This is a genomic window from Caballeronia sordidicola (genome assembly GCF_000729995.1).
Classification (GTDB): domain Bacteria; phylum Pseudomonadota; class Gammaproteobacteria; order Burkholderiales; family Burkholderiaceae; genus Caballeronia; species Caballeronia sordidicola_A.
Genome location: NZ_JNFG01000214.1, coordinates 1 through 115,343, shown reverse-complemented (window position 1 = coordinate 115,343; position 115,343 = coordinate 1). Strand labels below are relative to the sequence as shown.

The following is a 115,343-nucleotide window of genomic DNA, read 5'->3' as shown; positions in this document are numbered from 1 at the left end:
ACCGCAATGACTCTTTGCGTTCGATGTTGCCCTCTTGGCTCTTGAAAGATAAGAAGCAGGATAAACAGCGCTCGATTTCCGCATAGCGTTTGCGGACAAGAAAGCTAAAAGCCGTTTGTTTGAAGAGATGGGACTCTTCAAAGGGTCACTTCGTTTTTCTATATGGAAATATTCGATAGTCGTGAGCACCGATATTCCCCGATAGATATCGGCACAGTGCTGTTTCCAGCGTGCATTGGCACCAGCTAGCGGGCCCGCGAATGGCTATAGTCGTCGAATACTTGCCGGCCGACGCCACTCCACGAATAATCAATACAATTTAAAAGCTACCGTTGAAGTCGGCCGATCGAAGGACAGAAATGGGCCGACCAGAGACGGTCTTCATCCGTCTCTGGTCGGCCACAACCGGTCAATCGACACCGCCATTCAGATCGTTCACAATCCCCTCTGCGTACTGCGTTGGTGCGCAATACGGCGAAGAAGTCGTCTCTGACCGGAATCCCCTCTAAGGGCGCACATGAAGAACAAGGGGCCGCACATTTTTGGCGGAGGCGCAGCCTTCTTTGGCTTGCTGGCCTACTTGGACTGGCGCATCGTCCAAGGGGCGGCTGAGACTGGTGTGATCCCGAAAGGCAGTCGGGGCTATAGTACGATCTCGTTAGCTATTGATCCCGCAGCCTTTCGATACCAATATCATTACGACTTTGTGCAGGCAGCGGGCTTCGCGCTTATTAGCGCGACCCTTCTAGTTGCCGCGATAGTCTGCTTCGTTCGGTATCGGTGAGGATGCCCAATGTCAAGCTGAACGAAATCACGCAACTGAACAAGGACAATGCACGGCTCGTCGCCGAGGCCGGCGCCGCGACCAGGCGACAGCGCGAAGAGCACGCACAAGGCGAGCAACTGCAGTCTGCGCTGAACCGGGCGCTTGCCGACCACGCGCGTGCCGAGGCTGAACGCGATGCGTTGCAGACAGCGGGGAGAACACAGGCCGCTGAACTGAGACAGGCGCGCGAGGCGCGTGAGTTGCTTACCGCTGATCTGACGAAGCTCGCGGCACAGTTCGATGCGCAGCAGCAGTTGCTCGTGGATTACCGGATGCGCATGGGTCTTGCGGGCGCGGCCGAGTAAAAGCGCCAAATTTTGCATCTAAAGGACGCGGTTTCGCGAAATCTCGGTCACAGCAAGTCATTGATTTTTATTGTCATTTCGAAACAAACCGCCAGATTTTGCACGAAAAGGACGATTACCCCTGGTTGGTCAGGGGGGCGTTGTCAGGTTGCTGGGCCGGTCACGTAAGATGGCGTGATGAAGAAATCGAAATCGCTCTATCACGGTCACCGTTTCCCAGCCGAGGTCATCAGTTGCGCTGTGCGCTGGTATTCCGCTTCCAGTTGAGCTTGCGCGACATCGAGGAACTGCTCTTCGAGCGCGGTGTGACGGTGACATACGAGACAGTCCGATGCTGGTGCGATAAGTTTGGCAAGGGCTTCGCTCACCGGGTCAAAGCGGTGCGACGTAAGCCGGGTAGCACATGGCACCTCGGCGAGATGTTCGTCAGGCTGCGTGGTGAACCGCACCTGCTGTGGCGTGCGGTCGACGAGCATGGCGCCGAACTCGATATCTTGTTACAAAAGCGGCGCGACAAAGCCGCGGCCAAACGTTTCTTCAAGCGTGTGCTGCGCTCGAACCCCGTGCCGCGCAAGATCGTCACCGATCAGTTGCGCAGCTACCCCGCGGCCAAGGCTGAGATCCCCGAGTTGGCGAACGTGAAGCACGTGTTCGTCAAAGCGGCAGCCCGGCTGAACAACCGCGCAGAGAATAGCCACCAACCGACGCGTGAGCGCGAGCGTCGCATGCGTGGCTTTCGCGACCCGAAACGCACACAGAAATTTCTCTCGTGCTTCGGACCAATCAGGCAACATTTCGCTCTCAAGCGGCATCTGCTGCGCGCTTCGCTTTATCGCAAACAGCTTGCTGCTCGGTTCGCCGCTTGGCGCGAATTCGCCGAAGTCACCCAAAATCCGCCGATCGCTTTCTGACCGATCGTCGCACCGGTCATCGTGCCGTCTCACTCGCGGCAAGTTGACAACGCCATGGTGAGTCCGCGCTACAGAATGTAAAGCCAACCGAGCAGCGTGATGACGGAAAAGAGCGTAGTCATCGAGATCACTGCGCCCACTACGGTCTTTTCGACGTCGTATTCAACCGCGAGCACGTACGCGCTCTTGGCGGTGGGCACGGCAGAGCACACAACAGCGGCTACAGTCGCCGTCCGGTCGAGGTGTGCCGCAAGGCAAAGCGCGTAGACCACGAGTGGCATGATGGCCAGCTTAAGCGCCGTGAGCAACGCATAGAGACCCAAGCGTTCGCGCAGTTCGGAGAGTGTCAGATCAAGTCCAATTGCAAACAGCGCGCATGGCGTCAAGGCTTCGCCCAGCATCGTGAGAAACGACGCGACCGGCCCGGGCAGTTCCGAACCGAGGATCGACCAAAGCAGTGCGAAAATCGTGGCAAGGATTACGGGATTGGTGGCGATCTGCCGCATCAGCGCGGCCGTCCGTACGTTGTGCGATGTGTCGTATCGCCCAATCTCGAGCAGTAGAACCAGTATTGGAAACATCATCGCGCCGACGAATACGGTCGCAATCGCAGCTGCGAGCACTCCCGGCTGGCCAAAAAGCGTCTTCAATATAGGGAGTGCGACGAATCCGGTGTTCGTCATCGACACGGCAGCGGCCAGTATTCCGCTCTTTCCCACGCCTGCGCTGCACGCGATTCGCACAAACATCGCTACGGCCGCAAAGCAGATCATGGAACCCCCGCCGAACGCAGCAAGAAAGCGCCAGTCAAGGAGCGAGTGAAGCGACTCGTCGGCAATCGTCTGGAAGACCAGGGACGGCATCGCCACGTAGTAGGCAAAGCGCATCAGCGGCGCAGCCAGCGCGCGCGGCAGGTAGCCGAGGGCGCCGGCAAGCCATCCCGTTAGGATGATGGCAAAGATAGGAAGTATGGTGCCGGCGAGATGCATGGTGACCTCCCGTAGCGATGGGACCTAGGCGCATCGACGCTCATCCCTGACTGGGCGTCATTATCGGGGAAAACTTCGTACGACGCGTGGTGAAGTCGCAAATTGATCGCGCGCTAAGACGGGCTACGGACCCCGGGCATTTCCGAACAATAAACACTTGTCGGGGTCGTTTGTGTGACGCGATGAGGCGCGCCTGCGTGTCTCCCGACCCGCCGCGTCGGCCGGGAGGCTATACCCGCTGGCAACCGGCCGTTGTTCTTCAACGGGCGTCGACGCCGCTTTAGATCGACAGGCAGCAACGGGTCGCTATGTTGATATTTGCATAGCGGCCGCTCGGCGCGGCCCGGTCACCGACCAATTTATGAGAGCTCGAATCGACGGTCAAATTGCTACCAGTTGAGTCTCAATCCGGCCTCTGTGGCACGGTGACGGTCGTCGTCGTCCGCGTGCAGGTACTGGCTCGTCGTCGAGATCGAATCATGCCCCAGGTTGTCCCGGACGTATCGCAGATCGACTTGCCCATCCATCATGTGCGAGCCAGCTGTGTGCCGCAGCCAATGGGCAGACGCCTGGCGCAACCGATCCGCGGCGCGCTCATGCGCTTCGCCCGTCGATTGCAAGTGCCCGATCGCATTATCGAACACCTGTTTGATGATCAGGTGCACGGCGCCCCGTGTCATCGTCCGGTGAGTTCCGCCGATCGGCAGTAACAGTGGTGTCGTTTCGCCGCCATAGGGGAGGGCAGCCAGACCGTAGTGCCGGCGATAGCGTGTGAGCTCCGCCATCAGTTCGGTCGTCGCCGGCAGCAAACGCTCCTTGTCGCCCTTGCCGACGATCGTCAGCCACCATCGGTCCTGGCCATCGCGATCGCGCCGTCTAAAAAAGCCTCCCATCGGGTTGCTCACGACTTCCGAGATGCGCAGCCCCATCAGATATAACAGCGAGATCAGCCAGCGCACGCGCAGGTAGTGTTCTCGCTCGCGCGCACTGTCACGAGGCATCGCGTCGATCGAGGTTTTGACGGCCTGCCAGAGATCGTCCTCCAGAAAGCGCGTCACCCTCGGCTTGGCCTTGCGGGCGCGTTGGCGCGAGAGCGACAGCGGATTTCCGGCCAGGTAGCCCGCATTAACCAGCCAGGCGAAAAGCGTATTCAGAATGACAAACGCTTGTCGCGCGCTGCTGGGGGAGAGCGGTCCCGCGAACGGCCGCCATTTCGGATCCGCTCGGGCCACTTTGCGGCCGGTCATGACCCAACGCTGCGCCGGTTGTGGGTCTGCCAGAAAACGCCGATAGAGGAGCAGGTCTTCGTGCGTGAGCGAGGAGAGCGGTTTGCGCAGTTCGGTGGTCGACCACAGCAGAAGGCGTTCGGACTCCTTGCGATAGGTATCGAAGGTCGCCTTCGTGTCGACGAAGCGCGCGAGCCACGCCGTTATGGCGTCGACGTCGTTTTGCGCAGCAATTTGAGGACGGGTGCCGAGCGCGCGGTTCGTGCCGAGGCCACCGTCGAGCTCGGCCGGCAAAGAAAACTGCTCAAGCGGCACGAGGGTGCCGTCGGACACGCGGAGGGGCTCAGGAAACGGCATGACGGGGAGAGGCGTTGGTTTAAGTAATTTTGTTCCCGTCAAGTAATGGCAAGTTGGCGGCAACGTCAATCATTGGGAACAAATTTGCTTTAAAAAGTTTTAACCAAAATTGTTCCTTCGGCTGACACATTAAGCAATTTTGTAGGGTTGCTGGCGTCCCGGATCATCGTTGCCCGGTTCGTGCCCGTCAATGTTCCGCGTTGCCGGTCGTCGGTTGAGCCCAACACCGGCTGCCAAGTGCATCAGCACGACGATTTCGGTCCAGGGGCTGGGAACAAAAAGTCTTTAAGAATGGGTACACATTTGCTTAAACCGACGGGAGATGCTCAATTCGCACAATGCGTCATTTTACTCGACATTATCGTCATAATGTCTAAATTCAATCTTCTATTTCAAGTTAATTAACGTTATACGTTATATTATCAACATATTCATTCTCCGGAACTGCTCGCCATGGATGCTTCGTCCGCCCTGGAGGCGCAATTGCACGCGGACATCGCGCAGGAAATCGACCAGCTGCGCGCGCAGTTTCCGCGCACACAGGAGCTGTATCGCGAGGTCTGCGTGCTGCTGTTTTTTAGGCACGGCATCACGCCCACCGCGAACCGGCTCTATCAGCTGGTGAAGAAGGGCAGCATGAACGCGCCGGCCGAGGCGCTGACGCGTTTTTGGGCGACTCTCCGTGAAAAGAGCCGGGTGCGCATCGAGCACCCCGACCTGCCGGCGGAACTGCAGTCCGCGACCGGTGAACTGGCCGCCGCGCTCTGGACGCGGGCGGTCGATATGGCGCAAGAGGAGTTGGCCGCCGCGCAGCTCGAGGCGCAACGCTTGGTCGCAGAGGCGCTGGCTCGGGAGGCTCAGGCCGAGGCCGAACGCGACAAGTTGCGGCAGGAACTGACAGGCAGTGCGGCGGCGCTGGACGGAGCGCAAACCCGCGTCACGGAACTTGACCAGGCGCTGGCTATCTCCGTGGCCGCTGCATCCGCGTTACAAGACCAACTGGGCCTTGCGCAAAAGGGCGAGCAGCAGTTGCAGCGAGCGCTTGAAACCGCCCGCCATGACTTCGCTTCTGAACTGGACAAGCTGCGCGCCGACGGCAGGCTGGCGCAGGAGCGACTCAAAGCCGCCGAAACTCGGCCGCTGCTAGAAATCGACCGTGAGCGGCAGGCGACCGCGCGCTTGCAGAAGGAACTTGACGCCGCTGCGCGAAAACGGGAGCAGGGGGACGCCCGGCATCGCGACGACGTGCAGAAGCTGCAAGGGCAAGTCGGTAATCTGCGTCAGCAAGTCGGTGTGCTGGAGGGTAAGCTGGATGCGCTGCGCACCGTGAACGCGCGTTATATCGATGAAGCGGCGCAGGCACGTGAGCAGCGAGACCAACTGGCGCTATCACTGAAGAATGCCACCACAAATCAGAAGGTGCCGAAGACAAAGCAGACCGCTGGCGTACGCACAAGCAATGCGCCAGTGCGCAAATCGCCGCGCACGAAAAAGCTTTGATTTTTCTCGGCCGTAATATTCGGGCCCGATGAGGCCTCGTAGTCAACGCGCTCGGTACCTACAGGTCAAGATGGGATGACCGGGCGCTTACGCCGCACCTATTTGGCGCTTCATTTATCAAACCCTCTTGAAATAGCGACATCACCAACCTGCATCCGCACCACTAGATCGGACCGCGCGGCTATTGTGCGGTTGCCGGGGCAAAGGATTTGCCAGAGCATCAGGAGCAGTTGAACGAGCAGTACCCGTGGTTGTTCAAACCCATAGCAGGTCAGGACGCCACCTGATTGCATCGCCCGGGGACCACACTAGTTGAGAGCGGTGCGGCACTAAAGCCGGATGCCGGCGACCAGGGAGGGGTCAGCAACTGCCACCGTGCGAACAGATCACTGACCTTATCCCGTCAGCAAGTGAATCGCCATTTGGATTCCAGGTCTAACCCAAGCCTGTTGTACCTTCGGCCAACTTGAAGCCCTGCTCGACCAAGGCAAGCACGAGATTATCGAGGTTGGCGCCTTCGGTGTTGAGCGACTGGATCAAGGTGTCAAAATATACGCCTTCTATGGCCTGGACAGTCGTGCACAGGTCTGCAAACGTCGTCGGCATTGCCTCGCGGGCCTTGGCACCGAGTGACAATATCTCGACGACGAATGCGTTGAAGCCCGTTTTCAACATGTTTGACTGCGTCAGGAGACCTATGGTAATGGCAGCCAGACGGTGGGCAATCGAACGGATAGGCGCTCCGTGGCCCCACAAAATGTAATTCGACAGATTGTAATGGCTAAGCGCGCAGGTACCAGGCATCCCCGCGCGATAGTGGTAACGCAGAGCCCTTTCTTCAAACGGTATCGCGGCACCGGGACCATGGAGCGCATGTTCCAGACTTGCGGTTGCCGAGAAGATGGCAGCCAGGCCATCGATGTCGTCTTCGCGTTCGAACGTCCTGCGGCAGCGGTTGATGAGCTTGCGAACGTCGCCATAGCTCTGTAGCTCAATCAGCGGCTGGTAGTCATTGAATTCAATTTTTGCTTGTTGAAGATCCCCCGCATTGCGCTCAGCCTGGCTCTTTTTGATCTGCTCATTCAGTTGCAGTGCACGATCCCATTGTCTCAGTTGAAGAGACGCAGACCGCCCAATATCAAGGAGCGTCTCGCGCACATTCCAGGGTATTGCGGTCTCGTTCTCGCCGGCTTCCGGCAGCCCTGCGAGGCGCTCCTGTAGCAACAGCACTGTATTCAATACTTCCTGAAAGCGCCCCTTGGCGGACTTCACGACGAGTCTCTTACCCTCGTCGGCGAGTTGCGTCCACGGCCCCAGGCCCGCAGCTTTTGAATACGCAATCTTCCTATCGGCCATGGCCAAGGCATCATCGAGCGTCCCGGCCAACGTGATCCAATTGGTGAGATCTCCGGCCACTGCAGAAGCCACACGAAACTGTCCGCGATCAACCGCAGCCGCGAGAACCTGGCGCATTTCCTCTTCGGCTTCCGCATTTTGACCGATCGATCTGAGCGCACGAGCTAGCTTTGCCCGGTCGTAAAGTTCCTCGGCTGTGCCGCTCGTGGCGCCAGCAATCTTCCTGAGCCATGGCAATACCGCAGCTGCGGTTGCCGACGAGTCATCACGGAGCAGAACATGCTCAAGATAAGCGCTGGCGGCCCCCCAGTTACCGAGGCGTAGCAGGTACGGAGCGGCGGAAATTCCGCTGCGCACAAGCAGTTTTCCGGCCCCCTGCGTTTCGGCAGTCTGACTCCACTGATAGGCGGACGACCAAAAACCTGCGAGCGTTTCGTCGACCGACCTACGAAGCGCGGGATTTGTGGTCGCCACCTCACGGGCCGTAATGGCCGGGTGAATCGACCAGCCGACAACGTCCGCTTCCGCCGTGCGCGCGATCAATCCAGCTCGCAGAACAGGCGCACACAAATCGTCGTCAGGAAGATCTGGCAGCGCCGGCATCTCGATGGCAGCAGCAAGGCTTCCCCATACCGCATTGAGCACGCTATCCGTCCTGTCGTCAGCCTCGATCACACAGAGGATTTGCAGGAAAGCCCTGCTGGCCGGCGGCAAGGCGGCTACCGCACGATCCGTCCAATCAGCGAGCGCCGAAATGAAACCTCGGTCTGACACTTGACTTTCGCCGTAGTGGAAGAATGCGTCGATGGGACTGCCATCTGCCCTCCATACCGCTTCGGTGTGCTTGATCTGGGCCGCCAGCGCACTCGTGTCAGTCGCCAGCCCCTCTGCCAGCTTGATCAGCGTTGGATGCCCCTGCACAACATTGAGCAGACGGCGAGCGAGAGCGCGCTCGGCCGCATTCCCGTTGAAAAAGCGGTACAGACGTGACGGCCGGCTCATCAGCAGAGCCGCCTCTGCTAGCGAAAGGGAGTGAACAGGTTCTACCAAAAGGGCTGCCGGCAACAGGGCCGGCCGAGTTTGGCTGGTAAGGATTACGCGTGACAATCCGCTATGGGCAAGGAGCGCCTCAACGAACTGTCCGAATTGCGGATCACGCCATTGCCCCTCGTTGGTCAGGAGAGACTCGATGTTATCCAGCACGACCAGAACGGCCTGCTGTGCCAGAAGAGCTTTAAAGCGCGGCAGCCATTTCGCGAAATCGACCTGTCGGCCGACCACGTGTAGCATCTTGAAGTCGGGAAGTTGCGATTCCATTGCCATCGCCAGATCACGAAGCGCCGTTGCCGTATCCCGCTCGCGATCGGGCGCCTCGAACCACACCCAAGCCTTGAACCTGGCCGTCTGCCTCATGTGGTATGCCAGTTCTACTGCGCACGCGCTCTTGCCGGCGCCTGCCATACCATGGAACAACACACCCACTTTGCCGCTTGAGAAGGCAAGCGCCGCACTGGCCCGAGTCATCAACGCGACGCGTCCAACGAAACGGTTCGGTTCCGATGGAAAGTTGAACGTCCCGGTTTCAGCGGGCGCAAATGTCATGCGCGTCACTTTCGGCAGCGCGAGGCGCAGATCGACAGACTGTCTGCCAAACAAGGCGGGTGTCACCGCAGACAGCGGACTGGTTTGCGGTGCGTTTGCCGCTGCCTTTACCGCGCGTTGAAACGCTTGTGGAAGGCAGACATGCTTGTTGAGAAGCTGCCTGTAGAGCGTATCGGCAAAACCAATAGCGAACTGATCTTCAACAGGGAACCGCATGGCCACAACGGCGCAATCCAAAGCCGACGCCAGGGCCCGCGCGATAGGTGGCGTCGCCGAAGACGCCTCGTCCCTGATGTCCAGGCCGATAGTTTGTGGGTCGATTCCAATTGCCGCCAAGAGTGCGGCAAGCGAACCTGCACCTGAATGACACGCCGATACCGTGACCAGTTTCAGTCGAGTCCGGTTCTCACGCAGGATTTGAGCAAGTTCCTCCGCGTCTACAACGTCTCTCGAACCGTTTGTGCTTTCCAGAGAGAGCTGACCGGGCATCCCATGACCCGAAAAATGGACAATGTCCCAACCCTCGCCCTCGTCCAGTGCGTCGCGCAACGTCTCGCGAGTGGCGCCATATTGGAGTGTTCGAAGCTCTATGGCGGCATGCCGCGCTCCACCTTCTAGTTCAGAAACCATTCGGCGCAGAGCCTGCCGTTCCTCGCGCAGATTTAGCGGGCACTCCTCCGGCGGCAAACTGAAAACCGCCAGAATGCGAACGGCAGCGCCGGTGCCCTCTCCGCGCGGGGCTATTGGATCATCGAGAACCTCGAAGACGAGCGCGATGTTTGCCAGCGTAAGCGGAACACCCTCGATGGTCGTTGCCTCCAGGGGCCGCAGAACAAGAGCCTCCGCGGCGCGAGGCACGACGACCCGGACAGTCACCGGCGCATAATCGCGCATGATCCGCGTCAGGGTGCCGAAAAGATTATCGCTTAGCCAGTCTCCAAAGGCTCCGAGTTCTGCCGCTTCCTCCTCCGGCCGGTCCGGTGATGCTCGCCGCCAGACGTACTGTGCCAGATCGAGAAAGCCCTCGTACTCGGCAACGCGCGGATCGAGCCTGACCTCATGGTCCCCAAGGAACTGACCATGTGCGTCCCTCAGCACCCATCGCCAGCGCGTGAGATCTACGAACGAATCGATGTCAAGGACGAGGATGTTCATGATGAACTTGACGACTCCGTGGCAAAGCGTTGGTCCAGGTCAACGATCAAGCAAGAATAGCCCAAGCGCCGAAGACCGCCGACGATTTATGCGGCCAAGTCGCAGGATCTCTCCAGAAGCATGCCGCTCTTGACACGCAATTTTCGATGCAGTCACCCGTCAATGCGACTGCCGGAGCGCCACCGGCAGTTTCAAGGGTGAAGTGCGACAACGGGTTTAATGTTTGGAGCCTGGAGGTTGGCTTGCTGAAGCGAGGGTCGCAGGGCAGACCTCGAATGGCGAATGCCTCGATCCGGGCGATACGCACGCCAATCGTTCTGATTGATCCGCCAAACTCGGAGCGTTTCCTTGTCCGGGCATTCAAGGTCGCGTAGCGTGCGGTGCCGTCGGCTGATCGATTGGCTCAGCTCTCCGAACAAGTGGCCATCTGTTCGCGCGGTTGTCGTGAGTTGACATAGTTCATGGGTATGCCTATTTTCAATCCATACCTTGAGACGGAGTGAGTCATGGCGCGCGAGTCCTTCTCTGCCGGATTGAACCTCGAGTTCGATGATCAGCACTTCGCGCTTTCATCGTCCGAGCGGACATCACGGTCGCGACGAGGCGGTGCATTCGGTCCGGCAGTCGTGATCGTGTCGTCAGGTGAGGACGTCGGCGTCGCCGAGGCCGTCATGGAGATCCTCCGCACTGAAAATGTCGTGGAACGGGCAAGCGACGCCATCGAACTCACTCCCATCGCCGACCGGCTCACTCGCAAAGGTTCGTCGGCCATGCCCACGCGACTCACGGTTGAGGTCGAGGAAGAGCAGCAGGCTGTCGTGCTCGTGGAAAGTGACGGCCTGTTGTGGTGGGAGTTCGGGCAAGCCAATCAGGCCCCGGAAGACACGGCGCGCCGGCGGGGCGAGCCGGTCTCGCGCAGCGTGACTTTTTCCCTTGATGCGCCACCGCTTCCCTCGCACAAGCGTGGCGTGCTGCGCCAAATGATTCCCGGGGCGATTCGTGCAATCGTTCTGTATTTCGCCGCCGAGAAAACGGCCGATGCGCTCGTCGCGTTCATCGACGGCAAGCACCGCGAGGGGCCAGTCAGGATTGGATCGGCGACCGATGTTGCCGCGTGGGTTGGTCACGATGACTACGCCGGCATGGTGCAGCGACGCAATCCCACAGGTAAATTCCTGCTCCTGCTGCACGGGACGTTTTCGACCACCGTCGGCGGCTTCGGGGAACTGGCTGCGACACCCTGGGGACAACGGTTCCTCGCCGCCGCCGACGCGCGCTACGACGCGGTGATCGGCTTCGACCATCACACGGTCGGTACGGCTCCCGACGCCAACGCTGCCCGGCTCGCAGCAGCTTTGAAGACCTTGCCGTGCGACCAGCCGATCGAACTCGATGTCGTTTGCCATAGCAGGGCAGGTCTGGTTCTCAGGTCGCTTGCCGAGCAACTTCGCCGCGATGGCAGCCCGATCAAGATCAAGCGGGCGATATTCGTCGGGGCCACGCATCTTGGAACGCAACTCGCGCGTCCGGAGAACTGGGAATCGTTGGTCAATTTGATCACTAACCTGTCGTCGGTCGCGACCAGGGTACTGGCGTTGTTTCCCGGAGCGGCGACGGCGTCGGCGGTCGCGCGCGAGACCATCAAGTGCATTGGGCAGTTTGTGAAATATCTCGCGCAGGTGTCGATTGCCGAGCGCCGCCTTCCCGGCATAGCCGCAATGGACCCCGACGGCGAGTTCGTGGAAACAATCAATATCGCCTCGAATGTGGCCTCGCTCTCCGATACCGAGAGCTATGTGATCACATCGAACTTCAACGTCAGGATACTGGGAGACGGCTCGCACGAGCCTGGAGAGTTTCCGTCGCGGCTTGCCTACGCGCTCGCGGATGTCGCAGTGGATCGCCTCATGAAGGGCGATCAGTCCGAGGCGGTGCCGAATGATCTGGTCGTCGATGTCGCGTCCATCCTTGGGAAGGATTCGACGTTTGGCGCCGGGGTGAAAGACCTGCTCAACTTCGGATCGAATCCGTTGGTGTACCACACGAACTATTTCCTGCGGCCCGAGACGGTTGCCCGGCTCGCGCTATGGCTGCATCTTCCATCGCCCGTTGAAGATCTCGACTTGTACCGCCTTGCCGGGGCCAAACGCGGGATACTGCCCATGCCGGCGGAGACGACCGTCGGGCAGGCGCTGCAACTGGTGTCGCGCGTCAAACCGGATTATGTCGTCGTCGCTCGAAAAAATCCGTATAGGCAAACCTACATTGGGAATCGGCGAACGCTGCATTATGCAATCAGTGCGGACGAGCTTCGACGTTCCACCCAAAACAGCGAGACGCTGGCGCCCCTCGAGCAGGCGCTGGGCTTGCACGAATCTGATATCTCTCAGGAATGCGAGATCGGTCAGGCACCGCTGGATATTCCAGACGTCCACGCCACCATGCCGTCCGCCAGCCGCACGGTGGTGACGGGTGACTGGGGCGCTCAAGCCGTTCTGGAGCCGGGTTCGCGTGCGGCCAATGCACTCGTACTAGCCGAGATGGCGAGCCAGATCCATGCGCAGGCGGACGCGCTGGCTCAGGACGACGCGGACTACCGGGTCATCGACGAATCCGAGCGGGAGAAAGTTGCGACGCTGACCGCCGCGGCCGGAGCGGACGGTTCCTACCTGGAGCTCCCGCCTTTGCTGCGCTCGTTGCGGGCAGCCACGAAGATTGAGTCGCCTGTTGAAGTCAGGCGCACAATTCGAAAAGACCCTCTGGTGAAGCGCACGCCAACCCGTAAAGAACCTGGAAAATCCGGAGGCGAGCGCCCGGCTGCCAGGCCGAAGCCTCGCGAAACGCTGGCGCCGTTGCACGCGACTGCGCAAATGCGCAGCGAGGTCGCGTTGGGTTCCACCACCACGCTGACCGTCACGTTATCGGCCGAGGACATCGCCATCGCGCATCAGTCCGGTGAGGCACGTGACAAGCAGGACGCGATGGTCGATCCGCGCGAGCAACTGACCATTCATGCCATCCCGCGCTGCGGGTTCGATTACGTTCCCGGTGAGCGCGACAGAATCGTCGTCGACTATCCCGTAGCAGGCCGGCCGCAGATCGTCGATTTTATCTTCAAGGCAAACGAGGCAGGCGAGGGCGAGATCTCGGTCGCAGTGCGGCAGAACAATGTCCGGCACATCACGCTTACGCTTCGGTGTGCAATTGTTCCGCAGGCCGACCGTGCGCCCCGGAGCGTGTTCCGGACCGCCGTCGCCCCTGATACCGACGACAGCGGCTGCCCCTCGCTCGAAGTCTTCGACCGGCGCAACGGTCAAGAACTCCGATATGAATTTTTGCTCGACACGGATCGGGTTCACGACCGCTTTCAGTCCGATCCGATCATGGTCGATCCGAAGGAGTTCATCTCGGGAAAGTATGAGGCGATCGACGAGGCATGGGCGCAGACCCAGGGGCAGGTGGATCAATTCTCCGACTGGCTTGAGGCCTTCGGCGGACAGATGTTCAAGGAACTGTTTCCTCTCACGCTGCAGGAGCAGTTGTGGAGCCTTGTTAGGGACGATAGTCTGGAAGGTATCCAGATCCACAGCGACGAACCGTTTCTGCCATGGGAGGTTGTGTTTCTGGACGATCCGGACGAACAGGGTTCGAGCGGCAAGGGCCTCTTTCTGGGGGAGCTCGGCTTGTGCCGGTGGCTGTATGGAGCCAAAGCTGCGCGGTCGATTACCGTGCGACCGGACCGTGCAAAATACGTCATACCGAATTACCCGACCAGCATGAAGTTGCGCAATGCCGAGACGGCCGAGAAGGCAATGCTCGTGAAATACGGATTCTCGCCCATCAAGCCCCGGTACAAGGAAGTCCTCGAAGCACTGAAAGGTCCGGGAGCGTTCGACCTGCTGCATTTCGCCTGTCACGGCGCGAGCGACTCCAGGAACATCGATACCGCGTCGCTTCTGCTGGAGGGAAGCCTGAAGGGTGACGGCAATGGACGCTTAGCCTGGTACAAGGAATCTCTCGACGCGACGGTCGTGGACCGGTTCGCCAACTTCCGGTCGCTTGACGGCAACCGCCCGCTCGTGATCGTCAACGCGTGCGAGACAGGGCGGCTCGGATACAGCCTGACGAAGCTCGGCGGATTTGCGACGGCGTTCCTGGGCCCGCGACTCGGGACCGGCGACAGTCGCGGACGCGCCGGTGCTTTCGTCGGCACGCTTTGGTCTGTGGACGACAAATACGCCAGCACCTTTGTCGAAAAACTGTACGCGGAGCTCAGCGCCGGCAGGACCATGGCGCAGGCGTCGCGTGCGGCGCGGCAGGGCGCCCGGGAAGCAGGGGATGGAACGTGGCTTGCATACACCGTGTACGCATACCCCGGTCTCGTTGTGAATTTCGAGGCCCTGTGAGAAGCGGGGGCCTTCGAGTAAACCGACAACGGGCGAGGCCCTCGCGCGAGTATCCGCCGAAACTCGCACATGCAACGAAAGGCGCCTTTGACCTGCGCCCTTCAATCCCTGACCACCGCGACGGCGGACGCCCAGATTGGCAAGCCGAAATGGGATAACCGCACTTCGTTGCATGCCTCGCAATATGCTTGCGCGACGGACATGTTTTTCTGCAGGTACATCTGGTAGAAGATGCGCAGATATTCAACACGAGCGTGGTCGTCCACATCCCACCGGAAACCGAGCACCGCTTCGGCCCCGCTGCGCATCATCTCGATCGACGTGCGCAGCGACGAGCCACCGCACGACGAGAGCACTACCATGCGGATTCCCGCTTGCTCCACCCAACTCGCCACTTTGCGGACCGATACACCCTCTGCCTGGCCACTTTCGCCGGGAAGGACCAGGAAAGTCCCCTCGTCGCCCGGCAAGTTTATTGAATGACCGGAAAAATGCAGGATATCGAATTTTTCCGAACTGACCAGGTCCTCGATTTTTCTTCTGAACTGGGCTGCGGTCCTGATGCGAGGTGAGACAGACACGCTGCTGACGGATTCGAGCTTTCTGCCCGCCTTGAGAGTTGCAAATTCCTTGACCACCTTTAATTCGTCCGCGGTCTTCTTCGCAAGTTCGGTGAGATGGGCAATGGTTTGTGCACCCGTTGTCTCGTTGAAGACGGTGGCGGTTCCTTCGAAGCTCGCGTTGATGAAAAGAAGCCGCAACGGCCGTTCTTGTTGCCCCGGTCCTGGATTCGCGTTGCGAGCGTCGCGGTACTCGCTGGACTCGAGTTCCGTAAGGATCTCGGCCTGCCAGGTCTGTTCAGCCGCTCTGCCACTGTTTGCACTCGCTTCGTGAGGCGCATGCTTCATGAAGCGGATTCTGCGCGCCATCGGAACGCGCGTACAAAGAAAGTCGCTTCCGTATTCGGGCGGCCTGGCTAGCTCGAACGGCAGTTCGAACAACCGGGCGGCCTCATAATTACCGATTTCGATGTCGAAACGCAGTTCTATGGGGGCGCGGTCGCGCTTGCTAGTCTGGTATTGATCGATGATGAAGGGACCTATGGTCTCGTTGATGAATAACCTGAATACCTCTTCGCCGAATTTATCCAGCATGGCGCGCCAATTTCCCGCCACGCGTCCTTCGCTGATCGGGGAATAGTTGCTAATGCTATCCAGCAGGTGATGGAGATCCATCAGACTCCGATACTCGTACTCGCCGCTTGCCTTCACATTGGCGCCTTCCGTCACCAGGTATTGTGCGGCGTATTCACCAACCCGCACGGTGATGCGCTGATGTGCCGTGGAGTCGCCGCCTGAAACCCCACTGAGCGCTTTCGCGAAGGCCAAGGGGAGATTCTCGTCGCTGAGGTCCAGTGACCGGATGTTTCCCTGCGAGCGGCGGACCTGACGCAGCTCGAGGCCTTCGACGGGCGTTGAGACCAGCACCACGACCGGCACGTCGGGAACGGTATGCGTCAGCAGGTCGAGCAAGGCCATGGCGGCCACGCTGCTGCCGGTCGTGCCGCCAATGCTTTTGGCCCGCACCGCTCCGTCCAGCACGATCAGGCCGAGTGCGGCGCGGGCCGGCTCGAGGTCCAGACATGCAGTGCGGGCTTTTTCGGTCGAGGAATACGTTACCAGTCCCATTCCGGCGAATCGATCGACATCAGGAAACCGGGCCCCCTGATCGCGGAGACCGGAGTGCGCGTCCGAGACCAATTCGCATATGGTGAGGTCGTCGGTGATGAGCGCAATACGCTGAGCCGGTGACGTGTCGGTTCTCATGGCCGAAATTCTCCATGCAACCTCGGCAGTGTGACCTGGAATGCAATCCACGACGGCGCGGGGTCGTCGTTCGCCCAGGTCGTCTGACGGACGTCGAGCTCTCCGCCGTGCGCCCTGATCACACCGTCGATCGCTTCGAAGGCGAGGCTCGAATCCGTGCGGGCCACCCGAATCGCGCGCCACATGATGTCGTGAGTGCGCGTACTGTTGGCTTCCCTGTCTACATCCGCATCGTTAGTCAGCGTAATGGCAAGCTGTATGCTGCTCCTTTTGGACGCAAGCGCCACCTCGACAAGCTCATCTCCCGACCTCATGCGCAGCATGTACGCCACGATCGAACGAATCGCAAATTCGATTCTTTGTTGATCACCAGTCACGAGAAATTCGTCGTCGGGCCACGTGACCTTGATCATTTTCCGGTCCCGGTCAGGCAATGCTTCAGTAACCCCAAAAATGCAGTCCCTGAGCTCGAATATTTTCCGCGTCCGCAGCGGACTACGGCGAATCTCCACGCCCTGTGCGAGGCGCTCAAATGTAATGTCCACCTTCGCGAGTTCGGCAAGCACCCGTTGCGCAAGGAGTGCTGCGTCGTTGGGGAGCGGCGGGTTTTGCGTTTGCGCGGCCGCATTGCCCGAGTTGCCGCAAAGTGCAGGCAACTCGCGCAGGAGACGGTTCGCCAAGGCGAGCGGCGCACGTGTCTGTTGCGCGACATCGGCCACGGTTTCCCGGAGAAAACGCAGATCCACTTCCCATTCGCGGGCCCTGAGATCGACGAGAAACCAGATCGCGGTGTCGAAGCCGTCCAGGACGCGCCGGGTCGCCAGCACGGGGCGAACCAGTTGATCTTCGCCGAGGAGCTCGACTCGGCTGCGCTCTGCCGAGTCGAATGTGCCCAGTATTTCCACGGCGGTGGGATCATCCTTCGCTGCGTAGTCGCGTAGAAAGACGAGCTGCGGCTGCTCTTTCTGGAAGCCTAGAAGGCGGGCGGCGGTCGGGTTGACCGTAATGATCGCACCGTCCAGGTCCGCCACAACAACCCCTTGCCGTGTGTCGATCATGATGGCGTCGTTGATTTGATCGGTGACCCGCGAGCGCAGGCCCTTCTCGATCACCCCGACGAGCTCGTCGATCGATACCAGGTCCATGCCGTGGAAAGCGTGCGCCTCATGCATTTCAATGTGGAACATCCAGCAGATGCGCTGGTTCACGCGCAACGGGACGGTGATGGCGGAGCGCACGACATCGCGATCCAGTCCAATGTAGTCATATTGCTCGATATCGGGCGAGCCCACTTCGTTGACGACGATGGTCGAGCCGCGGCTCAGGCAGGCGCCCAGCATGCCCGTATGGAGTGGCTGGACATAGCCGGACCCGATCCTGAATGCCTTTGGACATGGACTCTCGTGAAAGAGCTTGAATTCCCCTCTCAGGCGATCGACCTTGTAAAGCGACACATAGTCCCACTGGAAGCGTGCAGCCAGGAGGTCGACGATCCTGCATATATGCTCCTGCACGGGCCCGGCGCTTGTCAGTAGCGATCGGAGTGTGACGCTGAGTTCCTCGCGCTGACGACGAATCTGCGCTTCGATCCTTAACAGCAAAGGTTCGAGATCAAGATTGCGCAGGATTTCGACATCTCTTTGCGAGTACCGGTTCGCTTCGCGCGAGGCAAGCGTCAGCGCGGAAGTCGGGCCGTGCGCAGTGCTGGCGACCAGAGTCACGCAAGAACGTATGTTCCGTTCCAGGTACATGCTCGCGACCTGGTTCCCGGAACTATCAGGAAGGGCCGCAACGAATTCGTTCAGGTCCGTTATGAATGTTTGGCCGCTCTTGATCCAGTCATTGACTGTGTCGGGCAGCGCAAGCCATCCACGCTTCCATCCCGGCTTGTCCGGCGGGTAGAACGCAAGAGCGCGGAACCGGGTTGCATTTTCAGCGTAGATGCCGAGATTGGCATGCTTGAAGCGAATCAGCCGTCTGACCTGGTCGAGGACAAGACCAAGCCATTGCTGCCATGACTCGATACTCGGGGCGCGGGCGATACTGCCGATCTGCTCCCTGACGCGATCCTCCAGCGTCAGTCCAATGAACGCCAGCGCGCCCAAAGCACGGCCGTCCAGCGCCATGTCCGGGACCAGGCGCAGAGGCGCGATCTGGCGCTCGCCGTCCGTATAGCGGGCCACTTGTATATCGATGGAGACGGTTTTAAGCGTGTGAAGACATCTGTCAAGGCCGTCTCCCAGGGCGGCTTCAAGAATGGGATCCTGTGCCCCGGGGTCCGCGTTCGACTTGCCGAACACCGACACAAGTTCGTGATCTATGACCTGTGCCGGCGTAAGCGACATCGCGCGATAGGTCTCCGCATTTGCAAATCGAATGAAGCCGTCCGCGCTTATCCGCAGCACGACGAGCGGCGCGGCATCGAGTTGCATGGTCTCCGCGCGCCGCTGCTGCGCGCCGTCTGCGACGAACACCAGCCGTTCGCCCGTCAGCGGCGATTGATGGAGCGTGTGCAGCCAGGCAGGCACGAGCGCGCCGGTTGCATCGCGGTAGAGTGCGGCGAGCGAGCGGCGCTCGCGGGTCCTGGCCCGTGCGGTGTGCTTCGGTAATGCGGAGAGACGAAAAATATCAGTCAGCCGCTGGCTCGTGCCAGGGGGTGCGAGTGTTTTAAACGCTACGCTGGCGCGAATCACCAGCCCCGACCGGTCGACGATCGCACAGGGGCTGTCAGAATCCAAGAGCCCGCGAATGAGGCGGTCATTTAACGAATCGTCGTCGATGACGATACCGGGGCTGGATTCCGTGCTCATGGACCCTCCAGTTAGAAAGGTGCGAAGGCCGTGTGCGCACCAGCGCGAGCGTTGCAAGGAATAATCGTTCGATTGACGCCGCGAGCGCTTCCCGTCGGCGGGGACGTTCGGGCTGGGTGCTGCGACGTTTCCAGGCTGTATCGCTATCGTTCCACGACTGCCCGCTGCTTCTCATGTTGCGAGCCTTCTGCATACGCATGATCGTAGCGCGATATTCCAGGCCGAAGCAGGGACATTCACAGTGCTAATCAGACAACGTTCGCAGGCAATGGGTGCAGCGCGGGTATATTAATGATTTGCGGCTCGATTCCGGTGCACGGAAGGGTGACGCATCCCGTCCGGCAGTGTCCATAGTGCACCGAATGATCGGATCATAGTCGCGACGTGCTCGCGGACTGCCGTGTCTCTGGCGGAAGTCGAGCCTTATGGTGTTCCTCGCGTTTGCCTTCCGGAGGCCCGCGGCGATGTCATTGGACGAACAATCTCCATCGGTCGTCGAGCGCTATCTCGCTCTGCTCGGCGACATGTCGTGCTCGCCGGCGCTTGAATCGACGAGAGCAGGGACGTCCGGAGATATCCACCTTTCCGATGCGGCCATCACCGGTCGCATCGACGAGACCAGCGGCCAGTTGCGTCGCATCATCCACGACTATCTCGACGATGCTCCGGATGCGCATACCATCGCTGACAAATTGCTCAAGAGCGGCGACGCTGCGCTGCACATGCTGCGCGAGCGCGACGAGGAAGGTCTCAATTCGAATAACGGTGCGCTTGCGGCGCTCGAGACGATCGTTCGTGTCGATGGCTCGCGCCCATCCTTCCTCGTACGCGACGGCGTGGTCGATCATGACTCGGGTGTCGTCGGCAACTGGGCAGCCACGCTTGACGCCAGCGCGGATGAGTTGGAGCGAGCGGTCGCTTGCGTGGGCCGGATTGATGATCCGGGCGCCGCGCAGGGCTATCAGGGGACCGGTTCGCTCATCGGCCGAAATCTCGTCCTGACCAACCGGCATGTTTTGCAGGCAGTGGCTGCATGCGATGAACAAGGCGGCTGGTGCTTCAACCCGGGCGTTTGCATCGACTTTGGGCACGAGTTCCTTGCCCGGGCGAGCGTCGATCCGCGCGCTTTGCGCAGGGTCGCGTTCTGCCCGCCGGATCCTGTTGATCCGACAGCGCCGATTGATCACGCAAAGCTCGATCTTGTTCTCATCGAACTGGAACAGGCCGACGCCGTGCCGCGCCATGTGCTCGCCCTCGATATTGCGGATGACTGGGCTCAGCCGTCGCGCGCCTCGTTTATCGTGGGTTATCCTGCCGATCCCGGGTTTGCGGCGTTTCCACCCACGCTGCTCGAGCGGCTCTTCAGGTCGCTATTCGGCTTCAAGCGGCTTGCGCCCGGGCTCGTGATGCGCTCGGAACTCGCGTTGCACCCATGGACCTTCGCCCACGATGCAACCACCCTCGGCGGCAACTCGGGGTCGAGTGTCCTGCTCACGGGGCGCGAGCATATAGCCGCCGGAATTCACTACGGCGGCAAGCGAAGCGAGCCGCGCGAAAACTGGGGCCATATTCTCGGAATGACGCTGGAGCGCACGGACGCAGTGACGAAACGAACGCTTCGTCACATACTTGAGGAATACGAAGTGGTTCTTGTGGACAGCATGGGCAACCGTGCTGCGACCTCATGTATTTGAGTATTCCGGAAATAGTGGCGTCTCTGCGGGTTTCGCGCGCGGAGTTCGCTCGACTGTTTCTGCAGGTTCAGGCCGACGAAGGCCTCGTCCCGGAGGGACGCGTCGAGTTTGAAGGGATCGCGCTGGAGGGTGTGGACTCGGAGGCATTCACGACGGGGCTTTTACACGCCCAAAACAAGGGCTGGTTGAAACCTCTTGTGCATCTGATTGTGCAAAACGGTCTCGAAGACGGCGGCATGGCAAAGGCTTTGATCGCGGCCGCGCCTCCGGGAAGCGCGGCGCTCAATGCCATCACGAACGCCGCTGCAGGTTTCGACAATCCTGAAGCGGTCTATCGCGGCGTGGCGAGCGGCATGCGCTGGACCGTTAAGATTCTGGTCGATGGGGCCGCAAAGGGTACGGGCATTCTGATCGGTCCACATCTCGTTCTTACCGCATGGCACGTTCTCAAGCCGCTCTTTAACGTGAACGGCGCCGATGGCAGGACCTATACCGCGGATGACGAGGCATCCCAGCGCATTCAAGTGGAATTCGACGACTTCCTTTCGTTGGTCAAGGGTGGCGTGTACGCGCCTCACGAGTCGCTGCGGGTTAGCGCTCACAAAAACTGGTGCGTGGTGTTCAGTCCGTGTCATGTCGATGAGCTTTCGTCGAGGTTGCCCGCCGACCTGCGCGAACTCGACGGCATGTGGGATTACGTGGTGGTGAGGCTTGCGCAGACGCCCGGCCTTGAGCGGCGCTGGGCGCCTCTCGATGCGCGCGCAGTCGTCCCGCGCAACAAGTCGGTCATCCTGGTGTTCCAGCATCCGGACGGGCAGCCGCTCAAGTTCAACCGCAACGATATTGTCGAGCCCGATCCTGCCGAGGCCGCGATCGTTCCGCAACTCCGTTTTCTGCACCGCGCCAATGCCACCGGCGGCTCGTCGGGCGGCCCCTGTTTCGACAAGTCGTTCACCCTGTTCGGGTTGCATCAGGGCGCATGGACACGCCCAGGCGAAAACGGAGCTGTGATTAATCGGGGGGTGCCGCTCGTTCGGGTGAAGGAACATTTTGATGCGAGGATCAGTGAGCTGCCGTCGCCAGAGCCTTGTGACTGCCAGATCTCGCAACTCGGCGCCCGAGATCTGCAGGCGCCCGTGATCGGTTGCGATGAATTTCAGTCCGCCGTCTGGCGATCAGCCATCGCGGGGAGCAAGAAAATCATCTGGATATCGGGAGATCCGGGCGGCGGGAAAACGTTCAGGACGCGGCTTCTCGCCGTCATGCTGGCGGACAGTGGACATTTGAAGATCGAGCTGAATGCGTCGACCATCTCCAAGATGAGTGCGACCGAGCTTGCGGGAGCGATATGCAAGGGCGCTGGTGCACCGGTTCCGGATTTCGCCCCGGCGGAGAAGTTTGCATCCACGGTCGCGATCTGGCTTCGCGACGAAGTGTGCATGAAGGTTGTCGCGGCGCTCGAAAGTGTCCGCGCAGGAAGGCTCGTGTGGCTCATTTTGGTGGATCTCAACAAGACTGGGATCTGGGGCGATGGTGCGTCCGACCTGATGTACGACCTCTATTTGCAGACTGCAGCGCTTCCCTGGCTTCGAGTCGTGCTCGACGGAATGCAGGGCGACTTGCCGAGCGCGCTGGAGCGCACCGTTGCATGGGAAGAGACCTCGAAGCCGACCAGGAGGGACATGGAGGCCTTTCTGAAGCGCGCCATTGTGGGACTGGGGGAGAATCCCGACAACCTGACCGTGAGTACGCATGCAGTGTCCGCCATGAAAGACTTCGAGAAATGGCGCGCGAAAAGACCGCAGGAAGCCATGCGTCTCCTGTCCGAAAAAGCGATGGAAATCCTCGAAATCTATCTCGACGTAATCCATGCACGAGGAAACAGCTGATGCCTGCCACCCGGCCCAGCGCGACCGCGCTCAGGTTTGCCGCCCGTATGGAGCAGCATCGTCGCCGCAACGAGCCAGACTCGGCGCAAAGACACGACGAAGGTGCGCAGCACGACTTCCAGGCAGACCAAAGGGAAACTGCTGTTCAAGCGCGATTCGATCAGGCGGAAGAGCGCGCCGCAGTTTCCGGGTTAGTCGACCCACGGGATCTGTTGGACCCGGAAATGGACGAGTCGATGCGAAGCGCGGTGCTTGGCCGGCTTGCACGCGCGTGCGAAATACGCAGCGACGATCACGCAGTCCAGTGGATCATGACGGCGGGTCAGCGTACGCGCGTCCTGCAGCGCCTGATGCAGGAGAAAAAGCTGGCATCGATGCTTTCCTCTTCTTTGCCGCCGACCGACATGTTCGGCAACATTCTCAGGCGCTGTCTTGCCGGCGCTGATCTGCCGTTCATCGATCTTGCGGACGAGGCTGCCGTGCTCGCGGTATCGTCGGCGATTGAAATATTGGCCGACCTTGGATACGGGAAATTTGACGCCGGAGCGCTTACACGGCGGATTAGCCGCGACCGCTATCGGAGAGACTACGACACGCTGCTGAGGGACGGCTTCCTTGGCCGCGAATCGCAACTCGAACTGTTACGCGGATTCACGGATGCCAAATCGCACAATGAGGCCTCAGGGCCGGGCAGCGGCAAGTTTGAAGGACTTGTACTCAGTGGTCTCGGCGGTGTGGGTAAGTCCACGCTACTCGCGCATTGGTTGCTGGAGACGATCCATGCAGCTCGTGCCACGCCGGTGATTCTCGACTTCGATCGCCCGGGCATTGACCCGTCGGACCTCTCCTGGCTCGAAGCGGAGATCACGCGGCAAATTGGCTATCAATATCCGGAGACGGCGGCAGAGCTGGCGCGGATTCGCGCGGCTATCCGCGAGCGGAAAAGGAATGCCGCTTACAGCGAAGGAGTTTCCTCGCACCGCGGGATCAGCCGCAGCTATCGTGCGCTTCACAATATTCGCGACGCACTGCAACAGGCTTCGCCGGCAGGCCGTCCGTTCATCGTTGTTCTAGATACGTTCGAAGAGGTTGCCCAGCGGCATTTGATCGACAGCGTTGTGTCCTGGCTGCTGGAGATGCAGCAGGGCTTGGGGGAAATTGCGCTTCGCGTTGTTTTCTCAGGGAGGCTTTTCGGAAGGTCGATCGAAAATCTCGCTCTACAGGGAATTGAGCGCGTGATACCTGTGGGTGATTTCAATCCCCATGAGGCCGAATGCTATCTGAAGGGATTAGGAGTCGACGGCCAATGGGCGAGGCAGATTGCGTACTCCGAGGTGCTGCCACTCAGGCCGCTCGAGTTGAAGCTTCTCGCGCGAATAGCGATGAGCGACGGGGCTCATTCGATCGATGAGATCGAAGATGAAATTCGCAACGGCGGCACCAGCGCACAGGAATTGTTTGCCGGACTTGTGTACCGCCGGATCCTGTTGCGGGTCAACGAGGAGGTGAGGGCGCTTGCTGTTCCCGGACTGGTGCTGCGCTATGTGACGACAGACCTGATCCAGCGTGTCCTGGTGCCGGCGCTCGACTTGTCGCTGATGAATGAAGCGGACGCACGGCGCGCACTGGATGCGCTTGCCGGATACGAGTGGCTGGCCGAAACGCGCGGCGACGAAGTCTGGCATCGACGCGATCTGCGCCGTTCCATGCTAAAAGTCATGATCGGTCCGGAATGCGAAAAGGCGGCGCGCATCAATAAACTCGCTTTTGCTTTTTTCAGAGAACGCCCGGACGAACGCTCGCGGGCGGAAGCGTGCTATCACCGGTTGATGATTCAGGATTTTTCGGATTACGAATGGCTGTCCGCTAGTTCAGATCTGAACAGGGCGTTCGGCGTGATCGGCGGCGACATCGTAGATCTTCCTCCCGTTTCTCAGGCTGCGCTTCGATACGCGGCGAACAAGGACATCGGGATCGCAGAGGTCCGCTTACTTCCGGGCCCGTTGTTCGAGATGGCCTATACCTCGGTCGGCGAGCGGTATGTCGACATGAGGGAGTTTGGTCTTGCGCGAAGGCTGATGCGGCTGAGGGAATGGGATGGAGAGCGGAAAACGCCGCAATGGGAGACGCACACGCTTTTTTCGACCGCTTGCTGGTCCGAATTGCGCGAGAGGCCGTTTGCGCGGCTCCCGCTCTATGGATTTGGATACCTTGCTGATCTGGTCTATCCTGCCGCGCTTGTTGCGAAGGATCGGCCAAGCCTCGACGACATCGGGGAAGCGCTCTCGCATGAACCGTGGCTGCATCGCACCGGCGGCGCATGGCGCACACACTGCGAGCAATTTGCGATGGGTATCATGCTCCGGCTTGGCACAGAGCCGGCACGAGACCCGATTCGACGTATGCTCGGGCGAATGATTGGACACCTTGCTGACCAGGATTCCGTTCTGCCGTCCCCGGAGCTCCAGAGGGCAATCATGCTGCTCGCAACCGCGATCAGGGAACGGGAGATCGCGCCGAGCTATCTTTTGCTTACGCACTTGAACCTGCTGCTCGACGTTGCCGGGCTCAGAGAACTGCAGGCCATGATGACGAGGGACCACGCCCCGGATCGGGAAATCGAATTTATTGCCGAGATCGCCTTGGCTCTTGAGCAGCATGAACAGGAAAGTGTTGCGTCAATACTCAGCGCTGTCGATGCGGTTGCCGCGAGGAGTCAGCCAGGCAGCGTACTGCTGAGACATGGCATATTGCGCAAGCATCAGATCAAAAGCCTGCTTCTCGGCGCGGAATTCAGAGTTCCTGTTTGCTTTGCTTTTATCGAGGCGTTCCCGCACAAAAGCGATTATCCGGACCTGTGTGCCGTTTTCGCCGCGACGATCCCTTTCCCATATGCAGAACGCCGGCCCGATGCTTTCACTAATTCGGTCGGAGTCGATTTCGAGCACTCGCTTCCCAATCTTATCGAGCTGGCTGATCGATTCGGAATCCTTGGGAATGCAGTGAAAATGGCGCACAAGTACCGTCCGCATTCACCCGTTCTGAGAGATGTCGCGAACACCTATGATCGATGGAGCCACTTGGTCACAGATGTGTGCGACTATCTCACGGCACCATAACCCGGGCTTTGCGGGAACCAGTCTCAAGCACTGGCGCCCCGCCCGACTCCCGGACGCGAACGCTTCCAAAGCCCTCCACTCGGTACCCTGCCGGCAGGCGATATCCCGCAATCCACCACGGCTCACCGTTACTCGTCTGCAGCAGATAAGTCGCGATAATTGGGCTGATGCCGCTCGCGAAGATCCCTGAGAACTGATACACAACGAGATAGCCGATTAGAAGTAAATCGTACTTTCGCCGCAGAAGATATCGGTAACAGGACGCTCAGGCGACTGCAGCACGGTTCTGCTTGCCGACACCGTCAGCGCCTTTGCCGGGGTCTTCGTCCGAATCGTGCTATTTCCGGCGGTCTGTGCGGAAAATCGTTACTTATGTATGAGTTGAATGTTTCGTCGATCCGGCTATTCCGCGCGGCCATGAAGGCTTGCTGACGGCGGCTCTGCGCGTGGCCAACGCCATTTTTGGCACGAAGAATACGAGAACCCCTAGGAGGACGTCGACCCTTCTATAGCAAGGCTTTGCTGGCTCCCATCGCATGATGTGCAAGTCATTGATTAGTATGGCCTTCTCGCGTCGAACCGCCAGATTCGCACGAAACGTACAATGCCCCCAATTGATGAGCGTTTTAGGACAGGACCGCCTTGGCAAATTATGGGGCGACGACTGCAGCATCCAACCTTTCCGTTCGCAAGCCTCTTTACTGCGGTCGCGGCAATGGTATCTCAACCCAATCGAAGCGCCATTCAGCGTAATATGTGCGCGCGTCGTATGCACATAACGTTAAAGATTTTAGAGACGCGAGAAGAGGCCGAATATGGATGAGATAACTAGGCAATATCGAGACGCGCTCAGATTGTTGTTTATTCTTGCAAGGGCCGGGGAGCCAACAACGAGTACATCAGCCGTGGCAGACGCGGTCACAGTTATCAGCTCAGAGAAGAAGCTTCAAAAGATGGATTTCTGGGTGCGAAATCCGGACCATCTTGCATACGCGTTGCTTGAGGCATACCGGGAACAGGGGGATACCGTCCTGCTTACCCAGGCGAAGTCGATAGCGGGCTCCGAAGAACCCGAAATCCGTCGCGATGCTATGCTGAAGTATCTTTACGGCGCATACGAACCGCTCGATACGGCTCTGGCGCCGCTATTCAGTTACGGGCTGGCGCGAATGCTCCGAGATGTGAACACCAAGCAGCGGACGTATTTTCTGTTGCCTAAAGGACTCGAAATTGCTGACCGAATGGCAAAGGAGCTTCCCGAAGCTCGGTGGTATTCCGACCGTAGCACGCTTGTCGGCGAGTTCTGCAAAGACAAGTCGGGAGACCAGTTGGCAAAATGGCAGTACAGCCACCCAAGCTATGCCGGGGCAAAAAACGGGGAAACCATTGGTTCCATCGCATCGGAAGTGCGACAACGGGTAGCCGAACTGGAGGCAGGTCGTGCCTGAACAAAAAAAGACGGAGTCGTCGAAGCCGCTACCTCCGCTCGCGGCGGCGGTTGCCGAAAAAGCGAAGGTTCCGCTCGCTACGGTAGAGAGCATTTTCGCGCAGGCCAACGTCGTCGAGCAGGCGGGGACCCGGCATTCCGAATCTCTGACAATTCGACGCGTTCTCTTCAGCGGTGAAAAGAGCGCTGCTGATTCTGGTGACGGTCCTTTCACGTTCGAGTGGTCTGACCTCGAGGCTGGCCTCTGGCTCGTGCTGAGCGACAATGGGAACCAGATTGGCAAGTCTACGATTCTTGAGGTGATGCTTTGGGCGCTGCGGGGTACCACGAGAGGCCTCCGGCCCGAAGTGCGTGCCTGGATTCATCATGTCGAGCTCGTATTCTCAATCGGGCTGGACTGGTACTGCGTTCAATTCGATGACTACGAAAACACTCCAGTGGGCGCTGTTCTACGCACTGCGCCGGGTCCCGCACAGGTACTCGCGAACTTCGCTGGCAACGAGCAGTTCGAGCAGGTGATGGAAAGGTTGATGATGGGGCGATTCGCTCTCCAACCCATTCCGTTTGTGAACCACCAGGGCGATGTCGCCGAGCAGGCCCATCACACCTGGAGCCTGTACGCTCGCTCAATGTTCATTGAAGGTTCGCATCCGGCAATTCTCGGAGATGTCGCCGTCGGCGCCGCGTGGTGGCGCATGCTGCAACTCTTCATCGGTATGCCATACACCGGTGCTCAGATGGCGCTTAAAAGCGCATCCATCTTGGAGGTCGTCCGTTCGGAACAGGTCCGGGCGAGCATTCCTGCACCTGTCTCCCGTCAACCGGAAATCCAGAGGCTCAATGGTCGCATCGAGCAACTCAATGCAGGCCTGACGACATTATCTGCGTCCACGCCGCGACCGGAAGATGCTCCTGAGTTGCTGAGGAGCTACACGCGTGAAGCGATGGAATACGCAAGGCTTCGGCAAGCCGTTTCCGAAACAGAGCATCAGCTCGCTGCCGCAATCACGCAGGTCAGTGAGGCGCGCGCGGAGGTGAGGCGACTCGAAGACGGCTCAGCCGCCAAGCATTTCTTCGCCGGACTCAGTCCGGTTTGTTGTCCGCGTTGTGCCCAACCGTTCCCGTCTGAGCGACTCGAGTCTGAGCAGGCTGGTGGTGGTTGCGCGGTTTGCGACAGAGACGCGCCGGGCGATGACCATGACGCGTTGGAAGATGCCATTGCTGAGGCGAAGGAGCGGCTCAATGCTGCCAGGGCCGCCGAAGACGAGCTACGGACGCGCGACGCGCATTTGCGCTCCGACCTTGCTGTGGCGAAAAAGCAAACGGACGCGCTTGAAGCTCGCATCCAGCGCATCGACCAAAACGCGGACAACATCCTCAAGCAGCAGGAACTACGTTGGGAGCTGGAGCGTGCACGCGGCGCTTGCGAGCAACTGGTTGCTCTGGAGCAGGAAGCTCTCCCATCGACAGTTGATGAAGCGAAGGCCGAACAGCGGCGGGTTTTGAAGGAAGGGGAGAGGATTGCGGAGGAGCGAGCGAAGTCCGCTGGTGCACAGATGCTTGCCGAGCTCGAAGAAGAGCTCGTCGAGGTAGCGGCGCGAGTTGGCTTCAAAGGGCTGGAAAAGGTAGCTATTCGAGGAAACGGAATCACTCTGACGGTGTCGGGCACGCCGAGCGGTTTCTCCCTCCAGACGTCCGGTCAGCGGCTGCGGTTGCGCATCGCCCTTGTCGTCGCGATGATGAGACTTGCGAGCATAAACGGGCAAGGTCATCACCCAGGCCTTCTGTTCATAGACTCACCCGGCGCAGAAGAGGTCAGTGAAGATGACCTGAACGCGATGATGACGGAGATTCGTACCGTGTGCGACGAGACCAGGAACCTTCAGATTTTTGTCGCGTCAGCACGGGGAGCCACTCTGACGAGTGCCGTCTCTAAAGAGAGGCAAATCTGGCCGAAACCCTCCGGCTCCATGTTCTGATTACAAGGTTCGAATCCACTTTCGTTATGGATATCCACGAATTCGATGCGGTCCTGTCCAGTAAAGACTCGCCCAGTTCGGAAGAGCTCGGTGGGATGCCGGTCATGCGCCAGTTGGCATCGGAATTCGTGAAGAGTGGTCATGCAGACAGGCTAGCCAACGTGCTGTGTCATACGACTGATATGCGCGCCGACTATCTGAATTACGCGGTGGCCGTCCTGCGTGAGAACCCATACCCTCTAGTTGTGGCATCGGTCGGAAAGAAGCTCGCCGACATGGAAATGTCCCGCCGTGAGGCGATGTCAGCGCAGGACGCGTTGCTCTCAAGAGCTCGGCAGACGGACTCGCAACTTGACAATGAAATGGCGTCTGAGTGTCTCGCGGCGGCGTTTTTGCTCGCGTCCGAGGCACAGGCGCCTCAGTCCGCTCTGGTTGCAGCACTCGACAGAGTGGAATCTGGCGACAATTTCCTGCTCGTTCGCCGAGTCGCGTTACTTGCGGGGCTCGCGTGGCACTGGGGCCACGCCAGAGAGTTGGAGGTGGTTCTCGAACGCTTAGCTGCAGATAAGGAAGCTGGAGAGCAGGCAGCGTTCGAGCTTGGGATGATTCACATTGACCGGGCGTTAAGTAGCCAGGACAAGGAGTCTCTCTTCGCGCGACTGAACGATGCAGCGAAGTGGTTCGAAGCGGCGGAAGACGTCGCCCCGGAGATGCCTGAAGCGACGGCATTTCGCGGCACCGTCCGCGCATTGATGCTCTTCTGCGAGGATGCCCCAGCAGAGACGATCGAGCAACATGTCGTACAGGCTTGTGAAGCAGCGAGCGAACGTTTTCAATATCTCGACAACTCTTCATTGCGGAAGTGGCTTAGGCCCCGACTCGACGCTCAGACCTCGTGGTACGAACTTACTTCTGCGCTGCAGGGCCTGAGCAAGCAGATGTCAGAGCGAAGCTGGCTACGCGCGTTGCCGGTTCTACAGCAGATTGCAAATTTGCGGAGCACCCTTGTCAGCTTGGCCACGGATTCCGGTGACGCCCTGCGAAGCGCGGTCACGAACCGCCTCGCTTCGGGTTTTGCCGCGCGCGAAGGATTGCGTGCTCACCTGCAAGATTGGATTGATGACGCCCAGACGGACGAGGCAAATCGGCAAGAGGCAGCTACTTTGCTAGCGGCGGTCGATAACCTGAGGGCCGACCCGGGAAAAGCCGGGCCGCTGGCGAGCGAAGGTGGCCTCGCCAGCGGCTCTGAACCGGAAGATCCGATCGCGAAGTCCGCGTCAGCGCTTCCCGGTGGCTTTCTTTCGCCATTCAACAGGATGCAGGAAGACTGTTTTTTGCAACTTACATCGCAATTGCAGTCGCACGTCGACTATCGAGGCACCGTCGCAAATGATGTCAATTCACTCATCGCGTTCCTGATACGATTTTCGACCCATTGTCTCGACGTCGGCTTCGAGATTGCGAAGCCGTTCCTTGAGTTTCTTTTTCGGACCGGCGGCAACCTGCCTCTTGAGCGGGAGCTCCAGGCCGCCATGTTCCACGCGTTGCATCTCGGGGCAAGTAACTTCCAGACCCATCAGATACACCGGGAAGCGCATGACGTATCCCGCGGACGCGCTGACCTAGCAATCACATGCGCCGACTGGCGGATGATTATTGAAGTCAAACGAGAAAGTTCGGATGCGTCGCGAGAAGGGATATCCCAGTATCTCGGGCAAGCTGCGGCCTACCTGCTTACAGGACCGCGCATAGGCTTCCTCGTGGTGCTAGACCTCTGCTCACAAAAACAGTGGCCGTTGACGCTCGCTGACAATTGTTGGGTCGAATCGGTGAAAGGGCCCGGCGATTCAGAACCGCGAATAATAGTGGTGTGGCGTATTCCAGGGATGCGTCCTGTTCCGTCCGCCATCACGACGCCATCAGCCAACCCAAAGCCGAAAACTCCAAAGCGCCGAACGACGAAAGGAAAGGTCGCTAGCAAACCATGAGTGGGTTAATCGCCCTGTATCCAGCACCCTTCGCTCCGACTGTCGAAGAACTCTACTTCCACGTCGGCGCCCAATTTGTCCGCAATAACCTGAGCCGCGTGGTTGCAATCGGCCTGTCGGTTCTGATACACCGATACCGCCACGCTTTTGATGCCAGACCCGCTCATGCGGTCAAGAATGTGCATATCCTGCTCGGCGAGTCCCCAGCCATAGACGGTCAAGGTGGGGTGTTCTGACGTCAGAACCTCGCGGTAGACCGTAGAGAGGTAATAGCTGTTCCGTATGGCCGAGACCTTCTGCTTCCAAGTGCCTTCACTGACAAACAGAGGAACGACCTCCTCAGTCTCCCATCGCGCAAGGATGGCATCAAGCAGACGGGTCTCGCCCCCATGAATCTTCCGCTCTTGTTCCACGTTGTTTCGACTGAGCACAAGACTTCCATGAGGGTAGAAGACCAGCGTGACTGATTCGGCACCTCGTATTGGCTTTCTCAGCTCTTTCCAATCGTCATAAAGCTCGCCGTTGATGAAGCAGTCCTTGAAGGAATGTCGGTCCCTGACGTCGAGGCCATACATCATCGTCCAATACACAATCAGGTCGTAGTTCAAGGAGATGACTGTGTCGAACCGTTTGAGAAACTGATAGATGGCCGGAAAATGAGGGCTAACCGCGTCATGGTCGGGATGTACCTCACGCACCGCCCGAATCAAGGCTTCTCTCACATTCAGATACGCCTCTCGGGTGCGCTTGTCTTCAATCTTGAGCGCGTTATTGACGTTCGTCGCTTGCCACACCGTTCGCAGGACGAACTCGAAATCCTTTGTATCGAAGAAGTCAAATATCTGTTCGACGTCGTCCGAAATGAGTTTCTCCGTCAGCGCGCGGTCGAGCAACGAAGCGTACAAAAAGCTGTTGTTAATGGCGACGCTCGCGCCATTGCCGAGAATGAGCGTGTCCCCATACTTCTCGGCGATGTCGTTCCATTGTTTGATTTCGAAAGGCACGTGCAGTCTCCAAAACGCGTATCGACGATGCGCCTTGGCGCCGGAAAAAGCCGGCGTTGGGCAGCCGAAGACATCAAATTATTCGACGGGGTAAGAATAGGTGTGTGCGCGCAGACGACCGGTTTTCGAGCGCCGCGGGTGAGCGCAATATAAAGGTGACAAGCATGATTGAGCGCATACAATCAAGATGTGCGCCTCGAACTATTGCTTCAGTGAAGCAGAGGTGAGTTCTGGCACTGGTTCCACCGATATTTCGCTAATTGCCCATCCTTTGGCCAACAAGGCTTCGACCTTGCCGGGCTCGATCCTTTCCTTGTTCATTGCAAGACACAGGAAATGTCGAGGACGAGACATTGCCACATACAGATTGCGATATTGACCTCGGACCAGTTCAGATGCTTTCTTGCTGATCGGCGTTCCATCACAGATGTTTGTCAGAGCAGTTTGAAGGTCAAATTTTCTCGACTGCCCTCCATAGGCCTCGAGCACTAATGTAGCAACGTGGGTTTCACCTTTCACCGAGGCAGTCGTGCCAATGTGTATGCAGACTGACCGACCATCATGCGTGACGACGCATTCGTTACTAGATTGTGCCGCGACTGTACCAACGAGAGGAAGCTCGAATATCGGTAGGGCGTGGAACGCGTCTCTGAAGAAGCCAGGAGGAAAAAGTGAAATTAGGCCGTCGTATAGCACGTCGAGCGTGCTTGCCCAGGCCGCCGCACTTGCCGAGTGCCCTCTACCAATCGTGAGGCGCCGGCACAATATGCGAATGGGCGCCGTCTCAAATCCCAATGACTCAAGATGCCGCATGAGGCCCGACGCATCGCGAACGCCTTTGACAGCTTGACTGCCAGCAGCGCGTAAGCAGAGCAGAATCGCACGCCTGACGTCGCGGACGCGTCGGTTGAGATTCATCGCTGCGACACCCATCTCTGGATGGTCGGAGAGAAGGCGAAAAATACTTTCCTCTCCCGTGCGCGTGGTCGTACTGGTCGTATAAGCCGGCCAATAGTCACCGAGGTGTCGTCCTGCGGGTTGGTTGGCGTCGCTTTGCTTTCTTGCGCATACAGCCTTCACGACCCCGGTCTGCAGTATCGTATCGGGCAGTGTCGCGAGGATGAGTCTTCCGAAATGCTCGATAACACGAGGTGCGGAACCGGTGTCATAGAGAATCAGCATCGGCGGTTGCGTACCATCGCCTGCGCTCGCAGCGATCGGTTCACCATACTCTTGCACCGCTCGAACAGCGGACGCTATATTCTCCGTGAATCGCTTTGTGGTTGTGACATGCAGACATCCATCGCGCGGGAAGGTGAGTTTGCCGGCGTCCTTTGACGAACTCAGGATACGTTGATTCCTGTCGCCGTAGCGTTGCATGACGACAGTTTTGTCAAAGAGCTGGTTCAAGAGTTCTTCCTGAGTCCAACTAGTGTCCTGCATCTCGTCGATGAGCACGAGCGGAAAGCGCAGGGATACGAGTTTGGGGACATCCGGGACACGCTTGAGGAGCCGCGCGGCATATGCGAACATATCCTCGTGCCGGAAGATTCCCTTCGCCGCAAGTTCGTCTTTGAGCTGTTTTGCTTGAGCGTGCGAGGGAGTTCCTGCTGCGGGCAGATTTCCGTCCTCCCAGCCGAGCTGCAGATCGGGCCCCTCGTAGCGCAGCGTCGAGATGGCACTGGGACCCTGATGAGGATTGTTCTTGACCCAGCCATTCAGCGTGTACTTGTAAGGTAACGCAGCAACCGCGCGCGTTGCGAATATGTCATTGTCAATGACGTCGACTGCATGGCCGTCGCTACGAAGGAGGGGAAGGGCGAGGAACTGGTTTACGAAGGCGTGAATAGTGCCAACAAAGTGCGGATAGCTCAGAAGGCGGGATCCGATAGCCGTCTGGCTTAGTCGTTTGGAAATTTCGTCGCGTGCGACGTTTGTGTGACTAAGGACGCATACGCCCCGGTTCGGATGCGGCCACTTCTGCGCCAGGAGGAGGAGCTTGGCCGCAAGCAAGGTCGTTTTGCCGCTGCCCGGCGCTGCCTGCACATCTGCGGAGCCAGCGGTAAGCAGGACCGCTCGACGTTCGGGGTCGTTAAAGTCCAGGTCTTGGAAGGCCGATGCGAGTTGCTCAACGTCGGCCAGTTCGATAAGCGGAATCGTCATGCTGCTCCCCCTGCGTCGCTGACTTCGATGCCCGGCGTTCCTGCGAGGTGTAGCAGAGACTGCTTAAGATAGGTCGGAAGACGCCCGAGGAGTGCCTGTCCCGTCCCATACTGACCCGCCTGAAGAAGGTTGGCTGCATACTGCGCTGCGACGGCTTTCGAGGCGTCTCCTTCGTAAAGTGGCTGATAGATTGTTGTGGCGAGCGCTTCCGACGTAGCGGAATCAGCCTTTAGCGCAACCCAGCTTATAGCTGCCTCTGCCAATGTCGCCGCTTCGTCTGCTTCGGTGAGCCTCTCGCCCCGGGCGTGTGCCTTGACGGCCAGTTGAATCGCGTGATACATCAACTCAGCTAACCCAGCTCGTGCGAGGTCGTATTCGAGCGTCCAGTGGTCCGCGACAAACACTTTTACGTTACCGGCGCCTACTACCTCGACGCGGTCAACCTTGCGTTTCACGGTTTCGGCCGCTTCGCCCGGCAGATAATCTCCTTCAAATCGCTTGCCTTTCTTTGGGGCGGAGACGTAGCTCTTTGCGACGTCAGGAACAATGTCCCTGTCGGTGATGCAGGCTACCGGGATGGGAATGCACTCGTCTATCTTGAGTCTCTGGAAGATGCGCGCGTAGTGATAGAGCCCGACGCCGCCTACATTTACGACGGAAATGCCGAATCGGCCAAATGATAGGCCGACAACTTCGGCGATGACTGGCAGCAACAAAGCCTCAGCGGGACCTTCAACGATGACGACCCCGCGGGCGAAAAATAGGTTGGATTTCGTCGCATCGATGAAGCGGTGAAGGAACCCATAGTCTGCCCGCGCCAGTCGAGTATCTTCCGGGCGAAGTCGATAGGTCTTCGCCTTGTGCACGAGTGTCATGAACTCAATAGCTGCACTTGCGGCGAGCGACGGGCTATGGGTGGTCATAACGACTTGCACAGGTCGCTGCCCGCTCTTTGCGTGTTGCTCGAGAAGGTTCATTACGCGTGCTTGCAGTTGCGGATGCAGATGTGCTTCGGGCTCTTCAACCAGAAGCAATCCAAGTTCGTCGCCCTCTCGTAGCAAAACAAGCTCGGTCGCCATAAACAACGCGTTGTTGTAGCCAAGTCCGCGTGCGCAGCGCTCGCTGGATGACATGTCGCCCGGAGGAAGTAACGACAGTTCGAACCGTTCGAGGATCAGCGTGAGGCTCAGGTCGCCGGAGATACGAATTTCGGACATAAGATCGTCACCCGCGAAGCTCATCCGTTGAAGATAGTTCTCGTTAATGTTTTTTTGGACGGTTTTTACGACGTCATGTTTGCCGATATGGTGCTGCGCATGTTCCATGAGTCCGACTAAAGTCGTCGGAACTACACTTGGGTTTACTTTGTCGAAGTCGCTTTTCTCTTGCTCCGCGATAAGCGTGTGTGCGCCGAGAATCTGTGAGAGGCGGGAAAGCCTACCAGGCTTCAATTCGGACTCTGCATCGCGCAGTGGTCTCAGATATGTCGTCCTGACAAGATCCCTGACCGCTGCGCCAATTTCAGGGCCGGTGCCATTGCGACCGGCACGAACAAGGGTGTCGATCCGACTGCGGCGTTTCGCCTGAGGTGGAAGGAGTCTCGCCTGCAGGTTCAAGATGAGAGTTCGAGAGCCATCGGGTTCGTATGTGAGCCACTCAAGGACCGAAGCTTCCTGTTCTGGAGAAAGGTCTTTTAGCGTTGCTTCAATGATGAGCGTCACGGCGCGATTCGAACCACTGATGTGGAAGTCGTGTTCGAAGAGGCGAACATATTCGAAGCTTGTGGTCCAGAGAACTTGACGAATGGCATCGACGATCGTTGTTTTACCCGCATCGTTTTCGCCGATGAGAACGTTCATGCCCTTGTTAAGTTCCCAGTCGAGTATTGGGCCATTTTCGCCGTCGCCGAAGGCGCGGAAATTTTGAGCATAGACGCGATGCAGATACATGATCTCCCCGGATTGGTCGACCGGTGAACCGAAGGCGGATGCAGCCATCGATCTTGGGGTCTGTTATGCGAATATTGTAACGTGCGCTTTTGCGATTGCTTTAGAACGCGCCCCCGGGTCCATTGCTGGGAACTACATCCGGACGGCAAGACATAAAAGGTCTTCCAAGGATTTGGTTATCAAAGTCGTGTCGCTCGGTTTGATCGGTTCACCAGCTTGATGACCTGGCCGAACTCTCTGGAGGACAATGCATGTGGTGCGTGGTCTGTCGTCCCAGGCCTCGGTTGATCGACGATGGCGGTTCCAGTCCGTGGAAGGCTAGATACTGGGTCAAAGCAACGCGATCCTCCTCGGCAATGCGGTGCAGCCACTCCGTCAACGCATCCACTGTGAGTTCGACAACCCGGCGGGCGCGACTTTAGGAACGCCGGACGCGAACTTGCCCGGACGCTTCTCTACGGACGATAGAGGATGACCCACTCATCCTGGTGAGCCGAGCGGGGGGCGAGGCATGACATCGGCGCGGACTTGACCTGTGGCCTGCGCCGACTGAACCAACTTGTGCAGCATGCAACCCTCAATGGGACGTGGGAGGTAGCCCCGCGGGAGAAGTGTGGTGCCGGCAATCATGTCATGTCTTAACCTGTTTCCGCGTTGAGAAGTGCGCTTCGACGCTTTTTCGCAGTGGGTCGCTCGGCTGCTCGCAAGGCGCTCATCTGTGGAAAACAACGACCGTGACAAAGTTATGACGTTTGAGAAGCTTGATCAGTTTTTATAACTCGTTGTTCTAGATAGAGAATTTTAGAAAACGAAGACAGTACCCAGAACATTAAATTCTGTTATAAATAGCGCAGTGTGACAGCCCTTGGAGTTCTTAGTGCCTGATGCTATCGAAGAAGTCCTGCGAAGTCGTGGGCCTGGCCTAAGTAGCGACGTCGCGGCTATCCTAATCGAGGAGCATGGTTTGTTGGCTGCTGCTGCTCGTCAGCGCGTCTCGCGGCGATCACCGGCGGTCCGAAGTCTTACGAATCTGGCCTTCCCGCGCAACGCACGTTTTCTGTACCTGCCTGAACAATACGGCTCGTCCGCTTTCTGGTCGACACTGGTGAAAGCTCTTTACGCCAGCAAGGGAAGCTATGCAAGGGCGCTGGCAGCGCTCCAGCAACGCGGTGGCATTATGCCGGTAGACCACTTCAGCATCGCTGCAGGTGCGCCACTGGAGCAGACGCGGCAACTGGCTGCTGACACGATCCGCGCGCGCTTGGTCGAGGCGAAGCTGCTCGAGGAACTGGATGTTCCCGGCGTAGGTACCTGCGTTGCGTTCGCGAGAGGTGCAGAGTATCTCGAGCAGCCGGCCGCGCGAATGAAAGCACGCCTCATCACGGAGGCCATATTGCTAAGCGCGCTCAAATCGTGGGCGCGCGAGCTGGGGCTGGGCAGCTACGAAAAATTTGAGGTTCGCGACGAGGGGACCCGACAGCCGCGAGTTTCAACTTTCGAATGGGACATCACGGCACCGTCATATCTGGGAGGGCTGGCAAACTGGGCAGCCGATGCGAAACCTAAGCCTGGCTTTGTCGTGTTCGACGTCTTCCTAGGTGGCGTTCTTACCGAAGCTGGGCTGGAGCCTTTCATTCACAAGTGCCTCACTTTGCGCAGCTTGAAGAAAGTTGGGCGATGCATTCAGTTCTTCGTCGCCGAGCGGTACACGCCAGAAGCTTTGAGGTTGGCTCGCAAGCATGGTGTCGTGCCGGCGACCCCTGCTTCATTGTTTGGCGACGAGCTAGCGGCCGCGCTCACTGAGCTCATCGCCACGATGACGAATGCTGCCCAAGCAACGATAGACCCGGAAAAATTCACTACGTTTTTTACCAAACTTGGCAAGATCGAAGGCGCGGTGAGCAGGCTGCGCGGAGCGCTTTTCGAGTTTGTAGTCGCCGACATCGTGCGGAAGAAATTTCACGCACGGGTGAAGTTGAACGATATCTATCGACAGAATGGAAAAGATGTGGCTGAAATCGACGTCCGCGGAGTCGTCGACGAGCAATGTGTCTACTTCATTGAATGCAAGGGCTATATGCCCGGCCGCCTCGTCGATGACGACGAAATCGAGAAATGGCTGACCAAGCGCATTCCGTTGGTGCGACAACGTGCGCTCGAGCATCCCGAGTGGCGAAATCTCAAACTACGGTTTGAGCTATGGACCACCGGTGAACTCTCAGAGTCAGCAAAGGCTCGCATTGCAGAGGCCCAACGTAGTATTCGTGCGACTGCATATGTGGTCGAAGTACGACAGGCCAAACAAATTGAGCAACTCGCGCGCGAAACAAACGATGTTTCCCTGATCGGGGTCTTGCAACAACATTTTCTTAAGAGTCCACTTGCGGATGTCGACAAGAAATCGGGGGGTGTCGACACAAACCCGATGACACATGCACTGCCGTTTGATGCGAATTCAATCGCGTTGACGACGCATACCGTGCCATTTTTGCTTGGGTCCAGCGCTGGATAACCGCGATTCCTTGCCTTGCGTCTCCATTGCAGCGACGTCGACGCTGCACGAGTAGGTACGGCTCGGGCGACAGGGCGAGCAGCAGTTGCAGGAGGCGCTGGAGACCGCCCGACGTGACTTCTCTTCGGGACTGGACAAACTGCGTGCCGACGGAGCGCTGGCGCAGGAACGGCTGAGAGCCGCCGAACCTGGGCGCTGCTGGAAATCGAGCGCGAGCGGCAGGCGGCCGCCCGCTTGCAAAAGAAACTGGACGCGGCGACCCGTAAAGGGGTCAGGCTCGTTCGTATCATGGGCCTTTGTGTCCTGGACGAGATCGTACTCGGCCGCATCGTTGCTTTGCCACCCAGAACCACCCGACTGCTAGTGGCAGCAACACACTTCCCCCACTTGGACTGCCCATGAGACATTCGGGCAGCCTGCTCACCGACTGACCTTTCACACGCGGATGCGTTCGACCTCATCCTGGCTGAGCTCATCACGACGCCGGTCATACAACTGCGTGGTGCGCGTCGATGCGTGATTGGCCATGGCCGCGGCGTTCTCGAGCGTGCCGCCATTCTTCAGGTACGCAGTGATACCGGTCGCGCGGAACGTGTGGTTGCCGACGGCCGTGCCGATCCCGGCCACCAGCGCGCGGCGCCGCACCATCGCGTAGGCGTTCGCCCGCGGTAGCGGCGCGTCGCTGAGCCGCCCGGTGCCACGCGCGATCGTGCGGAACAGTGGCCCCTTCGGATCGTCGCCGATCCCGGTACCGTCCAGATACGCGTGCAGGTACGCCTCCAGCGTGTGGTGACACGGCATCTCATGACGCTTGCCGCTTTTTTCACGCAGCCGCACCCACAGCCGCCGCTGCTGCACGTAGACGTCCTCGACCCGCATCGCGAGCGCCGCGCCCACGCGCGCGAACGAAAACACCATCAAGGCAATCAGCGCGCGGTCGCGCAGCCCCACCGGTGTGCTCACGTCGATGCTGTCGAGCAGCTGCCGCGCTTCCGTCGCGTCGAGTACCGGCGTTTTCCCTTTCTTTGCGGTGTGGATGGGCCCGCGCACCGACGCGGCCGGGTTGTGCGGCACGACCTGGCCGGTGACAAGCCAGTCGAACAGATGCCGGATCGCGGCCAGGTGCTGCTTGACGGTCGGCGCCGACAGGGTCTGCGTCTGCCGCTCGATCCCGGCCGCGACGTGCAGCGGCTGCAAGGCCGTGATCGACGGTACGCCAGCGCGGGCACACCACGCGAGGAAGTCACTGGCCGCGCGCGCGTACGCCCGGCACGTGTGCGGATTGCGGATCGCCGACGCAAAGAACTCTAAGAATCTTATCGAGGCTATCTCACCGGCCTCCAATGCTGGAACCAACAGCGGAATTCTGTCGTGTGCACCGCACGCTCCTAGAAACAGTCCCCGCTTCTGTATTTCGCCGGTCAGGTCACTTCGCTGCTGCGCTGGACGCGATCAGCCGTCATCGCGAGATGCGTATGTTCAATAACAGCGGTCGGCTGCGTTAGCGGAATTAACGGACACGATTAGCGCTCCAACGGACACCATTAGCGGAATTTACGAACTTCAACAGCCGGGGCAAGCTCACGCGCCTCGTACCCGTTGAGAATGCGGCAATGGCCGGGCGCAGTGTCATTGAATGGGACAAGGACGACCTCGATGCGCTCGGGCTGCTCAAGATCGACATCCTCGCACTCGGCACGCTATCGGCCATCCAGCGCGCCCTCGACTTTGTCTCGGAGCAACGTGGGGAGCGTTTCGAGATGCAGGACATCCCTGCAGAGGATCCGAAGACCTACGCGATGATTTCGGCGGCCGACACGATCGGAGTTTTCCAGATCGAGTCGCGCGCGCAGATGTCGATGCTGCCGCGCATCCAGCCGCGTACTTTCCACGATCTCGTCATTCAGGTGGCGATCGTCAGGCCCGGCCCTATACAGGGGGGGCGCCGTGCATCCTTACCTGCAACGGCGGCAAGGCCTTGAGCCTGTCTCGTATCCCAGTGACGCGCTGAAAATTGCGCTTGGTCGCACACTCGGCGTTGCGATCTTTCAGGAACAGGTCATGCAGGTCGCGATTCTCGCAGCCGGTTTTACGCCAGGCGAGGCTGACGAGTTGCGGCGGGCAATGGCCGCGTGGAAGCGAAAGGGCGGTCTTGAAAAATAGTACCACCGCATCGTCAACGGGATGCTTGAGCGCGGCTACGAAAAGGCGTTCGCGGACAGCATTTTCGAGCAGATTAAAGGGTTTGGCGAGTATGGGTTTCCGGAGAGTCACGCCGCGAGCTTTGCTCTACTCGTGTACTCAAGCAGCTGGCTGAAATGCCATGAACCTGAGGCTTTCCTTGCGGCGCTCCTCAACTCCCAGCCAATGGGCTTTTATTCGCCTTCGCAACTCGTGCAGGACGCGCAGCGGCACGACGTGAAGGTTCTGCCCGTCGACGTGACGGTCAGTGGGTGGGACTGGTCGCTCGTCAGCGTGGTGGGCGCAACGCGGCCCGCCGTGCGGCTTGGCATGTCGCTGCTGCGCGGCATGAAGGACGGCGCCGCCGGGCGCATTGAGACCGCGCGCGCGGTCCGCCCGTTTTCGAATGTCAACGACCTCGCGCGCCGCGCGCAACTCGATCGGAAGGATCTACGCGTGCTGGCAGAGGCGAATGCACTGGCAGCGCTCGCCGGCAACCGCCGCGAAGCGCTCTGGCAGTCAGTCGCTGCAGTGCCTGAAAAAGACATGCTTGCGGCAGGGGCCATCGAGGACGAAACGCCCGACCTTGGCGCGCCGACTGAGGGTCACGAGATCGTCGCCGATTACCGCTCCGTGGGATTGACGCTTGGTCGGCATCCGCTTGCGCTCCTGCGCCCTCGACTGCTCGCGAACCGGCTGATGCCTGCGGAGACACTGCGTACCTATCGCGATGGACGCCTTGCCCGTGGCTGCGGCCTGGTTACCGTACGCCAGCGCCCCGGTACCGCGAACGGGGTGCTCTTCCTCACGCTGGAGGACGAGACCGGCAATGTAAATGTGATCGTCTGGCAGAGCGTATTTGAAAAGCAGCGCAAGGAAACGCTGGGGGCGTCGTTGCTCGGGGTCTATGGCACATGGCAATGCCAGGGGGAGGTTCGCCATCTGATCGCGCACCGACTCGTCGACATGTCCCACCTGCTCGGCGACCTGCAGACGGCAAGTCGGGATTTTTGCTGAGGTTCGCTGCCCCGACGTGGCTGACTTAGGCCTGCGACCTTCGCAGTCCGCCGACGCGTGCGCGTTCGGATACACCAACGTCTTGCGGGGGTTTCCGTGGAGCACACCAGGCATGGAGCGATGACGTCGCTTCCCAATTGCGACGCGAGCAGTGTCCATGAACTCACCCAGACGTTCGGGGCACGTTCGCGGACGTGACTGCCGCGGTGAGGCTGCTTTCGTGGCATGCGACTGACTCTGGAGAGCCTCGTAATGCGGCATAAGGTGGGCGAGCCTGTACAGCGGTGTAAGGTCACAAAAACAGCCGCTTCTGCTTGCATTCTGATAGCCCACAACTTATAACGCAAAGGAGCGTCGCGTATCACTCGCATGGAAAAATGATTGTTAGTAATGCAATTGAAAAGGGTGATGACTATGCAGAGCGCGAGAACGGTGGTCGCGTTGGTTATGGTGGCTCTTTTAAGTGCGTGTAACAGCAGATCACCGACGCTCGAATCACGGTCAGAGGAACAACCGGCGACGAAAACTCCGCAAAATGCGACGCTTTCGGACAACGAGATATTCACTGAACCCTTCCCTTCGGATGGAGTTGTTCTCGGACAGGGGTGGAACAGCCTGGCGGGCCGACCAACCCCGTATGTGTGCGTAGGTGGCACCGAACTGAAGACCCAAGGTGGGAGCGTAACTGCTGACTATCGCTACATTTCCGACCGGGAACAGTTTGAAAAAACACTCAATATCTCAGCAGGCGGATCATATAGTGGTGTCGGCTACGGTGCATCGGTGTCTGCTAACTTCAGTAGCTTCAACAGCAGCGACAAATCTAAAACATACATTTTAGGAAGAGTGCTCTCCGATAAAGGAACAGAATTCCTTATAGGCAAGGACAAAAAATTGGATCTGGTCGCTGACCAGAAGAATCTCAGTGATGCTGAATTCTTTCAACGATGCGGCGACTCGTATGTTTCGTCGATCAAGCTGGGAGGAACTCTCGGCATCCTCTTCACTCTCGACCAGTCGACATCGACAACGTCTCAGTCTATGGGGCTGACGGTGAGTGCGAGCGGTTTTGGCGCGTCAGCAAATCTGTCACTGAGCCAGAAGACCATGGACACGCTGTCGAAAAACGACGTGCAGGTTCGGCAATACCAGAGCGCTGGCACCCTTGATACGCCAACCAACGCCTCTGACGCCATCGCCAAAATTTCACACTACGCGACCTATGACCCCAGCGCGGCAGTGCCGTATCAGGTTACCCTGATGCCTTATGCGCTAGTGGATATTAAGGTGAAGTCCGCAGCAGCATCGAACCTCTTCTACCTCAAAGCCATGTTTTGGGAGTACCAGCGCCTGATGGAGCTCACGGCGCTCTACAACGCTGCAGTCATTTCCCCATCGGATTTTTACATCCCTTTCTACAAGGACGGTAACTCCCTCACCGAGCAGGCCGCCATCTTGACCGCAACCACAAAGTGTCTCGAACCGCTATTGGCGCTCTGCCGTGACTATGGTGAGTGTGGATTCGACAAATTAAGCAGCGAAAATGTGAAGCGCTATCGTGCAACGGAGATCTGTCCGCTGAACGGTAACGAACTGACTGCAGAGGAAAAGGGGGTAGTCATTGGTCTTGTCACGTTAAACGTATTTTCCCGGAAAAAAATGGTAGAGGTTTATGGAGGTTCAGAGAATAAGTCGAACAAGCTTGACGCGAACTCGCCGATGATGCTCGTGCTGCCCAATGATGTATCCAGGTCTTTCAACACAGCTATGGACGCGACTCCACCTGCGTCCTCGGCGACGCCGGCCGCGCCAGCGGAACAGAATGTATCAGGGGCGACTCCAGCGAATTTTCCCAGTGCCGCAGATAAGCTCGCGACTTTTGACTTCTATTACCAACTGCTCGCAAAGGCACCTCTTCACAGGGTCGTGACGGTCGACAAGGGCGTCATAACCCAGCAACAGGGCGATGAACTCGCAGCGGCCATCGCGCTCTGTTCAGTTCGAAACGTGAGCGGAGGCTGCCCAACCTATGACGATTTCACCTCAGGGCCGAACGAAGTCGCGTCCAACGCCTTGGGAGCGTGGGTGCTGCTAACTCGACTTTCTCCACTCTCTCAAACCTTTTGTGCTGAAACGTTGTCGCATCCGATGTGTAAGTCTCCGGGAGAACTCGTTCAGTGGACTCCAACCCCACAGTCCCAGTCCGTCTGGTTCGGTCCGGACCATGGCTTCATGCCATCCGCAAAGCCGCCGCAGCCGGGGAACGGGGACCATACACCTCCAGCGCATAAGCCACCACCGTCATTCCGCGCATGTCCCGGTCCTGCGGCCAATAGCAGCTGCCTGTAATCGCCTCAATTCGTGGAGAGAAGCGATGTACTTGTATCTCACACTTAACGACTTCGACACAGTGTCGTCCACCCTGAAAGTCAGGATACGATTGGACGGGGGATCAATGAGCGGAACGTGGAGTAAGCTTGAAGACACGCTCGGTGGTAAGCCGGGCTTTCCAGGTGATGGTCACTATCGCTGGGACGAGGGTGGTATCGACCTGTTATATGACGATGACGAGACTGGCAAGAAGGACGTCGTTTTGTGCCAGATGTTAGGTCTGTCGCCCGGCGTTACAAAAGACCCAAGGGGGACAGTGGCGATTATCGGCGAGCGCCTCAGCCAATACACCACTGCAAACTGGAGTCAGGCAGAGGAAGAGACGGAATAAGCTTCCTTGATCGCGCTGTTGTGCCTCATTCCAATGCTTGGATTGTCCGAAAGGTAGAGATGTAACCGTGTTGAGCGTTTCGCGGACGATCAAAGCACAAGCGAACGTCAGTGGAGGCGTTCATCTTCGAGAGCGCCACGCGGTGATAACGGTTAGCGCCTCCTCGCGTGCTGCGACCGCAGCCTGCTGTACAGCGGCAGGATGCCGGAACCTTGAAACATCCACCAGCGCATCGAGCGCAGCGAGGCCCCTCGACATTATGAAGGGGTTGTCGAACCTTGCTCCGGATCGAACCGCAGAGAGCCACGCATCAGCACTTCTCTCTTCAAGGACATTGAAGTTGGGGAACTCGCGGGAAATTAGGGCCACTTTTTCGGCGGCCGCTTGCGTGGCGGCGGTGTCGTGGTTCAGGTTCGGGCGTTAGCTGATCTGGCGATGTGGATTCACAAGAATGCATTCTCAACCGGTGGCACGAGCGGCGTCGAGGCGGGCATGGGTTAACGGCTAGCGCGCCGCCCGCAGCGCCAGCGCTGCGTACGCGGCACGCTCCGCTAGCCTTCCGAACCATGCGCGCCGCACCGAGACGGTTTACTCTGCGAACATTCCGAACCCGAGCCGGTAGGGCGTGAAAGCGGTCGTCGCGTCTTCTCGAGCGACGAGTTCACACAATCTGCCTCTCGCGAGCACAAACGTCTGGCCAGTCTTGAGCGCGCGGAACGGGACGTTCTTCCGGCCAAGGAGGTACCCGCAAAGGCGGTCGGTGTGCAAGCAACTGGCAGGCTTCGGCATCATGCGGTTCTCCTGGAGCACAGCCCTCAGGCCGGGTGAGAAAAGTCTTCGGAGTGGGCGATATCGATATCGGGAAACAGTTCGGCGACCGTTCCGCGGTTGGGATACGAGAGTAAATATAGCATCCACGCCCGCTCATACAATTCCGCGCTACGTTGCCTCGTTGCCCAGGGCCGCTCAAGTGCCCTGGCGTCACTGCCGGGGCGTTTCGACCTTCGCTTTCGATTTTGCAGTGATTGGCTTGCTGAAGTGGTAAGAGCAGGAGCGCCGCCGACATTGTCACTTCAGCTTTTGCGATCGTTGCCTCCCCTTGGCGGGCGCCTGTCGCGTGGCGCGACCAGAGTCGAACCGGACCAGTAGCGCTCGAACGCGCCACCGCAGGCCTGGCCGGTCGCCGAAACTTCGACGGTGTAGACGCCGTCGATCTCCGGCACTGGCAGCGTCGCGAAATAAGCCCTTCTTTCGAACTGCGCCTGGTGCTGTGAGGTATGCGTCTTGGTTAGGATCTGTAGATTCGGCGGAATGAGATGCGTGTCCGCCGCTGCCGCGCGCTGACGCACGATCGGCGTCGACAGGCTCGCTAGCGATGTCAGCGGCGAGGTGAGCTTCAGCGTTACTTTGGCGTCGCCGAGCACCACACCTGCATGGGTCACCTGAGCAATCACCGACATCGGCGCGCCAACGGTCGTCGCGGTGATAGTGGCTTCGATTTGCAGTTCACCCTCGACTAACACGCTTGTCGCCGCCCGGGTGCTCCCGCCAGCGACAAACACGGGGTCAATCAACATGCGCCACTCGCCGAGCTGTCGCGGTCCGATCGCGTGGTTAGGCCCCGGCGGCAGAGCAATCTGAAGAAAGCGGTAACCGGGGCGCTCGACGTACCGGACCAGCCGATTGGCAGCAGCGGACGCGCTACTGAATACTGTGCCGTCGGGTGCGCGCACGGAGAACTGAACCTGCGCAGAAGGATCTTCCCAAAGCAGCACGAAGCTGATGCGCGACTCGCACGTTGTAATGTTGACCGGAACCGTGACCGAGACGCCTTGTTGCAGATCGAGGATCGGGTCAGCGGCCAGGTTTTGCCGGAAAGCATCAGCGAGGATTTCCACGAACTGCTTTCGCAAGACGAGTGGGTCTGTCGTCTGAAAGAACTTTCCGTTTGAACTCGCGGCGAGCTGGTTGAGTGCCGCGACCGACAGGTACGCGGGATCGCCCAGCCCGACCGCGTAAACTTCGATGCCCGCGCTGATAACGCCGGGTTCGACTGTAGCGATCATTGGATCCGTGTTCTCGTAGCCGTCCGTAAATACGATTGCCACCTTGCGCGGCTCGGCCGACGCCGCGAGGCCGGTCTGCCCGAGTTGCAATCCACCACCGATGCACGTAAAGAAGCGTGGTGACAGCGCGTTGGCGCCGGCAATGATGGCGCTCTGCTGGGTCGCGTCGAAATTCGCCAATGGCGTCAGGATGGCGTCCGTGGTATCGAACTGCACCGATCCCATACTGAAGCCGGTCCCTGGAATGACGAGTTCGGCGAACATGCTCACCGCACTTTGCAACGCTGTCATCCGAGTTCCGCCGGTGATCGTGGTCGCCATACTGCCTGAGCGGTCAAGAATCAGTTGGATCGCCGCCGGTGACGCCGTCACCCCGATCCCGGTGAGTGCCACCTTGACCGAGGGATGCGCAGGGTCGTTGCTCACGATCGTCAGCGTGCCCGACGCAGTGCCGGTCGACACTGGTACAAACACGACCGTGTAGGTGTTTGATGTGCTCGCGCTGACCGTGTCGGTGATCGGCAAATTGCCGGGGGTTAGGGTCGTCAGATCGCCTGCCTTAAGCACGAAGGCCGCGCCAGAAACGGTGAGCGTGACATCGAGATCTTCGCAAGGTCCGGTGTTCGCAACTGTCACCGCGATCCCGGCGTAGTACTGCAGCGGTACGGCGCCGAAATCGATCGCCACAGGCGTGACGGAGATCGCCGGCGGTGGCTCTGGTGTGCCCGTTCCGCTCAGCGCCACGCCGGCATTCGGGGTAGTCGGATCGTCTGTTTTGAAACCCAGACTGCCGTTCAGCGCGCCTACCATCGCTGGGTTGAATGTCACGTGGATCGACGCATTGCCGCCCGCTGGTACTGTCAACAATCCAGGCGAGGCGCCAAATCCGGGACCCGTGGCGACGATCGATGACATATGGAGGCTCACCGGCCCGGTGTTGCCGATGGTCGCACCCAGTGTGTGCGACAGGCACACCGCAACATCGCCAAAGGCAAGCGGACCGGGCACGACCGCGTGCGGATACCCGCCGCTGCCGCTCAAAGGAATCGACAAGAACGCCTTGGTCGGGTCGTTGGTCGTCAGATTCAGTTCTGATGGATAGGACTGGACCGCGGAAGGGGTGAACGTTACATGCAAGACAGTGCTGTGGTTCGGCGCGATGTCCTGCAGGTTGCCGGAGGGTGAGACGTGGTACTCGTTAGCGGCTGGTTGCGCGACCGTCACGTGCAGCGGTTCGGTGCCCATGTTCTTCACAGTCAGCGACTGAGGCTCCGAGGGTTTCAGCACGAGAACCGGGCCAAAGGCGAGGCTGCTCGGAGAAACGGCTACCGTCGCGACCGGCGTCGCCGGGATGAAGCTCGTCATACCGAACGTGCCCAGCGGGCCGATCGTGGTGTCGTCGATGCCCTGTGCGGTCGCGGTGATGCCAACTCTGGCGAACAGAGTCACATCGACACCGTTGGTGGCGCCAGCCGCAACATTGCTGCCAGAAAGCCTCACTATTGCGCCGCCCCCTAGCTTCGTCGCGGTGTCTGCGCCACTTGGGCTACCGGGATTCGTGAAGTCGATCAGCGACATCGTGAAGTCGTTGGTAGAGGCGGCGGCCACGAAATTGCCACTGATCGAAAGCGAAGAAATGCCAGATTGTGTGGACGCATATTGGCCGAGCAGGCTAGGCGTGCCACCTGAAATATCGAAAAGATAGACATTTCCGCTGCCGGAATCTGCAAGCGCTGCGTGCGTTCCGTCAAGATCGCAGGTCGGGGAATTGCCGAAGTGAACGCCGGCAGTTCCTGGAACGAACTGAACCTGCGTTGGATGAGACGGGTTCGTGTAATCAACGACCACAAATGTCAGGGCATACACTCCTGTTGCGACAGCGTAGGCTCCTTTCAACGCGACTGCTGAGATGCTTGAAAGACCGGTATTAATCGTAGACACCACCAACGGCGCGGACGGGTTGGACACATCCACCAACACCAACCCATCCCCGCTTCCGTCGCCCACCAGCACGTGTGTGCCGTCAATGGAAATCGTGGCTAAGCGGGAGACAGGGGTGCTCACGGTGCCCAGCAGCGCGGGCACTGCAGGATTGGAGATGTCGTAGATCGCCACCTCACCACCGTTAAAGTCTCCCACGACCGCCAGCGTACCGTCGCAATCCACCACACAGCCGGCTGTGAACGGCGGTGCGGTCAGGACGTTGACCGGGCTCCCCGGCACCGAGAAGTCGATAACTGCAAATTCGGGGGCATCCTGGCTGCCGGCGACGATGACGAGAGACATGGCTCGACCTCCTGCAGCTGCTTAAAAGGTTACGGCCCAGGCCGTAAAACCATTCTGTGTCACTAGGGGAGGTCCGCAGCGCACCTCGGTCAGGGCAGCGTTATTTATTACTGGTTCCGTACGTAGTCCGTACCGTTCCGGTTTTTGTGGAAATTACCCGGCTGCCGATCGGAGAAATGTTAGATACAGTAACCAACCCTATGCGCGCGATGTGAATCGAAGTTCTACCGTGTCCGGTCAAACGTGGCGGCATAATAACGGCTAACCCTCTATCAGCACGACTCTCGTGCTCAAAATCGCCCGATAATGCGCGTAGTACATGCACCGAAATTTTATTCTTGTGCAAATGCGCTTTCTATCCAAACATAGTCAACGAGCGATGTTGATGCAACCACCTTTTACCGCCCGGGAATAGGCCTTTCTCGCCAAAACTCGTAGGCAACACGAACGCGAACGTGCGATCAGCGACTCTTTCTTAAAGCCCCGTCTAGACCCCTGGGAGTCTTGGCGAATTGGGCCACTCGCGCGAGTTATTGAATGTTCAATAAGCTTTTATTAATTAAGCACCAACAGCCCATGTCGCGCTTGAGTCACCCACTACCGGGTGCAACGCATCACCGCTAAACCCATTACTAGAAACGGCGATCGGATTAGGCGGTACGGGCAAAGCAACGACATGGGTAAAAGAACAATTAGCGATCGACATAGGCAAAAGAAACATCAGGTCCCCTTGTCGGGCTTTTCTGGCCCTTTCTTGGCTTCCTCCAGTTCAAGCTCGATCAGCCGCTGGAACTCCTGATGGGGGAGCTTCGCGATCACCGACACAATGTCCATTTTGACAGGCTCACCATCGTGAGTCCCTCCAACGCAAGTCACGCCGGTTGGTGACTTTCCGTCTACTGTAGCAATACCGCTGCCTGCATAACACGCTAATATCGTAACCATAATGTCATGCTCCAGATTGTCGTTGGCAATGACCCTACTAGCTCTGAACGACTGAGGTTCAAGTATTGTCGTGTCAGTGGCGATTCCGCTCGGGCTGCTAATTAGGCATCGTAGGCACCAAGGCGGATGTGCACCCATCGGCAATGGCCAAGGTGTCATGCCAATTTTTGCCGAATCACCATTCCTTCAGTTTCGCCGGTGGGTAATTTTAAATCTAAAGCGATCGACTTCTTAGTTATCCGTCGAATATGCAATTCTTCTCCATTATCAATTGTCGCAAGCTCAGATAGAACAGCTCTTTGAACTGCCGTACGTATAGTTTCAATCTGCTTCGTGGTCAAATCTAAGCCGTCGAGGATGATTTGAATATTTGTATTGCTGCTTTTTGTGGAGCCTTCAGTTTTCATTTTGCCTCCCGGTTTTCTAACGAGTCGAGCGGATAGCCGGTATCAGTTATAACCTCTAAGCAGCCCGCACACGCAGACGCACCGTTCTGAGAAAACCACCGGCACTGAGACCGTATTCCGCACGCAGGGACGGATGGCATATCTGCCGAGATTCGATCGGCAACTGCGCACCGGCCATTCCAATTTTTGCAACCCTTCTCAATACAACGCGAGGCAAAGCGAAAGCGGGAGTCAGGACGGCGACCATTTCGAGCGAGTAGAACAAAGCTCTCGTCGATTTTGATAGGCTGAGCAGCAATGCCTACCCCCGTTCGATGCACGACACCCAGCAGAAGAGCTCCTTCTTCACATCGAGCGCTTGGGCAGAGTAGGTTTGATTCCTCATTCATTAGGTTCCACCGCTTCGGTTTATGCTGCTGCGACCACCGCGCGCACCTCATAGTGAAATCTTTCGAATATGTGGATCCACTTTGAAGACCTTCGTGCAAGCTCATTTACTCTAGTCCCACCGGATCAAATCGACAAGAACGCGCATTTTTCCCGACGAACGCGGCCTCTTGAAGGATGAATGCGTGAAAGTCAGTTGTATCATTCAGTTTAATTAGTTGGTAAGCCAACCTAATGAGACGTCCTTCCGCATGAAGTCGCCATATCGCAATTAGAAATATCTGTCATTCAAACATAGAGGAACGATTTCAGACTTGCAAATTTTTCGTGTTGAGCGAACCGTTTCAATCATCGGCAAGGTCTGTAGCGTTAAAAACTTCGAACTGTGAATCGCGCAGTTTGGCTCAAGGCGATAGTAGTACAGAGTCTGCTATTCATAAGGTCGTTTTTTGTATGCCCTTCTTTTCGATGCCCCAATACACGAGGATGCTCTGGCTTGCGTGCTCGGCGTCGAAGCGCCATGCACCGAAGACACTGAAAACCAGGCCACGCCAAAAGTCCCAAACAAGATTGCGGGTGCACGCGCACAGCCTAGCGATACATTTGTGGGCGCTACATGTATCGGCGTTTCGCTTGCGTATGAACAGGCCACGCTACAACTCGCATGGTACTGACGGCGAGAAAATGGCAAACGACCAAGCGCCTGCAGACAACCGTTCGTCGAAAGCCGAAGCAATGCTGACAGTATTGTCGGATGAACGTGAATGACGTCGCCCTCGTATCGTTTAATCTCGGACTTCAGGGACGGGTCGTTGAGCGCTTACCCGACGGCCGATATCGGGATCCGTCGTTTTGTCGAGCGCCGCGCACGCTGAGCGCTTGGCTTACACGAGGTCGACGTAGGCGGGCGGTCAGACATTCCGCTGTGACGGGGCTCAGCAGTCGCCTCGGGTTCGTATCGGACGAGCGCGCGCCGCCACATACTTCGATGTTAATGCTCTTAGCTCGCGCCTGCAGGCGGAACGACGTTTGTCCCAAGAAAACGGCGCAGTGATGCGTCAATCGCATGATTCTCTTCCGTGCCGAGTGCGGCCTTGTTCTCGCGAAGCCAGCGCATCATGGCGTGCGCCACAAATGCGGTCTGGGATTCGCCGGCGACCGCTGGAGGAGGCGCGCTGTAGAGCAGCTTGAGGGCCTCGATACTGCCTTGCGTTTCGTTCGGGCCGATCTTCTCGACGCTCTCCTCGAGGTAGGCGATCATCGCTCGCAGCCATTCGCCCGGCACTCCGAACACTGGCGCCGGGAGGTCAAGCGCGGCGTCGATCGCTGCTAGGGCTGCGCGCCGCCCGGCATTGTCGTCTATCGGACCAGTAAGGGCGCATCGCGCCTGTTCGAGCACCCACCGAGGGCCTTCAGTCATGAGGCCCCACGAACGCGGATCCGGAGGATTGGCTTGATGCTCGGGGGTGTTTGCCTTGATCACATCGTAGATGGAGGAGGAGATCTCTGATGACGACCTGTTCGTGGCGATCGGGACTGCGTTCGAGGTGCTTACGCCTGACAGGCTGTTGCCCGCCGACCGGTTCGATCGGTATCCGCGCAATATCCTCGTCGATCCAGCCCGCAAACGGAAGGAGTTCTTTGGCGTCGTGGAGCAGCAGGGCGCAACGGCAGGCCTGGTTCGCATCGCGCACACCGTGAGCGCCCAGATGAATCGCAAGCCGGCCTCACATCACAACCCGGATGACACGGGCAAACGCGCTCAGAATAGTCCACCATCGTCCGGCGCCTTCGAGCCGGCATGTGATCTATGGCTTAGGATCAGCCACGCCTGGGTATCGACCGTTAGCTCAGAGGCCTGTTGGAGCCGGAGGCCGCCCACTACATGCGCAAACACCGAGGTGCGGGCGCTCAGTGCTTTCCGCCCGGGAAATTTCATCGAGATTCAACACCAATATGGCACGTGGCGCAGCGCGCGCCCGTCAGCGCTGGAATCTCTCAGCGCGATGGTATTGGAGGAACGGCGCGAGCTGCTCAGGGGCTTTACGCAGCGGTCGAGGAATCCCTAGCTCAGCACGATGCTTATCCGTGAGATGCCGCGAGAGGATCATCGCGCCATCGTCTGCGAACGAGATAAGACCCGTGTCAAAGAGCCTGTCGAGATTGGCGCAGAGCAGGATCCCGTTGTAGCCGTTGAGCTTTTCGTATCCGTTCGAATTCTGCCACGGCTTGATGTGCGACGCGATGAGCAACTCACGACAGTCGAGGTTGGTGACGGCGCAGGCACCCTTCCATATTTGCATGAGGTCTTCGCGAAACCGGCCTTGCCCGCGCCGCGCGTTTATGGTCGTCAGGACGCTGGTCACCGGCTCGCCACCGTCGGGCTGCTCATCAATTGGCAACGGCTCGGCCGGGGCGCACTGCACCGCATCGTAGAGGCGATGCCACTTCTCATTTCGCTGACCAGCCGGGATGGCGTCAAGCACGCGCGCGACGGTCTGCAGGTCCCATTGAGAGGAGCCGAGGAACATGGTCGCCAACCTGCTTTTACCCGTGATCGCTCGCGCGTCGAGCGTCACGGGCTTGTCGAGCCACCAAAAAAATTCGTCCGGGCAAATCCAGTTGGGAATCCAGGCCAAGTCCTTTCGCCAAAGCGTGAGAAATGCGCGCTTGTCGTCCTGCCAGAGATCCCGGATTTCCGGAACCGCCCAGGCTTGCTCCCACAAGTCGTTCAGTGCAAGTTCCTTAACAATCGCATTGCGCTGCTTTTTGTATTCGTCGGCCGGCATGCCGACGGCGTTCCCGGCAATCCCGACAAGTTGCTGAACCCCGTCGTGTGAGGCCGTCATAAAGACAAACGTCTGCCCGGCGTTCTCGGTCAAGAGATCCTGGCGCACCCTCTCGGTGTGAAAAACGCGAAAGGCCCGCTGGTCACGGGTGAGCAGCATTCGCGGCGAGTTGTTCCACTCTTCATGCCCGTATCCATTTTCCCGAGGGTAGCCGCTTGTGGCGACGACGCCCGAGGGCGAGCGATACTGATTGGTATTCCAAAAAATCGGTTTTTGAATGAATAGCGCCATTTTGTTTTCCCGTCCGCGGTTAGCGCGTCTCAACTAGGTCTCGATTCGTCGCCCGAGCGATTCTATCGGACGGAGGATGGCGCCAGTGCATCTGTTGCCATCCTTGATTCCATTCCTACCTGTGCCGATCCAGGCACCATGCGCGACACAGTTTTTTTTCATCTCCGCGCAAGCTGATTAGTATGTGGTTTGCCAGTCAGTAGAGCTTGAGTCGAAGCTTGATCAGTTTCGTTCGGTGATCCTCGGTAAGCCTGGCTTTATTCGCCCTCTGTTGGAAAGTCCAGTTGTTTGAGGGCGTCCTAGACGGAACGCGCACATAACCATGCTCCCTGTGGAACGCTTCCAATTTCTCGAACTGTCGGTTACACGCTCGCTTCGATCGGCTCTCTTGACCGTTAGGTCGGTAAGGAATGCCAAGGGCCACGAGCTTGGCCCGTAGGTCTATCGTTAGTTGGCCCCGGGCTGCGATACTCCGCTGGGCACAAAGCCAGGAATACCGGTGGAGCGCATGGACGCCCCCACAGGCGCGCTGATAGGCCGCGTTCGCTTTCGCCACCTAGCTGCGCGATTGCGGCTTGAATCTCTTCACTGACGGTTTCGCGTCGCTTGCGTCCAGGAATTCTCGACAGCAAGACATAAAGTCCCTGCCGTGCGCTTCCTTCACCGGGGGGAAGCGTCGATAATTGACGAAAATTCTGAACAAAGTCGTCGAGGATACGCTCCGTCCATGATTCGGACCCGGTTACATCCATCGAGTACACCCACTGGATCTCAAGCCCGCACAAAGCCGCCAGCACGTCTCTCGCTGGGCGCTGGGTTCACTGAGGATAGCGCGGAGATCGTATTTACCAGTCGCGGCTTGGACCGTATATATCGAAGAAGTCGACGCCAACCCGTCGACCGGCGTGACCGGCTGTTCCATCTGCCGGTCAGCGTTACTTGATGCCGATGGGAGGGTTGAAGGCGGCGCCGGAGGGCGCGGCGCGCCATTTCAGTCCATCGGGTTCGAGAGCCGTCGCAATGTGGCGGTCTCCGTCCGGCCCATCCAGAGGAAACACATCGTCGGCTCCACACGACCACAATGACTCCCCGGAGGGAGGGTCGAAGAACAGAGTAGCTGTGTCCCTGCCCGACTGTCGGGAATGCCAGATCAAGGCGGGTACCACGGAGTGTCCCGAGATAGCAATCTGACTCATCAACCTGGCGGTGACGTCGTGGGTCTTCGAGTGGTCTGGCTCCCTGAGCACCCACTCCCACAACTTGTCCAGATCGGACGAAGGGTCCACGATCTCCCTGCGGCGGGGAGCGCGCAGATCGAGCGCTTCGATCGGCGCCGTCAACGTAAGACGGGCCATCATCATGCCCTTGAGGTTGTCCGGGTCTGTGTAGACGTATCCGTTGTCGACTGCGGCGTAGCGTAGCGCCGACTCCCATAGGGCGCATGCAGCTGTTTCACCCGTGTAGAGCATGCTGTGCGCGCCATCGCGCCACGCCAGACGGGCTCCCGAGTTTGGGTTGGATGCAGTGGCCTTGTATCGGGCCGGGAAGACGTGCCAGTACACGCCAGGCTCAGCCTTGCAGAACCTGACCCTGTGCAGCACGTCGTCCTTACCAGCCGGCATCCTGGCTCCCCGCAAACTCACGCTTCGCCACCTCAATCACCCGCACAGGATCCGAGACGAATATCTCGGCGGGGGTTTTCCCCTCGAGGAACGAATGTGGCGAGTGAAGCCAGAATGCGCGCTTCCATCCACCGCGGTCGTCACGATCCGGGAGGACCTTGAGCAACTCGGCAACGTCGGAGCTCACGTTGCCGCTCGCGTCGAACTGGAAGCTGGGATGCAGGAACATCCGGGCCGCCGCCGACCATACGCCAAGCAGCTTCCCATCGGAACGCAGCCGTGTAGCGTATTGGGCTGGGTTCGTTGAAACGTTGCTTCCGGCAAGCTCGGCCACCCGCTTCCCGTCGGGCCAGTTCAGCGCCAGCAGTCTGTCGCGGAAGTCGATGGTGGCCTGATGCGGGTCATCCGTAACGGGATCCGGCTCAGCCGCTTGCGATTCCTCCGGCGTGACGTTATTGTTGATCGCGTCGAGCAGCTTCTGGATGCCCTTTTGCGGGCCGTCCGCCTCCAGAACCAGCACAGGGGCGTCAACGCTGTCGAGCTTCGCTCGGAGCCCCTTGATCGACTGGAACGCAACGACCTTCATGCTCGACGTGCTGACATCGTCGAGCGAAACACTGAAGAACCGCTGTGCGCTTCCGACGGCCGCACTGTCGCGCAGGCTGTGCCGCAAAGACGACCCGGGGCTGGCGAGCATTTCGAGGCGCGAGATAACCGTGAAGGCGGCCAGCGACGCTTTGCCTTGCCGCGCATTGTCGCGGAAATAGACGCGAAGCCGAGCCGTGCGGGGAGGCCGTTTTGCCGGCACCTCGATCGCTTTGGCCGTGCCGAAACCCACAACCGGGAGGTCGCCGTTCTCCGCGACTTCCACATAGCTTAAATATGACATTACCATCCTCCTGCCTGGCAAACCGGGAAGGCCAATCTGCACAAGCGCCGTTTGTATCGGGACGCAATAGGGTAACACTCGTTATTCTGGTTATCAACGTTATTCTGGTTATTCTATCCCCCGTTTGGGCGGTCGTGGGGTGCGGTGGCGAACGCAATCCGCTCGCGCGGCGGAGTGGATCCCGGGGAGCAGGTTGCGCGAGAGCAATGGCGGCCCGCCGCGATGTGATCCCTCGCCGCGACCGGCGAGGGATCGCTCATACCGCCATTACGCGGAGTACTCTGGGCCCCGACACGGCGGCGCGCATCTATGAGATGCGCATAGCGGGCCTGAACGTCGCGGGCAATGATGACCCCACCTCGATGCCAAGCCCTGCCGCAACGTCCCGACGTACGGTAGCAATCAGAGCGGCGTCGGCGTCTGAGGGGATCGCGGACGGCCAGCTCGGACCATGGGGCTTTAGCGTCATTCGACACCGCCGAGGCCGGCGTGCATGAGGATTCGTGGGCTTGAGTGGCCGATACTATCGAGGTACGCCGCAGTCGCCAGCGCACACGCCTGACTATTTCGGTCGCCGGTGACGCGCATCATGAATAGGTCATCGTGACTACGAGCCGGACAGCAAGCCCTCGCAGCTTGCCCTCCGCCAGAAACGGAGATGCCTCGGCATCTTTGGTGACGGCTAGGGTCACCATCACGTCGTCCGTAACAGTTCTAAGCTCGTAGAACTGCGCGCCGGCCCCAAATTGCCACTGACGGTAGGGTAGACCAGGCACCACTCGTTCGAGATCGCTGGGGGCAATTCTGTCGCCCTCTCGAAGCAATCGTAGCGCCGTAACATCGCGGGACCCATTGGCCGCCTGCAACGATAAAGAAACTGCGCTGTCCAGCAAGTTCATCGTCCGCCGATGCGCGGCGGCATAGGCTTCGACCGGCCCCAGCCGGATCATGGTGCTTTCGCGGTGGGAAAACGACACGTCCTCGGCTCTATCGCGGTCTCAGAACCGCGATGATACCGCGCACCAATCGAGACCAACGCTGCGTCCTAAGCCTGAACTGCTGTATGGATACGGCTTGATGAGACTGACCTGCCCGCCTAATCAACGACTTGCTCACGCATGCGGTCACGCGCCGGATGAGTGGAACCGAATAAATCGGATTTTCCGGCCTTGTAACGAGAAATGAGAGGAGGCCGGTTTGAGCGGGAGCAAACGCGCTATTGCCCGCGCGGTCATGTTTGAAGATGTGCGCCGCTTTGTGCGGGACAATCTGGCGGACTGCGAACTTTCACCCGAGCATGTGCTCGAATCCCTCGGGTTTCCGACCAACATGGCATAAAACACTGACATCATAAATGCGAGGCTATCCGTGGGACCTAACCCAAAAGTTGAGCAGGCAGTCATTCAATTTCTTGGCCAAACTTTCGACCCAATGCTCAAAGCGGTGTACCTGATTGGAAGCAGAGCAAAGGGAACCGCAGCAGCAAACGCAGATCACGACTTCGTCGCCGTCATTGACGACAGTTGTGATCCAGGGTGGGCAACCGGCGGCAACCTCTGGAGCGATAGTATCTGCCGCAAGCTGCACGCAATCATTCCACCCCACGAGGTCGACATTTTTGTGAAGCACCAGGGCGTCTTCGATGCGGGCAGTTCACAACCTGGCAATCCGGCAAACGCCGCTACAACGTACGGCAAGAAAGTTTGGGCCTGAAGCACGGCGTCTTCCGTAACGCGAGCGGGACAGAAACGTGTATCGAAAGGGACTATTTCGGCTAATCCTGGCTGCAATCCCTTCGGGCGCGTTGCCCGTTTCCGCTTAAGCCCGAGTGAAACTCTCTGACGGTGCGGGCCATGGACGGCATGCGCTTCGCCAGCTTGCTCAGGATCGAAGAAAACCGGTAGAATCTGCGCACGCCGTTCGCTCGGCACATTTCCTGAAAGCGACCACGCCCGCTCCTTGCCCGTCGGTCCGCCTCAACAGCATGACCCCAGCGCCAGGCTGAACACAGTTGACTGTTCACCCGGGCCATTCGCTCTCTCCTTCATCAACAGCCCCACGGGCAGAAAAGGAGAAGCTTCATGAATAGCATCCAGAACGTTGCCACGCATCAGGAAGTCAATCTGCGACCGTTTCAGGTCGGCATGATCAACATTTCCACCACGCACATCCCGAAGCACACGGCGCTCGCGCTCGGCAACGACGAGGGCAAGAGCGGTAAGCCCGATCTCTGGGACACGCTGTCCCACGTATACTTCCACGAGTACGGCTGGATTGTCTGGTGCAGCAGCGATGCCGCAGAAGCGGTACGCGAATCTCACCCGGAACTCGCCGCACTGATTCGTCGCTGTCTGGACATCAACGCAGCCTGCCTCAAACTCGACTGCGACGCGGACGTTGTCCCGGAACTGGCGACGTTTGACTGGTAAAAAACAGCCATAGAACGTACCCGCGCCGCCTCTTTGAGGCGCGCGCTGGGTGCCGTTGCTACACGCGTGCATTCTGGTCAGCCAGGCGGTTGACCGGAGCGCTGCGCGCTCTCTCCTTTATCAACGCCCAGAGCGGGCAAAAAGGAGAAAGTCATGAACACCACTGAAACCGTTCGTGTTGCTGTCAACGAAGCGAACCTCGTGCGCAACCTCAAGTTTGCGTTCTCGAACTATTCGACGTTTCTCGCCGAGCTGATCCAGAACAGCCGTCGCGCCGGTGCGACGAAAGTCGACATCGAACTCGACGGGCGGACCTTGACGGTCAGCGATGACGGCAATGGCATAGAGAACTTCCAGAGTCTGCTCACCATTGGTGACAGTGGCTGGGACAACCAGACCCAATCGCTCGAAAACCCGTTTGGCATGGGCTTTACCAGTGCGCTTTTCGCCTGCGCTCACCTGATGGTCGAGTCGCGTGGTCAGAAGATTGCTGGAACGACGAGGGCCTTGTTGGCGCGCGAGGACGTGGCAGTTACTGCTGGGTCCGTGAGCACCGGTACGCGGCTGACGCTTAAGGGTCTCACGTTCGACCACACGAAGATCGAACCCGCGCTCAAGGACATCGCGACCGGCTACGCAATACCGATAGTCTTCAACGGCAAAAAAATTGCGCGGCCGTATGCGCTGCGCGAGGATCGTTTCGACCAAACCGCAGCAGGGTGGATAAGCATTCCCGACCTGTGCAGTGTGGGGACCGGCCAATCGGCAATGCTCGTTTATCTCCAGGGAATTTTGGTGCACCGTGGTTATCGATGACACGGAAATTGCGATCGGCGTTGACGGCAAGGATGGCGTGGTGTCCGAGGCATGTGTCTATGTCCCGTCCAAAACGACGGCGCTGGGCGGCGGCGTGTTGCAGTCCGAGTCTTTTTCGAGCGAGGACGACCGACACGATGAAACGGCGCAGGACGAGGCCATTCGTCGGTATCGGCGCTGGATCAGCCAGGCCCGGAACGCAAGTCCGATGGCGCTTTTGAATGATCTGCTGTCGACTGTGAGCGTCGATGTGGTCACAGCTCGCGGCGCCCGATTCATTCTGGAGGTCTCGGAAATGGGCGATCTCAAGGTGGTAGAGCAGGTGGACGTCGCGAAGGACTAACCGGATGATTTGCCCGCACCCTCGATGTTTGAGAGTGCGGGCACTCCCGCTGCCGTCGGATCTGCTGACGTCGGGTCCGCGGCTAGTTCTCCCGGAAGCTTCCATTCTGGCAAGCCTTCGTTTAGCTGTTTGTTGCGTGCGCTCGTTCGAAAGGTATGCGGAGTTCTAACACATCAAAATGAATGAAGACCTAATGCTGGGTCTTACGCACTAGATCGGCTCCCCTTAGCAGGATGATTTACGGCCGACGTCTGGGTAAACAGAGAAGTTCATGTAGGATTCGGCAAGCGCCGCTGCGAATAACGCTGACGGGAGCCCCATATCGTGTGCGTTCAGCCCTGAGGGGGAGTGGGACTGCCATGCGGTTTTTTGTCCTCGGCCTGCTTCCTGCTCATGTGCCGCTTGTCGACCGTTAGCCCTACCTCGCCCGGTCGTACGGTGAGCACGTCGAACTCTTGGCTAGGCGAAAGTTTCTTCACAGCAAAATCCCATCGGTCGAGCCACCACCATTGCTGCGCCTCTTTCTCTGCCGCGTCGCCCGTGCCGCGCAATTCACTATCGTACGGATCCTCCGCTTCCGCGTTCGTGTCGAATACCTCCAAGTTGCTATTGAAGATGTAATCGAGCGGGGTGCCTTTGCTAAGCGGATCGTCACTGCTTCTATACCACCCCTTGGCAGTCAATTGCGGCATGCCCAGCCCCCCGGTCCTGTAAGCGACAGACCTCAGACGCGCAACAAAATCACTCGGATATTGCTGCTTCCACTCCTCCGAAAACACCTCGTCAAAGTCGAAGTGCTCCTTCCTTTTGTCTGCATCTTTCAGTTTCTCTTTGGTGCGATTAGTCGCCATATCGCGCGCGCGCGTATGTGCCACGACCGCAATACGTCCCAGCCGTGCAAGCGGATCAGGCGAGAAGATCCCCAGCCGCGCATCAAAACGGCCGCGACGCACGGCCGCTTCGTCCAGGCTTCCCAGCAGATTCGTGATCAGAACATAAGCCGTCGAGCGTTTGCTGGCTTTCTCGCTCAGATTTTTGAGTTTCGGAAGCATGCCCGGTGTGAGAAACGAAAAATATGTAAATTGCTTCCTCCCTGTTGCATCTCTTCTTCGCAGGATCGGATCGAATTCGTCAAGAAGAATGACGACATGGGTCAGAAACGAAAGCGCTTCGAATACTGCGCGGGATCTTCGCTCGAGTGCCGCCTCTCCGGCCTTGGCGAGGTCGCTAGGCGTGACTTCGACGAGCGGCACGCCGCAGCTTTGCGCCAGCGCTTCGGCGAGGGTCGTTTTGCCGGTCCCCGCCGGGCCATACAGCACCAGCGAGTGCAAGGGTTCCTGGTTGGTTTTCGTCACATGTGAGCGCATCCGCTCAAAAACCAGCGCGGAATTCGGTCGCATGATCGATTTGACCTCTTTTATATCGGTCTGCTGATCGAACCCATAGTCTGCATAGAAGAGATCATCCAGTCCTACACCGTTCTCAGTCGGACGACGAACCGAGAAATGCTCGAGGATTACATTGTTGATACTTTCATCGAGATATCGATTTATGGCAACTAGCGCGTCGACAGCGATGGCCGTTTCTTGTAAGTCCACATCGTTCGTATCAGCGTATTCCGTTTTCCAGCCCTTCATCACTTGGCCGGAATAAACTCGGCGTCGCTCGAGATCTTGAAGAAGTTTTTCGACGAATGTCCTATCCAGATGTGTCTCCGTCGCGCGCAAGAGTTCCGCCAACGCGGCCAAGACAGCATTGCTGGCTACGAAATAGCTCGACTGCGAATTGGTGTAGTAGGGATTTCGCACTACGAACGTTCCGCTGGCGTCCATTCTTTTCTTGACCAGCGAAGCGGCAAGCCGGATGCGCTCGCCGTCCCGCACGTTCTCATCTTTGTTCAAGGCCGCATACGCGGCCGCGGCGAAGGCGAGTTCCGCTGGCTCCCACTGCTGGCCGTCGGACAGTTGGCTCGCCGCTAGTTGCTGGTCGATGACACCGGAAAGGAACCGCTGCGCCGCGTTCAAACCTTCGCGAACCGCGTTTGACGACTCTTTGAATACTTTTGCAGCCTCGCCCCAACGGTCATTCGTAGAGTTGATCGCGCTAATGGCCTGACTTGTGCTGACCATCGCCTTCTTTAGGCCAGAAAGCGCGATGCTGTGGCCTCCGGTCGACTCAGCCACCTGCTTTGGCAGGTCCTTGCGCACGTTGTCGCCCGTTTCGGCATTTTCCGGGGTAACGGATTCGCCCGGAACCAACTCTCCCCGCGACTGCGTCACTTCATCGCGCCGAAATTCGTCGACTTCAGTCACCAGGGTCTCGACGTCCTTGTACGTCCTTTCGAGCGCTTCCCGAATCTGACGAATCAGATCGACCTCGATGTAATCTTGCAGTTGGTCCGCGTCGAACTCGGTGATCCCCTGCAATCTGAATGGCAGCCGCGGCGAGATTCTGATTAAAGTGTTTCGACAGGATTGCGCGATTCGCTTACGATCGGTCACCATCCAAGCCTTCGGAACGCCCTCTTGCGAAATCAGCGCTAATGATTGCGCCGTCTTCGACATGAACTTGCAGAGATCATGCATGGCCGCCAGACTATCGGACAGATCCAGCACGGCGTGAACGCATTGCGCGGTGACGAACCCGGAGACTCTGCCACGCGGACCCGCCGCCGCCCCGCCGACTGCCCAATCCGGCTGATTGGCAGTGAACAGTTCCCGGATGATCCAATACCAGCATCTCATAGTCGACGCGCTGAGGGCCAGTTCGCCGGTCGCGACGAGCCCACGCATGGAATCTGCCGCGACGAGCACTGAGCGCTTTGTCTCACTCAATGCCTTGAGATTTTGCACAGAGTCGAATTTCTGCTCCAACGATCCCGAATGCGTAAACTCTGCACCGGTTTGCAATGCGACGCGCATTGCCTTGATTCGCGCGTACGGCGTCGGAGTTTCTACAGAAGTGGCTTTGTTCATCACCGACTCGAGACATGCGCCCAGAGCGGATTTTCCCTCCATCCTCTGGCGGAGACTCTTTTCCCTGACGCCATCGAATCGTCTGAGATCTTCCATGTGCGACTCGAGGTCGCGGGGGCTCACGGGATCGTCCGCGAGAAATGACGCGGACTCGGCATCGCGCAAATCCGGTACATCAGATTTTCCGCCCACCCGCCAGCTATCAGGGAAGTCACGACTCATTGCACCACCTCCCACACACTGTTTTTATGAAGAGTGAACTGGATGATGCTTCGCGACAGCCGTCGAACGTTCATGCTGCCTCGTTGTCATCTAAATGACGATAGACCATCTCGCGATCTTTACAAGCAGCACTCTCGTGCGCGAAATGGCATGGTCCGTGCGCCCCGCGAATTCGGTCGTTCGTGTACCCACTTTTTCGGCGCAATACGAGGCACTAAAGACTCGCTCGCAATGCCAGCGAACGCCAAGACTGATCCTTATCGGCCTTCGCGACTCTCGCTTTACTTCCATGCCCGGCATGGTGATTGAGGTGAGATTGCTGCTCGTGGTCATCGAGTAAAGGATGCTCGAAAAGATCGTCTCAGTGCGAAGTGAGAAGTCGGTGGTCTTGGGATGAGATGCTGAACTGGCTCGACTCGTATCGGCCGAGCCTTAAGCTTGGTGCATCATGGCGGATCGACGGCACGTGTGCTGCTGAGCGCCCCGATGGGTGCAGCCAGCGCAAAGCCGGCCGCCACATACGTTTGGAAACAGTTTGCTCGCGGCCGTATCCGTGAGTAGCTGTACCGTGCGACTGCTCCACTCGGATACCTGCCATTTCGCCGTTGCCGGCTCACCCAGCAGAATTGAGTCGATTAGCGACCGTCGCGGACGGCCGAGTCCTCGCAGGAGGTATCGGCGGTCCGGTTTTTTTTACGAACTGTATTCGGTAGTTATTCACTTACCTGACACGGTTTTCACTTTGGTGCGCCTCCGGATAACGCGCGGCGACGAATGGAACATGCAGTCTGCCGTCGCGCGTCAGCGGCGCTTGGGTGGCGATGTGTGGGAGGGGTACGGACAAACACGACAAGGCATCACCGCCGCGATGCTGCGGGCCGTGGGCATAACGCCTTAGGACGCTTTCGCTACCGGCGACAGTGCGTTGGCGGTTTTTGACCTTTACCGTTGGGAAGTCGTGGCGACAGGTTGTTGCGCTCCGACGCCGACAACATGAAGATCCTGGATACACGCACAGCAGGACGGGCCCAGCCTTGCGCCGGGTTTTGTATTGAGCCTTCTGGCGGCCTCAGGCCGACATACCCACCGCGACGCGCGAGCGGCACAGGAGGCCCGGAATGAACGCGGAACGCATTTACGATCCAGAGACACTGACTCTCGCAATCTGGTCTGCGATCGGCGGCAACACCTGGCCCGGGCGTCAGGCGACACGGACGCGCGCTGAATACAGCGCGTCCCGCGGTCCAGGGTCGCCCGCTTCGAAAGAACCAGACTACGTCATTCGACCGCGCTCGCCCGTCGAACCTTTACCGTCGACTTGCCTGGCTCCGCGACCGTACGACGTCCATGCACCTGAATTTTCATGCGCCCCGTCACCGCCTCGATCTGCTGACACCCTTCTGGCGTGAGCATTACGAAAGCTCCTTCTCCCCAGATGCCATCCTCGCCGATGTCGATCGGGCCGCCGTCTCGCCACCAAACAACCCGCGCCACAACTCGACCTCTCTTATCAAGGTAAGCGAGCCAGTCCTCTGGGTGCTGCTGCCACGACAGACGGCGCAGCCAAAATGGGCAGATCACCAGCATGTCGCTTGGAACGCCCGGCACGCGCGTCTCCTCGAACCGCCTCACAATAGTCGCGGCGGGCTCGTCGGATAGCGGCACGATACTTCCTGCCCAGATAGCCTGCGGCAGCTCGAGCATCCAGGACGAGAGGTCGTCGCCTTTGCAGACATCAAAAAATGGGACACGAAGGCGCTCAAGCGAAAAAGTCGTCCGGATATCACGACAGTCGAACCGCGCGAACTCGGCAATGACCTTCCCGGGACGGTTCAAAAGCGGTTGGACATCGCCGTCGACAGCATCGAGCCATCGTTCCTCTGTTTCATGCCAGTGCGTCCGGTCTAGGGCCGGCCGCGTAATAGTGCGAGGCCGTTCGCAGGGCGATACCAGCGGCATCGGGCTTGCCGGGTACCCCATCAAGTGAAGTAGCCAGGGCTCGTCTTTCTCGTCGAGGATACCGGCGCGGCTCATTTCGCCAGCCACGTAGCGAAGGGCGCGCAGCGCTACCGTCATGTGCGGCCTGGCGTACGCCAGCCGCATGTCGATGCGACCGAGCGCGGCCTCGAGCGCAACCGTTGCCGAAGGGCCAAACGCCGCCAGCCCGCCCCAACCTTCGATGAATATTCGGCAGCGTTCCCGTATCTGCAGGACTGACACGCCCTTTCGCGCCAGCGCCCGGATTACGTCCGAAAACGCAAAAGTCCAACCCAAGGGGTCTTCGACATGCATCGCCCCCGTCCTTGAATCGCTAAGCTTCGGGCGTTCGAACCGGTCAGCGTTGCCCTCATCCAGATAAATTTCGTAAAAGAACGGCAATGCCGTGTGCGTGATTGCACGCGCCCGTCCCCAGCGCTTCAAAAGCCGCGCGGCCCCGGCCGCTACTGCGTAATCGGGATCATCGACGAGGGGCGCGATAACTTCCCCGAGGACGGGGGCGGCTGTATTTTCTGCATCATGCAACAGCAACTGCACCGCTTCGGCCGCTTCGTCTCCTTCCCCCTCCAGCAGCCGCCCGACCAGCAAAGTAAATAGCGGCACACCGGCGTCGAATGAGAGCAAGTGCAGGGCACCCCTTCGCAGATTGCTCGTCAGTTCGGGTAGCGAAAGTGACAGTGCCCAGCGATAGATCGAAACAATCAGGTCTTCGTCGGTGATGCCTGATTCAGGCGGCAGTTCGAACGGCGTGCCGATCGCGTACTCACGCATCATGGTGAGTTGTTCGGCAAGGCACTCCCACATCGCGGCCCAATCTAGCGACGACGCAATCGTTGGAAAGACATCTTCGATGTCGAACAGGATCGGCTGCACATACTCCCTGCCTCCAGCGAGCTCGCCAACCAGGTCCGCGTAAGCCTCGTCGTGCACGACGGCCCCTTCAATTTTCACACGCGCCTGAAAGTATTTGAGCCGGCCAGCTCCGGTCCAGTAGTTCCATGTTGCACGCTCGTCCGTCTGCAAGCGGTACCCTTCCACGAGGCTTCGCGCGAATGAGAGGTCCCCGCACGACAACGCCCTGGTCACCAGCGCAAATCGCGCGTTGGTGTCGTTCTGCAGGGCTGCCCAGCGCTCAAACAGGGTACGTGCTTCGCCCAGTTCGGCCGTCGCAACCAGGCGTGCGTATGTTGCGATACCTTCGTAGTCTGGCGCATCAAGTGCCTCGTCGCGCAAACGCGCTTCGAGCGCACCGAGGGAGGTGACATTGTCATATCGGCCGGGCGTGCCGCTATCCCGCTCGGCCGGCGTCTCAGCCCGCCAGCGAACCAACGCCTCGTCAACGCGTGAGTTATGCGCTCCCCTCACGCCCATGGCAGCGGCCAGCCGCTCTAGCAACGGCGTACGCGTTGACGCCTGAGCGTTTGTTTCGATCGATACGCACAATTGATCGATCAACGTAACGAGGTCGTGCTCCGGTGATGCCGCAATCACCGTTGAAATGAACTCACCGAGCTTGTCCGAGCGATAGAGCGGCTCGGAGTAGTACGGTAGCGCGAGAGAAGCCCATGCCATCGCGCACGGACCGGCCAGATCGGGGCGACGTCGGACGACGCCCAAGAGCAGCGCGTTGATGATGCCAGCCCAGTCGAGCATACTGCGCGCGGCCATTTTCTTCGCGGCCACGAGGCCGGTTGTGGCATCGATCAGCGCTGCCTCGGTCAGCACGGCCGATGCGATTCGGCGACCCGACGCCCGGCCCTCGGTTTCCATCATGCCGTCGAGCAGACGCATCATCAGTTCGACACGGTCGCGCAACTTCGCCGGATCGGCGGCGTTGGCACGTTGGAGCAAATCACGCCACAGCGCATATTGGGGATCTTTTTTGGGCGCACGCGCGTAGCCAAGCGATTCGTTGTGAAGCTGATGCAGGAGTTGTCGGGCGCGTGCGACCGTCCCAACGCTCGCAAACGTGGTGGCGAGTGCCGCCAACCCCTCCACCTGCGTCTCGGGCGTATCCTCGCGAAGCTCTCCTGCCAAAGGGTCTAGCCGTTGGCAGGCCGCGTCGAGATCGCCTGTCTGATGATAGATCTCGGCCGCAACTTCGCGACGTAAATCGATGCGCTTCCGGTTCTTGCCATTGGGCTTCGCGAACGCTCGGTCGAACTCGGCGACCACGTCGGTGAATGCTTCCTCGCCGCACAAGGCCGCGGCGTGTATCAGAGCGTGAGCGAGGATGGGCGCGGCTGCATCCAATTGATGGATCGCATAGAACTCGTCGGCGGCTCTCGGTTCGGCATGCTCAAGATACGCGAGCGCGTCGTGCGTGGCGCGCACCAACTCGACACCGGGCACCGCCTCGCCAGACCGGGCGCGGCCGAGCAACTCACCAACTTTGATGGCATGGTGCTGAAGCGGCTGGAGTAGGCTGCGCTTCGGCGACGCCACCTCGGACAGCGTCTCGCCCAGCAGGGTGCCGAGCTCGACGTACTCGATAAAGGCCCGCGCGACTGTCTTCGCCACACCGTCGCCCGTCTTTCCCTCCATCATGGCGATTGCCGGAGGTGTCAGGTGCGCAAACACGGCACGGGCCATCGCGATGTCACCAAGCTCGGCTGCACTTCGTGCGACCAGACCGCGCCAGTCCTCCTGCACCTGCGAGAAGGTGCTCTTAGACACCGCCTGGGACAGTAGCGCTCGGGCTATTTCCGCATCACCGCTGCGTTGTGCACTCAAGCCCGCTTCGATCAACAGATAGGGCACGTCGGTATCGCTTACCCCCAATTGGCGCGCGAGCGCCTGCAGATCACCGGTGGGCTGCGCCCTCGCCGCCGCGCACGCGACGTCGAACCTGAGGTGGTCGCAATAGTCCGGATCATTGCTCATCGTCCGCGCCAGCGCCGGATTCGATAAGCGCTCAATCGCATCGTTGATCTGATCGACCTCGCGGAAGTGAAACACGCGTTGCGCCCATTCCCGCAATTCAGATTCCTGACTACGGACGCCATCTGACTGGTTACCCCAAAAGCGTTCGAGAGGCTCTATCCGGTCGAACCATGCCCGCGCCCGATCCACTTGACCGGCACTCAGCAGCGCATCGACAATTTTGTAGCCACCGCAACCATTCGCCTCCGCGAAGGACTGCGCGCCGTCGATGTCGGCGATCGCAAGCATTGCATCGACTACACTCGGCGCGTATTCGAGCGCATTTGCCCTGCGCCCGATTTCATCCTGGGCCAGCAGCAGACGGAAGACGTCCGTCGGATCGCCTTCCGCTTGAGCGGCACCAAACGCAAGACGGATGTCTGCCTCGATGTCGGCAGCGGGCCTGCCGTCAGCAAGCTGATTCCGAAAGCGCACGGGCTGTGCAAGGGCAAGCACATCCCTGTGGCGCTGTGCGCGCGCCAGATACCTGAGCTCGAGCCAGCGCTGCGGGCTGCCGGTGGCCGCGACGCGCGCGAGTTCCGCGAGCCTCACGTAAATGCGGGGGGCGTCGCCCACGTCTGGTTTGCCAAACCGCAATCGCGGCTTCGACAGGATGAACAAACGAAAGCTGTTATGAAACACCGCCCATCCGTTCGGCCCGACGCTTAGCAGGTGCGCCGTCGAGGCGAGCGCCCGTTCCACCGCCTGCTCCGACACCGCGTCGGCGAGCTGCTCGGGTTGAATCGGTCCTTCGGCGCGCGCAATGAAACTCATCACGTCACGCGCTTGGGCGTCGTCGTTGATTTCGCGCCACGCAGAGGCATAAATGGTTTCGATATCGCCTTCGAACGTAAATTGGCCAGCGAGCAGCCCCTCGCGTTTTCCGTTATCTGCGTGGCGCAACGCGTTAATCAGGTAACGCGTGACGAGCGGCTGGCCATGGCCAAGTGTAAGGATCCGTTCTCGTGAGACATCGGGATCAAGACCGTACGCATCCGTCATCCGGTACACCGCTTCGCGGGAAAGCGGCGCGACTACAATCCTGCGGTGCGAGAGCGAAGCCTGCTCCTGAATCGCCGGCTTTAAGTCGTCGAGGTCGAGGCGTTGCGTTCCAAGCACAAACAGCACTCCCTCCGGCACCGCTTGCGGCAATGGGAGCTCGGCGAGTAGCGACCGTTGCGGCACTTCCTCGCGCGGAATGTGATCGAGCCCGTCGACGATGATCAGCGTTCGGACGCCGTCCCGTTGGAATCGCTCGCCCGCACGCTGCATGAATATGCCGAACTGGTCGCGCCGTTCTTGCAGCGTCGTGTCCCGAAACCGTAGACCACTAAGGCCGCCGCGCCTCAACTGGGCATTGACGTCGTCGAGGAACGCTTCGGCTTCGCCGCGACCGATGCCCTGGCCTTCCCCGGGCACAAAGGCGAGATAGCGCACGATGGCCAGTGCGGGTTCGGCGGCGAGGGAGGATTGCAGCAGCGTAGACTTGCCGACGCCTGGCGAACCAACGAGGGCGACATAACCGTGACCGGCTTCGTTGATTGCTCGGCGCAGCGCCATTTCCGTCACCGCATTGCGCTGGACATAGGCGCCCACCGGAAACTGGTGCGAACGTCGCACTATGAAGCTGTCGGGCCAACCCAATTCTTCGAGCAGTTGCGAGCGAGTCCAGCGGTCGCGGTCGCGGACATCTGCGACGAGCCGTGGTAACAGGCTCGCGATCTCCCCCGCCAGGCGCCTGGCGTCCGGCGACAGCCGGTGGGCTTGTGCGAAATCAGCCGCCGGCCCCCACAAGATGCGCAACGCTTGCAGGAATTGTTCAAAGGCCGCATCGTCGACGCCTGAGCGCAGGACGAGTCGATCGACAAACGGCTGCCACCTGGACGCTCGCCAGTCAGCCAATGTCCGGTTCGGATAAAGCATGAACTCGCGCAGGAAGGCCGCGCTGTGCCCGTCTTCCCCGTCAAGCACATCGGCGTTGGACGGATAGTCGTTTGTGACTAGCCGCACCTCGACGCACCCATCGGGAAACGCCCTGCGAAGCGCTTGCCATGCGAGAACGAGAGGTTGCAGCAACCCATCTGCGCCGAGCAGCAGCGTATCAAGCCGGAAGGGTCCCGAATACCTTGATGTTTTGAACTGGTGGCCAACGACACTGCCTTTCAGACCAAGCACGACGTCGTCCGCGACGCCGGCGTTGCGGTCCGCCAATCCGACCCAGACCAGCTCGTCGCGCTCAAGCGCCGCGTAGATCGCCGCCGCCGCTGACTCGTATTGACGCACGTATCCACGTTGCGCGCGTCGCTCGCCCTCCCCGGGCGCTGTCTGTATTCTCAATTTGGCCATTGCGCCTCTTCGCTGCCGCATCGAACGCGTTGCTCGGTGACAGCCGGCAGTTGTAGCTCCTAAACGCAATGATACCGCGGGTGCAAAATCTGCTTGGCACGCGCGCACGACGAGCCAGACGCGCACATGAAAAACCTTGACTGACCACCTCAGGGCGTGATGCTGCCATTCAGGTCCGTGCAGTCATTATGTCTGCTCCCTGATGTACAACCGCCTTAAAGCGGAGACGCCATGCCTCGCCGCGCACGGTGCAACCGTCGCGGCTGCCGTCCTGTTCGCGTATGGCGTCGCTTCATCGCGCAGGGCGCCAGGCCTCGAACGCGACCTGCTTCGCGCGGTTCGCGTGCGTCGCGTCGGTCTTGTCCGGCGTGCCGTTGAGCGGATCGGAAGACGTGAAGATCTCGCTGTCGAATAGCCATGCGCGGCGCTCGGCGTCGTAGCGGAACGTGATGAAGTCGGTCCAGTGTGCGCCGCACGCGACGCCGTTCTGCACCGTAAATTAGCGTCCCTTGACTGCGAGCCCGTCGTCGCCGTCCTCGAATGGATCGCATTGGCCGCCTTCGTTGGTGCGCAGCACAATCGTCTCGTTGCGCGCGGAGAGCCGGTACTGACCGCTTGCCTGTTCCTCGAAGATCAGCAGCGGACGCGGCGACGGGCTGTTCGCAGAGTCGTCGCGCTGGTGGGCGACGACGAGCAAGCTTCGCCGACCGCCTCCGATTCGCGGCCCAGCTCGGAACACCATCGGCTCGTAACCCGTCGGCAACTGTGCAGCGATGCCCGCCGGCAGGCCGGCGGCGTGCAGCGTGGCGGACGCGGCGAAGAGGGCGGCCAGCAGCAGGAAGCGTTTCATCGGGAGAAGGGCGTACGTCGCCGCGGCCCACTAAGTGTCGATAGCGCGCATTCTACTTGCCACGGCCCGGGCTTCGGGGGGAGTGGAAGCCGGCAGCATTTTGAATGAGTCCACGTCATATGCGTGATGAGGAGCACGTGACCGCTTGACCGAGGATTGCTGCCACGGCCGGGTGGCCGGTGGCGACCGAGACCGTGTGGAAACTCAATTTTCGCCGCTGCGCGCGCGAGATTGCCGATCGGGTCGATCGAGTTTACTACGTCGAGCTTGCGCTAATCGAACATCGCGTGCGCAAGAAAGCCCCTCGGGGCTTTAGCTTCCAGCCAACTTCATCGCCTTCATCGTCCCTGCAACTCCAAGTATGTTGATGACTCGCTTGAGGTTGTAGGCCAACACCTGAAGGCTCATCTATATGAACGCGTCCCGTTTGAGCAAGCTCTCGTGTGTTCTGGAAAACAGGTTGATCGCGGCTCTATATCCGGGCTTGTTGCAGCCTGATTCGCTGCGGCCCACTATGAAATCCGCTGACCCATGCCTCATTCTCCGTGCGAGCTCGAAGCTCGTATGAGCCTTCAGGCTTCGTGGGTCATGGTCCGACCTGATGTGTCATCACATACGGTGCCTGCGCAACCTTTAGACGTATCAATCTGATCGCAAGTTAGTTGTTCGTGAAGCGATTACCGCCTATGCCGGCTTCCTGCTCACGTAATCCCTCTGGTACGGACGGTCATGCGCCAGAACCGCCCAGATCATCCGCGCCATCTTGTTGGCGAGCGCGACGATCACGACATTCGCTGGGCGACGCCTGCGCATCTCCTCAATCCAAGTGCCCGCATCCTTGGCGTGACTCAACACGGCGCGCGCGCCATGGATCAGCAGTGTTCTGAGATACGTGTCGCCCCTTTTGCTTATGCCGTGCAAATTCACTTTGCCGCCGGAACCACTCTGTCTGGGTACGAGACCAGCCCACGCAGCAAATTCCCGACCGGAGCGAAAAACCTTCGCATCGCCCATCGTTGCCACTGCAGCGGTTGCTGTCAGGAGACCCACGCCGGGAATTTCGCTGATCGCCTTTACGGCGGGATCGTGCTTGACCCACTCGCGCATTCGGCGCTCGATCGCGGCAATCTGCTCGTCAAGCTTTGTCAGACCGTTCCACTGCTCGCGCATCGTATCGACCAGCATCGCTGGAAGGCGCTCGCTGATCCTTGCCAACACGTTCGGTATCGCCCCGTCCAGTGCCGCACGGCCTTTGCTCATCACTTCGCCGTACTCGGTGAGCAGGCCTCTGAGGCTGTTGATCTGCATCGTACGAAACTTCACCAGTTGCTGGCGCATGCGATGTAACGCCAGCATCGCCTGTTGCATTTCGGTCTTCACCGCCACTGGTTTGCCAGGCTGCTGGACCGCTAGCCAGATCGCGCGGGCATCGGCCGCATCATTCTTGTTACGAATATTGAACGCTTTGACGTACTTTGCCGGCATCAGCTTCACCTGATGCCCCATCTTGGCGAGTTCTCGCGCCCAGTGGTGAGCACCTCCGCACGCTTCGATTCCGATAAGGCAGAGAGAGCGGTTCGCAAAGTGTTCCAGGAATTTTTGCCGCTTGATTGGCCTGTTCACAATCTCGCCTGTTTCCTCGTCCACGTAGTGCACTTGGAAAACCGATTTCGCGATGTCAATTCCAACCGGTGTGGGGTTCATCTCGGACTCTCCAGTTCGCCTTGAAGACCTTTATGATCTACCATCCTGGGCACTTCGACGTCGTTGGCCTGTGTGGATCCACTTCCGTGCGACTCCACCGTTCACGGGTGGGACGCGTTCATTTCATTCTCGGTGCTTACCCGCTCGATCGTTCGTGTTAAGAAATGCGTGGCTCCCATCCAAGCCTTGATTGTGCCAAACGGATGCTCGACGGTTTGCCGTCGGATACGCATCATGTCAGGGCTGTGATCAAGACGGATTTGCATCTCATCGAGAACTCCTTCGTGTTCCCAGCGCGTCACCCGGCGTTGTACGCTCGGTGTGCACTTGTCCTTTAACGAACACTGCTGGCAGTTCGAGCTCCAGTAACGGTGCAACTTTAGCTCTCGCTCGATAGTCACGTAACGCCATATGAGCCGCTCTCCCGCTGGGCAGCGATACTCGTTCGCCTCGGCGTCGTAAATGAAATCGTCTTTGCTGAAGCGACCGTGAGCCGTCGCACCCGACGTCACCGTCTTCGGTACGAACACGGTAATGCCAGCTTGGTGACACGCGAGTATCTCCTCGCTTTTGTAATAGCCTCTGTCCGCAACTGCCGTGAGTTTCTCAACGCCCATTTCCGTGCGCGCGAGCTTCGCCATCGATGTGAGTTGGTCTCGATCAATACCGTTGTTGGTGACCTCGTGCGCGACAATCAGATGGTGCTTTGCGTCGACCGCTACCTGGACGTTGTAGCCGACGACGCCTGTCCCCCGCGTCTTCATCGAACGCGCGTCCGGGTCCGTGAGCGACACTTGCTTGTCGGGAGCCGCGTTGAGTTGAACTTCGACTTGCTTGAGGATTTGCATTTGCTCTTTGAGAGCTGCGATCTTGTCTTGCAGCCGCTCCGTCTTCGCCTTCGCGATAGTGGGTTCTTGGCGATCAGCGGTGTCCATTTGCGCAAGATAACGGCTGATGCTTGCCTCGATATCCCGCATTCGCCGCTCCAGTTTTGCGTTCGTAAAGTTGCGGTCGCGATGGTTCACTGCCTTAAACTTGCTCCCGTCTATCGCAACGAGCGTTTCGGCGAACAGGTCCAGGCGTTGGCACAGCATGACGAACTGACGGCAGACGCTGCGGATCGCTTTGCCGTTGTCTTTGCGGAACCGCGCAATGGTCTTGAAGTCCGGTGCCAAGCGGCCCGTGAGCCACATCAATTCAATGTTGCGCTGGGCCTCGCGCTCAAGGCGACGACTGGACTGAATACGGTTCAGGTAACCGTAGATGTAAATCTTAAGCATCACCTCAGGATGATACGAAGGCCGGCCGGTAAGTGCTGGTTCGACGCCTTCAAACCCAAGCTTCTGAAGATCAAGCTCATCTACAAAGACATCGACTACGCGCACGGGGTTGGTATCCGTCACGTAGTCGTCGAGCGCTTCGGGAAGAAGAAAGCTTTGCGTACGATTGTCGCCCTGAACGAACCGCTTCATCTCGCTCACCCCGGTATCGGATAAGAGATTTTAGCTCTTCAAAAAAGCGTTTTGACACACTCTGGGCCGACCCCAGCCTTTCGGCGATCGGCGAAACCCGACCCACAAGGGACAGTGGGCGGGGCGTGATGGCGGCCCGCGCTACTGCCGCCAAGCGACATTCAGTAAGCACACCCGCTTTAGCGCCTATGCTGTCGACTGAGCGTATGCATACGTTTATTGAATTGACTCGTGGCTTCCCGACGGCGGTGACAGACTCAGCTCAATGCGGTTTAACGCAGTGACAATAGATGAAATGCTGGACGCGCCCTGCTGGCGTGACGTGTGTTTCTTCGTCATGTTTGATCAGTTCGAATGCCGGGCCGAATTCACCGTGTAGGGAATCCGCGTCGTACTGGACTACTGGAAGACCGCTGCACTCGGCGGGCCCGTCGGGAGCGAAGGTGGCAACGATTACGTGGCCGCCCGGCTTGACCGCCCGCATTACCTGACCGACATACGCGCGGCGGTCGGCCTCGTCTGTGAGGAAGTGGAACACCGCACGGTCATGCCAAACATCAAAAAACCGCTCCGGCAATGGCGCCGAAGTGACATCAGCCTCAATCCACTGCACGAGCCTGGATTTTTTCTGTCCGAGCCGCCGACGCGCCACGGCCAGCGCTTCGCCGGAGAGATCCAGCACGGAGAGATTGTGGTAGCCGAGAGTAACCAGATCGTCGGTCAACGTTGACGCACCGCCGCCGACATCGATGATCGCGGCATCCAGACCGATGCCGATTCGTCGAATCAGACCCAGCGACAGCGTCGCGTGCGGCTGATACCAGCTGACTTCGGTCGATGATTTCGCCGTGTAGATGTGTTCCCAGTGAGTCTTCGATTGCATCGCCTTTCCCACGAGTTTGGTTCGCTAAGCCTTTAATGCCTGCATCTCCTGTATTTTGCACTCAACTTCGAGCCAGTGTTCCGTCGCGATGCGGCCGGCTCGCTTGACGCCCTAGCGGACAGCCAGGAATCGCTGGCGGGTGGCTGAAGATGGCCGACTTCTGCCTGCTGTCCAGCGCCAGTTGACATGTTTAATTCGTTCGACGCGCGGACACGGGCGCAACGGTTCTTGTGACCGCCAATGCATTGCGCTTGCTTCGTTACGGTCGCAATCGGGCGACACACTAAGGTCGCATCCGAGTGTTTGATTTCGGCCGGTCAACGCGCCTCGTGGTTGGGCGCTTCACTATCCGCGCATCTAACCTTCTTTCTGCCTATCGGCTCCTGCGATCGGCGTCGCATTACCCGCGCGACTCATTTTCTATGAATCCTTGACCTTCCCGCTCGGTCAAGGTCAAGAATGTGCTGAAGCCGGCGAATTGGCCATCGTCGAATCACGGCGGGACGGGCTGGGTTGCGAGATCGCCTACAGTGTGACAATTCGGAACCATTTCGACGCGCCAGAGGATGGGGCAATGACGCTCATCGACACAGGGCAGCTAGGTACGCGACCGGACACGGGCGGGCGCCCGACGCGCTGTGTCCGCGACATTGCAAGCGCACGGTGCTGGTTCAAGCGGATAGCGCTCGCGCTCCTCGTTGCGGTCGTCCCGCTTCTAGCACATGCGGTGACCGAATCCGACCTGTTGCCACCCGAACAGGCCTTCCCGCTCACTGTCAGTCCCGGTGCGCCGCAGCAAATTACTCTCGATTTCGGCACGCGCTCCGGTTACTACCTGTATCGAGACCGTTTTAGCTTCGCCGTAGAGGGTGTTCCGGTAAAGCCGGTCGACTTGCCACCGGGCGAAGAGAAAGATGATCCAACCTTCGGCAAGGTCTTCGTCTACCACGGTCCGGTGTCGCTGCGTCTGACGTTACCTCATCCCGTGACCGCCGATGTCGTACTGTCAGTGACCTCTCAAGGCTGCGCGGATCTGGGTGTTTGCTATCCGCCACTCACTCGGACCTATCGCATTGCAGCCGCTGGCCCGGTGTCGGACATCACCCATGCTGCAGACCAAGCTAGTGTTGTCAATGCTGGGGTCCGCTCGCCGGCGAACACACGGACATTGTTCGGACTGGCACTGCCGTCGTCCGCCGGCCTCAGCATCACTGAGTTGCTCGGCTTTTTGCTCGCGGGCCTATTGATCGCTGGGACGGCGTGCATGTATCCGCTCATTCCGATTGTCACGACGGTTGTGTTGGGCGGTGGAGTACACGGTGCCCGGCCGCATTTATGGCACGCTTTTGCGCTCACCTTTGCCTACGTGCAGGGACTGGCGCTGACCTACGCATTGGCGGGCAGCATCGCAGCGTTCTTCGGCATCCAGTTGGTGATGTTCATGCAACAACCGTGGATCCTGACAAGTTTCGGCATCCTCATGGTGATCTTCGCGCTCGGGATGTTCGGTGTGTTCAGGCTGCAATTACCTTCACACTGGCAAACGGGCCTCGCTGGCTGGAGCCAGCGGCTGCCTGGCGGACGTATCCTTCCCGTCTTCCTGATGGGTGCCTTGTCCGCGCTGCTCGTCGGTACCTGTTCAACGCCGGCGCTCGCTGGCGCGTTGCTGTACATCTCGCGAAGCGGTGATCTGCTTTCCGGTGCGCTGGCACTTTATGTGATGGCGATCGGCATGGGGATTCCGTTGCTGGTCGTTGGCACCTTTGGCACGCAGGTCTTGCCACGAACAGGCAAATGGATGCGTGCCGCGCAGAACACGCTGGGCGTGATGCTGCTGGTGGCCGCCCTGTGGTTCGTCTACTCCTTGCTTCCATCGTGGTTGCTGATGGTGCTGGTGGCCGCGCTCTTCGCCGCGTGCGGCATGATGCTTCGTGCGATTGATCCATTGCCGCCGGATGCGCGTGGCAGTGCTCGGGTGGGCAAAGCACTGGGCGTGCTCCTTGTCGCTGCCGGTATTGCCGAACTGCTCGGTGCCCTGTCCGGTAACGACGATTTGCTGCAGCCGCTCAAGCGCGTGCCACAAGGGACGGCATCCGTCACGGAAAGCTCCTCGCGTTTTCAGCCGGTACGCACGGTTGCCGAACTGGACGACGCATTGAGTCAGGCGCATGGTCAGCCCGTCATGGTGGATTTTTATGCAGACTGGTGTCTCTCCTGTAAGGAACTGGAACGCTTTACGTTTGCCGATTCGCGTGTGGCGGCGAGATTGGCGCACTGGAAGCTGCTACGCATCGACGTCACGCGAAACACGCGGGAGGATGCTGCGCTGCTAAAGCGCTATGGATTGTTCGGACCGCCCGCATTGATTTTCTATGACCGAAGCGGTCAGCAACAAACCGCTGCGCAACTGGTGGGATTCGTTGGCGCGGACACGTTCCTCGCGCACCTGCAGCGGTGGGACCGCTGATGGGGCATTCACTGGGACATCGCCCATTGGGCTATCGACGTAAATACCGACATTGCAAGATGTGGCATCACTGCCCGGCTGCGCCTATACTAAAAATCATGAAATTTCTGACCAAACTGATCGCCTTTTTTCTGATCGCGTGGTTGCCGATACTCGGTTACCCCGCGCAGGCGTCGCTTTGTTCGGCGATGGCACCAGCCGTTTCGCCATCACACGAAAGCCAGATGTCCATGACCGACATGTGCGATCATGCAGATCGCACAAAAGCACCTGTCGTCAAGATGCAGGCGGGTGGTCACTGCAGCATGGGCAGTCACTCGTGCAGCATGCCGTGGGGTCTCGTTCCCTCCCTTCATGTCGCGGTAGCAATCACCTCGTTGCCTGTCTACCGGCCCGTGAGTCACGTTCTCATTGCGCAGTTCATCCCCGAACCGCCGCAGCGCCCACCACAAGTGCTTTAACCCCTCTTCCGTTAGTCCCATCGTAGACACGTTCAACGACGACGCGCACGCACGTCGGGAGAACTGTAGGACGGCGAAAACATGTGTCGCTTCCGACCAGCCTCAGTGTTCTCGTTGATGCTGTTGATGATACGGTCCATGAGCCTGGCAGATAAGCCCCACAACTGTTCGCGCTCGCCGGCGAAACAGGGGTTGCCTATGCCAGTAGAACTAGTGCCGCGCGTTAGCCCGTGACACCGAACAGACTGGATGGAAACTGACGTGAGTGATCGTTCCTGGATTCTGAAAGTCACTGTGATTGTGCTGGCCGTAGTCGGACTTATCTCCGTACTTGGCGTGGCAGGGATGGCAATGATGCACGCTGGCATGATGCGTGGCCTGCGCTACTGTCATGCCGCGATACGCGCTTGATGATGATCCTCATCCGGCCAAGGAGACACGTCGATGAAAGATAGGCAACCAGACAAAAAACTTTCGAAAGATCGAGCCACACGTGCACGGCCTCGCAGCCCTCGTTTGAACTTGTCGAGGCGACGCTTGCTTTGGGTGGTGCCGGTGGCGTTATCCGCGGGCGTAGTGTCAATGGCGGCGGAAATCATGATGTCAAAGACCACGCCGGTGGGGGACAAGGCACCGTTACCGGGCACACCGAACATCCCATGGCGTATCGGTATGCTGCGCGACAACGGTTTGCGCATTGTCCCAAGTGGACGAACCGATGCATCGCATGTGCTGAACCCCCAGCAGTTCTCCGACGTCGCGACGCGGCACGCGTATTGGGTAGCCACGCAGATCCCGGCAACCCTGAATCAGTTGTATTGCTGGTGCGGCTGTGAGAATCGCGGTGAGCATCGCTCCAATTTGCAATGCTTCGAAGACAAGATGGCCGTGACGTGCCCCGTTTGTCAGGGTACGGCGGAGATCGCTTATCAGATGACGCGTCAGGGTATCAAAGACCCGGGCAAGATCCAGGCTGCGGTCGATGCGAAGTGGGCGCCGAAGGGTTGATCGTGTCATGCACCCGTGGGGAGGCGATTGCGCCAATCCGCGGCTCAAGCAAGGCAAGGATGGCTTGTTGTGGAGGTGACGAATGCCGGACATCAAGAACGCAAAACGTCGTACGTTCCTGCGCGCCTCGCTGAGCTCGGCACTATTCGCGAGTGCCGGATGGCCACCTACGTTGCGTACCGCATCCGCGCAATCAAATCCAGCTCGTGCGTCATTTGTCCCGGATCTCGAAGTCGAGTTGCGCGCAAAGAAAGATCAACTCGCGATCTGGCCGGGATCGGCTACACACGTGTGGCGCTATGTCGGAAAAGTCACCTCTGGCGACGCCGGCGCGCTCGTCTTTCTGTCCGATGGATACGTGCCGGTGTTGCGCGTGCGAAGCGGACAAAAAGTGCGGGTCGATTTCATCAACGAATTGCCTGAGCCGACCATCATCCATTGGCATGGTCTGCTCATTCCCGCCGCGATGGACGGGCATCCGCGCAATGCGATCTCGCCCGGGCAGCATTTCCGATATGAATTCGAGGTCCAGAACCGCGCCGGAACGTACTGGTTCCACGCGCATCCGGACGGTCGCACCGGCGCACAGATCTACTTTGGACAGGCCGGCTTCCTGATCGTCGGTGATGAGGAGGAAGCTGCGCTCAAACTCCCTGCGGGCGCTTACGACGTGCCACTCATGATTCAGGACCGGAAGGTGAATGGCGACAACCAGTTCGCTTACCTGTCACAACGAGCAGGGGGGATGATGGGGCGCGGTGGAATGATGAAAAGCGCAATGATGGGTAACGGCGGCATGGGCGGCATGGGTGACGTGATGGCGCAGATGATGGGTTTTCTCGGTGACCAGATTCTCGTTAATGGGCGGCCCGACTTCGTGTTGCCAGTAGAAACCCGCGCCTATCGCCTGCGCCTGCTTAACGCGTCTAACGCGCGAATTTATAAGCTCGCATGGAACGACGGTTCTCCGTTGACCGTGATCGGCACCGATGGTGGACTGCTCGACGCACCGCTTCTAGGGCAGTACGTGACGCTCGCGCCGGCCGAGCGGATCGACGTGTGGGTGGATTTCAGCCACCAACCAGTAGGGACCCAGATGACGCTGGAGAGCCGCGAGTTCGCGGGCGACGTCGCGATGGGCGGGATGATGGGCAATACGGAGTTGCGGATGGGCGCGTGTTTCCCCGTGTTGAACGTCAGGGTCACGCAGCACTCGGATGCGACCAGCGTCCTGCCGATGCACCTCGCGCGGGTGCCGGCGGTACGTCCGCACGAGGCAGTCAATTTCTCACGCCCACGTGCGTTCGGTATCACAATGGGCATGATGACATGGGGCATTGACGGTCGCCGTTTCGAAATGGATGGCGTCACGGCATCGGAAACCGTGAGGCGCGAGACCACCGAAATCTGGGAGTTTCGCAACGAGGCATCGATGATGTTGATGGCGCACGCTATGCATGTACACGGCGTGCAGTTCCGCGTACTAAAGCGGTTGGTTGCCGCGGAGTTTTCCAGCGCGCGCGACTCGGTTGCGGGCGGATATGTCGATGAGGGATGGAAGGACACCGTACTCGTTATGCCGGGCGAGCGAATCCGCTTGCTGATCCGCTTCGGCGCGTACACCGGGATGTTTCTCTATCACTGTCACATGCTGGAGCACGAGGACTCGGGCTTGATGCGCAACTATCTGATTCAGGCGTTAGAGCGTGATTCAAGAATCGGAGACAACCAGGCCAGACTTCGCGAGCGCGAGACGGCCAGTGAAATGGAGGGCAACCATGAAATTTTCTCGCCGCAGTTTTATGCTCGTCACCGCAGGTTTGGCCTCGTCGCTGATCTTGGAGCGCAACGCTACAGCGCAAGCCGGGCCGGTCCTTGAATCCGACGCGAACGCGCAAGCGCTCGGGTACAAAACAGATGCAAGCAAGGTCGACAAGGCGAAGTATCCCAATCATCAGCCTGGACAAACCTGTGCAAGCTGCCAGTTCTTCCAGGGAAAGGCCGGTGATGCAATGGCTCCTTGTACGATCTTTGCCGGTAAGCAGGTCAATGCAAACGGTTGGTGTAGCGCTTACGCCAAAAAGGCGTGAAACGGTTCAACTGAGCATAAGGAGATCACCATGGAATCGCAATGCGTAGTCGCGATTATCCGGCCGGAGGTGCTTGGGGCTCTTAGGAAAGCGCTGCACGCGATCCATACGCATGGTGTCACGATCAGCAAAGTAAGAGGCTTCGGCGCGCACCTGAACCCGTATGCGAACGACGAGTCGATCGGCCACCTGAAAATCGAGATCTTCGTTCGCACGGCCGATGTCGATACGCTGGTCGCTGCAATCATGAAGGTCGCGCATGTGGGTGCGCCGGGCGACGGCGTGATCGCCGTGCTGCCGGTTTCCCATTTCTACAGCATCCATACCATGACCGAAGTGCTACCGTAGTCGTACGAACGCGATCTGTCAGCTCCGGTCCAAAGGACAGCGGCGCCTACCATAGTAGGCGTCGCCGCGTCCTTGGCGCCTACCGACGGTTAGTGCTTCTCCAGCTTTACGATAGTCAGTGTGCCGTTGACATCTTCGACCCGGACTTTGACCTTCTCGCCTTCCTTGACGTGGTCAATCATCGCAGCGTCCTTGGCCTTGTATGCCATCGTCATCGCCGACATGCCGATGTTGGTGAGCGCGCCGTGCTGAAGCGTCACCATGCCAGTCGATGGGTCCACCTTCTTGACCACCGCGTCGGTCAGTTGCGATTTGCCCGGCTTTGCAGCGCTCATGGCGCCGTTGTCCATCTTCATGCCAGCCATTTCGTCCGCAGCTATCGCGGCACTGGCGAGCGTAAGAGCGGTACAGAATACGGCGGATACGGTAACGAACTTCTTCATTGGTTTTCTCCAGATTGAGTTTGCGGCACGAGCGTGCCAGTGGGTACTGCGTGAGGTTGAAGCGGTGCTTCAGGTTTCGTTTGGGTGCGCGCAATCTTCCGGCGTTGCAGCAGCAACCAGGCGGCCGGGATGATCAGCATCGACAGGAGCGGGGCGGTCACCATGCCGCCAACCATTGGCGCGGCGATTCGCTGCATGACCTCCGACCCCGCACCATGGCCGAGCATGATCGGGATGAGACCTGCCAACACGACCGCGACGGTCATTGCCTTGGGTCTCACGCGCAAGACAGCGCCCTCGCGAATAGCGTCGACAAGCGTTGCTTCAGTAAAGGGCGCGCCTTCCTCGAGCCGGCGGTTGAGCGAACCTTTTAGATACAGCAGCATCACGACGCCGAATTCGGCCGCGACGCCCGAGAGCGCGATGAACCCGACAGCGGTCGCGACCGACACCGCATGTCCCAGGATCCAGATCAGCCAGAAGCCTCCGACCAGTGCGAAGGGCACGGTTGACATCAGTAAAAGCGCGTCGGCTGCCGAGTTGAACGTCAGGAAGAGCAGCACGAAAATGACGACGAGCGTCACCGGAATCACGGTCCGCAATTTCGCGGCCGCCCGCTCCAGATACTCGAACTGGCCGGACCACGCGATGGAATAACCGGGCGGCAGTACAACGTGCTGCGCAACCGCGAGCTGCATTGCCTTCACGGCCGATTGCAAGTCCACATCGCGAATGTCGACGTAGACGTAACCCGACAAGCGCGCGTTCTCGCTACGGATCATCGGTGGCCCATCGGAGATTTTGATGGTGGCTACGTCCCCGAGCGTGATCTGCGCCCCCCGGTCAGTGACCACCGGCAACTGACGCAGATTGTCGACTGAGTCCCGGATCTCCCGTGGATAGCGAATGTTGATCGGGAAACGCTCGCGGCCTGCAATGACTTCGCCGACGTTATCGCCACCCACCGCCGTGGACACGATGGACTGGACGTCAGTCACCGACATGCCATAGCGGGCTGCAGCCAAGCGGTCAATATCAACGTCGATGTAGTGGCCGCCGTTCAAGCGTTCCGCCAGCGCCGACGTGACGCCTGGAACGTTCTTCAAGACGGACTCGACCTGCGTGGCAATCTTGTCGATCTGCCCAAGGTCTGCGCCAGAGATCTTCACCCCCACAGGCGTCTTGATACCGGTCGACAGCATGTCCAGGCGATTGCGAATCGGTGGCACCCAGACATTCGACAAGCCCGGAATCTTGACTCGCGCATCGAGCTCATCCACCAGCTTCTCGGGCGTCATGCCGGGTCGCCATTCGCTGCGCGGCTTGAACTGGATCGTGGTCTCGAACATCTCGAACGGCGCCGGGTCGGTCGCGGTATCGGCACGTCCCGATTTGCCGAACACGGTTTTCACTTCGGGAACCGTCTTGATCAGACGGTCGGTTTGTTGAAGCAGCTCGGCAGCTTTATCCGCTGAAATGCCGGGCAGCGCGGTCGGCATATACAGCAGGTCGCCTTCGTCGAGCGGTGGCATGAATTCGCCGCCCAGTCGCGATACAGGAATGAGCGTGACCGCGAGCGCGATAACCGCCAGACCGATCGCGACCCATGGCCGGCGCAGCGTCGCTTCGAGCAATGGACGATACAGCCTGATCAACGCGCGGTTGATCGGGTTGGCGTTTTCGTGCGGAATCCGACCCCGGATCAGAAAGCCCATCAGCACCGGCACCAGCGTCACGGACAACCCGGCGGCGGCCGCGATCGTGTATGTCTTCGTGAACGCTAGTGGGGCAAAGAGCTTGCCCTCCTGGCCTTCCAGTGAAAAGACCGGGATGAACGACAGCGTGATGATGAGCAGCGAGAAGAACAAGGCGGGCCCAACTTCGGCCGCGGACTCTGCGATCAGTTCCCACCGCTGAGCGTTCGTGATCGGACTGTCCGGGTGCTCGTGGTCGTACGCCTCCAGATGTTTGTGAGCGTTTTCGATCATCACGATGGCCGCATCGATCATCGCGCCGATGGCAATCGCAATACCGCCCAACGACATCAGGTTTGCGTTGACGCCTTGATAGCGCATGACGATGAAGGCCGTCAGCACACCGAGCGGTAGCGACAGGATCGCGACGAACGCGCTGCGCAGATGGAACAGGAACACCGCGCAGACTAACCCGACGATGATGAACTCTTCGATGAGCTTGTCTTTGAGGTTGTCGACCGCGCGCTCGATGAGTTGCGAGCGATCGTACGTTGTCACGACCTCGACGCCGGGCGGCAGCGATTTTTTCAAGTCGGCGAACTTGGCTTTGACCGCATCAATGGTCGTCAGCGCGTTCTTGCTGGAGCGCATCACAATGACGCCGCCGGCCACTTCGCCTTCGCCATTCAGTTCGGCAATGCCACGGCGCATTTCGGGGCCAATCTGGATCCGAGCGACGTCTCCCAACAGGACCGGCGTGCCTGTGTCGTTGGTCCGCAGCACGATGTTGCGGAAGTCATCCAGTGAGCGCAGGTAGCCGGATGACCTCACCATGTACTCCGACTCGGCCAGCTCGACAACCGATCCGCCCGACTCCTGGTTGGCCTTTCCTATGGCATCCGCAACAGCACCTTGCGTGATGCCATAGGCGCGCAACTTGTCTGGATCGATGACGACTTGGTATTGGCGCACCATTCCGCCGATCGACGCGACTTCCGAGACGTCCGGTACCGACTTCAACTCGAACTTCAGAAACCAATCGTTTAAGGCTCGGAGCTGCCCAAGGTCGTGTTTGCCGGTGCGGTCGACCAATGCGTATTCGTAGACCCAACCAACCCCCGTTGCGTCAGGACCGAGCGACACGGTCGCGCCCGGTGGCAAACGACTCTGCACTTGGTTCAGATATTCCAATACCCGCGAACGCGCCCAATACTGGTCCGTCTTGTCGTCGAAAAGCACATAGACGAAAGCATCTCCAAACGATGAGTAGGCGCGAATGGTCGTGGCGCCCGGCACGCCGAGTAGCGTTGTCGTAAGTGGATACGTCACCTGGTCCTCAACCACCTGCGGCGCCTTGCCGGGATATGAAGCCTTGATGATGACCTGCGTGTCGGACAGATCCGGCAGCGCATCGAGCGGTGTCTGCGTCAACGAATAAAAGCCCCATGCAGTGACGAGCACGGTCGCGAGCAGCACGAGAAACCGGTTGTAAATCGACCAGCGAATGATGCGCGCGATCATTTTGTGCCTCCAACCGGTTCGACCTTCGTCAGTTGGTATCCGTCATCGGACTGCTTGAAAACGAAATGTACGGAATCGCCCACCTTGACGTCCGGGAAGGCCGTGGGCGCAGGCTTGCCGAATGTCATGGTCATTGCACCCCATCCCAACGCCGGCACGGGCTGGTGCGAGAACGTGATGTCACCAGGCGTGACTTTTTCAACCTTGCCAGTCGTCTCGTAGGTTGGCGCCGCAGCTGCGGCGGAGGCTGGCGCCGGAACCGATGCACCCATGCCTGGAACAACGCTTCCTTCGAGCTTCGGCAACACGGATTTCAGGCTCGCTTCCGAGTCGATCAGGAACTGGCCGGATGCAACGACCTGCTGGCCTTCCGTCAAGCCACTTGTAACTTCGGTATCCTCACCGGCATCGTTGCCCACCGTAATGGCGACAGGTTGCAGTCGACCATCGCTGTTCTTGACGATGACGATCGATCGTTTTCCCGTCGTGATCACGGCTTCGGACGGCACAAGCAGGCGCGACACAGGTTTCGCTCCGCTGATATGGGCGCGCATCAGCATCCCCGGCGTCAGCTTCAGCCCTGTATTGTCGATTTCAAGGCGCGCCTGTAACGTGCGGCTGCTTGTGCTGATGCCGGGCAGGATTTCGCGGATGTGACCGTTAAAGTGCTGCGACGGATCGCCGTCGAACGTCGCGTCGACCAACATGCCGGGCCGCACCTGCAATGCCAGCGATTCGGGGATCTCGATGATTAACCAAAGCTTTGACAGGCCTGCGACCTTGGCGAGCGTCTGCCCCGGTGAAACCATCGCACCATCGCGGACATTGAGCTCGGTCAGCACACCCGTTTCTTGCGCGGATAGCGTCACGTGCGTCTGCGCTTTACCCGTTCGATCCAGGCTCGTAATCAGTCCGTCTGGAATCGACATTGCTCGCATGCGTGCGCGAGCCCCTTCAAGCAGGCCGTCATCCATACCGCCGCGTTTGAGCGCCAGATATTCTTCCTGCGGTGCCAGCCAATCCGGAACGAACAGCGACGCGATCGGCGCGCCCTTGGCCACGCGCTGCATTGGCGCGCTGGCGTACAGATGGTCGATGTAGCCTGTTACTCGCGATTGGACGACATCGGCCGCCGACTCATCGAACTGCGTGGAGCCGACCGCGTCGAAACCAACAGCGGTGTCTTGCCGGCGCACCGTGGCGTATCGGATACCGAGATTCTGTTGAAGCCCCGAGTCGACCCGGATTCCGCTGGAACCGCCCTCGTCGGCAAAGACGGGCTGCAGCGCCATAGCCATGAAGGGAGATGGGCCGGGCTTATCGAAGTGCTGGTTGGGCACCATCGGGTCATGCCAATACAGGACCTTGCGGCCGGTCTTTGGATCGACCTTGTCGCCGGGCGCCGATGGGGTCGCAGCCGTGGCTGACGCCATGGGTGCGTCTGTTGCAGAACGATGGGTGCCGATCACATAGCCGGCGCCTAGCAGCGCGACTGCGATGAACACCGACGCGACGGCACGTACGAGTAGTTTCTGGTTCATGTTTTTATCCTTATTGGCTGGCTTGGCTGGCTTGGCTGGCTTGGCTGGCGGTCAAGTCAGGCGGCAAAACCTGGTATTCCAACTGGGCCCAGACCAGGGAGACTTGTCGTTCGAGATTCAACACTTGAAGGTCCGCTTCGAGCTGCGTGTGCCTCGCGTCCAATGCATCGGAGAGCGTGGCGGCACCGGACCGGTAGGCTGCGTTTGCCAGTGCCACTTTCTGTGCCGCGGCGGGTAGAACGGTTTGCTTCACGTTCGCTAAACGTTCCCGACCGCTGGCGAGTTTTGCCGTCAGGCTTTGGATATCGGCTACGACCTGTCGCTCGGTGTCTTCGTAAGTGAGCCGTGCTTGCGTGCCCATTTCCGATTTTTGCTCGACGTCGCGATCCTCGAGATTTCTACGGTTGATCGGCAGAGGGATGGAGACACCGAACGACACGTAGTCCGAGAAATTTCCGCCCCGCTTGAAATAGGTCAACCCCCAGGTCCAATTCGGGTTTCTATCGCTTCGGGCAACGTCTGTGCCGGCATCGGCCAATGAGATGGCGGAGCGTGCGGCGATCAGATCAGGCTGAACTTGATCGAGCTGCTCGACGCTTAAACTGGACACTTGTGATTCCAGGTCCGGTGGGTCTCCAGCGACCTCCAGAACGTTACCTGCCGCCGTCCAACGCGACAGGGCAATCAACGCAGTCTTCTCGTCCTGCTGCGCGTTAATCAGTTCATCACGTGCGTTCCCGAGCGTGAGGCTGGCTTGGGCGACGTCCACCGCCGTGCCTTTTGCACCGCGGTACGACGCTTGTCTGGCGGTAAGTTCCTGGCTCAGATGGTCGACCAGGGCCTGGCTCAAGGCGACGGCCTTTTTTGCATAGATAGCGTTCAGCCAGGCCATGGCCGCTTGTTGCCGGACCTCTGCGACTTTTTGCAGGTAGGTCGATTTATCGCGCTCTACGGCGCGATCCGCCAACGCTGTATGTAATCGGCGCTTGTCCGCAGATACCCATTCCTGCTCGATGCCAATACCGCGCATCGTGAAATTGTCCTGCCCGATCGTGAAGGCCTGTGACCCATTGATAGGCAAGTCCTCGACGCTCAACTTCAACGTGGGATTGGGTAGTTGCCCGGCTTTGACGACGACGTCTGAACTGCCCCGAACTGCGGCTTCCGACGCCTGGATCGAGGAAGAACGGCTGGTCGCTATTTGAAGCGCCGCGTCGAGTGTCATGCCTGCGTCTTGAGCGTGCGCTGCGCTACTGGAAAACATAACGACCGCTGCCAAAGCGAGGCAACGCAGCGGCTCACGTCGGATGATCGACGTGAAATGTTGGAAATGCATGTGAACCCCGAATGGTCGAGCACCCTATGGCCGTGCGAACGGACATACGGACTCAAGTCCTGAACCAGGACAACATCACCGCGAAGCTGCGGCGAACCAGATGGACGGAGTTAGAGGGACTGCGGGGGACGCCAGAGTCCATCCGGCGCGCGGAAGGAGAACGACTCTGCGTAGTGGAAACTGAGTGGGATGAACGACCCCGCGGGTCGAACGACTGAGGGAGACGATACGGGGTGGTAGAGACTGCCAATTTGACATTGAGCAGTCACCTTGCACAGGGATGACTTCGACTTGCCGTGTTCGCCAGATGCCGCTGTCATCATTTCGCAGCCGGGCATATCGGCCGCCATGGCGCCGCTATCGTCGGCCATGACCTCTTGCATCGGACACTGTCCAGTCGCGCCACTGGCTGCCAGCCCACTGATAGGCAGCATAGCGCAGAGCAACAGAAGGAGCATTGTCCGAAGAAATTTCATGGTTGCGATTATAGCTGAGACATTTTTTTAAGGTGTCAAGGAGTTTTGAATGCGTAGCGGACCACCGAGCATTTACATCTGGACATCGGTGCGGATAGATACGCTGAAAAACAGCGATGAAAGACGATCAAGCTTTGCCCTCGTCGTAACGTGATCCATAGACGACAAAGACCCGACGTCGCATCACCGCTGCTAAGCAGCCCGCACGGCGAACTTACCGATTGTTCGCTACGACCGGATCTTCTCCTCGCCAAGCCTGCTCGATCTGTTGGAACCTAGCATGGTTGCGAGCTACGGTTTCGACGCTGGGCGGGTACTCATTCTTATGAACGGGGACCGTACCGGCGCGCTCCGCCTCCAACAACTCGGCACGGACCTGTGCACGGGTCTTCCCGTAAGCTGTGATGCGGTCTGCGGTGGAAGGACCATTCGTGCCAGTCGTGAGGACAGTGGATTCGGAACCATCGCTATTTGCTAGCACCGTTTGCTGCGAGTGCAATGTTGAGCTAACAAGCGAGGGCGCATAGAGGTTTGGATTACGCCCCAATCCATTGGATCCGCCGCCCGCCGCGAATGCGGTAACGGTTGCGGACAGCAGCAATGTTGCGAAGACCACTTGTTTGAGCGAAGTGATGCGTTTCATGTGTGTTTCCTTGATGTTAATTGGGTCAAGCGCGAAAGAAAGTCAAGCGCGTTAGCGCATTCAATTTGGATGACTAATGACTAGGGGTCGCTGCGCGGCTGCATGCAATGAAGCCCGATGGCCCACAGCAATGACTCACTTGCTTAGATCGGTGTCACTCGCCATTTGCCCCTGCGAGGGAAGGTCTCCATGCGCTCGCCAAAACGGTGCAGCCTGCTGGAATCGCACCTGATTGCGTGCGATGGTCTCGGCGCTGGGCGGATAGTCAGTCTTGCCTGATGGGATAAGGCCCATGCGTTGCGCTTCCACTAATTCCTCGCGCACCTGTGCCCGTGACTTGCCCGTCGAAGTGCTGTGAGTTGCTGCAGGCGCTTCCAGCGCGGTGGCGGTGGAACCCGTGACGCCCGCGGGAAGAACGGCCGCGCCGGAAGCTGTCGATGCCGTGCGTTGACCCGCGCTTGAGAGCGCATTCTGGAATGGGTAATCCCTCGGCTCGGCGGAACCACCACCACCCGCGAAGGCCGTAAGGGTCGTCGACAGGAGCAGGGTTGCGAAGACAGCGTGTTTGAACGAAGTGACGCGTTTCATTGTTAATTCCTTAGTGAGAAATAAGCGCAGTGCGTAATACGCGATAGGCAACACGCGATACGCATCGACGACACAAATTGCCGAAGCTTCAAAGCGTGGGCGGCTTACCCGCGACTTGACTTAGGCGACTTAGTTAAATTTGCTTGGTTTGCGAAACGCTTGTGCTCTATCCGTCTTCGCGAACGATCGGAGGCCCGGCAAGCGGCGAGCGATGCGACGCACAGTTCGCACGCGGCGAACAGGCAGACGGTGGGACAAGCGTAAAAACCTTTTCCGCGAACGAGCGTGATCGCGCGCTAGCTTTCGCCGAGCACGATCGACGTCAATCGCCAGAGATCAGATTCGAAAAACCTGGAACAGAATGCGCGGAGGGGGAGAGGCAGAAAGCAGAATAGGCTCAGGCCGTGTCGGCGAGCGTGGCTGGATCGCCAATGCGGGGATCGTCGACGCACCCCAGATCAACGGTATCCAAACGAGTGGCGATGGAGCGGGTTGCTGGGCGTGATCAGGTTGCGCAGAATTGTCGCAGTGGGCGTGGCAAACCGCGGCGACGTGGTGATCGCGAAGGTCGGTATGACCATCGAAGAACGTGACTGCTTCAGTAGACGATGAGCTGGAAAGCGCAGGTGTCGTTGTGCAAGCGTACGCCGCCACCCAGAGCTGGCTGAAGAACAGCGCAACAAGGAGCGTGATGACGGTTAGCGTACGGTTAGCTTCGCGGCGCATGGTGCCTCAGGCGGATTGGCGGAGGTTGTGCGAAATGCACTGCACATCGGCGAGCAACAGGGTCGCACGCCCGCATTCACTCGCGGCGGGCGCGGTCGATCCGGCTGCCCCGCACACCGGGTGTACCACCGCTACCTTCGTTGTTCTTGTGTACCGCATCTCTTTCGCCCCTACTCGTTGGCTTGCTTAATCACCGCCGGTCTTGCCATTCGGAGCGCTCAAGAAAGGCGCGCTCGCGGTCCGGGTGTTTCCACGGACGTTTCGCCACTTCGCTGGCCTACGCCATGCGTTATCTGACAATGGAGCGGAGTCTAAACACTCCCGTCACTGGAGTGTCAAGGGCCGCGGAGCGAGTTTTTAAGCCGTCACCCAACACCAAAAAAACCTTGACATTCCCGCAACTGGAAGGTCTAGAGTAAAAATTGGAAATCAGCGGGCAGTGGTGTGGAGGGCCTTTCGCAGCCGATGCTTGCAACATGCGATCTGGCGCGTTAGCAGGTTCGACCTCCATTCGCCACACCGCAGTGACTTAACGTATGAGGTGCAAGATGAACATCGGACAAGCGGCGAGCGCCTCGGGCGTCACGGCGAAAATGATCCGCTACTATGAGAGCATCGATCTCGTGGAGGCCGCTGGTCGCACGGATAGTGGCTACCGGATCTACGGTGACTCTGACGTTCATGTGTTGCGCTTCATCCGACAAGCCCGCACCTTGGGATTCCCGATCGAGCAGATCAGGCAACTGCTTTCGTTATGGTTGAATCAGGACCGCGCGAGCGCCGAAGTGAAGACGATCGCCGCGCACCACGGCGAGTTGAACACGCGCATTGCGGAACTGGTGGCGATGCGTGACACGCTCGCTAACCTCTCGCGACATTGCGCGGGCGACAAGCGGCCGGGTTGCCCTATATTGGATGGAATAAGTGGACCTGCCGTGCGGCAAGGTCTGAACTTGAAAGGAAAGCCGGCGACCCGCGGCGCGGCGTTCGCCGTGTAATCCGGATCCAAGAACAAATGCATCTGTAACTGAACACCTATTCAGAAATCAACATCTCGTGAAACGCGTCGTTAAATTACTACTGTGCTTCTTGATTGCGTGGCTGCCTTTGACGGGCTTTGCCACGCCAGTATTGATTTGCCCGCAAGTTTCATCGGCCATGGCCGGATCGCATACGTCACTGCATCACTCGGCGGTCCCGTATGCGGTTGCCTCAGTAGAGGCAGCACACGTGGACGCCGCTGTATCGGCCACGCATCAGCTCGATTGCCACGGCAGCATCGGTAGCCTTGCCTGCACACCTGCGGCGATATCTTCCCATCCGATCGCGCTGGTCCCAGCGCCCTCGACATCGGTCTACGCGTCATTCGACGCCACTGCGTTTGCGCAATTCATTCCTGATCTTCCGCAGCGTCCGCCACAAGTTCTGTAACTCCCCTCCAGCGATTGGGCATTAGATCGTACGCGCAGCGTCAGCTCGCCGCGCGGTTGCGTGCCAGCACGTCGATGATTCGGCTCGACGAATCGCGTCAAGCGTTTTCAGCGCGACGCCACGGGAACATAAACAGACGGCCTTACTCCCGACTTAGGGAGAGGCGAAGGAAATCGAAATGAACACCAAACGTTTAGCCACTATGTCACTGGCCCTTGCGCTTTTGGGAGCGAGTGGATTGAGCGCCGCAGCCAGCCCACCGCAGCCGGCCATGCATGATCACGCCAGCGCCATGATGGGCGATGGAATGATGAGCAAAGGGATGATGGGAAAGGGGATGATGAGCAACTGCCCGATGATGGGGCAACTCCCTCCAGGCAACGAAAAACTCGCGATGCAAATGCACGGTGAAATGATGAAGGCGATGGGCGACATCATGCTCAAGTACGCCGACAAGATCCAGACACCGCCCGCGAAATAACACGGCAGTGCTCGCACGCGCGAGCATTCTCCCGAATCTGAAATAGGAGCAACACCATGAAATGCAATATGAAAACGATGATCGCCACGGGAACCGTCATGCTCGTCGTACTAGCTGCGGCTTATGCGGCGTTTCCTCAGTTCCGAACCCTCGTATTGAGCGGTGGACCTTTCTTGTTGTTCCTGCTGTGCCCGTTGTCCATGTTCTTCATGATGAAAAGCATGAACCATAGTAAGGACGATCAAGGCACCCGCCCAAGCGAAACGGCTCGGGACCAGCAGCCGCAATCGCGTATTGCGAAGTAGCGATTCGCAGCGGGGCTTCATCTTGGGCGAACGCGTCATCGTGTGCGCTCGCCCGGCGTGAAGCCCGACGCGAGATATAGCCAAAGCCGCTTCGGAGGCGCTCTCTTGCTCAAGCGCCGGCCGCCGCGGACTAAAACAACCACGTGGGTTAATCTGCCCGCAGTAGTAAAGGAGAGGTCGTATGAACATCGGAGAAGCCGCCAAGGCTACCGGTATGTCGGTCAAGATGATTCGGTACTACGAAAGTATCGATTTGATACAACCACATGGACGTGCTGAGAGCGGCTATCGGATCTATAAGGAAAGCGACGTTCACGTCATGCGCTTCATTCGACAGACTCGCGCGCTCGGTTTTTCCATCGAACGCGTCAGGCATTTGCTTGCCTTATGGCGAGATGAGGACCGAGCCAGTTCCGATGTCAAGGCGGTTGCCTTGAAACACGTAGCGGAACTGAATGCTCAGATAGCCGAATTGACGTCCATGCGCGATTCGCTTGATCAGCTCGTGCAACAGTGCGCGGGCGATAGTCGATCGAGTTGCACGATATTGCAAGGCATACAACGTCTCGACGTGGACGACGTCCGCGGCGTTGAAGCAAAAGCAGACACTTCCGCGTCCGGCCAAAGCGCAACGGCCCCGCCGGAAAAAAGCGCACAATAATTGTTCGTGACTTTCAACCCGAAGTGCCCGCCGTGGTGCGGCTGGGATACTTCGACTCACGCAAGTAATGGAGGTTTGACATGACTATTCGCATAGGCGAGGAAGCACCCGATTTCACGGCCGAAACCACTGAAGGGACGATCCGATTTCACGAATGGATCGGAGACAAATGGGCCATCCTGTTCTCGCACCCGAAGGATTTCACGCCTGTCTGCACGACCGAGCTTGGCTATTTGGCCGGCCTGAAACCAGAGTTCGACAAACGTAGTACCCAGATCATTGGACTGAGCATTGACCCCGTGAGTGACCATCAAAGATGGGTTGGTGATATCGAAGAGACGCAAGGGCACGCAGTCAATTATCCGTTGATCGGCGACGCGGACCTGAACGTCGCGAAGCTCTACGACATGATTCACCCGAACGCGAGCGGCGGGCAGCGAACCGCGGCGGACAATGCCACAGTGCGCTCGGTGTTTATCATCGGCCCCGACAAGAAGGTCAAGGCAATGCTTGTCTATCCGATGAGCGCGGGCCGCAATTTTGACGAGGTGCTGCGCTTGCTTGATGCACTTCAGTTGAACGCCAAGCATGCGGTCGCCACACCGGTGAACTGGAAACCGGGCGAGGACGTGATCATTCCGACGTCCGTCTCCGATGAGGAAGCCAAGAAAAAGTATCCGCAGGGCTTCAAGACGCTTAAGCCGTATCTGCGCACGGTGACGCAACCAACATAATCAACGGGCAATCACGCGCAATCGAACGTGCGTAGGCCCGCGGCGAAACATGTCGGCGAGGCCATCCGCTCGCCGACATGGACGCTGCATCGGATAAGGAGATCAAAAACATGGGCTTCTACCGCAATGTTGTCTTGCCGCGGCTCTGCGACATGTCAATGCGCAATGCGATGCTTCGTCCGTACCGGGAGCGAGTCATTGGCAGGGCAGAAGGAACGGTGCTCGAGATTGGCGCGGGTTTCGGTCTGAACTTGCCGCTATGCAAGGCCGGAGTGAGAGAAATTCTTGCTCTCGAGCCCGATCCGCAGTTGCTGTCGATCGGTGGGGCGAACGTCTCGGCTCACACCTAAGCCACCGGGCGATAGCGGCGAGGGCTTTCAAAGATCGGTGCGGGTGCCGATTACTTTTCACCTTGTCCATCGGCGCTTTATAACGTGTCATTTCCTCATCGCGAAAGCACATATGTGAGACTGGGACCAGTCGAGGCCTACGCAGCCCTTCACCTACGCACGATGGTGGTACTGAACAGTGCCGTCATCCTCTCGCTGCACTCGGCTGACCGGTCGCGCGCTCCAGAGGGGCTCCTATCATTGCGAGACGGCGATCAGATCTCGACTCCTCATCTGAAATTCGTCCTGCCGGGGATCTCGAGTGTGCAGTGGCGATTTTTCGAATGCATTGAAGACGACGAATACGGCCTTAGCGCCGTTACAGACGACGTGGTCGTGGCCTTGTCGATGAAACGCGGGCACATCGAGTCCCGGTTCCTCGGAGAGGGCCGTCTGCGTGGCACGGCCGCACAACTGATCGTGACGATCAAAAACGGACACCGCGGACGGACATCCCTGTCGGCCGACGATTGGTTGGCCACCGGCGAATGCGAGGACTGATTCCATAAGGTCGAGCGTGTACGTCAACGAATCGCAAGTGGTTCGCGCCAAGTGGTGCACCCCGTCAGCGCCTGGCGTTTACAACGTCGAAAAGGCAGCCTTGGCGTCGCGGATTCGCGAAGCACAACCGTCACGACAAACGTCTCCAGAACGGGCAACGCGTCTGCTGCTGCAGATCCTCGACCTCGAACGACAGGGTAGCCAGCATGACCTGGTCGATCTGTATCCTAGTTTGTACGCCACGGATATTAAAACGCGTTAGCTCGCAGCTGTCGGATTCGATCAAAGAGGGCATTGGGTGTCACCTCGAAACGGCAGACATTAATCGCTAGCCGCCGTCTCAATATCTAGTGCTCGCAATGATGAAAATCGATAATGCAACTAACCGTCTTTCGATCTTTCATCCGCCTTCAACCCGTTGTGCTGCACCGGTGATCAGTAACCGGACCGACTCGTATTACCTACAACACATACATAGCTCCCAAGACTGTCACCTCATCGCAGGTTCGGAGCATTACGCCAACGGCGCCCGCGCTTGCTCGAACCGATCTTGGTTAGCGAATTTTAGTGACGGTTTCGCATTGGCAGCGTTGTTGGATGTGGATTGAATTCTCGCTGATCGTTAGTTGCACAATATAGCTCTTGCCGATTCAATTATGTAACTACTGAACACTCTGGCGGTAATGTTCAGTAGGGGAAATGGACGTTATAAATATCGTTATAAAAATAACGGTATCTGTGGCAGAATTTTGCGCACGGTCATCGAACAGAGGTGGCCACCGATCCACACGTCCCGGAGCCGTCTTGACTGATCTACAAGCAGAAAGCCTGCGTGACGCGCTGTACGAGCATGAGATGTTCGAGGCGCGTACGTGGAATACCGCCTACGCTTTCGATAGCATGCTGGCCCTCGACGCGGCGCTTGCATTCGCTCCGCAGCAGCTCGAGGCCGGGCTGATCGCGCTGCGCGATGAAGGGCTGGCGCAACGAGACGGACCAGCGGATAGCGGAGCGTGGCGGGCCACGCCGGGCGGCCTTGCCGCCCGCGAACGTCGCTGGCAGGCGCGCGGCCGACGTCACCCGTGCCTGATCTCTGGCGACGCCGATCCGGCCGATCTCATCGTCGCGCTGATCGCAGCAGGCGGGAGTGATCTTGACGTACTGGCTTTCGACGAGACCACATGGCGCACCCTGTGCGTCTATCTGGACTGCATTGATGAATCGCGTCGGACGCTCGCACGCGACGACCTGATCAAGCAGGGACTCGTGGGGTCGGAGGAATGGGGTCTGCAACCGGAGGCGCTGCGCCTCACGGGCAGCGGCCGGCGACATTACCTGCAAATTGTCGTTCCGCGCCTCGGCCTCTGCCCACCCGCGACAATTCTCGCAGCACAGCCGTCGGCACCCCCGGCATTGCCGTTTGACGACCTCGGGCTCGCCCCGGCGTTTGCGGATAACCTGCGCTTTCGCTGGGAAGAGGCTGGGCGTTGTATGAGCGCGTGCGCTTGGCTTGCTGCCACGGCACTCTTCGGCTCGATCATCGAAGTGGTACTGCTCGACTGGCTTGGTCGGGATCAGCCACGCACGAAGGCGGCGGCCAAGGCACCGCGCGACCGAACCGGACAGGCTAAGACGCTCGACCGATGGACGCTCGCGGAACTCATCACCGTGGCGGCAGAACTCAACTACCTCGACGCGAGCCACGCGAGGCATGCGCAGGCGTTGCGTGAATCACGAAATCTGATCCACCCGGACAGGCACATCCGCGAACGCAGCACGCCGGACAGCCACCTCGCAGGAATCTCGCAACAGGTGGTGCGGGCCGTCCTTGATTCACTCGCTCACTCGCGCGCGCGTAGCCGCACAGATCCTGCTGGCGTATCAGGCGGCGGTGCGTGAACGACTAAGAGGGGCCACTGTCAACATGCCTCAACGCGAATTGGCAAGTCAATCGAGCTGTCGGGCCTCATCGATTAGCCACCCTCGCTCATGTCGCCAGTGGATACACGAATCGCTAATAGCTGAAGGACGAATTGACCATGCCGACACTGAGTCACGATTGCCGCGTCAGCCTGTACCGAATCATCTGGGAAACGGGGGAGGGCAGTGTCCAGGCGTTTGCCCTCGAATCCACGCGAGATGCCGCGCGGCGGTTTTTTGAAGCGGTAATCGCGCTGATCGCCGGTCGGCCCGGCGCCGATCTGGAGTTATACAACTTGTACTCGTACCGACACCTGTTCGACAACGGCGTGAGCGAAGACGAGGATCTACGCGTGTTCGAAATCGGCTCACGTGGCGACAGGGTGACCGCATGGGCCGATAAACCGCTTTTTCTGACGACCGACCCGACGCTCTTGGGCAAGTGGGCGGAGTTACAAGCGGAACTTGCCGCGCAGGCCACGCGAATGGCGATCCGTCGCATCGGAGGACCGCGATGACTCAGCGCACCTTGAGAACCGCAGTCAACGGGCGGGCAATAACGGTCCTGATGGGCTGGGACAAGTTTCTGCAATATCACTTCATGGTGATTGAAACCCTCGACGATGACGAACTGCTTTACAGCAATCTGCACGACGAAGATGCAGGCCTGAGCGGACGGCTCAGCTACTTTGCCAAGAAAGCACGGTCCTTTGGTATCGAGCTGCCGCTCGCGATGCTGGCGAAGCTGCAGGCGGACGAAGCGCTGAACATTGGTAACGCAACATCGACATTCGATGCCGCCCGCATCGAGTCGGTGGAGTAGGCCAGCGTGGCGCGATCCTCACTGAGCTGGTCGAACGCACAGATGCGTCTCATTGTGTCCGGCATCGATCAATGCAATCGGGCGTTCCCAACGGATAACGCGCGTTTCCTCGATGGCGTCATCGATGAAATCCGCACCGTGACGGGCCGCCTGTATGGGGCCAAGACTTACGCGCGCCTAATTGATGCTGTGCCGGCCTCGATGACGGTCACGCGTCGGCCGAGTGTGACGACCATCCAGAAGGCGATCGCGCGTGCACAGGCACTGGCACCAGCGGCACTGTCTGCCGACGAAAACGTATCAGCGGCACCTACGTCGGCGTTCGACGTCCACACGTTACGCCGAGCGGTGGAACCGGTTGTCCGAGACGCGCTCGGACCCGTGCACGAGTTGCTCGCCCAGTTGCTGGCCACCAAGTCGTCGTCCAGTGGCGAAGCCGGCGCATGCCCGGCCGGCGACCAGACGATGCACGCAAGATTGACGCAGACGGCGCTGGAAGATGCCCATGCGCGAGTGCGCCGCCTCGAGGAAGATAATGGCCGGCTTCGTCGCGAAGCGGGACACGCGGAGGCACGCGCGACGATCGCCGAGACGCGCATCACGCAGTTGCTTGAGGGATTACACGGCACGATCGCCGAGTCGGCGGACGGCGCACGAGCACTTGGAAAAGTCGCCGAGCAGCTACGCGGGACGGAGCAATTTCTGAAGTTTCAAAACGATTCGGTGCGTCTGCAGGCAACTGCCGAGGCGGACGCCTTGCGACGGCAAGTAAAGCAGTTGCAGGAGCGCATAGATCTCCTACTTCTTGACAACGACCAATATCGGCGAGCGCTCGTTGAGAAGGGCGGCAAGTAGTGGTGGGAGGGTCGATGAACCTCAAGTTCGTGGGCGCCGATGATCGCTCGACGCAGTAGGGGCGTCTCAAGATTCGCTAGTTTGTGCACGTTCAGCTTTTGTGAGGTTGTGCGATTCGGATGGCACTGGTCGTCACCGTTGCGGACAGTGGTGCATCTCGGGAGCGACCATTCGATGCGAGGTAAGACGTGCGGTAATCGGGAACTCGGGCTACTTTCTTCCAGCACGCCCCTCGTAAAATCCTAATCGCTTGTAGACGACGGAGAAGCGGTCTCCCAACTCCGACTGAAGGAGAACACATATATCGGACGCTGCTGCTTCGAAGCGCTCGTACTCTTGCGCGTCCCATGGCCCTGGGTCCGGAGGATATTCCCAGTTGAGCGATAGGTCGTGCCATACAATCATGTCGGCAAGCTTTCTCCGCGTTTCATCGGCCAGCGGCAGCGAGTCCTCAATTGGGCCAACTCCGTATTTGTCGCGAGTTGTGTCATCTCCCGCCCAAAGGCAGCCACCTCCCCACTCGAACATGAGTCTGAGTCTATAGTTTTCGAGCATCTTTGATCCAAATCAAGAGCATGCTCCATGATATCGCTGACGGGTTCACATGAAGATCGAGTTCAGCTCAAAGCTGAAAGCAGGCCTCGAACGGCGGCGACTGGCCGCACGCACGCAGAGTTTTGCCGGTGCCTGTGACCGTTGCTCAAATGCCGGCTACTTGGCAGGATGGCGTATCTTAACGAACTGGCGTTTTTTTATCCGAACGGACACGAGATTGCACGAACAACAACGCGCAGTTTGCCGGCGATTCCACCCCCAATTCTCTTCTTGCGACATGCATCTGAAATTGGGTGTGTCGTTAAACGTGAAGAGCGGAATCCGCCCGCTAAACGGCATGAGAATCAATGCGGATTCTGGCACTAACGGGCTGGTTCATCTGGGCGAGCGAAACGTTTTTCGCAAGATCCCGACTTTTCATCCCGTTGCACGGCGAGCATCGCAAGCAGTGAGCGCCGTTGGCATTGCCATATCTGGCGTTGCCGGCCGTTGGAGATTTCTCGTTGCCGAAGGATATGAGGATGTCTGGGAATATCACACGCTGCTTGGGCAATAAGTTCTCGCCAGTGCTATATCGACCAACGTTTGATGGAAGGGACGTCACAGTACGCTACGGCAGGCCAAGCGTCGGACAGAACATGCTAACGACGACTGGGCGCGAGGTTTCGGGCGTATCGCAGTAGCCACGTCTAGTGGTCCGACGGGCGATTAACGAGTTCGGAATTGGAAATGATTTATAGAATCGTTGCCCTTGGATCGCTGGGGGGACAAATTCGTTGCATCGGAGATAGATCGTATGCGGGATGAGTTGATGACGGAAGCTCTATGCTGGCAATTCGAAACAAAAATCACTGCGGAGTACGCGTACGCCACAAATACGACATTTGAACTTGCCTGTTATTGTCCGCATGAGACCTGTCTTGTCAGGGTGCACGCCAAGAAGAGGGTCAACACGTATTTCTATGCTCCTGATAAGCATGTTGCCGGCTGCCCCAATGAGGCCCGCACTACTGAATCCGCGCTTCATCCTGGGGCGCCGAAGCCGAGAACTGCGGACGAACCGGCAAAGCCCATGCCAAACCTTCTCGGTCCGGGCCCGACGATAAAGCAGAAATCTGTTGCGCCGACAACGGCGGAACTGCTACAGCTTGCGGCAAGGGTACGGACACTCCCCGCGCGACATCCGGGAACGCTCGAAGAAGTGATTGACGCTTGGACTAGCATGACACCGAGTGAACGAGCGCTCCAGCCGTTAACCGTCGGGGATTTTGACTTGACGTACGAAACGGCCTTTACATTTCTCGGTAATGCTGCCGACGACATCGATTCGCTGAATCCGCTCGAACGGATCATCTATGGCGCGGCGGCCGTCGTTGAGAAGGAGCACTGCTTTCTTATACAAAGCAGAAAGACATTTCTACACGGAACGGGCAAACTCCCTTTGCGTTTGGTGCCAAAAAAACGGAATCTGGTGCTCAACTATCTTCCGACGTTAATTAATCAAAAGGCGACTCTGTTCTGGCACGGCGTAGTTCCCGAGTTGGCCGACGAAAGAAACGCGTTTCGCTTTGAAATTGAATCGAGTTCGCCTTACGCGGGCATGGCGCTTAGGCTCGGGGAACTGTTACCCTGAACGGTGGCGACTTCCACGGACGCGTTTTGCCAACCTTAAGCTCGCGGATGGGTTCACTGTCGACGCGCTTCCTGGCTGGACAGGATGGCGCCGGAGCAACTGGGCTTTGCGAGCAGACGGCGGGGAGAAGAGAGGACGATGGCGGCTGGTCAGATTTGTGACACAAGACCCAATGCGATAAGCGGAGGCTAGTCCTTGGGCGAGAGCATGAAGGCATCTACCCAATATCCCTTCCCGTCGTGTGCATCGCGCTTCCAGTTGGCCGCTTCGGTGGCGAACATCCTCGCGCGCCCACTGAGTTCCGTGAGGAGATAGTCAGGATCGATGTCGGGCAAAGTTTCCTGGTAAGCCTTGAGTTGAGCGATCGCTGCTGCAATGAGGCATGCGTCTGCGATTTCGGAGTTGGAAACGTCTACGGTCGCGAACTCTTGACTAGACAGAATCAGGAACGCCATCCGCTCGATTTTCGAGACGATCGGTTCGGAAAGTGGTTTTTCCAATCGAACACGCGTGGCCAACTCGATAAGTTCAACCGGCACTGGTGGGCGACGAAATTCTTTCACACAATAGTCAGCCGCGGCATTGATCTCTGTCACCGTGAACCGGCTCAGCAAGGGCGCCCAAATGTCTACCCAGCGTAATTTTTCCATGGGCAAGTCCCATTTTCTCGCGAATTTTTCAAATGTCGCGCCTACAGCAAACTTGATCTCTGATTCGAGTCCTTCCCCATCACCAAGCATGAGCGCTCCCCTTGTGGTTTAGCGGTCAGTTTAGCGCATGTATAAGGCGTGGCATCCGTGGTGGGTATGCGGCGATTTACGCGGCATTTTTCTGCTCAAATACCGTTCGCTCCGTTAGACTGCTTTCGAGTAAGCCTCCGCGACCTAATACGTAAACAATAATGAATCTTCCACGCACAATCGATGATTTTGAGGAGTTTGTCAGCTCGATTTCTCGATCTGGAGCAAACTTTGCAAAGACGTTTCGCTTAGACGTCTCAGACGTCGGGAACACGGCGCAATTTCCTATAGAGGAGATTTCGCGGGTACAAGCTCTTCTGAGCTGGTTCCGCGCACTCAGCCCGGCCGATATTGGCCAAATATTGCAGATAACCGAACTTCCAGGCGATGCGGACCATGTGCTGGCAACAAGCATGCTCGGACTGGTGCTCATCATTTTGGGCAGATCGGAGTTCCGGCCCACGGATCGGAAAGCGCTCCGAAGTATTCGAAACGATTACTTCGAACAATTGAGATCGTGGCCTGACCTCGCGCGCATGGACACCTCGTTCCTGATTTGTGATGACGGTTACAGTAAGGGGCTACCCGCGCCTCTCTTTAATGCTGACCGGCTGCTGAAAAACGACAAGCATTTCGAGCAGTTCGTACCGTCGATGATTGGTAGCGTCATGGCCGCCGAGGAACTCACGGGAGTGATCGAAGAGCAAAATCCGTTGCTTACAACGTTGCTCTTTGAGCTCATGAAGAATACCCAAGATCACGCACTTTTTGATGCCGAAGGTCGGGCGATCGAAAATTCCGTAAGGGTATTTTTTTCGCGGTTTTATCCGATCGAAAACATTGCCGTTGTGGTGAATAAAAAATCCAGCGTGCCGCTTGCACCTCACCTTGCCTTTATAAAGTCCTTCCAATCCGAGGGCGCAGCGACAATGCGCTCGCAGACGAAGAAGAAGTTCCGTGGCATCCTCGAATTTTCGGTACTGGATAGCGGTCCGGGATTCGTTGGAAGCTGGCTTCGCAAGCAAGTCGATCCGCAAGGCGACATAGACGTGGAGTACAGGGCTGTCCTGGAATGCCTGCGGTCTGGACACAGCACCGCCAGAAACCCAAACCGAGGCTTGGGCTTAACCGATGTGTTGCGCGCACTGCGAGCGCTCAACGGATTTATTCGCATCCGAACCAATCGGATTTGCCTTTACCGTGATTTCCACATGTTGCCCACCACGCCCTTAAGTGAGACGGAAGCAGTTCTCATGGATTGGCAGAAAGGCGTCTCCTCGAAGCCAAGTGCGCTCGGCCCAGTTACCGGGGCGACCGTGTCGGTGTTAATTCCGGTGGAGGCCTGATGGCAGGTTTTGCACTGTACGAACATCGACGTGAGACTCATACAGCAGACTCAGAGACGCAACTGAGCATTGTGCTTCACTCAAGCGAGCAAGATATTGAAGCGCTCACCAGAACCCTATCGGCGCATCTTCGTGAGAACCTGGCTCCTTCAAAGGTTGTGCTATTCGGTCTTCAACCAAATAGGCAATTCATTGCATCTGTATTGGAAATAAACTCTCCGTTTATGATTCGCCTATCGAAGGCGTGGGGAAGCAACGCAGAAAATAAGTGCTTTGGAGTCCTGGTTGAGAGAGACGGAAAGGGTTTCGAGCCCTTGTTATCTGGTGCAGCAGGCTATCTGGTGGACCCGCAGCGGGAGGCTGATTTCGCCAGGCAGATGACAAGCCAGTCGATCTTTAAATCGCGGAAATGCCTGCAGGTCGCGCCGCGCGGAATTCATTTCAGCAAAACCTCTGGCGCTCACAGCGATTCGTTTATACGTGCTTCAAACGCGCTGGTCCGTTCCGGTGACACGCTGACACTCGCATACTGGCTACAAAGCTTCTTATCGCAGACTACCCAGCGAATCTTGGTTGACACCTCCGCCATCGCGTCGCTGGTCTATGCGGGCTGCGCAATGGCAGTCTCGAGTGGATCGCAGGCGCAAATGCCGGTGATCGACTCGTTTCAATCATACGAAGGCCTATCCGATGAGGATCTAAGCGCGATAGATCAGACGCTCTTCGTCATTTCGGCGAGCAGTTCGGGCAACCTCGCCCGTGAAGCCCTTCAGCGACGTGTGCCCCGGAATAGGCTATTGACAGTCTTTCTGCTGGCGAACGAGCAGAATGATCAAGACAGTTTATGCAACGTGGCGAAGACCGCCTCGAATCCCGACGGACTTGCTCTCATTGAAAGCTATAAACCTGACGATTGCTCGCTCTGTAAAGGCGGTTCTTCCCCGATCCAGATCGGCGGCGATCTCTTTCTTACGGCGCTTCCCAGGTCCGTTGGCATTACGTTGGTCAAGAAGCACCTGCCTGAGGAGCAATATAAGTTGTTGGGCGGGTATGCCGGGATAGGGTTGTTTCGCGTCCACAAAAGAATTGGCGATCGCACCAGCGAAATCTCCGTGGACTTGGGGTCTCTACTAGATGCAGAAGAGACTGCTGCAGTTAGCTTCCGTGAATCGTGGGATCGGATGCTTCGCCGTCACGTGCCAGCGAATGTCTCACATTTAATTTCGCCCGAGTACCCTTGGTCTAGCGAATTGCTCAAGACTGTTGCGGCGTTTGGGCGCCAGTATCTCGACATGGCTAAGGTTGTGCAAAAGCGAGGCGTGGCAGTCTACGGTTCCGACCCGGTGCCCGAAGGCGCGGCACTGGTCGTCACACCCTGCATAGACAACGCAATCGAGATGATGGGCATCAGTCGAGATTTGCGAACCGTTGTTCCAGGCGGCAACGTGATCTACTTCGCGCCCTTTGTACGCGCCAAGACACCGAAGGATATCAAGTCGGTTTGCACAAATCTGACTTTTGGAGACCGAGGAGCGAACACTCACTCGCTTCACAAAATCCACGATCTGCTCTTACCGGATGATCGCGCCGTTGATCCATGGGAGTCTGAGCTGCTTTATCTGACGGCGGTTTCGGATTGGCTTGAGGCGGAAGACTTGGAGATTCCCGTCGAATTGACTCGCCGTCGAAGTGTCCTCGCCAATGCAAGCGCGCAAGGAATGACGAGCGACCTGTTCTGGCCAGCGTACGCTGGCGAGGCCTTACAAATTCGCTCGAACTTCGTACTTCTTCCCACACGCGACGGGAAACAGTCATTGAGCCAGGCAGACATTTTCGTTGTTGTGTCTTGCCTGTTAAATAATCTTCGTCATTCAGAAGGTCCGGACCGACTTCGCTGTAGCGAGTATGAGCGCCGGGTGCTCGCGCCAGACAATTTTGTCCGCTTCAATGACGGTGTTATCCAAGCGGCCATTTTGAGGGCGAGCAGTGGCGACGAACTCAACTACGTGGCTACACACACCGAGAGTTTCAGCAATCAGTTGCGCGATCTTTTGATGAAGATGATCGACGGCGCGCAAGAGCAGACGGGTGAGGCGCTCTCGGAATTTGTCCTTGCATTGGGCATGGGCCGTATCCGGCTTGATGCGGATGACATACGAAAAGTTATCGAGAAAATCGAAGCGTGTCGGGAACAGTTGCCAACTATCGTGGTTTGCGTTGCGCAGGCGATTGCAAATGGAGTTTTTGGCTCGCCGCGCCGGGAACCGTGACCAGTCGGGATGGCCAAAGTGCTTAGCCTTCGTGACTGCTGTTCGTTGCGGTCAGCCTGATGTGTCTTCAGGATTTAGGCAGAATTTTCCATCATCTGCCCGCAAAGCTACCCGCGTCTGGCGCAAGATCTCATCGACGTATTGAGGGCAAATCTGCAGGCTGCGTGGTTTACGCTTGCCGGTCGATCCAATCGAGCAATTCTGTCCAACGTCGGCGGGTCAATCCATTGCTCGAAATGTCGTGATCGAGCACGATCGAGCCTTCGGCGATTGCACCACGTAACTGAACGACGTCGTTGATACCCGCATTCACCAGGATCGAACGAATGCTGACTCTCAATCCTGCGAAGGGTCCGAGTGCAGTCATCTCCCGTGTGAGGCCGGCCCTTGTATTGTTGGCGAGCTGGTCTGCGACCGCGATCCAAGCGGCGGGTGTTGATATCATTTTGTGGAAGAACGGCAGATTTTGACTGAGGCCCGGCGCCAGAAAACTTGGATCCTCGCCGCTACGTTGCTTAATCAACGAGCAGACACTTTTAAACGAAGCGAATGAGCCTGATCGAGGCGATTTCGTTTTGGCGAGTGGGTGTTCCAGGACATCCAGCATCAGGGCGCGGAATACCTGAATGTCGGTGAGTTGCCTGCGTTGAGAGCCTTCGCGCTCGTGTCTGTTCTGACTGGCACGGGACGCTTGAATGCGTTGCGAGAGCGCATCACGCTCAGCGTCTTGTGCCGCGCGTTGTGCCGCTTCGCGTTCTGCCCACGAGCGATAGCGGGGCGGCGCTGCTGCCCCGTTGGTGTCGGTATCGATATCGGTCATCGGTGGTTGAAATGACGGGTGCACGGTTATAGAGATTTGCATTGGCTGCGCCTTAACGCTACCGCAATGCGTAAACCCGATTGCCATTAGATCAAGCCGAGTTGCTCGATTTCGTGGGTCGGATTCGTCGTTCTTGCCGTGCTCGGAGCCACTACGCGGGCTGAGCTGCCAACCTGCGCCGGGGCGGGCCTAAAGTCGCCGGTCGCTATACCGTTCCACTCCGGCGAAAGCACGACGGCGGCGAACGCAACATTGGGGCCGATTTGAATCATGCGCATGGTGTTTGCCGTTAGCGAAAGGGTAGGGCCGCTTTGTCTAAGCGCTCAACATAGAGGCCGAGCATAGCGCGCGAAGTGTTGAGCGTCGAGAGTGCCGGTCTAGGGATTCGTTGAATGACCAATACTGTGCGGCGCCAGACGACTGCCGAGGTGGATGCGCTACGCGTGCGGAGCCGGAAGCTGCACGAACGCGTTGATCACCTGCTCATTGATAAAATGACCAGTACCGCCACCGTTGCACGCTGGCTGTGCACCGCGGCGGAAAACGAATTAGTAGCGGCCACGCACTTGACCTTATAGCGAGACCCGCCTATGCCAACATGCTCGAGCGACAATTCCGGCCTTCAGTCGACCGTCACTCTATCTCAATCTCAGGATGAGACAAGTGCGTATCGTGCATTTCGACAGCGGCAGTTGGAGACGGAGTACGCGAGGTGGCGGCTGGATGAAGGGCGATCGGATTTGCCGCGGCGTACGCGGTATGGGTACGATGAGGCGCCACGACGTGGGCTTGCCTACGGCCGTCGGATCATCAAGGCATTTCGGGAGTCGGTCGCGAGCGGTATCGATGAGTTGTGCGCGCCGCGGTCACCCGACGCTGACTTTGCCCGACGCGCGCTAGGAATTCCAGATCACGTACCAGTGCGGCTTTCCTGGCCCGCGAAGATCGGCGTATTTCTGGCGACGGGATTCTTTCCGGTATTGGCGCTTCGGCTGGCAGCGGATCGGCTTCGCGAGGTGGGGACGCCAGAAGGACGTGAGCTGATCTTCGACCGGCTTGCCGGTCCTGCGTTGCTAAAGACGCCATACTACGGCGATGGACTAGACTTCATTGTGCGCAAGTTCACGGTACCACGTAGCCACGCCGTGCTGGAGCAACTGCAGTATTTCGACGTGGTGACTGCGCGCAATGCGTGGCGCCTCGGGATTGAAACGGCGGAGGAATTGCAGGCCGTGTTTTGCGGGATGTCGCGCAGCTTTCCCCAGGGGAAACTCGCCGTGTTGATCGACCTTCAGGTTATCCGTTCGGTCGACGAACTGCACTGGCTTGAGTCGTGGCGCGAGCAAAACCACGGCTACAACTGGGACGTGGAATCGACCGACGGGGGGCCCCAGGTGATTCGACGACTGCTCGAACACGGAGTCCCTCGTCGGGCGACGTTGAAGGTGCTCAAGTTCTGGCGGCACTGCGACCCGGCCGGGCTCGATCTCACGCTCAGGACGCTGGGCGAACGGGGGGCCGTCGATGTGGCGCATCTTTTCGAACTGCTGGTCGAGCTGCTCTGGAAAGCACGACCGCGCAACTGGCATTTCGTGATTGACGTGATCGGCGCGAAGGAACCGGAGCAGTGGCCGTTGTTCAGCAGGGTTCTGGAAGTCGAGGCGTTGCCGAACGAAGAAACCGTGGACGAACTGCGCACGCGGGGCGCGTCGCTTGACGACCTTTCGGGCCTCCAGTCCCTTATGCTGCAGATGCGCGAGCGCGATCGTGACCCGCGTCGATCTATCGATCTGTTGTGTTCGCCGCCGCATTCGCTCGGTTTCAATGAGCTTGTGGCGTGCCGCGCATATGTGATCCAGAGAAGCGACGACGATCTGGCGTCGTTCCTCGGCGTGCTCGAGCGCTACGGGTTTGGTGCGCCGGCGGGTGTGCTGGCGTTCCAACACCTGTACGCGAACGGCGTGGCCTCGCGGAATCTGGACCGACTCCTGTCGATGTATTGCGCGCTGCGCAATACATCGTCCGTGCCCGAAACGGTGGCCGAATGGGTTGGCAACATCGGAGCGAATCGCATCGATGCATTTGAGTACCTGGTTTCGATTCTGCCGGTGCCGGACTTGCCTGCGTTCGATGAAGTCCGGCAATTGGCACAGATCGATCGCAGTCTACTTGAGTATGCGGCTGAGGCGCGAAAGCTGCGAACGGTGCACGCCTTGCGTGCCTGGCAGCGCGCTTCACGCGGTATCGAGCAAGTTGGCTGGGTGAGCTGGCAAAAGCCTGTTTCGCGGTTGTTGCTGGACGATGCCTGCGCCCGCGGCAACTGTTTCTTCGTTCAGGGTAATCTTGCGGCGGTCTCGAGAGCGTCGTCCGCTGCGTGCCGTCATTTGCTCGGGCAGTTGCCGTTCAACGACGAGCCGGCGTGCACGATCTACTGGCGCCGCTGGCATGCACTTGAATTGGACATCGAAGTGCGTATCCTGCCCGGGATCCAGCCGCAATTGGACGCAACGGGCGGCATGCTGGCTGCCAGCCTGATTGGTGCTTACCTTGCCGGTGCGCAGGAATATGAACGGCAACTCGCCGCGTTTCGCGTGGAAGTGGAGTCGCTGCTGAGGGGACAGGGACCTTCCGGTGCGGCGCTGTCGCAGTTGGAGGCTGAAGCTGTCACGGCCGTATATGGGATCGAGTTGGGAGAAGGAGACCAGCGATGGTCGAGAGCGGCGGGGCTCGTGCAGCATCTTGACCATCTCGTAAAACGTAACCATTACATGATGAAGTGGCGTCGCAAGCCAGTTGAGTTGAAGCGACCGATCGATTCAGCGGGACTACGTGCGATCCGGGCCGCGATCGGATATGGCGCGACGTTCCGTCGAGAGGCCGACGGAGACATGTCTAACGCATGCTACCGACTGTCGCCCAAGCAACTGCGCGACTGCTCGCGACAGTCGGTGAGTCCGCAGACTTTCCATCGTCACCTCGGGGTGCTGCTTGGTGTGATTCCAGCCGACAGGGTGGACAGGCTGCTGACCCATATCGAGACGCTTGAAATGCATGCGAATGACGTCGACCGGCGGCATGCCGCGGCTAAACAGGTAGCGGACTTTTTCGATGTCGAGTTGCACGATGCGATCTCGGAGCATGGTACGACCGTCGCTGCGAGGCTGACCGAGGAGGCCGCCGGGTATCTGGTGATGCGTCTCGCCGGGGCGCCGGTGGCTGATGATAGTAGGGTGCCGCGCGATCGGCTGATTGTGGTGCTCGGTGAAATCGGGGCGCGTGCACGCGGGATTTACGGGACGTGGGCACACCGGCAGGTCAGCGCGTTCAAGGGTCGACCGTCTGAGAAGGCCAGCGAAGTTGAATACCAGTCATCGATGTCAAAATATCCGGCGGCTTACTTCGCGAAGGTGGCGACGAAATTGTGCTCGGCGGATAACGTGCGCATGTGGCGCGAAGAGCGCCAGTCGCATCTGGTGGTGTTTAACCCGGTGAGCAGGCGGCTGGTCGGCATGGCGATGCTCTACGTTGAACGCATTGATCCGATCGACCCGCATCGCGCAACCTTGGTGATGCGTGCAATCAACACGGTCAACGCGGCGGACGCGCAGTACGAGGCCGACTCAGTCGTGCAATCGTTCGTCGAAGTCGGCATACAGATCGCGCAGGACAACGACCTGGCGGCTATGGCATTTCCTGCCGACGACGACGGTCAGCATTACATGTCAAACCGAGATGACATGTACCGATACGTCGAGAAAATCTGTGCGCGGGCAGTCGATCGGAGAACGGCGTTCTTGCACATGGGTGCCCTTGATGGTCCGGAAAAGCCGGGGTTGCCATATTGTGTCGCGCTTGACAAGGGCGATACGTTCTACGGCTACGAGCGTGGCAACGGACCGGTGAGCAAACTGTACGTGATCTGGCAGGCACCGCTCACGCGAGCGACGGAGGCACAGCCCCAATCTGGAACCTCGGCTACCACGAGTCTCAGCGGTCAGCGTCTCGATCGTAGGCCGCTATAAACTGGCTCGCCTCGTTGTAGTCCGCACGCGTTTTCAGTACGGTCACATCCGAACCTGGCCGTTGGGGCATACGGATGATGGCGATTTCCCGGCCTCAACGATCGAGAAGCGTCCTCAGTTTTTCTGTACGGCTCGGGTAACCGAGTTGCACGGGGGTCGCCTCGGATGCGATCCTACGCACCAGCCTTGAGCCACCGAAGCAGCTGCGGCCGCAACGAATAATGCGGCTCCGAGGACCAGACAGCGAAGTCAACTTCCCACTGATCGAGTAGATAATCAGGCAGGTCGAGTTCTTCGTCGAGCGCGTCTTGGCCGTCTTCGTGAAGGAACACGTAGCGCACTCGCTTGTCGTCCCAGTAGGCAACCGCGAAGTCAGTCAGATCTGCAGTTGTACCGCGCGGCTGATCACGCAGCAACATGGCGACGTGTGCCCCGAATTCTTCGTGCGTCATGCTTATCTCCCTGCCGCGCGCGGCGGCGAATCAACCAATCTTCTTGCCACAAAGCCTGCTGCGAATCTATTCATACGGCTCATAGCGCGATGTTCCGTCATCCCAGAGCAATTGATATTCAACTTCTGGCCCAAAGACCGACGCGATGTAGCAGATCATGGCCGCGTCGAGGTAGGTATCGCCATGGAACTCGCGGTGATCTACGAAGATCGAAACTGGCTCGGCATGCGGCCGGCGTGCAAAAAAAACAATTCCGCGCCCCGGATCATCGATCTCATCGATGACGATCTGTGCGCGCTCGATGATTGGCTCCGCCAGTTCAGGATTCAGTGTGTATCGCGGCCAGTGGGAAATGCTGGCGATATCGACCGCGGACGCGCGCGGGTTTAAACGGAGCAGTTCCGCTCGTTCGACCCAGTAGTCGAGGGTTGCGTCCGGAAGGTCAGTCGGGTCCATGATGTCTCTCCGAAAAACGGCCTAACTCAGCGCTATCATTAAGGCAGGAGGTGGCCCATGTGCGCAAACTACGATCCATCTAAAGAAATCGATTTCGAGGCATTCAGCGAATTTCCGCGTCCGACCTTTGATTATCCACCTGAGACGTGGAAAGACTACGCGGCGCCCATCCTGCGCATGGACGGCGGTGAGCGGCTGACCAATCCTGCCACCTTCGGCATTGTGCCGCGCAAGCACATTCCCAAGGGTGTGAAGCTTTTCGACACGATGAATGCACGCGCTGAGTCGATCGGGGAGAAGCGCAGCTTCAGCGGAGCATGGAAGAACCTCCAGCTCTGCCTGATCCCGTGTCGCAGTTTTTACGAGCCGAACTATGAGACCGGATCGCCGGTGCGCTGGCGGATCGGCTTGGGCTCTGGCCAGCCACTCGCTCTTGCCGGCCTGTGGCGCGCTTGGAACGATCCAGACGGCCCTTCGTTGTCGTTTTCGATGCTTACCGTCAATGCCGAGAACCATGAGCTCATGCGGCGCTTTCATAAGCCGGGGGCCGAGAAGCGATCGGTGATCATCCTGCGGCCTGAGCAATACCAAGACTGGCTTGGTTGTCGCACAACGGACGAGGCACGTTCGTTCCTAAACCTGTTTCCCGCTAACGAGATGGCCGCCGCGCCTGCGCCGATTCCACCGCGGCGCCCGAAACCGAAGTCTGAGGTGAACGAATCGCTCCTGTAGAGCTACGGTTGTGCGGCACATCCTTGGTTCACCAACGCTTACCGGCATATTGACCGTCCGTCGGCAATTTGATCATGATGCCACCTTGTGATCCGAGTCGGACGTGCTCGTCTTGTAGGCGAGCTAATAGCGACTTCGCAACACCAACAATTTTCCCCTGGTTATTTGCTCCCAGGCCGTAATGAATTTCCAGCGCCTCAGCATGCGCTCTGTCTATGACGCGCCGGTAGCGCACCACCTCTAGGATTAGCCGACGAAGGGCTGGATCGCGGCAAATCCGCCATAGATCACGCAGGTCTCCATTGGAGACGGGCTCGAAATCCTCGATTTTGAGCGACATGATTCTGCATCACAAAAGCTGTATGGATATACAGTATAGGCGATGCGCAGCGTGTCTATCATTGGCCTGGCGAAACGCAGGGCGCAAAGTGTTCTCGGCTTGTTTCGAACGTCGCGGCTCGAAGAAAAAGGGTGTTGCTGCAGGGATGACTTCAGGATTCGGATTTTTTCTTACGACGGCTGCGGTGCACAATCAATAAAATCAAAGACTTAACTTCGCACGTGTTGGCGTCATGGTTTCTGTTTCTGTGGAAGGTCTGATCTTTCCCCAGTAAGGCTTTACGAGCGGCTGACGTACGTTTTCGTCCGGATCCTGAAGGCACCCCAAATGGCTTTGTCAGCGCGGTATCGAGGTGTGCGACAAAAAAAAGCCACCCCGTGCATGGGGCGGCTTTTTGGTATAGCTTGGCTTAGCAACCCATAGGGGCTGCGAGGCGGGTTTAGTGCCAGAGCTTCAGGACGTCGCCTACGATCAAGACGATCGTTGCTATGGACCCGACGGCGCCGGCAATGACTGCGGACAGCGACAACATGGCTTCCTTGCCATGCGCGCGAGGGAAAAGGCGATGTGCGATGGTAGTCATAGTCGGATCCTCATTGAGCCCAGAAGTGGACGTAACCAAATAATGCGGCAGAAAACACAGTGAATATTATAGTATAAAACGCGGTCGGATAGTCCTTGGCGAAAGTCCGCCAGGCAAAGCCGTCCAGCGCGTCAGCCGTATCCACCGCACCTTTCGTCGCGAAATACCCGCTCGTGTAAACCAGTCCGAGCAACGCAACGAAAACCACTGGCGCCCAGTTGGGCAGTCCGTGCTTTCTGATGCCGTCGAGCGTATCGGAGACGGCCGCAAAGCACATCAGCAGGCCGACCCATCCAAGCTGCCCGTCCTTGAACAGCATGACGATCCGGCGTCTTCTGAGCGCGTCCAACCTCTCAGCGTCGTCCCGAATGTTACGCGCGGACACGATTTCCAGCCACATACCCAAAATGGGTGCGATGACTGGAAGCACGAGGTTGATGAACAACCACATTACACCTTCAAGCATATCTGTTTTTCTCCGTAGAAGCGCTCCGGTCGCCAGCCTTTCCGCCATACCAGACAGGTTCATCCAGCGTGCGTGAGCGCAATCATATACATGGCGTTCGGATATGCGCCGCCACAAAAAACTCAACGCGACTTTTCTTTGTCGCGACATTCCTTGTGCTTAGTTCATCGCCCGGTAGCACTGGCTTACACAAGGACATTTCTCAATGAGCAGCGAAACGAACATTCGGGCGAGCGGGGTAGCGATTGTAATAGCAGGTTCGGTCGACGGAGGGTTGAACTCAGACGTAGTGCTTTCGTCCCAGGCGCTGCGCGACCGATACCCTAGAAAGGGCAGCATGCCAGCGGAGTTCGTCGGGAAGTTGTACGACCTGCGTGAAATGGAAGTAAGGCACTTGGCACTGTTACCCGAGATCTCGCCAGCGCATCTCCATGGTCTGGATTGGGGCGCCCGCGCCCTTGTCGCAGATCTGCTCTTCACGCGTTGCAACGCCGATGCACAGCGCGCGCTGTTAGATGATTCGCACCATTTCGTGCGCAGCACCGCTACCCTGGTTGCCAGGAGAGCGGCGGACGCTGCACCTCATCCATCAAAAGCCACCGCATCACGAGTCGATGCGATCGATCGCCGGGAAGCAATCGCGCAGGAGCTCGCCGCGGCAGGGTGTCGCATGGAGTACGACCCGGGCGCAATGCCCGGCGAGGGACATTTGCTGATTCGCGTCGCGGATGGTGAGATGGTCGACGAGCCAGATGATCCGATCGCACATCTTGCGAAGGAATGGTCGGATCTTACCGATGCAGCCGAGAGTGACAGAACCTAGCGATTGCAAACCACGAACCGCGCTTCCTTTCGAAGCGCGGTTTTTTTTGTCCTCACATCTCCTGGGCTCAGTTCATTGTCCGCAGCCGCGGACTTACTTTCAGGAGATCGAATGATGGGAAGCGTACAGGTTGAAGTTGCAGACAAAGCAATCGAGATTCTTCAGCGAACCCGCGATGGCGACACGTTGGAGGCGAGAGACCTCAAACTCGTCGAACAGGCGGTAAACGGTGCGTTGAACGAGGCGGGCAGGGATCTTTTCGAAAAGCTCCATAGCTCGGTAATTTCGGGAGCGTATGCAACCACGCGTCACTGGTTTCACGGCATAGTGCATCTGACTCGTGATCATCAAGGGTACGTGTTCTGGAAGGGCAGGCAGATCGAGCATTACTCGCACAGCGATCCTGCCGAGAGCAGACGCGACGCGCTCGAGCTTGCGGAGCGCTGTCGTGCACTCGAGTCAAAAGGGTTTCGCGTTTCAGGAGGCGCACTCAGCCGAATCTGTATGCTGCAAGCGCCGACCGACACCCCCTGGCTACTCGCACTGCAGCGATATTACTGCTTCTTTGAACCTTCCGAAGGGCGATTCCCACTGACGGATGAGATCTACGGAATCTTCTACCGTACCTCAGCAGTCGGCGGTGTGGTAGTCGTTTCTCGCAATGCAGAAGGGCTGCTAATCCAGCGACGGGACAGCGGGTATCAGGCTTTCCATGAGTTGCAGGACAGGGGACTCACGAGTATGAGGGTCGACCCAGACTATGCAGAGATCTGTCGTAGATTGGAGCTGATGGACATCACGCCAGCAGTACTTGATGCTGCAATTTCCGAAGCGTAGGCGACAGCCTTGCCACCACAACACAATGCCCGCGATCTCCCTGAGACGCGGGCTTTTTTTCGTCAGTTGCATTCACCTTTCATGGTCAGATGGGCGGGTCAATGGCGGACGGAACGTCCGGCGCAGCGAACCATTGACGCGCCCATCTGACCATTGACGCTCAAGGGCATGTGGCTGGCATAGCTGTTCGATGCCAGCCACCGAGCCCGTCCGGCGGCAAGGACTTCCCCGCCTGCGGGCGGGGTTAGGGG

General features: G+C 58.7%; 82 protein-coding genes and 4 pseudogenes (1 of these 86 running past the window's edge). 48 read left to right on the top strand and 38 right to left on the bottom strand.

Annotated elements, in window-relative coordinates; all coding sequences use genetic code 11:
• The 3 genes and pseudogenes from FH08_RS0145055 to FH08_RS49095 form a co-directional block, all read left to right on the top strand.
• On the top strand, nucleotides 1-86 hold the 3' portion of the coding sequence (locus tag FH08_RS0145055; RefSeq protein WP_031364660.1) for a cytochrome b. The gene continues 496 nt to the left of window position 1, outside the view; 86 of the gene's 582 nt are visible here — the last part of the coding sequence; its start codon lies beyond the left edge, outside the window; it ends in the stop codon at nucleotides 84-86.
• Between the two features lie 700 nt (nucleotides 87-786).
• Entirely contained in the window at nucleotides 787-1,131 is a 345-nt protein-coding gene (locus FH08_RS0145045) for a hypothetical protein (RefSeq protein WP_031364658.1), read from the top strand.
• A gap of 177 nt (nucleotides 1,132-1,308) precedes the next feature.
• A pseudogene (locus tag FH08_RS49095) lies at nucleotides 1,309-2,042 on the top strand (IS6 family transposase).
• A 68-nt stretch (nucleotides 2,043-2,110) separates the two neighbouring features.
• Here FH08_RS49095 and FH08_RS0145035 read toward each other — a convergent pair.
• Together FH08_RS0145035 and FH08_RS0145030 are read right to left on the bottom strand one after the other, a co-directional pair.
• Complete coding sequence (locus tag FH08_RS0145035; protein WP_031364657.1) at nucleotides 2,111-3,031, bottom strand: AEC family transporter; 921 nt, start codon at nucleotides 3,029-3,031, stop codon at nucleotides 2,111-2,113.
• A gap of 389 nt (nucleotides 3,032-3,420) precedes the next feature.
• Nucleotides 3,421-4,614, bottom strand: coding sequence for a tyrosine-type recombinase/integrase (locus FH08_RS0145030; RefSeq protein ID WP_051889014.1), 1,194 nt, complete (start codon nucleotides 4,612-4,614; stop codon nucleotides 3,421-3,423).
• 453 nt (nucleotides 4,615-5,067) lie between these two features.
• On the opposite strand from FH08_RS0145030, the gene FH08_RS0145025 reads away from it, so the two are divergent.
• Nucleotides 5,068-6,114, top strand: coding sequence for a DNA-binding protein (locus FH08_RS0145025; protein ID WP_051889013.1), 1,047 nt, complete (start codon nucleotides 5,068-5,070; stop codon nucleotides 6,112-6,114).
• A 435-nt stretch (nucleotides 6,115-6,549) separates the two neighbouring features.
• Here the strand turns inward: FH08_RS0145025 and FH08_RS0145020 are convergent, their stop codons facing one another.
• Complete coding sequence (locus FH08_RS0145020; protein WP_031364654.1) at nucleotides 6,550-10,227, bottom strand: CHAT domain-containing protein; 3,678 nt, start codon at nucleotides 10,225-10,227, stop codon at nucleotides 6,550-6,552.
• Between the two features lie 506 nt (nucleotides 10,228-10,733).
• On the opposite strand from FH08_RS0145020, the gene FH08_RS0145010 reads away from it, so the two are divergent.
• Nucleotides 10,734-14,633 carry a DUF7379 domain-containing protein gene (locus FH08_RS0145010; RefSeq protein WP_031364652.1) on the top strand — a complete coding sequence of 1,300 codons (3,900 nt, stop codon included), beginning with the start codon at nucleotides 10,734-10,736 and terminating at the stop codon, nucleotides 14,631-14,633.
• Between the two features lie 101 nt (nucleotides 14,634-14,734).
• Here FH08_RS0145010 and FH08_RS0145005 read toward each other — a convergent pair whose 3' ends face one another.
• Both FH08_RS0145005 and FH08_RS0145000 read right to left on the bottom strand, forming a co-directional pair.
• Nucleotides 14,735-16,459, bottom strand: coding sequence for a CHAT domain-containing protein (locus FH08_RS0145005; protein ID WP_031364651.1), 1,725 nt, complete (start codon nucleotides 16,457-16,459; stop codon nucleotides 14,735-14,737).
• Entirely contained in the window at nucleotides 16,456-19,269 is a 2,814-nt protein-coding gene (locus FH08_RS0145000; protein ID WP_031364650.1) for a PAS domain-containing protein, read from the bottom strand. The genes FH08_RS0145005 and FH08_RS0145000 overlap by 4 nt, the downstream gene beginning before the upstream one ends.
• A gap of 464 nt (nucleotides 19,270-19,733) precedes the next feature.
• On the opposite strand from FH08_RS0145000, the gene FH08_RS0144995 reads away from it, so the two are divergent.
• The 6 genes from FH08_RS0144995 to FH08_RS0144970 all read left to right on the top strand — a co-directional run bounded on the left by FH08_RS0144995 (nucleotide 19,734) and on the right by FH08_RS0144970 (nucleotide 31,385).
• Entirely contained in the window at nucleotides 19,734-20,963 is a 1,230-nt protein-coding gene (locus FH08_RS0144995; RefSeq protein ID WP_152603094.1) for a hypothetical protein, read from the top strand.
• Nucleotides 20,954-22,852 carry a trypsin-like serine peptidase gene (locus FH08_RS0144990; protein ID WP_031364648.1) on the top strand — a complete coding sequence of 633 codons (1,899 nt, stop codon included), beginning with the start codon at nucleotides 20,954-20,956 and terminating at the stop codon, nucleotides 22,850-22,852. The genes FH08_RS0144995 and FH08_RS0144990 overlap by 10 nt, the downstream gene beginning before the upstream one ends.
• Complete coding sequence (locus tag FH08_RS0144985) at nucleotides 22,852-25,971, top strand: ATP-binding protein (protein ID WP_031364647.1); 3,120 nt, start codon at nucleotides 22,852-22,854, stop codon at nucleotides 25,969-25,971. The genes FH08_RS0144990 and FH08_RS0144985 overlap by 1 nt, the downstream gene beginning before the upstream one ends.
• 815 nt (nucleotides 25,972-26,786) lie before the next feature.
• Nucleotides 26,787-27,419: a hypothetical protein gene (locus tag FH08_RS0144980; protein WP_081889819.1), complete on the top strand. Its 633-nt coding sequence runs from the start codon at nucleotides 26,787-26,789 to the stop codon at nucleotides 27,417-27,419.
• Entirely contained in the window at nucleotides 27,412-29,397 is a 1,986-nt protein-coding gene (locus FH08_RS0144975) for a hypothetical protein (RefSeq protein WP_031364645.1), read from the top strand. Before FH08_RS0144980 ends, FH08_RS0144975 begins: the two co-directional genes overlap by 8 nt.
• 26 nt (nucleotides 29,398-29,423) lie before the next feature.
• Nucleotides 29,424-31,385 (top strand): hypothetical protein, encoded by a 1,962-nt coding sequence (locus FH08_RS0144970; RefSeq protein WP_031364644.1) that lies wholly within the window; start codon nucleotides 29,424-29,426, stop codon nucleotides 31,383-31,385.
• Nucleotides 31,386-31,390: 5 nt separating this feature from the next.
• Here the strand turns inward: FH08_RS0144970 and FH08_RS0144965 are convergent, their stop codons facing one another.
• The 3 genes from FH08_RS0144965 to FH08_RS0144955 all read right to left on the bottom strand — a co-directional run bounded on the left by FH08_RS0144965 (nucleotide 31,391) and on the right by FH08_RS0144955 (nucleotide 36,501).
• The gene (locus tag FH08_RS0144965) at nucleotides 31,391-32,389 is read right to left on the bottom strand and encodes a DUF4917 family protein (RefSeq protein WP_031364643.1); all 999 of its coding nucleotides are present in this window, start codon (nucleotides 32,387-32,389) and stop codon (nucleotides 31,391-31,393) included.
• Between the two features lie 201 nt (nucleotides 32,390-32,590).
• Nucleotides 32,591-34,552, bottom strand: coding sequence for a UvrD-helicase domain-containing protein (locus FH08_RS0144960; RefSeq protein WP_051889012.1), 1,962 nt, complete (start codon nucleotides 34,550-34,552; stop codon nucleotides 32,591-32,593).
• Nucleotides 34,549-36,501, bottom strand: a complete 1,953-nt coding sequence (locus FH08_RS0144955; RefSeq protein ID WP_035568977.1) for an ATP-dependent nuclease — start codon at nucleotides 36,499-36,501, stop codon at nucleotides 34,549-34,551. Before FH08_RS0144955 ends, FH08_RS0144960 begins: the two co-directional genes overlap by 4 nt.
• A 964-nt stretch (nucleotides 36,502-37,465) precedes the next feature.
• Here FH08_RS0144955 and FH08_RS0144950 point away from each other — a divergent pair.
• Nucleotides 37,466-39,013, top strand: a complete 1,548-nt coding sequence (locus FH08_RS0144950; protein WP_051889011.1) for a nuclease-related domain-containing protein — start codon at nucleotides 37,466-37,468, stop codon at nucleotides 39,011-39,013.
• A gap of 435 nt (nucleotides 39,014-39,448) precedes the next feature.
• Here FH08_RS0144950 and FH08_RS0144945 read toward each other — a convergent pair whose 3' ends face one another.
• A complete protein-coding gene (locus FH08_RS0144945; RefSeq protein WP_200878886.1) occupies nucleotides 39,449-40,369 on the bottom strand; it encodes a tyrosine-type recombinase/integrase in 921 nt (306 codons plus the stop codon).
• 212 nt (nucleotides 40,370-40,581) lie between these two features.
• Between FH08_RS0144945 and FH08_RS49090 the strand changes: the two are divergent.
• The 3 genes and pseudogenes from FH08_RS49090 to FH08_RS0144930 form a co-directional block, all read left to right on the top strand.
• Nucleotides 40,582-42,211 (top strand): annotated as a pseudogene (locus tag FH08_RS49090) (OB-fold nucleic acid binding domain-containing protein); the annotation flags it as partial.
• 408 nt (nucleotides 42,212-42,619) lie between these two features.
• Entirely contained in the window at nucleotides 42,620-44,560 is a 1,941-nt protein-coding gene (locus FH08_RS0144935; RefSeq protein WP_152603092.1) for a hypothetical protein, read from the top strand.
• A gap of 25 nt (nucleotides 44,561-44,585) precedes the next feature.
• Entirely contained in the window at nucleotides 44,586-44,933 is a 348-nt protein-coding gene (locus FH08_RS0144930) for a hypothetical protein (RefSeq protein WP_031364637.1), read from the top strand.
• A gap of 1,073 nt (nucleotides 44,934-46,006) precedes the next feature.
• On the opposite strand, the gene FH08_RS0144920 is transcribed toward FH08_RS0144930, so the two are convergent.
• From FH08_RS0144920 to FH08_RS0144885, 8 genes are all read right to left on the bottom strand, one after another.
• Nucleotides 46,007-49,285: a choice-of-anchor D domain-containing protein gene (locus FH08_RS0144920; RefSeq protein ID WP_031364635.1), complete on the bottom strand. Its 3,279-nt coding sequence runs from the start codon at nucleotides 49,283-49,285 to the stop codon at nucleotides 46,007-46,009.
• A 720-nt stretch (nucleotides 49,286-50,005) separates the two neighbouring features.
• Nucleotides 50,006-50,230 carry a hypothetical protein gene (locus tag FH08_RS52335; RefSeq protein WP_152603091.1) on the bottom strand — a complete coding sequence of 75 codons (225 nt, stop codon included), beginning with the start codon at nucleotides 50,228-50,230 and terminating at the stop codon, nucleotides 50,006-50,008.
• Between the two features lie 155 nt (nucleotides 50,231-50,385).
• Complete coding sequence (locus tag FH08_RS52330) at nucleotides 50,386-50,637, bottom strand: hypothetical protein (RefSeq protein ID WP_152603090.1); 252 nt, start codon at nucleotides 50,635-50,637, stop codon at nucleotides 50,386-50,388.
• A 1,387-nt stretch (nucleotides 50,638-52,024) separates the two neighbouring features.
• Nucleotides 52,025-52,444, bottom strand: a complete 420-nt coding sequence (locus tag FH08_RS0144905; RefSeq protein ID WP_152603089.1) for a hypothetical protein — start codon at nucleotides 52,442-52,444, stop codon at nucleotides 52,025-52,027.
• A gap of 562 nt (nucleotides 52,445-53,006) precedes the next feature.
• Nucleotides 53,007-54,104, bottom strand: a complete 1,098-nt coding sequence (locus FH08_RS0144900; protein ID WP_031364633.1) for an HNH endonuclease — start codon at nucleotides 54,102-54,104, stop codon at nucleotides 53,007-53,009.
• Between the two features lie 935 nt (nucleotides 54,105-55,039).
• Complete coding sequence (locus tag FH08_RS0144895; protein ID WP_031364632.1) at nucleotides 55,040-55,726, bottom strand: RES family NAD+ phosphorylase; 687 nt, start codon at nucleotides 55,724-55,726, stop codon at nucleotides 55,040-55,042.
• The gene (locus FH08_RS53885; protein WP_235210708.1) at nucleotides 55,713-56,615 is read right to left on the bottom strand and encodes a hypothetical protein; all 903 of its coding nucleotides are present in this window, start codon (nucleotides 56,613-56,615) and stop codon (nucleotides 55,713-55,715) included. The genes FH08_RS0144895 and FH08_RS53885 overlap by 14 nt, the downstream gene beginning before the upstream one ends.
• Nucleotides 56,616-57,202: 587 nt before the next feature.
• Nucleotides 57,203-57,592 (bottom strand): hypothetical protein, encoded by a 390-nt coding sequence (locus tag FH08_RS0144885; protein ID WP_152603088.1) that lies wholly within the window; start codon nucleotides 57,590-57,592, stop codon nucleotides 57,203-57,205.
• Nucleotides 57,593-57,812: 220 nt separating this feature from the next.
• Here FH08_RS0144885 and FH08_RS52835 point away from each other — a divergent pair, with 220 nt between their 5' ends.
• From FH08_RS52835 to FH08_RS53880, 5 genes are all read left to right on the top strand, one after another.
• A complete protein-coding gene (locus FH08_RS52835; RefSeq protein WP_160172566.1) occupies nucleotides 57,813-57,953 on the top strand; it encodes a hypothetical protein in 141 nt (46 codons plus the stop codon).
• A 30-nt stretch (nucleotides 57,954-57,983) separates the two neighbouring features.
• The gene (locus FH08_RS0144875; protein WP_152603087.1) at nucleotides 57,984-58,328 is read left to right on the top strand and encodes a nucleotidyltransferase domain-containing protein; all 345 of its coding nucleotides are present in this window, start codon (nucleotides 57,984-57,986) and stop codon (nucleotides 58,326-58,328) included.
• A gap of 368 nt (nucleotides 58,329-58,696) precedes the next feature.
• The gene (locus FH08_RS0144870; RefSeq protein WP_031364628.1) at nucleotides 58,697-59,044 is read left to right on the top strand and encodes a hypothetical protein; all 348 of its coding nucleotides are present in this window, start codon (nucleotides 58,697-58,699) and stop codon (nucleotides 59,042-59,044) included.
• A gap of 153 nt (nucleotides 59,045-59,197) precedes the next feature.
• Nucleotides 59,198-59,860 carry an ATP-binding protein gene (locus FH08_RS0144865; RefSeq protein ID WP_031364627.1) on the top strand — a complete coding sequence of 221 codons (663 nt, stop codon included), beginning with the start codon at nucleotides 59,198-59,200 and terminating at the stop codon, nucleotides 59,858-59,860.
• Complete coding sequence (locus FH08_RS53880) at nucleotides 59,847-60,203, top strand: hypothetical protein (RefSeq protein ID WP_031364626.1); 357 nt, start codon at nucleotides 59,847-59,849, stop codon at nucleotides 60,201-60,203. The genes FH08_RS0144865 and FH08_RS53880 overlap by 14 nt, the downstream gene beginning before the upstream one ends.
• Nucleotides 60,204-60,535: 332 nt before the next feature.
• Here the strand turns inward: FH08_RS53880 and FH08_RS0144855 are convergent, their stop codons facing one another.
• The 6 genes and pseudogenes from FH08_RS0144855 to FH08_RS0144820 form a co-directional block, all read right to left on the bottom strand.
• The gene (locus tag FH08_RS0144855; protein WP_081889818.1) at nucleotides 60,536-63,400 is read right to left on the bottom strand and encodes an ATP-binding protein; all 2,865 of its coding nucleotides are present in this window, start codon (nucleotides 63,398-63,400) and stop codon (nucleotides 60,536-60,538) included.
• A 1,278-nt stretch (nucleotides 63,401-64,678) separates the two neighbouring features.
• Nucleotides 64,679-70,666 carry an ATP-binding protein gene (locus FH08_RS0144845; protein WP_031364623.1) on the bottom strand — a complete coding sequence of 1,996 codons (5,988 nt, stop codon included), beginning with the start codon at nucleotides 70,664-70,666 and terminating at the stop codon, nucleotides 64,679-64,681.
• Nucleotides 70,667-70,958: 292 nt separating this feature from the next.
• A pseudogene (locus tag FH08_RS54585) lies at nucleotides 70,959-71,516 on the bottom strand (hypothetical protein).
• Nucleotides 71,517-72,200: 684 nt separating this feature from the next.
• Nucleotides 72,201-73,220 carry an IS110 family transposase gene (locus FH08_RS0144830; protein WP_031364622.1) on the bottom strand — a complete coding sequence of 340 codons (1,020 nt, stop codon included), beginning with the start codon at nucleotides 73,218-73,220 and terminating at the stop codon, nucleotides 72,201-72,203.
• A 116-nt stretch (nucleotides 73,221-73,336) separates the two neighbouring features.
• Nucleotides 73,337-74,692, bottom strand: a pseudogene (locus tag FH08_RS0144825) (IS1182 family transposase); the annotation flags it as partial.
• Between the two features lie 262 nt (nucleotides 74,693-74,954).
• Nucleotides 74,955-75,575 (bottom strand): class I SAM-dependent methyltransferase, encoded by a 621-nt coding sequence (locus FH08_RS0144820; protein WP_031364620.1) that lies wholly within the window; start codon nucleotides 75,573-75,575, stop codon nucleotides 74,955-74,957.
• 574 nt (nucleotides 75,576-76,149) lie between these two features.
• Between FH08_RS0144820 and dsbD the strand changes: the two genes are divergently transcribed.
• The 7 genes from dsbD (at nucleotide 76,150) to FH08_RS0144790 (ending at nucleotide 81,949) form a co-directional block, all read left to right on the top strand.
• On the top strand, nucleotides 76,150-78,042 hold the full coding sequence (gene dsbD, locus FH08_RS0144815; RefSeq protein ID WP_081889860.1) for a protein-disulfide reductase DsbD: 1,893 nt from the start codon (nucleotides 76,150-76,152) through the stop codon (nucleotides 78,040-78,042).
• A gap of 98 nt (nucleotides 78,043-78,140) precedes the next feature.
• The gene (locus tag FH08_RS0144810) at nucleotides 78,141-78,503 is read left to right on the top strand and encodes a hypothetical protein (protein WP_031364618.1); all 363 of its coding nucleotides are present in this window, start codon (nucleotides 78,141-78,143) and stop codon (nucleotides 78,501-78,503) included.
• A 261-nt stretch (nucleotides 78,504-78,764) separates the two neighbouring features.
• A complete protein-coding gene (locus FH08_RS52830) occupies nucleotides 78,765-78,914 on the top strand; it encodes a hypothetical protein (protein ID WP_160172565.1) in 150 nt (49 codons plus the stop codon).
• A 186-nt stretch (nucleotides 78,915-79,100) separates the two neighbouring features.
• Nucleotides 79,101-79,511 (top strand): PCYCGC domain-containing protein, encoded by a 411-nt coding sequence (locus FH08_RS0144800; RefSeq protein ID WP_235210705.1) that lies wholly within the window; start codon nucleotides 79,101-79,103, stop codon nucleotides 79,509-79,511.
• A gap of 82 nt (nucleotides 79,512-79,593) precedes the next feature.
• A complete protein-coding gene (locus FH08_RS0144795) occupies nucleotides 79,594-81,390 on the top strand; it encodes a multicopper oxidase family protein (protein WP_063771278.1) in 1,797 nt (598 codons plus the stop codon).
• A complete protein-coding gene (locus tag FH08_RS51050) occupies nucleotides 81,290-81,601 on the top strand; it encodes a high-potential iron-sulfur protein (RefSeq protein WP_075583462.1) in 312 nt (103 codons plus the stop codon). Before FH08_RS0144795 ends, FH08_RS51050 begins: the two co-directional genes overlap by 101 nt.
• A gap of 30 nt (nucleotides 81,602-81,631) precedes the next feature.
• On the top strand, nucleotides 81,632-81,949 hold the full coding sequence (locus tag FH08_RS0144790) for a P-II family nitrogen regulator (protein ID WP_031364615.1): 318 nt from the start codon (nucleotides 81,632-81,634) through the stop codon (nucleotides 81,947-81,949).
• Between the two features lie 89 nt (nucleotides 81,950-82,038).
• Here FH08_RS0144790 and FH08_RS0144785 read toward each other — a convergent pair whose 3' ends face one another.
• From FH08_RS0144785 to FH08_RS51520, 7 genes are all read right to left on the bottom strand, one after another.
• The gene (locus tag FH08_RS0144785) at nucleotides 82,039-82,392 is read right to left on the bottom strand and encodes a copper-binding protein (protein WP_031364614.1); all 354 of its coding nucleotides are present in this window, start codon (nucleotides 82,390-82,392) and stop codon (nucleotides 82,039-82,041) included.
• Nucleotides 82,389-85,607, bottom strand: a complete 3,219-nt coding sequence (locus tag FH08_RS0144780) for an efflux RND transporter permease subunit (protein WP_031364613.1) — start codon at nucleotides 85,605-85,607, stop codon at nucleotides 82,389-82,391. The genes FH08_RS0144785 and FH08_RS0144780 overlap by 4 nt, the downstream gene beginning before the upstream one ends.
• On the bottom strand, nucleotides 85,604-87,148 hold the full coding sequence (locus FH08_RS0144775; RefSeq protein ID WP_031364612.1) for an efflux RND transporter periplasmic adaptor subunit: 1,545 nt from the start codon (nucleotides 87,146-87,148) through the stop codon (nucleotides 85,604-85,606). The genes FH08_RS0144780 and FH08_RS0144775 overlap by 4 nt, the downstream gene beginning before the upstream one ends.
• A 10-nt stretch (nucleotides 87,149-87,158) precedes the next feature.
• On the bottom strand, nucleotides 87,159-88,484 hold the full coding sequence (locus tag FH08_RS0144770) for a TolC family protein (protein WP_031364611.1): 1,326 nt from the start codon (nucleotides 88,482-88,484) through the stop codon (nucleotides 87,159-87,161).
• A 110-nt stretch (nucleotides 88,485-88,594) separates the two neighbouring features.
• On the bottom strand, nucleotides 88,595-88,960 hold the full coding sequence (locus FH08_RS53865; protein ID WP_031364610.1) for a hypothetical protein: 366 nt from the start codon (nucleotides 88,958-88,960) through the stop codon (nucleotides 88,595-88,597).
• 214 nt (nucleotides 88,961-89,174) lie between these two features.
• The gene (locus tag FH08_RS51045; RefSeq protein ID WP_051889008.1) at nucleotides 89,175-89,603 is read right to left on the bottom strand and encodes a DUF4148 domain-containing protein; all 429 of its coding nucleotides are present in this window, start codon (nucleotides 89,601-89,603) and stop codon (nucleotides 89,175-89,177) included.
• 135 nt (nucleotides 89,604-89,738) lie between these two features.
• Nucleotides 89,739-90,191: a DUF4148 domain-containing protein gene (locus FH08_RS51520; RefSeq protein ID WP_081889814.1), complete on the bottom strand. Its 453-nt coding sequence runs from the start codon at nucleotides 90,189-90,191 to the stop codon at nucleotides 89,739-89,741.
• A gap of 1,274 nt (nucleotides 90,192-91,465) precedes the next feature.
• Here FH08_RS51520 and cueR (FH08_RS0144745) point away from each other — a divergent pair.
• The 14 genes from cueR (FH08_RS0144745) to FH08_RS53860 all read left to right on the top strand — a co-directional run bounded on the left by cueR (FH08_RS0144745) (nucleotide 91,466) and on the right by FH08_RS53860 (nucleotide 101,205).
• Nucleotides 91,466-91,915, top strand: a complete 450-nt coding sequence (cueR, locus tag FH08_RS0144745; RefSeq protein ID WP_063177222.1) for a Cu(I)-responsive transcriptional regulator — start codon at nucleotides 91,466-91,468, stop codon at nucleotides 91,913-91,915.
• Nucleotides 91,916-91,973: 58 nt separating this feature from the next.
• Nucleotides 91,974-92,348 (top strand): hypothetical protein, encoded by a 375-nt coding sequence (locus tag FH08_RS0144740; protein ID WP_152603085.1) that lies wholly within the window; start codon nucleotides 91,974-91,976, stop codon nucleotides 92,346-92,348.
• 178 nt (nucleotides 92,349-92,526) lie between these two features.
• Nucleotides 92,527-92,829, top strand: coding sequence for a hypothetical protein (locus FH08_RS0144735; protein ID WP_031364607.1), 303 nt, complete (start codon nucleotides 92,527-92,529; stop codon nucleotides 92,827-92,829).
• A 56-nt stretch (nucleotides 92,830-92,885) separates the two neighbouring features.
• A complete protein-coding gene (locus FH08_RS0144730; protein ID WP_031364606.1) occupies nucleotides 92,886-93,134 on the top strand; it encodes a DUF2933 domain-containing protein in 249 nt (82 codons plus the stop codon).
• Nucleotides 93,135-93,315: 181 nt separating this feature from the next.
• Nucleotides 93,316-93,795 carry a Cu(I)-responsive transcriptional regulator gene (gene cueR, locus FH08_RS0144725; RefSeq protein WP_063771277.1) on the top strand — a complete coding sequence of 160 codons (480 nt, stop codon included), beginning with the start codon at nucleotides 93,316-93,318 and terminating at the stop codon, nucleotides 93,793-93,795.
• Between the two features lie 80 nt (nucleotides 93,796-93,875).
• Nucleotides 93,876-94,529: a peroxiredoxin gene (locus FH08_RS0144720; RefSeq protein WP_031364604.1), complete on the top strand. Its 654-nt coding sequence runs from the start codon at nucleotides 93,876-93,878 to the stop codon at nucleotides 94,527-94,529.
• Between the two features lie 110 nt (nucleotides 94,530-94,639).
• On the top strand, nucleotides 94,640-94,879 hold the full coding sequence (locus tag FH08_RS49070; protein ID WP_200878885.1) for a hypothetical protein: 240 nt from the start codon (nucleotides 94,640-94,642) through the stop codon (nucleotides 94,877-94,879).
• A gap of 162 nt (nucleotides 94,880-95,041) precedes the next feature.
• A complete protein-coding gene (locus tag FH08_RS0144710; protein WP_031364602.1) occupies nucleotides 95,042-95,419 on the top strand; it encodes a hypothetical protein in 378 nt (125 codons plus the stop codon).
• A gap of 804 nt (nucleotides 95,420-96,223) precedes the next feature.
• Nucleotides 96,224-97,318 (top strand): hypothetical protein, encoded by a 1,095-nt coding sequence (locus FH08_RS0144700; protein ID WP_031364600.1) that lies wholly within the window; start codon nucleotides 96,224-96,226, stop codon nucleotides 97,316-97,318.
• Nucleotides 97,319-97,458: 140 nt separating this feature from the next.
• Nucleotides 97,459-97,857, top strand: a complete 399-nt coding sequence (locus FH08_RS0144695; protein ID WP_031364599.1) for a hypothetical protein — start codon at nucleotides 97,459-97,461, stop codon at nucleotides 97,855-97,857.
• On the top strand, nucleotides 97,854-98,162 hold the full coding sequence (locus FH08_RS0144690; protein WP_075583461.1) for a hypothetical protein: 309 nt from the start codon (nucleotides 97,854-97,856) through the stop codon (nucleotides 98,160-98,162). The genes FH08_RS0144695 and FH08_RS0144690 overlap by 4 nt, the downstream gene beginning before the upstream one ends.
• 6 nt (nucleotides 98,163-98,168) lie before the next feature.
• On the top strand, nucleotides 98,169-99,017 hold the full coding sequence (locus FH08_RS0144685; protein WP_031364597.1) for a hypothetical protein: 849 nt from the start codon (nucleotides 98,169-98,171) through the stop codon (nucleotides 99,015-99,017).
• Between the two features lie 604 nt (nucleotides 99,018-99,621).
• Nucleotides 99,622-100,128 carry a hypothetical protein gene (locus FH08_RS49065; protein WP_235210704.1) on the top strand — a complete coding sequence of 169 codons (507 nt, stop codon included), beginning with the start codon at nucleotides 99,622-99,624 and terminating at the stop codon, nucleotides 100,126-100,128.
• Between the two features lie 240 nt (nucleotides 100,129-100,368).
• Entirely contained in the window at nucleotides 100,369-101,205 is an 837-nt protein-coding gene (locus FH08_RS53860; protein WP_235210703.1) for a hypothetical protein, read from the top strand.
• A gap of 188 nt (nucleotides 101,206-101,393) precedes the next feature.
• Here the strand turns inward: FH08_RS53860 and FH08_RS0144665 are convergent, their stop codons facing one another.
• Nucleotides 101,394-101,945, bottom strand: coding sequence for a hypothetical protein (locus FH08_RS0144665; protein ID WP_031364594.1), 552 nt, complete (start codon nucleotides 101,943-101,945; stop codon nucleotides 101,394-101,396).
• A gap of 161 nt (nucleotides 101,946-102,106) precedes the next feature.
• Here FH08_RS0144665 and FH08_RS0144660 point away from each other — a divergent pair, with 161 nt between their 5' ends.
• On the top strand, nucleotides 102,107-103,291 hold the full coding sequence (locus FH08_RS0144660) for a hypothetical protein (RefSeq protein ID WP_031364593.1): 1,185 nt from the start codon (nucleotides 102,107-102,109) through the stop codon (nucleotides 103,289-103,291).
• The gene (locus FH08_RS0144655; protein ID WP_031364592.1) at nucleotides 103,291-105,561 is read left to right on the top strand and encodes a hypothetical protein; all 2,271 of its coding nucleotides are present in this window, start codon (nucleotides 103,291-103,293) and stop codon (nucleotides 105,559-105,561) included. The genes FH08_RS0144660 and FH08_RS0144655 overlap by 1 nt, the downstream gene beginning before the upstream one ends.
• A gap of 169 nt (nucleotides 105,562-105,730) precedes the next feature.
• Here FH08_RS0144655 and FH08_RS0144650 read toward each other — a convergent pair whose 3' ends face one another.
• Together FH08_RS0144650 and FH08_RS0144645 are read right to left on the bottom strand one after the other, a co-directional pair.
• Entirely contained in the window at nucleotides 105,731-106,381 is a 651-nt protein-coding gene (locus FH08_RS0144650; RefSeq protein ID WP_031364591.1) for a hypothetical protein, read from the bottom strand.
• An 86-nt stretch (nucleotides 106,382-106,467) separates the two neighbouring features.
• Nucleotides 106,468-106,659, bottom strand: coding sequence for a hypothetical protein (locus FH08_RS0144645; protein ID WP_031364590.1), 192 nt, complete (start codon nucleotides 106,657-106,659; stop codon nucleotides 106,468-106,470).
• Nucleotides 106,660-106,773: 114 nt separating this feature from the next.
• Here FH08_RS0144645 and FH08_RS0144640 point away from each other — a divergent pair, with 114 nt between their 5' ends.
• Both FH08_RS0144640 and FH08_RS0144635 read left to right on the top strand, forming a co-directional pair.
• The gene (locus FH08_RS0144640) at nucleotides 106,774-106,959 is read left to right on the top strand and encodes a hypothetical protein (RefSeq protein ID WP_031364589.1); all 186 of its coding nucleotides are present in this window, start codon (nucleotides 106,774-106,776) and stop codon (nucleotides 106,957-106,959) included.
• Nucleotides 106,960-107,121: 162 nt separating this feature from the next.
• A complete protein-coding gene (locus tag FH08_RS0144635) occupies nucleotides 107,122-110,403 on the top strand; it encodes a hypothetical protein (protein WP_152603084.1) in 3,282 nt (1,093 codons plus the stop codon).
• 173 nt (nucleotides 110,404-110,576) lie between these two features.
• On the opposite strand, the gene FH08_RS0144630 is transcribed toward FH08_RS0144635, so the two are convergent.
• Nucleotides 110,577-110,855: a hypothetical protein gene (locus FH08_RS0144630; protein WP_031364587.1), complete on the bottom strand. Its 279-nt coding sequence runs from the start codon at nucleotides 110,853-110,855 to the stop codon at nucleotides 110,577-110,579.
• A gap of 66 nt (nucleotides 110,856-110,921) precedes the next feature.
• Complete coding sequence (locus FH08_RS0144625; protein WP_031364586.1) at nucleotides 110,922-111,311, bottom strand: phage protein NinX family protein; 390 nt, start codon at nucleotides 111,309-111,311, stop codon at nucleotides 110,922-110,924.
• 57 nt (nucleotides 111,312-111,368) lie between these two features.
• On the opposite strand from FH08_RS0144625, the gene FH08_RS0144620 reads away from it, so the two are divergent.
• Entirely contained in the window at nucleotides 111,369-112,043 is a 675-nt protein-coding gene (locus FH08_RS0144620; protein WP_031364585.1) for an SOS response-associated peptidase, read from the top strand.
• Between the two features lie 28 nt (nucleotides 112,044-112,071).
• Here the strand turns inward: FH08_RS0144620 and FH08_RS0144615 are convergent, their stop codons facing one another.
• From FH08_RS0144615 to FH08_RS0144605, 3 genes are all read right to left on the bottom strand, one after another.
• A complete protein-coding gene (locus FH08_RS0144615) occupies nucleotides 112,072-112,383 on the bottom strand; it encodes a hypothetical protein (protein WP_031364584.1) in 312 nt (103 codons plus the stop codon).
• A 439-nt stretch (nucleotides 112,384-112,822) separates the two neighbouring features.
• Nucleotides 112,823-112,966 carry a hypothetical protein gene (locus FH08_RS52825; protein ID WP_160172564.1) on the bottom strand — a complete coding sequence of 48 codons (144 nt, stop codon included), beginning with the start codon at nucleotides 112,964-112,966 and terminating at the stop codon, nucleotides 112,823-112,825.
• Between the two features lie 10 nt (nucleotides 112,967-112,976).
• Entirely contained in the window at nucleotides 112,977-113,495 is a 519-nt protein-coding gene (locus FH08_RS0144605; protein WP_152603083.1) for a hypothetical protein, read from the bottom strand.
• Between the two features lie 142 nt (nucleotides 113,496-113,637).
• On the opposite strand from FH08_RS0144605, the gene FH08_RS0144600 reads away from it, so the two are divergent.
• Both FH08_RS0144600 and FH08_RS0144595 read left to right on the top strand, forming a co-directional pair.
• Nucleotides 113,638-114,255, top strand: coding sequence for a hypothetical protein (locus FH08_RS0144600; RefSeq protein WP_152603082.1), 618 nt, complete (start codon nucleotides 113,638-113,640; stop codon nucleotides 114,253-114,255).
• A gap of 111 nt (nucleotides 114,256-114,366) precedes the next feature.
• The gene (locus FH08_RS0144595; RefSeq protein ID WP_031364581.1) at nucleotides 114,367-115,092 is read left to right on the top strand and encodes a hypothetical protein; all 726 of its coding nucleotides are present in this window, start codon (nucleotides 114,367-114,369) and stop codon (nucleotides 115,090-115,092) included.
• The last annotated feature ends 251 nt before the right edge of the window (nucleotides 115,093-115,343 follow it).

Bases quoted from the DNA above. Each gene is read 5' to 3' on its own strand.
- FH08_RS0145045 (WP_031364658.1), top strand. From the start codon at position 787: ATGCCCAATGTCAAGCTGAACGAAATCACGCAACTGAACAAGGACAAT.
- FH08_RS0145035 (WP_031364657.1), bottom strand. From the start codon at position 3,031: ATGCATCTCGCCGGCACCATACTTCCTATCTTTGCCATCATCCTAACG.
- FH08_RS0145030 (WP_051889014.1), bottom strand. From the start codon at position 4,614: ATGCCGTTTCCTGAGCCCCTCCGCGTGTCCGACGGCACCCTCGTGCCG.
- FH08_RS0145025 (WP_051889013.1), top strand. From the start codon at position 5,068: ATGGATGCTTCGTCCGCCCTGGAGGCGCAATTGCACGCGGACATCGCG.
- FH08_RS0145020 (WP_031364654.1), bottom strand. From the start codon at position 10,227: ATGAACATCCTCGTCCTTGACATCGATTCGTTCGTAGATCTCACGCGC.
- FH08_RS0145010 (WP_031364652.1), top strand. From the start codon at position 10,734: ATGGCGCGCGAGTCCTTCTCTGCCGGATTGAACCTCGAGTTCGATGAT.
- FH08_RS0145005 (WP_031364651.1), bottom strand. From the start codon at position 16,459: ATGAGAACCGACACGTCACCGGCTCAGCGTATTGCGCTCATCACCGAC.
- FH08_RS0145000 (WP_031364650.1), bottom strand. From the start codon at position 19,269: ATGAGCACGGAATCCAGCCCCGGTATCGTCATCGACGACGATTCGTTA.
- FH08_RS0144995 (WP_152603094.1), top strand. From the start codon at position 19,734: ATGTCATTGGACGAACAATCTCCATCGGTCGTCGAGCGCTATCTCGCT.
- FH08_RS0144990 (WP_031364648.1), top strand. From the start codon at position 20,954: ATGTATTTGAGTATTCCGGAAATAGTGGCGTCTCTGCGGGTTTCGCGC.
- FH08_RS0144985 (WP_031364647.1), top strand. From the start codon at position 22,852: ATGCCTGCCACCCGGCCCAGCGCGACCGCGCTCAGGTTTGCCGCCCGT.
- FH08_RS0144980 (WP_081889819.1), top strand. From the start codon at position 26,787: ATGGATGAGATAACTAGGCAATATCGAGACGCGCTCAGATTGTTGTTT.
- FH08_RS0144970 (WP_031364644.1), top strand. From the start codon at position 29,424: ATGGATATCCACGAATTCGATGCGGTCCTGTCCAGTAAAGACTCGCCC.
- FH08_RS0144960 (WP_051889012.1), bottom strand. From the start codon at position 34,552: ATGACGATTCCGCTTATCGAACTGGCCGACGTTGAGCAACTCGCATCG.
- FH08_RS0144955 (WP_035568977.1), bottom strand. From the start codon at position 36,501: ATGTATCTGCATCGCGTCTATGCTCAAAATTTCCGCGCCTTCGGCGAC.
- FH08_RS0144935 (WP_152603092.1), top strand. From the start codon at position 42,620: ATGACTATGCAGAGCGCGAGAACGGTGGTCGCGTTGGTTATGGTGGCT.
- FH08_RS0144930 (WP_031364637.1), top strand. From the start codon at position 44,586: ATGTACTTGTATCTCACACTTAACGACTTCGACACAGTGTCGTCCACC.
- FH08_RS0144920 (WP_031364635.1), bottom strand. From the start codon at position 49,285: ATGTCTCTCGTCATCGTCGCCGGCAGCCAGGATGCCCCCGAATTTGCA.
- FH08_RS52335 (WP_152603091.1), bottom strand. From the start codon at position 50,230: ATGGTTACGATATTAGCGTGTTATGCAGGCAGCGGTATTGCTACAGTA.
- FH08_RS52330 (WP_152603090.1), bottom strand. From the start codon at position 50,637: ATGAAAACTGAAGGCTCCACAAAAAGCAGCAATACAAATATTCAAATC.
- FH08_RS0144905 (WP_152603089.1), bottom strand. From the start codon at position 52,444: ATGACTGAAGGCCCTCGGTGGGTGCTCGAACAGGCGCGATGCGCCCTT.
- FH08_RS0144900 (WP_031364633.1), bottom strand. From the start codon at position 54,104: ATGGCGCTATTCATTCAAAAACCGATTTTTTGGAATACCAATCAGTAT.
- FH08_RS0144895 (WP_031364632.1), bottom strand. From the start codon at position 55,726: ATGCCGGCTGGTAAGGACGACGTGCTGCACAGGGTCAGGTTCTGCAAG.
- FH08_RS53885 (WP_235210708.1), bottom strand. From the start codon at position 56,615: ATGTCATATTTAAGCTATGTGGAAGTCGCGGAGAACGGCGACCTCCCG.
- FH08_RS0144870 (WP_031364628.1), top strand. From the start codon at position 58,697: ATGAATAGCATCCAGAACGTTGCCACGCATCAGGAAGTCAATCTGCGA.
- FH08_RS0144865 (WP_031364627.1), top strand. From the start codon at position 59,198: ATGAACACCACTGAAACCGTTCGTGTTGCTGTCAACGAAGCGAACCTC.
- FH08_RS0144855 (WP_081889818.1), bottom strand. From the start codon at position 63,400: ATGAGTCGTGACTTCCCTGATAGCTGGCGGGTGGGCGGAAAATCTGAT.
- FH08_RS0144845 (WP_031364623.1), bottom strand. From the start codon at position 70,666: ATGGCCAAATTGAGAATACAGACAGCGCCCGGGGAGGGCGAGCGACGC.
- FH08_RS0144830 (WP_031364622.1), bottom strand. From the start codon at position 73,220: ATGAACCCCACACCGGTTGGAATTGACATCGCGAAATCGGTTTTCCAA.
- FH08_RS0144820 (WP_031364620.1), bottom strand. From the start codon at position 75,575: ATGCAATCGAAGACTCACTGGGAACACATCTACACGGCGAAATCATCG.
- dsbD (WP_081889860.1), top strand. From the start codon at position 76,150: ATGACGCTCATCGACACAGGGCAGCTAGGTACGCGACCGGACACGGGC.
- FH08_RS0144810 (WP_031364618.1), top strand. From the start codon at position 78,141: ATGAAATTTCTGACCAAACTGATCGCCTTTTTTCTGATCGCGTGGTTG.
- FH08_RS0144800 (WP_235210705.1), top strand. From the start codon at position 79,101: ATGATGTCAAAGACCACGCCGGTGGGGGACAAGGCACCGTTACCGGGC.
- FH08_RS0144795 (WP_063771278.1), top strand. From the start codon at position 79,594: ATGCCGGACATCAAGAACGCAAAACGTCGTACGTTCCTGCGCGCCTCG.
- FH08_RS51050 (WP_075583462.1), top strand. From the start codon at position 81,290: ATGAAATTTTCTCGCCGCAGTTTTATGCTCGTCACCGCAGGTTTGGCC.
- FH08_RS0144790 (WP_031364615.1), top strand. From the start codon at position 81,632: ATGGAATCGCAATGCGTAGTCGCGATTATCCGGCCGGAGGTGCTTGGG.
- FH08_RS0144785 (WP_031364614.1), bottom strand. From the start codon at position 82,392: ATGAAGAAGTTCGTTACCGTATCCGCCGTATTCTGTACCGCTCTTACG.
- FH08_RS0144780 (WP_031364613.1), bottom strand. From the start codon at position 85,607: ATGATCGCGCGCATCATTCGCTGGTCGATTTACAACCGGTTTCTCGTG.
- FH08_RS0144775 (WP_031364612.1), bottom strand. From the start codon at position 87,148: ATGAACCAGAAACTACTCGTACGTGCCGTCGCGTCGGTGTTCATCGCA.
- FH08_RS0144770 (WP_031364611.1), bottom strand. From the start codon at position 88,484: ATGCATTTCCAACATTTCACGTCGATCATCCGACGTGAGCCGCTGCGT.
- FH08_RS53865 (WP_031364610.1), bottom strand. From the start codon at position 88,960: ATGAAATTTCTTCGGACAATGCTCCTTCTGTTGCTCTGCGCTATGCTG.
- FH08_RS51045 (WP_051889008.1), bottom strand. From the start codon at position 89,603: ATGAAACGCATCACTTCGCTCAAACAAGTGGTCTTCGCAACATTGCTG.
- FH08_RS51520 (WP_081889814.1), bottom strand. From the start codon at position 90,191: ATGAAACGCGTCACTTCGTTCAAACACGCTGTCTTCGCAACCCTGCTC.
- cueR (WP_063177222.1), top strand. From the start codon at position 91,466: ATGAACATCGGACAAGCGGCGAGCGCCTCGGGCGTCACGGCGAAAATG.
- FH08_RS0144735 (WP_031364607.1), top strand. From the start codon at position 92,527: ATGAACACCAAACGTTTAGCCACTATGTCACTGGCCCTTGCGCTTTTG.
- FH08_RS0144730 (WP_031364606.1), top strand. From the start codon at position 92,886: ATGAAATGCAATATGAAAACGATGATCGCCACGGGAACCGTCATGCTC.
- cueR (WP_063771277.1), top strand. From the start codon at position 93,316: ATGAACATCGGAGAAGCCGCCAAGGCTACCGGTATGTCGGTCAAGATG.
- FH08_RS0144720 (WP_031364604.1), top strand. From the start codon at position 93,876: ATGACTATTCGCATAGGCGAGGAAGCACCCGATTTCACGGCCGAAACC.
- FH08_RS49070 (WP_200878885.1), top strand. From the start codon at position 94,640: ATGGGCTTCTACCGCAATGTTGTCTTGCCGCGGCTCTGCGACATGTCA.
- FH08_RS0144710 (WP_031364602.1), top strand. From the start codon at position 95,042: ATGGTGGTACTGAACAGTGCCGTCATCCTCTCGCTGCACTCGGCTGAC.
- FH08_RS0144695 (WP_031364599.1), top strand. From the start codon at position 97,459: ATGCCGACACTGAGTCACGATTGCCGCGTCAGCCTGTACCGAATCATC.
- FH08_RS0144690 (WP_075583461.1), top strand. From the start codon at position 97,854: ATGACTCAGCGCACCTTGAGAACCGCAGTCAACGGGCGGGCAATAACG.
- FH08_RS49065 (WP_235210704.1), top strand. From the start codon at position 99,622: ATGAAGATCGAGTTCAGCTCAAAGCTGAAAGCAGGCCTCGAACGGCGG.
- FH08_RS53860 (WP_235210703.1), top strand. From the start codon at position 100,369: ATGCGGGATGAGTTGATGACGGAAGCTCTATGCTGGCAATTCGAAACA.
- FH08_RS0144665 (WP_031364594.1), bottom strand. From the start codon at position 101,945: ATGCTTGGTGATGGGGAAGGACTCGAATCAGAGATCAAGTTTGCTGTA.
- FH08_RS0144660 (WP_031364593.1), top strand. From the start codon at position 102,107: ATGAATCTTCCACGCACAATCGATGATTTTGAGGAGTTTGTCAGCTCG.
- FH08_RS0144655 (WP_031364592.1), top strand. From the start codon at position 103,291: ATGGCAGGTTTTGCACTGTACGAACATCGACGTGAGACTCATACAGCA.
- FH08_RS0144650 (WP_031364591.1), bottom strand. From the start codon at position 106,381: ATGACCGATATCGATACCGACACCAACGGGGCAGCAGCGCCGCCCCGC.
- FH08_RS0144645 (WP_031364590.1), bottom strand. From the start codon at position 106,659: ATGCGCATGATTCAAATCGGCCCCAATGTTGCGTTCGCCGCCGTCGTG.
- FH08_RS0144640 (WP_031364589.1), top strand. From the start codon at position 106,774: ATGACCAATACTGTGCGGCGCCAGACGACTGCCGAGGTGGATGCGCTA.
- FH08_RS0144630 (WP_031364587.1), bottom strand. From the start codon at position 110,855: ATGACGCACGAAGAATTCGGGGCACACGTCGCCATGTTGCTGCGTGAT.
- FH08_RS0144625 (WP_031364586.1), bottom strand. From the start codon at position 111,311: ATGGACCCGACTGACCTTCCGGACGCAACCCTCGACTACTGGGTCGAA.
- FH08_RS0144620 (WP_031364585.1), top strand. From the start codon at position 111,369: ATGTGCGCAAACTACGATCCATCTAAAGAAATCGATTTCGAGGCATTC.
- FH08_RS0144615 (WP_031364584.1), bottom strand. From the start codon at position 112,383: ATGTCGCTCAAAATCGAGGATTTCGAGCCCGTCTCCAATGGAGACCTG.
- FH08_RS52825 (WP_160172564.1), bottom strand. From the start codon at position 112,966: ATGACTACCATCGCACATCGCCTTTTCCCTCGCGCGCATGGCAAGGAA.
- FH08_RS0144605 (WP_152603083.1), bottom strand. From the start codon at position 113,495: ATGAACCTGTCTGGTATGGCGGAAAGGCTGGCGACCGGAGCGCTTCTA.
- FH08_RS0144600 (WP_152603082.1), top strand. From the start codon at position 113,638: ATGAGCAGCGAAACGAACATTCGGGCGAGCGGGGTAGCGATTGTAATA.
- FH08_RS0144595 (WP_031364581.1), top strand. From the start codon at position 114,367: ATGATGGGAAGCGTACAGGTTGAAGTTGCAGACAAAGCAATCGAGATT.